Below are 114,029 nucleotides of genomic sequence, written 5' to 3' on the forward strand. Positions count from 1 at the left end.
ACCTGCGGCTGGATCACCTCCTTTCTAAGGAAGCTGTGGAACCGGTAAGACGCTTTCGGCAAGTCTTTGACTTGTCTAGAGATGAACCTTCCCGTGCTTTTTAGAACATAGATGGCACCAGTCAGGTGACCATCGAAACGTAATACGCTGCAGAGGCTTCGGCCCTGACGGTATGGCGAGCTTTCGCCGTCCACGTTTCTCTTTCTTCAAAAGGATATCGAACCATAGGTTTGCGCTCACGCGCTGTTCGCACCTTCGGTGCTGCGCTCCGCGAGGGCGCCGGACGACCGGCGACGGCCTCTGGCCTGTATGGGCGACCCTTTCTGCGGTTTTGCCCGGAAAGAGTTGTCGACGCAGAGAGATGGGCCCGTAGCTCAGTTGGTTAGAGCACACGCTTGATAAGCGTGGGGTCGGAAGTTCAAGTCTTCCCGGGCCCACCATTTGCACCAGCAAATGAGGTTTGCTGTAGCGAATTGTGGTTTGTTTGGGTTACCTGATCCTGACGGTTTGCTGTCAGGTGTTTGCGATGGTTGGGGCTGTAGCTCAGCTGGGAGAGCACCTGCTTTGCAAGCAGGGGGTCAGCGGTTCGATCCCGCTCAGCTCCACCAATTCGCTTGGTGTCGAGACTGAGAGATATCCTTTGAAGAAATAAAAGTTTGCATCGATCGCTGATCGATGCCTGTTCTGCATACATTGTGAAGAGAAGATTGATCTGGAGGCTTCCAGGTGTTTTGGGTTTAGGCCTGAGACGTCCGAGCCCAGTTCTGTTGATCCTATGGATGGCCTAGCCGGCCGGATATAGGGGAAGAACTGGAGGTAGGAAGGAAGCTTGTCACTCTGGATCGTTTGTTGTTCGCTGCCTTTGGGCATCGTCTGATGAACGGTCGGATTACCGTTGCCTGACCGCGCGGTATCGGATCCAATCTCGAGAAGCTGGTCTTAAGACCTGACACAAGCGAGCTGCTCGGCGTAGCTCCAATAAAGTGATCAGGTCGAACACGTCGATGGCATTGTTGGATTGACTGGGTTGTAAAAGGTAACCCGGTCTGTTGCCGTTCCTTTGGAGCGAGCAACGAGATGATGAGCATTGGCAATGAGAACGATTAAGTGTCGTAAGGGCATTTGGTGGATGCCTTGGCATGCACAGGCGATGAAGGACGTGATACGCTGCGAAAAGCCGTGGGGAGCTGCGAATGAGCTTTGATCCATGGATCTCCGAATGGGGCAACCCACCTTAAATGCTTGGAAAATTTAAGACGATCTTCTGATCGTCTTATCTTTCCAAGCATTGTTATAAGGTATCTACACCTGAATACATAGGGTGTAAGAAGCGAACGCAGGGAACTGAAACATCTAAGTACCTGCAGGAAAGGACATCAACCGAGACTCCGCAAGTAGTGGCGAGCGAACGCGGACCAGGCCAGTGGCAATTTTGATTAAAGTGGAACGCTCTGGAAAGTGCGGCCGTAGTGGGTGACAGCCCCGTACGCGTAGATATCAAGATTGTCCTAGAGTAGGGCGGGACACGAGAAATCCTGTCTGAACATGGGGAGACCACTCTCCAAGCCTAAGTACTCGTGCATGACCGATAGCGAACAAGTACCGTGAGGGAAAGGTGAAAAGCACCCCGACAAGGGGAGTGAAATAGAACCTGAAACCGGATGCCTACAAACAGTCGGAGCCCGCAAGGGTGACGGCGTACCTTTTGTATAATGGGTCAACGACTTAGTGTAACAAGCAAGCTTAAGCCGGTAGGTGTAGGCGCAGCGAAAGCGAGTCTGAATAGGGCGATATAGTTTGTTGCATTAGACCCGAAACCGAGTGATCTAGCCATGAGCAGGTTGAAGGTTGGGTAACACCAACTGGAGGACCGAACCCGCATCTGTTGCAATAGATTGGGATGACTTGTGGCTAGGGGTGAAAGGCCAATCAAACTCGGAAATAGCTGGTTCTCCGCGAAATCTATTTAGGTAGAGCGTCGAGCGAATACCCCCGGGGGTAGAGCACTGGATGGGCTATGGGGACTCACCGTCTTACTGATCCTAACCAAACTCCGAATACCGGGGAGTACTACTCGGCAGACACACGGCGGGTGCTAACGTCCGTCGTGAAAAGGGCAACAACCCTAACCTCCAGCTAAGGTCCCCAAGTCATGGCTAAGTGGGAAAGGATGTGAGGATCCCAAAACAACCAGGATGTTGGCTTAGAAGCAGCCATCATTTAAAGAAAGCGTAACAGCTCACTGGTCTAAATAAGGGTCTTTGCGCCGAAAATGTAACGGGGCTGAAGCCATGCACCGAAGCTGAGGATGTGTAGCAATACACGTGGTAGCGGAGCGTTCCGTAAGCTGATGAAGGGAGACCTGTGAGGGCTCCTGGAGGTATCGGAAGTGCGAATGTTGACATGAGTAACGATAAAGAGGGTGAGAGACCCTCTCGCCGAAAGACCAAGGGTTCCTGCTTAAAGTTAATCTGAGCAGGGTTAGCCGGCCCCTAAGGCGAGGCAGAAATGCGTAGTCGATGGGAACCACGTTAATATTCGTGGGCCTGGTGGTAGTGACGGATTGCACAAGTTGTTCTGGTTTATTGGATTATCAGGGCAGCGGAGCGGTTCCAGGAAATAGCTCCACCGTATAGACCGTACCCGAAACCGACACAGGTGGTCAGGTAGAGTATACCAAGGCGCTTGAGAGAACTATGTTGAAGGAACTCGGCAAATTGCACGCGTAACTTCGGAAGAAGCGTGACCCCATTTTACGCAAGTATGATGGGGTGGCACAGACCAGGGGGTAGCGACTGTTTATCAAAAACACAGGGCTCTGCGAAGTCGCAAGACGACGTATAGGGTCTGACGCCTGCCCGGTGCTGGAAGGTTAAGAGGAGAGGTGCAAGCTTTGAATCGAAGCCCCAGTAAACGGCGGCCGTAACTATAACGGTCCTAAGGTAGCGAAATTCCTTGTCGGGTAAGTTCCGACCTGCACGAATGGCGTAACGACTTCCCCGCTGTCTCCAACATAGACTCAGTGAAATTGAATTCCCCGTGAAGATGCGGGGTTCCTGCGGTCAGACGGAAAGACCCCGTGCACCTTTACTATAGCTTTACACTGGCATTCGTGTCGGCATGTGTAGGATAGGTGGTAGGCTTTGAAGCGGGGACGCCAGTTTCCGTGGAGCCATCCTTGAAATACCACCCTTATCGTCATGGATGTCTAACCGCGGCCCGTCATCCGGGTCCGGGACAGTGTATGGTGGGTAGTTTGACTGGGGCGGTCGCCTCCGAAAGAGTAACGGAGGCGCGCGATGGTGGGCTCAGACCGGTCGGAAATCGGTCGTCGAGTGCAATGGCATAAGCCCGCCTGACTGCGAGACTGACAAGTCGAGCAGAGACGAAAGTCGGTCATAGTGATCCGGTGGTCCCGCGTGGAAGGGCCATCGCTCAACGGATAAAAGGTACGCCGGGGATAACAGGCTGATGACCCCCAAGAGTCCATATCGACGGGGTTGTTTGGCACCTCGATGTCGGCTCATCGCATCCTGGGGCTGGAGCAGGTCCCAAGGGTTTGGCTGTTCGCCAATTAAAGCGGTACGTGAGCTGGGTTCAGAACGTCGTGAGACAGTTCGGTCCCTATCTGCCGTGGGTGTAGGAATATTGACAGGATCTGTCCCTAGTACGAGAGGACCGGGATGGACATATCTCTGGTGGACCTGTTGTCCTGCCAAGGGCATAGCAGGGTAGCTATATATGGACGGGATAACCGCTGAAGGCATCTAAGCGGGAAACCCACCTGAAAACGAGTATTCCCTATCAGAGCCGTGGAAGACGACCACGTTGATAGGCCGGGTGTGGAAGTGCGGCAACGCATGAAGCTTACCGGTACTAATAGCTCGATCGGCTTGATCGTTCTCATTGACTATGCTCATCCCCCGGCAAACGCTTAGCGTTTGTCCGGACGATGATCAGACCTTTGTCCTGACGCGCCAATGGCGCTGCGGACGGCCCGCGCCACCAGGCGCGACGGCCTCTGGCCTGTATGGGTGCCACAAGCGCCCTCGGGTGGAAAAGATCGAAGACGTGTTCAAAAAGAAAACAGGCTAACGCCTGCCAGCTTCTCAAACATTAAAGTTGCGCTTTGCCGACCTGGTGGTTATGGCGGGGTGGCTGCACCCGTTCCCTTTCCGAACACGGCCGTGAAACGCCCCTGCGCCCATGGTACTTCGTCTTAAGACGCGGGAGAGTAGGTCGCTGCCAGGTCTGCAAAACGCAACTGAAATAAAACAATCTTCTCATCACAAAACTCTACGGCCCATGCCGATACAAAAGGGTCGCGCAAGCGGCCCTTTCTGCTGTAAAATAATATCGCGGGGTGGAGCAGCCCGGTAGCTCGTCAGGCTCATAACCTGAAGGCCGCAGGTTCAAATCCTGCCCCCGCAACCAAATCTTTCCAGAACACAACACCCAAAAACCCGCCTCATGGCGGGTTTTTGCGTTTCTGCGGATTGTCAGGAAGGACTCAGCAGCCCATTCCGAGCCAGGAACTCTCCTGCCTGCATTGTCTCCAAAGCATTCGCTGTCTCCCTGAAGTACGCCAAGGTTTGCCAGAGAGTGAGATCGCCGACGATATAGAAGCGGCGCATGGCGCGTGTTAGCGCAACGTTCAGGAGGTTCGGCTTGGATGCTGCCCAGGCTGCCGCCCCGCTATGATCGGCATCGGCGCCGAGCACCATGAAAACGATATCCTCCTCCTTGCCCTGGAAGGTATGCACCGTGCCTATGCGCTCCCGCAGCCACCTCGACAGTTTTGGCGGAGATGAGCGCATATTGCCGTTCGGATCGATCCATGTTGCATGGGTCAGAGCCTGCCTCAGGCCGTTTTTGATCTCCTTGAAGGGCGAGATGATATAGAGATCCGGCAATGCGCCGTCGCGGCGATATGTGGCAGTCAGGACGTCGACGATGAAGTCCGTCTGTTCCACAACCGTCTGTTTGCCCGATACCCTGCCCCTGACGTCGATCCAGGCGCTGTCGCCATAAAAAGGCGGTGCGTCGCCGGCCGGCCGCCGCCTTTCCAGCCCGAATACCATCTTGTTCTGATAGGCGATCCGGTTGGCAAGGCCGAACATCGGATCGAGGCAGCGCCGATGAACCCTAAGAGGGCAGCCGATCCAGAGGCCGTCTGCGGCCTCGCCGGGAACAGTCGTTCCATAACGGTTGGCGGCATCGGCAAGCATCTGCACCGACGCCCTGTTCGGCGAATATTGTCCCGCCGCCGTGTGGGCTGAGAGAGCGGAAGCGGCAGTGATCAGCGCGCTCGGAAGGATAAAGACCGGTTCGATCTGTTGGGGATCGCCGATCGCCATGACGCGGCGCCCCTGCAACAGGGCTCCAACGGCCGCTTGCGGCACCGCCTGACCGGCTTCGTCGATGAAGACCCAGCCGATCGAACCGGCTTCAAGCCCGCGGAACTGCCGGGCGAAGGAGGCGAAGGTCGTCGAGACGATGGGAACGATCATGAACAGGCTCTGCCAGATCAATGCAATGTGCTCGTCATCGACGGGACTGTTGTTGGAAAGCAGCTTGCTGATGGCGACGATGTTTCCGCCAAAACCTCCGCCCTTCCTGCCGACCTCCGCCAGCCATGCTTCGTGCAGCGTCAACGCTGCTTCCAACAATGCCGACCGCAGACCCGCCAGTTCGTCCTGATGCCAGAGACCGTCGATCTGGAACCGGTCGGTCTCGAGATCGGCGAGGCTCCGGGGCACGGCGGCATGACCGAAAATTTCCCCCAGACGCTCGAATTCCTCTCTTTTCCTCTCCCAGATTTTCTGGCGTGACCGCAATGCCTGTTCGGCCCGCTCATGTCCTCGCAAAGCCTGTTCCCGCTGAGGCTCATGGGTTTTCGCAAGATGATGATCACAGTCCGCCAATGCCTTGCGCAATTCCAGCTGCCGGCGCGCATTGGCGCCGACATCTTGCCGGTGCTGGCGGGCGGGGCTGCTCGGTATCACCCGCTCCCACCAGGCAGGCGCGCTACGGTCGAGCAGCTGTTCCTCCTGCTTAAGATCCGACAATTCTTCCCTGATCTGAAGCATTTTCGCCGCCACCATATTGCAGCGCTCTTGCGCGCCCCGAAGTTCGGCGGCGGCTGCCGCCATCCGTTCAAGCGCGTCGCCGCAGAATGCATCCTGCGAAACCCGGCCGATGTCGTCGTGGAGATCGACATAGCGTGCATATTGACCGATCTTGTCGCGAACTCGGTCATCAGCGGCACGAAAGGCCGACGATGCTTCGGCGAAGCTCGGCCCCTCGTAACTCTCTCGCCATTCCCAGATCGTCTGCGGCTTGGCCGCACCGGACCAGCCGGGGTTCGGCCTTTCTGTGATTTCCATGAAGGCGAAACGCTCCTTGAAGGCTCGCCGGTTCCTGGAGTTGCCGAGCGCACAGGCGATCAGCCCCCAAGGGCGGTCGCCGTCGGAGAGCTTGACGGCGGCGCCATTGTCTTTTTGGCAAGCGATCTTGTGCGCGACCGTCTGCAGATATTGGAGTGAAGAGGTCCTGGCGATCGAGCTTCGCTTGGGAAGGTCGCGCGAAATATTCTCGACGGCCGCATTGTTGGAGGAGGCGACGACCATTTCGAAACCGGCAAGGGCCGGGATCAGCGCCGATAGCGAGGCGGTGCTGCGGTCTGCGAAGATGGCGCGGCGCGGCGATCCGTCAAAGGCATCGCGCGCCGTCTTCAAGGAGGAGAGCACGCGGGCGCGCCGAACGATATTATCCGCGAACATGTCGCGAAGCAGGGTCGTCTTTCCCGTACCCGGTGGGCCATTGACCGAGAAAAGTCCGGTTTCCGAAAGCTCGCCGATGGCCGAATTGATCGCGAACTGCTGCATGAGGCTCATGGCGTGATGAGGTTCGCCGAGCCAGCGTCCGCGGTTGATATTTCCGGGATGCAATGCCCGAACGATCGCCTTCCGCCCGTCCTCCGAATAGAGGTCGATCCGTTTCTCCGGGGCAAGCGGGGTGAGAAATCGCCTGAGCGGCTCGGGAATGTCGCCGTGTTTGACGCGCATCATCGCCCGCTCGATATCCTCGATGTAGAAGCTGTTCAGGATACCGATCTCTTCCTCAACGCAGGCGCTCTCATCCTCCTCATCGTCGGCATCGGGCGCAGGGCTCTCCTGCTGCGGCGGCAGCGAAAGGACTTCAGGCCTTTCCGTCCGGTCTTTGTAGCGTATTTCAACGGCGGCGATGGGCTTCTCCTGTCGCGAGGCAAAGCTGGCCCAATCGCAGAGCAATTCATGCAGTGCCAGGATTTCGCCGGCATCGAGCGGCTGATCGGCACCGTCGTCGAAGGAGGAAGATCTCAGCTGTCGCTGCGCCCGGAAATTCTGAAGCAATTCCGTCAACTGCCGCTTGCTTTCGGCAAATGCTTCCTGGCTGAGCGAGGAGAGGCCGGATTCACGCACCCGTCCCAGAGCCCATGGCAGCGTGGAAACCGAAAATGTTTCGAAAATCGGCTGTCCCAGGGGCGTCAGCTGTAGGCTGGCAAAGCAGGTATCGCCATCGAGATCGCCGCGTTCGGCGTCCTCATAATCGGCGATACCGGCCGCAACGCTATCGAAGTGCCTGCGGACAACGGGAATTTCGGATTTGCTGAAAACGCCGAGGAACAGGGTAAAACCCGTGATCTGCTTCTCCTCGGGGATTGCTGGACGGCTGAGTAGGGCACCGTCGTCGTCGAGCGTCCTTGCATGCAACCAGAAGACACTTCGCCCTTCACCTGCGACGATACGGCTGGAGAGATCGTAGGGAATGAAGAACTCGATCTTGTGCCAGAAATCGAGAATGGCCAGAAGCCGTTCCCTTTCGGCGCCGTCTGCATGGGTCTGCATGAGTTTCCACTGAGGCGTTGCAAATGAGGCTTGCGCCTCTTTTAGCAATGATCGCAGCTCAAAATCAAAGACCGAGTCCAGGAACCGCGCGAACGCATTGTCGCCGCCGGCAGGTATCCGTCAGTGCAGAGGCGGCCGGCGTCGTTCGCTGAGCTGTCCCCGGTTCCAGCGGGCGATGGTCTCGGGCACGACACTCGTCTTGTGAGGGGCGGGCTCGGCACGCGCCGCCCGGATTCGTTCGAGGGCGGCATTTGCCTTGGCAACATAGTCGAGTGCCGCCGGATCGTCCGAATGCACGTCCCGGATCGCGGCGAAAGGGGCTTCCGCCTCGGCCAGCCGTTTGCCGGCTGCAAGAGCAATGCCAAGCTTGTAATGCGCCTCTATGAGATGCGGCCCGACTTCGCCGACCCGGCGAAACGTCTCCGCGGCCTGGTCGTATTGATGCAGGGCAAGCTGCGTGTCGCCAAGCCGCATCAGGATCGGTGTCGGATCGGGGGCCTGCTCGGCGAGAACCTGATAGGCAGCCAGTGCTTCCGTCAGCTTGCCCCGGTCGAACAGCAGATTGGCGAGCCCGAACTCCGCGCCGGTATGGCCTGGAGGCGATTGCAGGACCTGATTGAAGGCAACCTCCGCTTTGCCGCGGGCACCGTTTCTCGCTGGTCTTTATAACCGGCGAAACGGTATTCCAGCGACTTGATGTTCTTCTCGATCAGATTGAGCTGCTCTTCGAGTTTGATCTGCTTGCTGTGGAAGACGACGTTCTGGCTCTGGATGATGGCGTTGATATCGGGGTCACCTGTCTCTTTCGTCACGATATCGGGAAGCTGGAATTCGCGTAGACCCTGTGCTTCCGTAGTCTTGCGACGACGGCCTCCAGGCATAGGCGAAGCTGCAGCATCCGTTCGTTGGAGCGGGATGGGGTGGGGTCGAGGGTCAGCAGGACATCGCCTTGTACCAGTCATCTGCGGTTACGTCGCGACTTGTTGGATCAAATCGTTAGTATTGGGAGCGCACGTACTCAGTACAAGGCCGCACATATCCAGCTCCTCATCCTGGAATGGATAAGGAGTATTCAGGCGTTCTTTTCGTTGAGTTGCCCTGAATGGAGGCCATGTATCAAAAACGCACGCCGATACCTGGCTTATCCATGTCGCCACTTGGCAGACGATCAGAGATTGCTGGAAAAAATGTGGATCCGATAGATACCAATTCGGGCTAAGGCGGATTTGCCACCTCCGGCTAGCCCCTGTCGCTGGCGGAGCGAGACGTCTTACCTGGGGGCGCCGGCGAGCGGCCAACAATCCGGAATTTCCAGTATTCGCCGCTAAGTTGAGGGCGGTCTTCCGCCGCTCGCCTGTCTCAGATCCGGTATTTCGCGCGGGCCGAAAATATAACAATCTGTACTGAAATATTACAGTCGGCTCTTATCTATAGTGAGAGCAAATATAACCTTGAAGTATTCACCCTATGAAAATACAACCAACGCTTTGTAACGTATCGCTTTTTGCCCCCGAAAACTAATCACTTTGGGCCATTTCCTTCCTTCTCAATCCGTATTAACATAATTAAGAAATGTCTAAAAAATAAAGCGGGACGTCCGGGGCCGACATTTCATACTATCCAATACCCGCTATCGCTCCACGTTTTAGTAAAGTGTAACGCAAGGGGAGGCGTATATGTTCATGGCAGGCTCAGGAATAGAGAATACCGACCAAGGTACCAAGTTGGGTTCGTCAGGAAATACTATACTGGTAGTGGCAAAGGCGGATCTGTTTTCAGAATGCATGGTTGAGGCGCTGGCCAAGAAGTTTCCGAACTGTCAGGTGGCAAGCATCACGAGCACAAAGCCGATGCTGGAAAAAGATACCAGCGATTTGAAGCTCGTTTTATTCTATCATATACCTGCGCCCGAGCTTCATGAAGCGCTGCAGGCTGCCCGCGAAAACCACCCGGAGACCTCCGTCGGCCTTGTCGTCGAAGCGATCGACATGCTCGAACCCTATGTCAGCCGCCTGGTGGAGGCAAGGATCATCGATGGTGTCCTGCCGCTCAACCTGCGGCTCGATGTTTTCATGGCCGCAGTGGATCTGCTGATGAAGGGCGGCGAGCATTTTCCGTCAGCCCTTCTCAATCGCCTCACCAACAAGAACACTCAGCTGGAGCCTTCGCTCTATCAGACAAAATCGGTCGATGCGGCACGCACCAATGCGCTGAAGCTGAGACGCGACAGCATCTCCTCTTTGACCACGCGCGAGGTTCAGATCCTGGACCTCATCTGCAAGGGCACCCAAAACAAGATCATCGCCGACAAGCTGCATCTGTCCGAAAACACCGTGAAGGTTCACGTCCGCAACATCTACAAGAAGATGAACGTCCGAAACCGCACGGAAGCTGCATCCCGCTTCTTCAACGAGCATCCGGCCGGCGACGACGACATGTCCGGCCGGTGGCGCAACTGATCCAGCGCGCCGAGCGTCTATTCCGGCGCAAACAACGCCGTCGCAGTTGATCGCCGGGTCAGATCGGCGGACGCGCAAAGCAGCGCGACTTCTGTCCGAAGCCGCTGGGAGTGCAGATATATGGTGCTGAGCCGTGATAGGCGACGCGAACCTCTGGCGCAGCCGGGCGTTCGGGCCGATTTGCCGGATAGGCATAGGCTTTCGAGACACGCGGCGCCTCGACCACGACGGCGTTCTTTTTCGCGACGACGGCTATGTCGTCGTTAATAATGGTACAGGCCGTCGTTCCGATCGCAAGAAGCGTCGTCCCCCCGGTAAACATCGCAAAATGAAATCGACGCCAGCCTTTCGGCCGCGCTCCAGCTTGCTTTTTCGACATGGCTAAAACCCCTCGCATATGGCGCTTCCGGATGCAAGGCCGGGCGTGCAGTTCAGCGCGGCCGATCTTCCCCATTACTTGTATGCCGGCTTCATTGAGTGAAGCTTAAGCACTGCAAGGACACTCGTTATGAGGGAAGAATGGATAGAAAATGATTAATCATTTGTTACAATCAAGAATAGTTGCGTAATTATTTTGAATACTTCAAACTTTTAAAGTTGACCATGGCCATAATCGCCTTATCATTTTAATAGTAATTCAGTTATCTGAAGAATAACTCAAAAGTTATTCATGTTGAGATAGTCAGTGCGATGAATATCCAACCGGATAAGGACGGCATGAAGCGCATAACTAAAACAAAAGACTGAATACATGGGAAGGAGTTTGTAATGCGTAGTTTCGTTCCCAGCGAAGGCTATTCTGAAGTGACGGGCATTCCGGTGCTCAGGGAGCCGGGCACCGCTCTTGTGAATGGTGGTGCCGGTTTCCTCGGCTCGCATCTCTGCGAGAGGCTTCTCCAGCGCGGCCACAGAGTCATCTGCCTCGATAATTTTTCGACCGGCCGGCGGGTGAATGTCGATCACCTCGCAGCGAACGCTCGATTTCACCTCGTCGAGCACGATGTTCGCCAGCCCTTCGATATCGAAGCCTCGCTGATCTTCAACTTCGCCTCGCCCGCCTCGCCGCCCGACTATCAGCGGGATCCGGTGGGCACATTGCTCACCAACGTGCTTGGCGCCGTCAACACCTTGGATTGCGCCCGCAAGACCGCTGCGGTCGTCGTTCAGTCGTCAACATCGGAAGTCTATGGCGACCCGAACCAGAGCCCGCAGCCCGAATCCTATTGCGGCAATGTCAATCCGATCGGACCGCGCGCCTGTTACGACGAAGGCAAACGCAGTGCCGAAACCTTGTTCTTCGACTATCACCGGACGTACGGCGTCGACATCAAGGTCGGCCGTATCTTCAACACCTATGGGCCGCGCATGCGCCTGGATGATGGCCGGGTGGTCTCCAATTTCATCGTGCAGGCGTTGCGCAATGCAGATCTGACGATCTATGGCGACGGTCAGCAGACCCGCTCTTTCTGTTATGTCGACGATCTCGTCGAGGCCTTCCTGCGTTTCTCGGCCGCCGGCAATGCCTGCCACGGCCCGATCAACCTCGGCAATCCGGCCGAGATCACCGTTCGCCGCCTTGCGGAGATCGTACGCGACCTCACCAATTCGCGCTCACGCATCGTTCATCTGCCGGCGGTCATCGATGATCCCCGCCAGCGGCGGCCGGATATCTCCAGGGCCATGGCCGATCTCGGCTGGCAGCCCTGCATCGGCCTTGAAGCTGGCCTGGCGCGCACCGTCGAGTATTTCGACGGCCTGCTTGCCGGCGCCGAGAAGGCGGAGGCCGTATGAGATGCCCCGCTATATTCTGGTTACCGGCGGCGCCGGTTTCATAGGCAGTCATATCTGCAAAACGCTGGCGCGTGCCGGCATGGTTCCGGTCACCTACGACAATCTCTCGACGGGGTATGCCGACTGTGTCCGCTGGGGACCGCTCATCCGGGCCGACCTCGCCGATGCAGCCACGCTGCGCCGGACCCTCGCAGAGTTTTCGCCCGATTGCGTCATCCACTGCGGCGCCAATGCCTATGTCGGCGAATCCGTCGAGATGCCCAGGAAATATTACCGCAATAATGTCGTCGGCAGCCTGACGCTGCTCGAGGCCTGCCTCGACCAGGATATCGGCCGGATCGTCTTTTCGAGCAGCTGCGCCACCTACGGCATCCCTGCCTCATTGCCGATACGGGAGGAAACGCCACAGCACCCGGTCAATCCTTACGGCCGAACCAAGCTGATCTTCGAGATGGCGCTTGAGGATTTTGCCGCCGCCTATGGCATTCGCTTCGCCGCGCTGCGTTATTTCAACGCGGCCGGCGCCGATCCGGACGGCGAGCTTGCCGAGCGCCACCAGCCGGAAACCCATCTCATCCCCCGCGCCCTTCTCGCTGCCGCCGGCAGGCTGGAGCGGCTCGATATCTTCGGCACCGATTATCCGACCGAAGACGGAACCTGTGTGCGTGACTATGTTCACGTCAGCGATCTCGCGCAGGCGCATCTTGCCGCCGTCAATCATCTGATAGCCGACGGCGACTCGCTCAGCGTCAATCTCGGCTCCGGCCGCGGCACCTCGGTGCGTGAGATTCTCGAAGCCATCTATCGGGCGACCGGCCGTGAAGTCCCCGTTCGCTATCGCCCGCGCAGGGCCGGCGATCCGCCGATCCTCTTTGCCGACACGGCAAGAGCGAAGGCGGAACTCGGCTTCACCCCCGCTCTCTCGGATATCGATACGATCATCCGCACCGCCGGTCCCACTTTCGGGCTGGAGGTGAAGGGGTGAGCATCGGTTCGCAAATCGGTCAGCGCGTGAGGACGGCGAAAGCCGCCTCCGCGGATGCATTCGATCCTGTCTTCGCCGGCTGGAACCGCGTCGTTTACGGCTTCGGCATCCTCTGCTGGCTGGCGACACTCGGCTATTTCTGGATCTGGTGGTGCCAGTCGGCGCACATCATTTCCTGGACCGCATTCGTGCTCATCACCCTCGTGATGGGCTGGATCACCCTTGTGCCGGCCTATTTCATCCTGATTTTCCTCGATGCGCGCACGGTCAGCCCTCACGTGCGGCTGCCGGAAGGGCGGGTGGCGATGGTGGTCACCAAAGCGCCGTCCGAGCCCTTTGCCGTCGTCCGCGCCACGCTGCAGGCGATGCTCGACCAGATCGGCGTCGAGTTCGATGTCTGGCTGGCCGATGAGGATCCTTCGGAGGAAACCAAGCGCTGGTGCGCAGAGCACGGCGTGCTGATCTCCACCCGAAAGGGGGTGGCGGAGTATCACCGCGCGAGCTGGCCGCGCCGGACGCGCTGCAAGGAGGGCAACCTTGCCTATTTCTACGACCATTTCGGCTATGCGCGTTACGATTTCGTCGCCCAGTTCGATGCCGATCACGTGCCGACGCTGACCTATCTCCGCGAGGTCCTGCGGCCCTTCGCTGACCCTGGCATCGGTTATGTCTCCGCGCCCAGCATCTGTGATGCGAATGCCGCGACCAGCTGGGCCGCGCGCGGCAGGCTCTATGCCGAGGCCAGCCTGCACGGTTCGCTGCAGACGGGTTACAATAGCGGCTGGGCGCCGCTTTGCATCGGCTCGCATTATGCGGTCCGCACATCAGCGCTTCGCGAGATCGGCGGCCTCGGCCCGGAACTCGCCGAAGACCATTCGACGACACTGATGATGAATGCCGGCGGCTGGCGTGGCGTTCATGCCGTCGATGCGATCGCCCATGGCGACGGCCCGGCGAATTTTGCCGATCTCGTCGTCCAGGAATTCCAGTGGTCGCGCAGCCTCGTCACCATTCTGCTGCAGCATTCCAGGCGTTATATCGCGCATCTGCCGTGGAAGCTGAAATTTCAGTTCGTGTTCTCGCAGCTGTGGTATCCGCTGTTTTCCGCCTTCATGGCGGTGATGTTTCTGCTGCCGGTTGCCGCCTTGCTGACGGGCCGTGTCTTTATCAACGTCACCTATCCGGATTTCCTGCTGCATTTCTCGCCGATATCGATCGTGCTGACACTGTTTGCCATCTTCTGGCGGGCGACCAGAACCTTCAGGCCGCATAATGCGAAACTGTTCGGCTGGGAGGGGCTGGCCTTCATCTTCCTGCGCTGGCCGTGGTCGCTCGCCGGCAGCCTGGCGGCCGTGCGCGATCACATCTCGGGCTCCTTCGTCGATTTCCGCATCACGCCGAAGGGAAAGCAGCAGCAGCAGTCTCTGCCGCTGCGGGTCGTGGCGCCCTATATCGCGCTCGCCGGGCTTTGCGCCGTCGCCATGGCGCTTGCCAGCGAGACCGCTGCCGCCCAGGGCTTTTATATTTTCGCCGCGATAAACCTCTCGATCTATCTGTCGGTGACGGTGCTGATCGTCGTTCGCCATGGAATCGAGAACGGTCTGCCGCTGCTGCCGCAATCGCACGGGCTGCGGCTCGCGACCGCCATGGGGCTTGCGATCTGGGTTACCGGCGGCATGCAGCTCGGCGGCCATGGCCTGCGCAGCCTCGAAGCCCTTTCCCATGGCCAGCCATTCGTCAGCTTCACCCAAACGCAATTTGCCGTGGCCGGCGCCGGCCTCGGCGGCGGCAAGACCAAGATCACGAAGTTCCGTCTCAAATGGAATGGGTTCGGCAACATGGGACGGGACCAACAGGGTGTCTGAGCCGGCGGAACCGGCAAGTGTCGAACAGGAGGATGTAATGCGTATCGGATCGAAACTTTATGGAGCAGCCCTTGCTCTCAGCCTGTGTCTGCCGGTGGCGGCACATGGCGCCGAGGCAGACGGCAAGAAGGCTCCGACGCCGACGCCGCTCAGCGCCTATGAGCTCTATCGAATCTACGGCGACAAAACCTGGATCTGGAACACCGGCGGCGGCCGTTTCTTGGATGACGGCCGGCGGTTCGTCGCCTGGGTGGACGACAAGGGCAAGCAATCCTTTGCCGAAGGCAAGTGGGTGGTCGATGATCTCGGCCAGCTCTGCATGCGCGCCACCTGGACGAATGCCGAGGGTGCGGCCCGCGCCAGCACCTGTTTCGGCCACCGCAAGATCGGCAACACGATCTATCAGCGGCGCCAGCCGGACGGCAACTGGTATGTCTTCCGTCATGCGTCGGTGCGCGGAGATGACGAGTTTCGCAAGCTCGTTTCCATGGATTCGGTCAGCGACAAGGCGCGTGACCTGAAGCAGGTCCTGCAGAGCCAGGAAGTAGCCCGAAAAGGAGGGTGAGCCATGAAGAGGCTGATGAAAAAAAACCTCTCTACCGCAGCGATCGCGCTGCTGCTGCTGTGTGTCGCGGATATGCCCGGCCGAAGCGAGATGCAATATGCCGGCATTGCCCCGAACCCGGCGGCGGGCGTGCGGGCGATCATTGACAAGCGCCCCGTCCTTCATGCCGACGGCATCATGTTCGGCGCCTACGATCCGCATGGCGATTTCGGCGCGCAGGCGAATGTCGCAACCGAAGCCCTGTTTCTGCCCTGGGAAGACGTCGACCTCGAAACCCTGCGTGTTGCCGATGCCTATGCGCTGGCCCGAGGCCGCAACCTGCTGATATCAGTGGAGCCCTGGTCTTGGGACGTCGACTGGCGGCTGACCTCCGCACAGCTTCGCGCAAAGGTCCTGCGCGGCGATTACGATGTCAACATGCGGGCAATCGCGCAGATGATATCGCAGCTGAAAAGCCCGGTGATCGTCCGCTGGGGACAGGAGATGGAGGACAAGTCGGGGCGGTTTTCCTGGTCCGGCTGGAACCCGCAGGATTATATCACCGCCTATAAGCGGATGATGGATATCGTCCGCCAGGAGGCGCCCGGGACCGAACTCATGTGGTCGCCGAAGGGAGAGCCCGGCTTGCAGGACTACTATCCCGGTGACGACTATGTCGATCTCGTCGGTCTCTCGGTCTTCGGCCTGCAGCGTTACGACGAACTTGCCTATAATGGGCACCGGACATTCTCGGAAGCATTGAAGCAGGGCTATGATCTCGTCGCTGGCTACGGGAAGCCCATCTGGGTGGCGGAGCTCGGTTATGAAGGCGGCGACGCCTATATCAGGCCGTGGATCGAGACCGCCACATTGAAGCAGAGCGCCTTCCCCAATCTGCAGGAGGTGGTCTATTTCAACGACCGGGATGTGCACGCCTGGCCCTTCGATCTTGGCCGGCCGGACTGGCGCGTGGCCCGGAACCTGGGTAACTGACGGCTTGAAATAGAGAAAGGCCCGCCGGGGTTTGCGGGCCTCTCCTCTCATATCCGGCGATCGATCATCCCTTGATCGTCGCCTTACCCTCTTCGATCAGCCGGGTCGCCGCATCAGCGGGCGAAATCCGTTCGAAGGCGAGTTCGTCGCAGATCGGGCGCAGCACGCGCTGGTCGAACTGGGTTGCGCCCATCGGCACCGGCGGCGGGTATTCACCGACCTGATCCTTGAGAAGATTGACGTATTTGACCGTTTCCTGCTCCGTCGGGTTGAGCTGCGGCAGGATGGCCTCGCGCACCGTCGGTGACATCGGCACACCGCGCTCGACGCCGAGAATCTTGCCGGCCTCGATATCGTTGACGAAGAAGTCGATGAATTTCGCCGCCGCTTCGCCGTTCTTTGTCGTGGCGCCGAGACTCCAGATTAGCGCCGGACGGTAGTAGTGGCCCGACGGCCCGCCCTTCTTTTCGCGCGGCAGCATGGTGATGCCGAGCTTGTTCTTGATGATCAGCTGATAGCCGATCATCTGGTTGGAATAGGCCATGCCGATCACCGATTTGCCGACACCGAGGCTATTGGTGTCGATGGTGTTCTGATCGAGCGTCTGCACATCGGCGGCAACGGTGCCGCCGGCCTTGCGCAGCTTCTCCCAGTAGTCGAACCATTCGGTGGCGTCGTCGGCCGTGAAGCCAAGCCCGACGGTTTCCTTTGCAAAAAGGCTCTTGCCGCGCTGGCGCAGCCAGGCGTCGAACACATAGGCGTAGCGGGCTGCATAGGGGCCGCCGCTCTTGCCGGAAGACTTTGTGAGTTCCACGGCGAGCTTGGCATACTCCTCCCAGGTAAGGTCGGGTGTCGGCAGCGGGATGCCGGCCTTTTCAAATTCGACCGTGTCGAAAAACATCGAGAAGGAGTTGAGGCCAAGGCCGACACCATAGAGTTTGCCGTCGATGGTGGTTAGTTTCAGCATGTCGGCGCCGAAGCTCTCGACCTTCAGCGTCGCAGGGACGAATTCGTCGAGCGGCAGGCAGGCGCCACGCTTGGAATAGTCGGAGATCGTTCCCGGCTCGAGCTGGAAGATGTCGGCGATCGAGCGGCCCGCCATCTGCGTTGCGAGCTTCGTCCAGTAGCCGTCGCCGGACAGGGATTCACCGACGATCGTGACGCCGGGTGTTTTCGACTGGTAGAGCTTGGCGACGTCGAGCGTGCGTTTGGCGCGGTCGTTCGAACCCCACCACATGGCACGCAGCGAGGCGTCCTCGGCAAATGCCGGAATGGCGCTTCCCGCGCCAAGGGCAAGGCCGGCGGCTGCTCCGGCTGATCCCATCAGAAATGAACGTCGGTTGACCTGCATGATAATCCTCCTTGTCCCAATATGCCTGCTGCCATCCTCCAAATGGCGTTGCGAGCATTTCGTCGCAAAGAGTACGCAAAAAAATAATTATTGCAAGAAATAATGATTATCTTGCAAATTTGCATAAGTTGCATAAACTTTACCTATGAACGAACAGAAAATCAGACGGCCGCGCCAGGCCGATATCGCCATATTGGCCGGCGTCTCCGTTTCCACCGTGTCGCGGGTGCTCGCCAACGAACCCGGCATCAGCGAAACCGTGCGCCGCCAGATATTGAAGGTGGCCGCCGAGCACGGCTATCCCGTCAAGTCTGCGACGGAAGCGGTTGCCGGCGGGCTGGCGCTGATTGCCAGCGATGGCGTCACCGGCGGCCTCAGCGTCTTTTATGAAGCGATCGTCGAGGGGCTGCGCGCCGGAGCTGCCGAAGCCGGCATGCCCTTTGAAATCCGCATGGTTCGCGAGGATCGCACGACGCCGGAGGCTGTGCGTGACTATATGCAGGCCGCGGGTGCCGAAGGGCTCTTTCTCGTTGGCATCGATCCGAACGAGCTGCTGCGCGGCTGGCTGCGCGACACACTGACGCCAGCGGTTCTCGTCAATGGTACCGATCCGATGATGCAGTTCGACGGCGTTTCGCCGGCTAATTTCTTCGGTGCCTATCAGGCGACCAGTCGATTGACCAAGGCTGGCCATCGCCGCATCCTGCACCTGAGCGGCTCCCATCGCCAGACGATCCGGGAACGCATCCGCGGTTTCGAGGCTGCCATCGCCGCCGTGCCCGGGGCCGAGGGCCGTTTCGTGTCCATGACGCTGCACGGCAGCGCCAGCGGCGAGGCCCATGAACGCACGGCCGCGATCCTTGCCGAGGATGCCGGTTTCACCGCCGCCTTCTGCATGAATGATTTCATCGCCGTCGGTGTACTCGAGGCCGTCACCGAGGCCGGCCTGCGGGTGCCGGAGGATTTTGCAATCGTCGGCTTCGATGATCTGCCCTGTGCGCTGATGACCAATCCGCCGCTTTCCACCATGCGTGTCGATCGTGCCGCCCTCGGGCGCGAGGCCGTTTTGCTGATGCTGTCCCGTTTCCGCAACAGGACGGCGCCGGCGCGCCACATCTGCCAGGCCGTCGTTCCCGTTCGAGGAGGGACCGTTCCGAAACCCGTGAGTGATGCCGATGACCTATGATCCCGCCAGCGCCAATCCGCTTGCAGGCAATCCGCTGCAAACCCGCGCCGATATGAGCCGGGCCCTGCTTGAGCTCTTCGATCCGCTGCTTGCCTGTTTTTCTGAAGGCAACGCCCGCGTCAGGCTAAACGGCACCGCCGCCCATTTCGACCGGGCGGCGGCCGATCTCGAAGGCTTTGCCCGCCCGCTCTGGGGATTGGCGCCGCTTGGCGCCGGCAAGGGCGACTTCGCCCATTGGCATCGGTTCGCCGAGGGCCTTGCAAACGGCACCGATCCCGCCCATCCGGAATATTGGGGAGCGGTCAATGGTCGCGATCAGCGCATGGTCGAACTTGCCGCGCTCGGTTTTGCCCTGGCGCTGGTGCCGGAAAAAATCTGGGAGCCGCTCGACGCGCACGCCCGCAGCAATGTCGTCGCCTATCTCAAGCATGCCAGGCAGTTCGATTATGCCGACAACAACTGGAAATTCTTCCGGATTTTCGTCGATATCGCGCTCGACCGCCTCGGCATCGATTTCGACCGCAGCCTGACGCGGCAATATCTGCAGGAACTCGAAGGCTTCTATATCGGCGACGGCTGGTATCGCGACGGAAACGTCCGCCGCATCGATCACTACATTCCCTTCGCCATGCATTTCTATGGCTTGATCTATTCCAAGCTCGTCGACGACGATTATGCAAAACGCTACCGCGAACGCGCGGTGCTCTTTGCCCAAGATTTCCGCCACTGGTTCGCCGCCGACGGGGCGACCATCCCCTTCGGCCGCAGCCTGACCTATCGTTTCGCCTGCGCCGGCTTCTGGTCGGCGCTTGCCTTTGCCGATCTCGAAGCTCTGCCCTGGGGCGAGATCAAGCACCTCTGCCTGCAGCATCTGCGCTGGTGGAAGGATAAGCCGATTGCCGATCGCGACGGCGTGCTGTCGATCGGTTTCGGCTATCCGAACCTGCTGATGTCGGAAAGTTACAATTCCGCCGGCTCGCCCTATTGGGCGCTCAAGGCCTTCCTGCCGCTGGCGATCGCCGAGGATCATCCCTTCTGGACCGCTAGGGAAAAGCAGCCGGAACAGGCACTCGATGTCCTCCCCCAGCGCCATCCCGGCATGGTGATCATGCGGGCGGGCTCTGATGTCGTGGCGCTATCCTCAGGGCAGGAAAACCTGCAGATGCGTTTCGGCACAGAAAAATATGCGAAGTTCGCCTATTCCACCCGCTACGGCTTCAGCGTCGAATCCGACGAACGTGCCTTTGGCCTCGCCGCCTTCGATTCGATGCTGGCCTTCAGCGATGACGGCCTGCACTACCGCGTGCGCGAAACGAATGAGGAAGCCAGGCTCGCAGGCGATGTTCTCTATGCGAAATGGTCGCCTTTCCCCGATGTTGGGGTCGAAACCTGGCTGGTGCCGCAAGCCCCCTGGCATATCCGCCTGCACCGGATCAGGGCCGGCCGGCCGCTCAGGGTCGCCGAAGGCGGCTTTGCCATCGGCCGCCGGGACTTCGAACAGGACACGCTGTCTGCTTCGGAGGGCGCCGCCTATGCGATCGGCGAAGGTGATTTTACCGGGATTCTCGACCTCGGCTCTTCGGTCAAACGCGCTGGGCTCGCTCAGAAGGCGCAGCCCAACACCAATGTGATCGTCGCCAAGACCATCGTGCCGCAGCTGCGCGGTCAGATTCCGGCCGGCGAGACCATTCTGATAACGGCGGTGCTGGCGCTTGACGACCCCGCCGCCGTCTCGTCTGCCTGGATCCGGCCGCCGAAAGCGCCTGACTTGGCTGCGCTGCAGGCGCTGGTGCGGGAAAAGGGCGTGACCGTTAGTGCCATCGAAGCGCCGGGACAGATGCCATGAGCCGACCGGCCGTCGTCCTTGCCATGGAGCCGTCGCGTACCGAGCATGTTTTGCCGGATGAGATCCTGCGCCGGCTCGATACCATCGGCCGCCTGCTGGATCCCGAGCCCCTGCAGCGATTCGACGACGCCCGGGCAAGGCGCCTGCTTTCCGAAGCTGAAATCCTGATCACCGGCTGGGGCGCGCCCTATGTCGGACCGGAGGTTGCCTCTGCTGCGCCGCAGCTTCGTCTCGTCGTCCATGCGGCGGGCACGGTAAAAGGCATCATCGACGATGCCATTTTCGAGGCGGGAATAACAGTCAGCCATTCGGCCGAGGCCAATGCCGTACCGGTTGCCGAATTCACCCTCGCCGCTATCCTCTTTTCCGGCAAACGTGCCTTCCGTTTCCGCGATCTCTACGTCGGCGACCGCAACCGCGATCGGACCTATCCGATGCAGCGCGAAGCGATCGGGAATTATGGCCGTACCCTCGGCATCGTCGGCGCTTCGCGCATCGGCAGGCGGGTGATCGAGCTGCTGAAACCCTTCGACTATAAGCTATTGCTGTTCGATCCGATGCTGGACGCCGCTGATGCCGCCGGCCTCGGAGCGGAAAACGTTGATCTCGACGAATTGATGCGACGGGCGGATATCGTTTCCCTGCACGCACCATCGCTGCCGTCGACACAGCATATGATCGATGCGCGAAGATTGTCGCTGATGAAGGATGGGGCAACGCTCATCAACACGGCGCGCGGCATCCTCATCGATGAGGCCGCCCTGCTTTCGGAACTGAAGACCGGCCGCATCGACGCGGTCATCGATGTCACCGAGCCTGAGATTCCGGAGCCTGCCTCTGTTTTCTACGATCTGCCCAACGTCTTCCTGACGCCGCATATCGCTGGCGCCATCGGGCTGGAACGGGGGCGTCTCGGCGAGATGGCGCTGGACGAGGTCGAGCGTTTTATGACCGGCCGGCCGCTGCTCTACCAGATCCATCAGGCAGATCTCGAAAACATCGCCTGACGCCACGCGTCAGGCGATGCGCTATCAGGCTGGTGTCTTCAGCGAGTTCGGCGAACCGTCATCGGCAAGCTCGGGCATCAGATCGGCAATCTTGACCACCTCGCCGGTGCGTGAGCTCGTCAGCGCCGCAATGCCGCAAAGCACGGACATGGCGCCCGCCCGCGTGCCGGCGCGCTGGGCGAGCCGGTCTTCCATATCGGACTTGAAGATCATGTTGCGCATCCGGTCGTCGCCGCCGTAATGGCCACCGGTGAAATGCGGAACGACGATGCGTTCCACCGCTTGCGTGTCGTTCGGGAAATTGCGGATGAGCAGGATCGTATCCTGCTTCGGCTCTTCCCAGGGCTGGGCCTCATATTGGCGAAGCTCGATGCGCCCCTTGGTGCCGTTGAAGGCGAGGTGATGGCCTTCGATCGGCTGGAAGGTATTCAGCGAATAGGAGACGTGGACATTGTTGCGGTAGCGGAGGTTGACCACCATCGTATCGGGAATGTCGATATCCTCGCGGAAGACGCAGCCGTCGCGGACATAGCCGTCAATCTCAGAGGGATCCTCATAGAGCTGATCGAGGAAGGGATCGGCTTCGAGGTCGAGATAATAGTCGCATTCATGCGTGTGCGGACAGAGCTTGCAGCGCGGCCCGCGGAACGGGCCTTTGCGGCCGTAATTCTGCAAATCGGCGAAGGAGCTGACGGCGTCGGGATCGCTGTCGAGATACCAGTTCAACAGGTCGAAATGATGTGTCGCCTTGTGGACGAACAGGCTGCCGGAATTTTCCGTATAGGCATGCCAGCGGCGGAAGTAGTCGGCGCCATGTTTGGTGTTGAGATACCAGTGAAAATCGACGGAGGTCACCCGGCCGATCTCGCCGGCGTTCAGAAGCTCCTTGATCTTTGCAGCCGTCGGCGCGTAGCGATAGTTGAAGGAGACGTCGACGCGGCGGCCGGTGCGTTTTTCGGCATCGAGAATCCGGCGAATTTTCTCGACGGAGGTGGTCATCGGCTTTTCGGTGATGACGTCGATACCGGCCTCGAGCGCCCGCACGACGATATCGTCATGCGTGTGGTCAGGCGTGCAGACGATGACCAGATCCGGTTTCTGCTCGCTGAGCATGGAATCGATGTCGTCATAAAGCGGCGCGTTGCTGCCGATCATGTTGCGTGCGCGCTCGCCGCGCAGTGAATTCTTCTCGACGATCGCTGTGAGGTCGACATGTTCGCGCCAGCCGGCAAGCAGATCCTTGCCCCACATGGTGGTGCCGCGGTTTCCGGTGCCGATCAGGGCAAAACGGCGTTTCTCCATCGAATGATTCTCCTGCCTGCGTGATGAAACGAATATTGAAAATCAGATCTGGCAGCAGCTTCTGAAGCGCTCGACGCAGGTGGCGATCACCTCGTCGGCCGGGCGTTTCCACCAGGTCTCGGCCGAAAAGATCTCCACCTCCTGGGCGCCGAAGAAGCCGGCGGACTCGATCATCCGTCTTATGCCTTTGAGGTCGATGACACCATCGCCCATCATGCCGCGGTCGAGCAGCATGTCCTTGGTCGGCACCAGCCAGTCGCAGATGTGATGGGCAAAGATGCGTTTCATCCGCCCGGCGCGGGCGATCTGGCTGGCAAGATCGGGATCCCACCAGACGTGGTAGACGTCGATTGCAACGCCGACATCCTCGCCGAGCGGTTCGCACATATCGAGCGCCTGGCCGAGTGTGTTCACGCAGGCCCGGTCGGCGGCATACATCGGATGCAGCGGCTCGATGGCAAGCTTGACGCCGGCAGCCTGCGCATGCGGCAGCACGGCGGCAATGCCGTCGAACACCATCTGCCGCGCTGCGACAATATCCCTCGAAGCGCCCGGCAGCCCACCGACGACGAGCACGAGGCAATCGGCGGAAAACGCCGCCGCCTCGTCGATCGCACGCCGGTTGTCGTCGAGGTTCTTCTGCCAGTCGGCATCGTTTGCCGCCGGAAAGAAACCGCCGCGGCAGAGACCGGTCAGCTTGATGCCGTTCGATTTGACGATCCGAACCGCCTCGTCGAGACCGGCCTTGGCGACCTGATCGCGCCACGGCGCGATCGAGGTAATGCCGTGCTTCAGGCAGATATCGACGGCTTCGGCAAAACCGCATTGTTCGCGGATCGTCGCCAGATTGATCGAAAGTCCTTCGACCTGCATGTCATTCTCCTCCCAGTGCCGCGCCAGTCGTTCAGTGAACACCGTGGACGGCGAGCACCTGTTTCATTCGGCTAGTGGCGAGTTCCGGATCGGCCAGAACCCGCGCCTTGTCGGCCAGCCGGAAGAGTTCGGCCAAATGCGTCAGCGAGCGGGTGCTCTGCTGGCCGCCGACCATGGTGAAATGATCCTGCAGGCCATTGAGATAGGCGAGGAAGACGACGCCGGTCTTGTAGAAGCGCGTCGGCGCCTTGAAGATGTGGCGCGACAGCGGCACGGTCGGCTCGAGCAGATCGAAGAATTCGTGGTTGCTCTTGCGGCCGAGCGCGTCGAGCGCAGCGGACGCTGCCGGCGCGATCGCGTCGAAAATGCCGAGCAGCGCATCGGAATGCCCCTCTTCGTCGCCGGCAATCAGTTCGGCATAGTTGAAGTCGTCGCCGGTATACATGCGCACGCTTTTCGGCAGTTGCCGGCGCATGGTCACTTCCTTCTCCTTGGAGAGAAGCGAGATCTTGATGCCGTCGACCTTGGCGGCGTTGGCTTCGATCACCTGCAGGCAGGTTTCCATTGCCTTCAGATGGTCGCCATTGCCCCAATAACCTTCCAGTGCCGGATCGAACATTTCTCCGAGCCAGTGGATGATGACGGGTTCTTTGACCTGGCGCAGGATGCGGTCATAGACCCTGACATAGTCGTCCGGTCCCTTGGCGGCGACGGCAAGCGCCCGGCTCGCCATCAGAATGATGCGGCCGCCGGCCGCCTCCACCGTTTCGATCTGCTCTTCATAGGCCCTGAGGATCGTGTCGACCGTCACGTCGGGTCCGGGCGACAGATGGTCGGTGCCGGCGCCGCAGGCGATCAGCGCGTCCTTGCGACCGGCCGCCTCACTGAGCGCCCGACGGATCAGGTCGCGCGCTTCCGGCCAGCCGAGGCCCATGCCGCGCTGCGCCGTATCCATCGCTTCGGCGACGCCGAGGCCGAGATCCCAGAGCCGGTGGCGGAAGGCGAGCGTGCGCTCCCAGTCGATCGCCGGCGTCAGCCAGGGATCGTTGTCGGCAAGCGGATCGGCGACCACATGGGCGGCGGCAAAGGCGATGCGCGGGAAGCTTTTAGCCTCGCGTTTCTTCAGTTCGATCGGCGTGCCGGTCAGCCTATAGGGGGCGATCTTGCCGTCGAGGGGGAGATTGATCGTCGTCACGGCTCAGAACTCCAGTGCGGGAACGTCGAGCCAGCGGCGTTCGGCCCAGGATTTCAGGCCGAGTTCGGCAAGCTGCACGCCCTTGGCGCCGGCTTCAAGGCCATAAGGCCACGGCGCATCTTCGACGACATGGCGGATGAACATTTCCCACTGCGCCTTGAAGCCGTTGTCGAAGGCCTGCGTGTCCGGAACCTCGTCCCAGGTCTTGTAGAAGTCGATCGTTTGCGGCTGGTCGGGGTTCCAGACCGGCTTCGGAGTGTTGACGCGGTGCTGGCTCCAGCATTTCGTCAGACCGGCGACGGCCGAGCCATGCGTGCCGTCGACCTGGAAGGTGACGAGATCGTCGCGGCGCACGCGAACGGCCCACGAGGAGTTGATCTGCGCGATCGCACCGCCTTCGAGTTCGAAGGTCGCATAGGCCGCATCGTCAGTGTCGCAATCGTAAGGCTTGCCCTGCTCATCGATGCGGCGCGGAATATGCGTGGCGCCGAGGCAGGAGACGGCTTTGACTTCACCGAAAAGATTGTCGAGCACATAGCGCCAGTGGCAGAGCATATCGAGAATGATGCCGCCGCCGTCGCCCTTGCGGTAGTTCCAGGAGGGGCGCTGGGCCGGCACGCCCCAATCGCCCTCGAAAACCCAGTAGCCGAATTCGCCGCGCACCGAGAGGATCTTGCCGAAGAAGCCGGAATCCCTGAGCAGCGCCAGCTTGCGCAGGCCGGGAAGAAAGAGCTTGTCCTGCACGACCCCGTGCTTGAGGCCGGAGCGCCGCGCCTTGCGGGCAAGGTCAAGTGCCACCTGGAGATCGTCGGAGATCGGCTTTTCGCAATAGACATGTTTGCCGGCGTCGAGCGCCTTCGACAACAGTTCGGCCCGCATCAGCGTCGTGCCGGCGTCGAAGAAGATCGTGTCGTCGGGATTGGCGAGAGCGGCATCGAGATCGGTCGACCAGCGTTTGATGCCGTGCTTCTTCGCCAGCTCTTCCATCTTGGCGCCGTTGCGGCCGACGATGATCGGGTCGATTTCGAGCTTCTCACCCGATTTCAGCGTGATGCCGCCCTGGTCGCGGAAGGCTAGGATCGAACGCACCAGGTGCTGATTGTACCCCATGCGGCCGGTAACGCCGTGCAAGATGATCCCCAAGCGTGCCATTTTTTCCTCCCTGGAATCGTTTGCGGCGGGAGCGGGCATCAGGCCCGGCCCTCCCAAGCCGGTAACTAAACAGTTACTTGATGGCAGAAGAGCGGCGAGGCTGTCAATAGTCAAATCCTGCTTTCGGGATTCAGCGCTTGATCGAAGCCAGCGTCACGTGGACGATATGCCTTTCCCAGGCATTGAGATGGGTCGGCTCGATCAGGTCGCGGCCGAAGATCGTCGAAAGCGTGTACTGGTTGGAAAGGTAGAAATAGCCGAGCGAGGCGATTGTCAGGTAGACGTGCAGGGGATCGGCGGTCTCGACGAAGACGCCCTGCTTCTTTCCCTGCTCAAGCACTTGAGAAAGCTCGCCGATCAGATGCGAATGCAGTTCCTTGAGCCGGACGGACTGGCGCAGCCACCTGGCCCGATGCAGGTTTTCCGTGCCGAGCAGGCTGAGGAATTCCGGGTGCTGAAGAAAATAACGCCAGGTGAAGAGCGCCAGTTCGCCGATGCCTTCCTCCGGGCCGCGGTCGCCGATATGCAGCGCGCGCTCGGCGGTGCGGATGCCGACATAGGCTTCTTCGAGCACTCTGAGGTAGAGCTGCTCCTTGTCGCCGAAATAATGGTAGAGCATGCGTTTGTTGGTGCCGGCGCGCTCGGCAATGGCGTCGACGCGGGCCCCGCCCATGCCGTTTTCGGCAAACTCCCGGGTGGCCGCTTCCAGGATCGCGGCGCGTGTCCGCTCCGGATCGCGCTGCGCCGTGCGTTCCTGAGATGGGCGCCTGGATTTTTTCTTCTCCCCGTTTTCCCCGCTGTCGTTCATCGTTCCCCTCCGTCTCGCATGTTGCTGCTCATAAGCCTTCGGTGCGAAATTGTAAAAACCGAATTTAGAAGGGCGGTCAGCAAGAACCGATACCCCGCTTGACACGCTTGCCGCTTTGCTCGTAGCTTGTAACCAATTAGTTATTTATGCAAGTGTGACTGGTTCGGAAGCGTGTGGAGGCGCTTCCCTTTGGAGGAGGAAAAAATGAGCCTACGTGTAAGCAGACGTAATTTCGTTGCGGGAGGAGCAACGCTTCTTTCGCTCTCGGCGCTGGGAACCAGCGCATTTGCACAGGAAGCGCGCCTGCGTCTTCTGTGGTGGGGCTCGCAGCCCCGCGCCGACCGCACCAACAAGGTCTCGCAGCTCTATCAGACGAAGAATCCGGGCACGACGATTACCGGCGAATTCCTCGGCTGGGGCGATTACTGGCCGCGCCTTGCGACCCAGGTCGCCGGCCGCAACGCGCCCGACGTCATCCAGATGGACTATCGCTATATCGTTCAATATGCGCGGCGCGGCGCACTCGCGCCACTCGAATCCTATATGCCGGCAAAGCTCAACCTCGACGATTTCGACAAGGCGCAGATCGAAGGCGGCAGCGTCGACGGTCATCTCTATGGCGTCAGCCTCGGGGCGAATTCGGCCGCCACGGTCCTGAACACCACTGCCTTCAAGGAAGCCGGCGTCGATCTTCCGACCCAGGCGACCACCTGGGAAGAATTCTCCCGCATGGGTGCGGAGATCACCAAGGCCGGCAAGCGCAAGGGCATGTTCGGCCTCGCCGACGGCAGCGGCGCTGAACCGCTGTTCGAGAACTGGCTGCGTCAGCGCGGCAAGGCGCTTTATACCGCCGACGGCAAGATTGGCTTCGCCGTGGAGGACGCATCGGAATGGTACGACATGTGGGCCAAGTTCCGCGAAGCCGGCGCCTGCGTTCCCGCCGATATCCAGGCTCTCGACAAGAACGATATCGAAACCAACACGGTGTCGCTCGGCAAGTCTGCGGCCGGTTTTGCCCATTCCAATCAGTTCGTCGCCTATCAGGCCATGAACAAGGACAAGCTGGCGCTCACCAACTACATGCGCGTCAAGCCGGATTCCAAGGGCGGCCACTACCGCAAGCCTTCGATGTTCTTCTCAGTTTCGGCCCAGTCGAAATCGGTGGACCTGGCGGTTGATTACATCAACTTCTTCGTCAAGAACCCCGAGGCAGTGCTGCTCCTGGATGTCGAACGCGGCATTCCGGAATCGGCTGCCATGCGCGAAGTCGTTGCGGCAAAGCTCGATGAGAACGGCAAGGTCGCGCTGGCCTATGTCAGCGGCCTTGGCGACCTCGCCGGCAAATTGCCGCCGCCGCCGCCGCCCGGCGCCGGTGAAGGCGAGCTGATGCTGCGCAACATCGCCGAACAGGTCGGCTTCGGACAGCTATCTCCTTCCGATGGCGGCAAACAGCTTGTCACGGAAATCACGCAGATTCTCTCACGAGGCTAATCCCGTATGAGCAATGCGATGCGCACGCCCGCAGGGGCCATATCCGTGGAAAGCTATCAGGGGGCCGTGGCCGAAGGACGCTTCAAGCGTCTCTGGAATGCCAATGCTCCCGGCTATCTCTTCCTTCTGCCATGGCTCGTCGGCTTTTTCGGGCTGACGCTCGGGCCGGCCCTGATTTCGCTCTATCTCTCCTTCACCGACTTCGACATGCTCCAGTCGCCGCGGTGGGTGGGTTTTGCGAATTACGTGCGCATCGCCACGGCGGATCCGAAATTCTCGGCCGCCATGCACGTTACCCTGACCTACGTGGTCCTCTCGGTGCCGTTCAAACTGACCTTCGCCTTGCTGGTCGCCATGGCGCTGAACCGCGGCCTGCGCGGGCTGCCGATCTATCGCGCCATCTTTTATCTGCCGTCGTTGCTCGGCGGCAGCGTGGCGATCGCCGTGCTCTGGCGTCAGCTTTTCGCCAGTGACGGTCTCGTCAACGCCGCGCTCTCGCATTTTGGCATTGAAGGTCCGAGCTGGATCTCGCATCCGAACTATTCGATTTACACGCTGGTGGCGCTGTCCGTCTGGCAGTTCGGCTCGCCGATGATTATTTTCCTGGCCGGCCTGCGCCAGATCCCGCAGGATATGTATGAGGCCGCAAGTCTCGACGGCGCCTCGAAATTCCGCCAGTTCTACAAGATCACCCTGCCGCTGCTCACACCCGTCATTTTCTTCAACGCCGTCGTCCAGACGATCGATGCCTTCAAGGCATTCACGCCGGCCTTCATCATTTCAGGCGGCACCGGCGGTCCGATCAATTCGACGCTCTTTTACACGCTCTATCTCTACCAGGAAGCCTTCGGCAATTTCCGCATGGGTTATGCTTCGGCTCTTGCCTGGATCCTGGTGCTGATCATCGCCGTTTTCACCGCTTTTTCCTTCCTGACCTCGCGTTATTGGGTGCACTACGATGACTGAGATGACCGCTTCCGTCACCGCGGCCAGGCCGCCATCGGATATCACCAAACGCAGCCTGCCGGCGTCGCTCGTCATCCATGCCCTGCTGATCGCCGCGTCGCTGCTCATGCTCTATCCGCTGTTGTGGATGCTTTCGGCATCGGTCAGGCCGGAAACCGAGATCTTCTCGTCGACTTCGCTCATCCCGTCGTCGATCGATTTCTCCTCCTATGCGCGCGGCTGGGTCGGCCTCGATGTCAGCTTCGGCCGGTTCTTCTGGAATTCGCTGGTCATCTCGCTGCTGGTGGTGACCGGCAATGTCATCGCCTGTTCGCTGACGGCGTTCGCCTTTGCGCGGCTGCGGTTCGTCGGCCGGAACTTCTGGTTCGCGATCATGCTCGGCACGTTGATGATCCCCTATCATGTGACGCTGATCCCGCAATATGTGCTCTTCCTCGATCTGGGCTGGGTGAACACCATCCTGCCGCTTGTTGTGCCGAAGTTCCTGGCAAGCGATGCCTTCTTCATCTTCCTCATGGTGCAATTCTTCCGCGGCATCCCGCGCGAACTCGACGAGGCGGCGATGATGGACGGCTGCAGCGCCTGGCGCATTTACTGGAAGATCATGCTGCCGCTGTCGCTGCCGGTGCTGGCGACGGCCGCCATCTTCTCCTTCATCTGGACCTGGGACGATTTCTTCGGTCCGCTGATCTATCTGAACGACATGAACACCTACACGATCCAGCTCGGCCTGCGGACCTTCGTCGACTCCACCAGCGCATCGGATTGGGGCGGTCTATTCGCCATGTCGACCCTGACGCTGGTGCCGGTCTTCTTCTTCTTCCTGTTCTTCCAGCGCCTGCTGATCGAGGGCATCGCCACGACGGGCATGAAACGTTGATGGCGGCAATGGGAAAGAGTGACATGAACGTCAAGACGGTCGCGATCGTCGGCTGCGGCATCGGCCGCTCCCACATCGTCGAGGGTTACCTGCCGCATTCCGACAAGTTCAAAGTCGTGGCGATCTGCGACCTGAACGAGGAGCGACTGGTTTCGGTCGGCGACGAGTTCGGCATCGAACGGCGCACCACGTCCTTTGCCGAGCTGCTGGCCGACGATACGATCGACATTATCGATATCTGCACCCCGCCCGGCATCCATCTGGAGCAGGTGGTTGCAGCGCTCGCCGCCGGCAAACATGTCGTTTGCGAAAAGCCGCTGACCGGCTCGCTTGCCGGCGTCGATACCATCATGGCAGCGGAAAAAGCCGCCCCCGGTGTGCTGATGCCGATCTTCCAATATCGCTACGGCGACGGTATCCAGAAGGCCAAGCGGATCATCGATGCCGGGATTGCCGGCAAAGCCTATACGGCGTCGGTCGAAACCTTCTGGCTGCGCAAGCCGGAATATTACGCCGTGCCTTGGCGCGGCAAATGGGCGACGGAACTCGGCGGTGTGCTCGTCACCCATGCGCTGCATCTGCACGACATGATGATGCATCTGATGGGCCCGGCAGCAAGGGTGTTCGGCCGGGTCGCCACCCGCGTCAACGATATCGAGGTCGAGGATTGCGCCTCCGCCAGCCTGCTGATGGAAAACGGCGCTTTTGTTTCGCTGTCCTGCACGCTTGGTTCGCAGGAACAATTGAGCCGGCTGCGGCTGCACTTCGAGAATGTGACTTTCGAAAGCAGCCACGAGCCCTACACGCCCGGCAAGGATCCTTGGAAGATCATCGCTGCCAATGACGACGTGCGGGAGAAGATTGACCGGGTGATTGCCGACTGGCAGCCGGTCGCGCCGCGTTTCACCACCCAGATGGGCCAGTTCCACGCCTTCCTCAGCGGCGACGGGCCGCTGCCGGTAACGACGGTGGATGCCCGCCGCGCACTGGAACTTGTGACCGCCATCTACCAGTCTTCCGATAGCGGCGCCGAAGTGCCGCTGCCGGTCGGTCCGGACAGTCCGAAATACGCCGATTGGCGCGCAAGAACGAAGTAACCGATAAATATAACGAGAGGGTTTTGGGAAGATGGCAACCAGTGTCGTTCTTCAGAAGGTCGAGAAGCGCTACGGCGCGATGGATGTGATCCATGGCATCGACCTGACGATCGATCCCGGCGAATTCGTCGTTTTCGTCGGCCCCTCCGGCTGCGGAAAATCGACCCTGCTGCGCATGATCGCCGGTCTCGAGGAGATATCGGGCGGCGCGCTGCTGCTCGACAGCGAGCGCATGAACGAGGTGGCGCCCGCCAAGCGCGGCATTGCCATGGTCTTCCAGTCCTATGCGCTCTATCCGCATATGTCGGTCTACAAGAACCTCGCCTTCGGCCTGGAGACGGCGGGTTACAAGAAGGCCGATATCCAGCCGAAGGTGAAGCGCGCCGCCGAGATCCTGCAGATCGAGAAGCTGTTGGAGCGCAAGCCGAAGGCGCTCTCCGGCGGCCAGCGCCAGCGTGTCGCGATCGGCCGCGCCATCGTGCGCGAGCCGCGCATCTTCCTCTTCGACGAGCCGCTGTCGAACCTCGATGCCGAACTGCGCGTGCAGATGCGCGTCGAGATCTCCCGCCTGCACCGCAGCCTCGGCAATACGATGATCTATGTTACCCATGACCAGGTCGAAGCCATGACGATGGCCGACAAGATCGTGGTGTTGAATTCCGGCCGCATCGAGCAGGTCGGCGCGCCGCTCGATCTCTACAACAACCCGGCCAACCGTTTCGTCGCCGGCTTCATCGGCAGCCCGAAGATGAATTTCCTCAAGGCCCGCATCGAGCAGGTCGGCGAGACGGAGACCAGCATCCATGTCTGCGGCAATTCCGTCCACCTGCCGCGCCGGCTGAACGGCGAAGCCGGCCAGGAGGTCACCTTCGGCATCCGTCCCGAGCATCTTTCGCTGGCCGAGGGCGCCATCACGCTGTCGACCGTCAATGTCGACCTCGTCGAAAATCTCGGCGGCGCCACCATGCTCTACACCACGACGCCGGATAACCAGCTCCTGACCGTTGCGCTCGACGGCCAGCAGAAGGTCGAGCGCGGCACCAATGTGAAGACCTTCTTCGATCCGGTCCGCTGTCACGTCTTCGACGCCGCCGGCAAGACGATCTGACCGCGCCTCTGCTTGACAGCCGATCCTCCTCTGGCCCATCATTTCGGGAGGGGCCACTAGAACAGGATGAATCCTGTTCTAGATGAAATAGTTAGAGCATGAAGTCGTCCGAAAACCGCTGACAGTTTTCGGCATCATGCTCTTGGGGGGATAAGCATGACGCCTGAAGATAGGATTCATGCGCTCGGCATCTGGCAGGGCCCGATCGAGATTTCGCCGATAACCGGCGGCATCACCAACCGGAACTATCTGGTCAGCGATGCCGTCGCGCGCTGCGTGGTCAGACTCGGCACCGACATTCCGATCCATCACATCAACCGGCAGAACGAGCTTGCAGCAAGCCGTGCGGCGCATGCCGCCGGCATATCGCCTGCCGTCATCCACCATTCGCCGGGTGTGCTGGTGCTCGACTATATCGAGGCACGAGCGCTTTCGCCGGAGGATATCAGGACGCCGGAAATGCTGGCTCGCGTCGTTCCGCTGGTCCGCGCCTGCCACCGCGACATCGCCCGGCATTTCCGCGGCCAGGCGATGATCTTTTGGGTCTTCCACGTCATCCGTGATTACGCCGCCAGCCTGAAGAGCTCGGCGAGCCCCTATCTCGCCCTGCTACCGGCGCTGCTCGCCAAGGCCGAGACGCTGGAGCAAGCGGCAGGCCCGTTCGAAATCGCCTTCGGCCACAACGATCTGCTGGCCGCCAACTTTCTCGATGACGGCAAGCGGCTCTGGCTGATCGACTGGGACTATGCCGGTTTCAACACGCCGCTATTCGATCTCGGTGGATTGGCCTCCAACAACGAACTCTCGGAAGCGGCCGAGCAAATGATGCTGGAAACTTATTTCGACCGGCCGCTGACCGATGATCTCAGCCGACGCTACACCGCGATGAAATGCGCCTCGCTGCTGCGCGAGACGCTGTGGAGCATGATTTCGGAGATCCATTCCACCATCGATTTCGATTACGCCGCCTATACGGCCGAAAATCTCGCGCGTTTCGAACGCGCCTATCAAGCTTTTGAACAGGATCGATAAATGACGAGGGAATTACCGAAGACGGCAAAGGCCGTGGTCATCGGCGGCGGCATCATCGGCTGCTCGACAGCCTATCATCTCGGCAAGCTCGGCTGGAGCGATACGGTGCTGCTGGAGCGCAGGAAGCTGACATCCGGCACCACCTTCCACGCCGCCGGCCTGGTCGGCCAGCTACGCACCAGCGCCAACATCACCCAGCTTCTCGGCTACTCCGTCGATCTCTACAAGCGGCTGGAGGAAGAAACCGGCCTCGGCACCGGCTGGAAGATGAATGGCGGCCTGCGCCTTGCCTGCAACGAGGAGCGCTGGACGGAGGTCAAACGCCAGGCGACCACCGCCCAGTCCTTCGGCCTCGAAATGCAATTGCTGACACCGCAGGAAGCCTTCGACCTCTGGCCGCTGATGACAATAGATGATCTCGTCGGCGCCGCCTTCCTTCCGACAGACGGCCAGGCCAACCCTTCCGACATCACCCAGGCGCTGGCCAAAGGCGCGCGTTTGTCCGGTGTCTCGATTTTCGAGGATACCGAAGTCCTCGACCTCGAAATCGACAAGGGAAGGATCAGGGCTGTCGTCACCGCGCAAGGCCGCATCGAATGCGAGCGCGTCGTCGTCTGCGCCGGCCAGTGGACGCGCGCTTTTGCCGCCCGCTTCGGCGTCAACGTGCCACTGGTCTCGGTCGAGCATCAATATATCATCACCGAATCCTTCGGCGTTCCCTCCAACCTGCCGACGCTGCGCGATCCCGATCGCCTGACCTATTACAAGGAGGAGGTCGGCGGCATCGTCATGGGTGGTTATGAGCCGAACCCCGTTGCCTGGGCGGAGAAAGGCATTCCCGAGGGTTTCCACTACACCCTGCTGGACAGCAATTTCGACCATTTCGAGCAGATCATGGAGCAGGCGCTCGGCCGCGTTCCGGCGCTGGAAAATGTCGGCGTCAAGCAGTTGCTGAACGGCCCGGAAAGCTTCACCCCGGATGGTAATTTCATTCTCGGCGAGGCGCCGGAGCTGAAGAATTTCTTCGTCGGCGCCGGTTTCAACGCCTTCGGCATCGCTTCGGCCGGCGGCGCCGGCATGGCGCTTGCCGAATGGGTGACGAAGGGCGAACCGCCCTATGATCTCTGGCCGGTCGATATCCGCCGTTTCGAGCGCCCGCATTTCGATACCGACTGGGTGCGCACCCGCACACTCGAAGCCTATGGCAAACATTACACCATGGCCTGGCCGTTCGAGGAACATGCGAGCGGACGCCCCTGCCGCAAATCGCCGCTCTACGACCGGCTGAAGGCGCAGGGCGCCTGTTTCGGCGAAAAGCTCGGCTGGGAGCGGCCAAACTGGTTTGCCGATCTCTTCGCCAACGAGGAACCGAGGGATATTTACAGCTACACCAGGCAGAACTGGTTCGACGCCGTCGGCCGCGAGCACAAGGCAGTGCGCGAGGCGGCCGTCATCTTCGACCAGACCTCTTTCGCCAAATTCGTGCTGAAGGGCAGGGATGCCGAGGCAGCACTCTCCTGGATCGCTTCCAACGATGTCGCAAGGCCTGCGGGATCACTGATCTACACGCAGATGCTGAACGACAAGGGCGGCATCGAATGCGACCTGACGGTCGCCCGCATCGCCGAGGACGAATATTACATCGTCACCGGCACCGGTTTCGCCACCCACGACTTCAACTGGATCGCACGCAATATTCCGGCGGAGATGCATGCCGAACTGGTCGACGTCACCTCCGCTTATTCCGTGCTGTCGCTGATGGGGCCGAATGCGCGCGCCGTGCTGGAAAAGGTGACAAGCAGCGACGTCTCGAATGCGGCCTTCCCCTTCGGTCAGGTCAGAACCATCGGTATCGCAGGTTGCCCGGTGCGGGCGCTGCGTATCACCTATGTCGGCGAACTCGGCTACGAACTGCATATTCCCGTGGAATATGCGACCACCGTCTACGACCTGCTGATGGCATCAGGCGGCGAGTTCGGCCTCGTCAATGCCGGCTACCGCGCCATCGAGAGCTGCCGCCTGGAAAAAGGCTATCGCGCCTGGGGATCCGATATCGGTCCCGACCATACGCCCGTTGAAGCCGGCCTCGGCTGGGCGGTGAAAACACGCAAGAACATTCCCTTCCGCGGCCGCGAGGCGATCAAGCGGCAGCTGTCGGGCGGCGTGAAAAAGCGCTTGGCCTGCTTCGTTCCCGACGACCCCGATGCCGTGCTGCTCGGCCGCGAAACGATCTATCGCAACGGCAAACGCGTCGGCTGGCTCTCAAGCGGCGGCTTCGGCTACACGCTGGGCAAACCGATCGGCTACGGCTATGTCCGCGATCCCGGCGGGGTGACCGAGGAGTTCGTCCTCTCCGGCACCTATGAGCTCGATGTTGCGCGGGAGCGCATCCCTTGCAAGGTGTCGCTGGCGCCGCTTTATGATCCGGATATGAAGCGGGTGAAGGCGTGACCATCCGGTGCGGTTTGCGCCTCCGCGTCGAAGCGGGACGGTCGCGGCTTGGCTCCCTCTTCTCCCCAGCGGGGAGAAGGTGGCCCGCAGGGTCGGATGAGGGGGCCACACGGCACACCATTCATTGCCCTTCGCTTGCGCTCCGCGCATTCGCGGCTTCGCCGCTCACCCCCTCAACCACCTGCCGGCACCTTCTCCCCGCTGGGGAGAAGAGACGTGTAGCATGCGCCTTGCCATCTTCCCTTAACTTGGAGCAAGGGGTCTCGAGGACGGGTGAGGATCTGCGCCATAGAGAACCCCAACTCTCAGAACAGCGGCAATCGATCGTCCTGGATCAGAATCTCCAACTTATCCGACACATCCTGCGTCCACGCCCGATGTCCGGTCAAAGCCGCCGGGAACAGGCCGGGAAGGGTGAAAAGCGCCGCCGAAATTGCCGGGCCGGTGCGTGGCACATCGGCAATCAGCGCGGCGATCTCCGCGGCGCGGGGATCGCGCAGCTCGTAGCGCTCGCCATTGCCGTGCTCGCCGAGCGCATAGCGCATCCATGCCGCAACCGCGATCGCATAGGTCTCCGCCCGGTCGCCATGCGCCAGCGCCTCGCAGGCCGGCTCCAGCAGCCGCTGCGGCAGTTTCTGCGTGCCGTCCATGGCTATCTGATAGGTGCGATGGGCGATCGCCTTGTTTGCAAAGCGCGCTATCAATTCACTGGCATAGGTATCGAGATCGATGCCCGGGACGGCATCGAGCGTTCTCGCCGCCGCGTGCATATGGCGGTAGGCCAGTGCTGCCAGACCGGTATCGTCCATCACATCGCGGATGAATTCATAGCCGCCGATATAACCGAGATAGGCGAGCAGCGAATGGGCGCCGTTCAGCATCCGGAGCTTCATCTTTTCATAGGCCGAGACGTCTTCGACCATCAGCGCGCCGCGCACCTTTTCCCAAGCCGGCCGGCCATTGGCGAACTGGTCTTCGATGACCCATTGCGTAAACGGCTCCGTTTCGATCGCCGCCATATCCGTGCGGCCGGTCAGCCGCTCGGCATCGGCATAGGTCGCATCGGTGCTGGCCGGCGTGATGCGGTCGACCATCGTGGACGGGAAGGGCACATTCGTTTCGATCCAGCGATGCAGATCGGCATCGATACGGGCGGTGAATTCCAGCACGAGACGTTTCAGAACAGCGCCGTTGCTCGGCAGGTTGTCGCAGCTCAGCGGCGTAAAGGGTGCGATGCCCTTCTGCCGGCGGCGTGCAAGACCTTCCACCAGATAGCCGATGACGCCGCGCGGCGCATGCCGGCTGGCGAGGTCGGCGACGATATCGGGATGTTTGAGGTCGAGTCCTCCGGTTGCCGGATCGAAACCATAGGCCTTTTCCGTCACCGTCATGCTGACGATGCGGATATCCGGATCTTCGAGCCGCGCCAGCAGGCCGGCGGGATCGCGCGGCGCCACATGTGCCTTCAGGATCGAGCCGACGACCTCAGCCGTGGTGCCCGCGCTATCGCGGATCAACGTCGTATAAAGCCCGTTCTGGGCAGTCAGATTGTCGGCAACATCGGCAGTGCGCAGACTTGCCACCTCGATGCCCCAGTCGCCGCCTGCGGCTGCAAGCGCACCATCCGTGAACGGGGCGAAGTGCGCGCGGAAAAAGGCGCCGGGACCCAGATGCAGGATGCCGCTTTTCAGCCGGCTGCGGTCATAGGCGGGAAGCTTCGCCGTCGGGGCGAGGCTGGAAAGGGTCTGCAGTCGTTCGGTCACAGCTTGTAGGCCTTCTTCGCATTGCCATAGGAGAGTTCGCCCGCCACGATCTCGGCTTCCCGCTTGGAAAGCCGGTGCTCGGCGACAAGCCCGGCGAGGAAGCGGCAGACTTCGCGGCGCCAGACGTCATGGCGCGCCGGGATCGAAAGTAGGGCGCGCGTGTCGTCGTTGAAACCGGCCATATTGGCGAAACCTGCGGTTTCCACCACCTGGTCGAGATAACGGCGGATGCCGAGCGGGCTGTCGTGGAACCACCAGGGCGGGCCGATCATCAGGCAGGGCCAATGGCCGACCATCGGCGCCATCTCGCGCGCATAGGTCGTCTCGTCGAGGGTGAAAAGCAGCACCCGCAGCCCCGGCGCGTGGCCGTATTTGGAAAGCAGCGCATTCAAGCCGCCGACCCAGTCGGTCGGTGTCGGGATATCGGCGCCCATATTCGGGCCGCGCGTCGCAAACAGCCCGCTGTCGGTATTGCGTCTGGAGCCGGCATGGATCTGCATGACCATGCCGTCCTCGGCCGAAAGACCGGCCATCTCGGTCATCATCTGGCCGCGGAAGAGTTCGGCCTCCTCACGCGAAAGCGGACCCTTCAGCGCCCTGTCGAGCAGAGCCTGTCTTTCCGCTGGCGGCAAATCGGCGGTGAAGGCTGTGGGCACGCCGTGATCGGTGGCGGTGGCGCCGAATTGGCGGAAATAGGCGCGCCGGCGCCGATGCGCCTCGATGAGGCCGTCCCAGCGCGTGACATCGGCGCCGGTGATCTCTCCGAACTTGACGAGGTTGTCGCGAAAGCCGACGGCGTCCGGATCGGTGACGCTATCCGGCCGGTAAGTGGTGCGGACCTTGCCGATCCAGCCGTCGGCCGCAAGCTTCTGGTGATGCGCCAGCGGGTCGAGCGCGCCCTCCGTCGTTGCGATCGTTTCGATGCCGAATCGCTGATGCAGCGCCCGCGGGCGGAATTCGGGCAGCGCAAGCTGGGCATTGATATGGTCGTAGAGCGCGTCGGCATTGTCTGGCGTCAGCGGCTCGGTGCAGCCGAGCACGGCCGACATCGCGTGGTCGACCCAGAGGCTCGACGGCGTTCCGCGGAAGAGATGATAATGCTTGGCAAAGGTCCGCCAGATCGCCCGCCCCGCAGCCACCGGCTTGCCGTCGAGCCTGGGAACACCGAGTTCGTCCAAAGGAACGCCGACGCTGTGCAGCATCCGGAAGAGATAATGGTCGGGAATGACCAGCAGCGAGGCCGCGTCTTCGAAGGGTTTGTCGTCGGCGAACCAGGATGGCTCGGTATGCCCGTGCGGGCTGACGATCGGAAGATTGCGCACCGTCTCGTAGAGATCGCGCGCGATCGTCCGGGTTGCCGGCTCGGCCGGAAAGAGCCGGTCCGGATGAAGAAAGCCGTTGCCTGCATCCATCAGTATTCCTCCCTGATCGATAAGGGCCTACCCCACAACATCAGGCGCGGCAAGGTCTTTTAGTAACCAAACGGTTCAGTTTTGCGCGTGGCCATGTCTGCCATCGAAAGCATTGACGCGGTGGCCTATTTCCGCTTTGGGAGAAACATCTATTCTGCCGGTTTCGGCATAGGAGGATCGATGTCCGACGAGACGAACCGCATCACCCGGCTGGAGGAAACGCTGGCCCATCAGGCAAAGACGATCGAGGAGCTTTCCGATCAGCTCGCCGAACAATGGAAGACGGTGGAGCAGATGCGTACCAAGCTCGACCGGCTGACCGAACGTTTCCTGTCGCTCGAGGAACAGTCCCTGGACGCTCCTGGTATCACCCGCCCGCCGCATTATTGACGGCACGCGGCCAAAGGCCGCGTGCTTGTCCTGTTAGGGCGAGGAATCAGACGCCGCCGATGCAGAGATATTTCATTTCCAGATAATCGTCGGCGCCGTGGCGTGAGCCCTCGCGGCCGAGGCCGGATTGCTTGATGCCTCCGAAGGGTGCGGTCTCGGACGACATCAGGCCGGTATTGATGCCGATCATGCCGTACTCAAGCGCTTCCGCCACCCGCCAGACCTTCTTCAGATCGCCGGCATAGAAATAGGCGGCCAGACCGAATTCCGTATCGTTGGCCTGGGCGATGACATCCTCGGCGGTTTCGAAGCGGAAGAGCGGCGCCACCGGCCCGAAGGTCTCCTCGCGCGCCACCTTCATGCCGCGCTGAACCCCGGTGAGTACGGTCGGCGTGAAGAAGGTGCCGGCGCCGTCGATGCGTTTGCCGCCGATCAGCAGCTTGGCGCCCTTGGCAAGCGCGTCGGCGACATGGTCTTCCACCTTGGCAAGGCCCTGCTCGTCGATCAGTGGTCCGACCTCGACACCCGGCTTGAAACCGTCGCCGACCGACATCTCGGCGACCTTGGCGGCAAGCTTGGCCGCGAAGGCGTCATAGACGCTCGACTGGATATACAGGCGATTGGCGCAAACGCAGGTCTGGCCGGCATTGCGATATTTGGAGGCAATTGCGCCCTCGACGGCGGCGTCGAGATCGGCATCGTCGAAGACGATGAACGGTGCGTTGCCGCCGAGCTCCAGGCTGACCTTCTTGATCTGATCGGCGCACTGCCGCATCAGGATGCGGCCGACCTCGGTCGAGCCGGTGAAGCTGATCTTGCGCACCTTGTCATTGCCGCAGAGCTCGCGGCCGATCGCCGGGCCGTCGATGCCGACGATGACGTTGAAGACGCCGGCGGGAATGCCGGCCTGTTCGGCGAGCACCGCAAGGGCGATTGCCGTCAGCGGCGTCTGCTCGGCGGGCTTCGACACCACAGTGCAGCCGACGGCCAGCGCCGGGGCAATCTTGCGGGCAATCATCGCCGCCGGGAAATTCCAAGGCGTGATCGTGCCGACGACGCCGACCGGCTGCTTGATGACGATCATGCGTTTATCGTTGGACGGCGCGGGGATCGTCTCGCCATAGATGCGCTTGGCCTCTTCCGCATACCATTCGACATAGGACGCGGCATAAAGGATCTCGCCGCGCGCTTCCGGGAAGGGTTTGCCCATTTCGGCGGTCAGGATCGCGGCGAGTTCGTCGGCATTGGCGACCATTAGATCGAACCACTTGCGCAGGATGACGCTGCGCTCCTTGGCCGGGCGGGCGACCCAGGCCGGTTGGGCGGCATGGGCCGCATCGATTGCCGCCCGCGTCTCGGCAGCCCCCATATCGGGCAGCGAAGCGAGAAGCTCTCCCGTTGCCGGATTGAGCACGTCGAAAGTCCCGGCGGCATCGCCTGAGGTCCAGACGCCGTTGATGTAACCGGCGGCGCGCAGGAACGGCGAAGAGAAGGGAACGTGTCTGGTCAGTGCTGTTGTAAAAGCCATCTCATATCTCCTTGGGAGCGGCTGCCTTCTGCCGGCAGCCGTTGAAGTGCGGTTGCTGTCGCGTCACTTGGCCGTGCTCACGTCCAGCATCGAGGCTTCGAGAATGTCGAGCGCCTCGCCGAGAACCTCGTCCTGGATGGTGATCGGCGCGAGGAAGCGGATGACGTTGCCGTGGACACCGCAGGTGAGCAGGATCAGCCCCTTGTCGAGAGCCGTCAGCCGCACCCGGTTGGCGAAATCAGCGCTCGGCAGTGCCGTCGTCCGATCGTTGAATTCGACGGCGTTCATGAAACCCGGCCCACGGATATCGACGATCTCCGGCACCGCATCGCGCAGCGATTCCAGCCGCTGCTTCAGCCGCCCGCCGAGCTGGTTGGCGCGGTTGCAGAGATCCTCGTCGGCGATGACGTCGAGAACGGCGTGGGCGGCAGCGATTCCGAGCGGATTGCCGCCATAGGTGCCGCCGAGCCCGCCCGGTCCCGGCGCATCCATGATTTCGGCGCGGCCGGTGACGGCGGCGAGCGGAAAGCCGCCGGCAAGGCTCTTGGCCATCGTCGTCAGGTCGGCCGCCACCTCATGGTGATCCATCGCGAACATCTTGCCGGTGCGGGCAAAACCGGTCTGCACCTCGTCGGTGATCAGCAGGATGCCATGCTGGTCGCAGAGCTCGCGCAGCGCCTTCATGAAGGCGGCCGGCGCTGGGTAGAAACCGCCTTCGCCCTGCACCGGCTCGATGATGATGGCCGCGACCCGCTGCGGATCGATATCGGCGGCGAAGAGCTTCTTCAGCGCTGCAAGCGATTGATCGGCGGTGACACCGTGCAGCTCGACCGGGAAGGGGACATGGAAAACATCGCCCGGCATCGCGCCGAAGCCGACCTTGTAAGGCACGACCTTGCCGGTCAGCGCCATACCCATGAAGGTGCGGCCATGGAAACCGCCGCCAAAGGCGATGACGGCCGAGCGGCCGGTTGCCGCCCGCGCGATCTTGACGGCATTTTCGACCGCTTCGGCGCCTGTCGTGACGAAGATCGTCTTCTTCTCGAAGTCACCCGGCAGCAGCGCGTTCAGCCGTTCGGCAAGACTGACATAGCTTTCATAAGGGACCACCTGATGGCAGGTGTGGGTGAAGTGATCGAGCTGATCCTTGACCGCTGCGATCACCCGGGGATGACGGTGGCCGGTGTTGAGAACGGCGATGCCGGCGGCGAAATCGATGTAACGGCGGCCTTCCTTGTCCCAGATCTCGGCATTCTCTGCGCGATCGGCATAGATCTGGGTCGTCATTCCGACGCCGCGTGAAATAGCGGCGTTCTTCCGGTCGGTAAGGCTTGTCGTGGGCATCGATCCGCTCCTGCGTTAAAGGTTTTAGAATTATCTTGCATAAGTTCTGCAAGGAATTTATAGAACTCCTACATTTTTCCTGCAAGAAAACAAGCGGCAATTTTTGCTTCAAACATCACGCGGTTTGATGAATGCTCGCGGCGATTGGAATTGGGGATATTTCGGATGAATGAGAATGCGCCGGTACGCTACAAGGTGGCAGAGGCGGCAAGGCTTGCGGGCGTTTCCGCCTCGACGCTGCGCCTCTGGGAAAGCCAGGGTCTGCTGGTTCCCGGCCGTTCGCAAACCGGTCATCGGCAATACAGCGCCGATGATGTGGCGAGGTTGAAGCGCATCTCCTGGTTTCGTGTCGAGCGGGGGCTCAATCCGGCAGCCATCCGCGAGGCGCTGGAGGGCGAAGAACCTTCCGCCGACGGCGCCGAGACAGGCCAGGGCACCGGCCTCGGCCGCAAGCTGCGTAGCCTGCGCCATGCGAGCGGCAAGACGCTCGATCAGGTGGCCGGCGATATCGGCATCACCGCTTCGACGCTGTCGACGCTGGAGCGCACCTCGCAGGGCGTCAGCTTCAAGACCCTGCACGACCTCGCCGAATATTACGGCACCACCGTCTCCCGCCTCTCCGGCGAGGAAAGCGACGAGGTACCGGCGTTGGTGCGCGCCGCGGAATGGCGTACCTGGCCGGAAACGACGCCTGGCGTTGCGGTGCAGCTGCTTGCCGAAGGCCGCAGGATGATGGACTGTCATCGCTTCGTGCTGGCGCCGGGCGCGGCCAGCGAGGGCGCCTATCGCCACGAGGGCGAGGAATTCATGCATGTCCTTTCCGGCCGGCTCGAACTGGTGCTCGACAGCGATCAGTTCTTCGATCTCGGCCCGGGTGATTCACTTTATTTCGAAAGCCGCCGCTACCATTCCTGGCGCAACCGCCATGACGGCGAAACCGTGCTTCTCTGGATCAACACGCCGCCGACATTCTGACGGCCCGCATCGGCCCGAAAATCGGAATCGATTTTCGGAAAGCACGATGCGGAGATTAAAAGAGGTAGAGCGCCCTTTGTGCGTCCGAGAGGACGCACAAAGGGCGCTCTAGCAGCAGGAAGCGGTTTCGCGCTTTGCGCCTTTGCGCTATAGCGCGAGTGGAGAGTATCCGAACGAAAGACAGTCTCATGGCGGCCACCATACGTTTTCACGAAGGCGATATTTCCGCAGCCGATGCCGCGCGCTACACCGGCGCGATTGCCATCGACACCGAAACGCTCGGCCTGGTGCCGCGCCGGGACCGGCTCTGCGTCGTCCAGCTTTCACCGGGTGACGGCACCGCCGACATCATCCGCATCGCCGCCGGCCAGAAAGAGGCTCCCAATCTGGTCGCCCTTCTCGAAGATCCCACCCATCAGAAGATCTTTCATTACGGCCGCTTCGATATTGCCGTGCTCTTTCACACCTTCGGCGTCACCACCAACCCGGTCTTCTGCACCAAGATCGCCTCGCGTCTGATCCGCACCTATACGGATCGCCACGGGCTGAAGGACAATCTCAAGGAGATGCTCGACGTCGATATCTCCAAGGCGCAGCAGTCCTCCGACTGGGCGGCCGAAACGCTGTCTCCGGCCCAGCTCGAATATGCCGCTTCCGATGTGCTTTATCTGCATGCGCTGCGCGACAAGCTGACGGAACGCCTGCTCCGCGACGGCCGCTTCGACCATGCGACGGCCTGCTTCGCATTCCTGCCGACCCGCGCCAAACTGGACCTGCTCGGCTGGGAAGAGGCCGATATTTTCGCCCATAGCTGAGGAAATCGCCCGCGACTTGCGTGGAACAACGACCGTGGACGGGCTTGTCTGCGGCCGTTAGCGATTCGTTAACGCCTCTTTCCTAAAATTCCCATTAATATTTATGCATTCGATGACGCTCAACTTGCGTCATGCGGACGGGAGGATCTGCTGGGTGCAAGGGGGCCGGATGAGCGCGGTCCTTTTATAGAGCCTGCTTTCATCGTCACTTTACGAAAGGAGCATGCCATGTTGACTCCCGTTCGTGCAGCGTCCAATGCAAGCTTTTCGTCTCAAGGCCAGACTGCGGCGATCGTCGCCAGCGGCCTCGGCCAGTCTGTGATTGCTCCCGCGCCCGTCAACGCCGTCGAGGCCGCTGACCTGAATTCCGCCATTGCCGGCAAGCTCAATATCCTGCTGCTTGCCGCACGCGAGCGCATGGTCGAAGCCCTTCTGGATGCTATCAATTCCGCCGGCGCCGTGATCTCGCTGGATCGCGGCGAGGACGAGACCAATCTTGCCTTCGCCTTCCGGCTTGCCGATGCCATCCAGCGGCTGCCGGCGGCCAGGATCGACGAGGCCGAGCGCCAACTGACGGAGCAAGGCCACAGCCTGCCGCTTCGGATGATCGCCGCAGCCCTGAAGAACCCCGCAGGCCCGGAAGCAGCCCGCATCGTCGCTTATCTGGAAATCGTCCGCTACAAGGATCGCGATCTCGCCGCCCGCGCCGTCGTGCGCTCCTATGGCCAGAATGACGCTTCGCCGATGCGCACTGAAGCCCGGCCGGAGATCCAGCTGCATGAGGACAGCCTGCCTGCCATATTGCGTCAATCAGCAGAAAAGGTAGCGGTATCGGCCGATGCGCCGGCCGAGGCTGCAGAGCTCGCGACCGCCGAGGAAGCGATCATCGCCGAAGCCGTGGAAGCCGCCGATCCGGAAACGCCGCAGACTGAAAACCGGGCTCAGTCGGCTTCGGTAACGGCAAGGGAGGCCGCCCCGGCAAAATCTCCGCCGCAGGAGGTCGACGTCGCGCAAGCCTTGCCGTCCGAAGCCACAGCCGCCGAGGGCGCGGGGGAAACGCTGGAGGCGCCTGCCACCCAGCCTCTCACGACATCGGAAAAGACCGATCCCGTCATTCCCAGGAGCTGGACAGGAATTGTCGCTTCGATGACCGAAGAGGTCTCCGAGATGATCGTCACCATCATCCGCGAGCAGGAGATCGAAACCGTGCCGGAAGACGGCCCCGTCGAAGCGGCCGTGGAGATCGATGCGATCCTCGATGATGCCGTCATCAGCGATGCGGCCGAAACCTTGATCCGCCAGCCGGTGGAATTCGTTGTGCCGGATGCTCGCCAGTCGGCCGCGCCCCGCCCGTCGCAGATGGATGGCGAGATCGTCGCCGCGGCGGCTCGCCAGCCGAAAGAAACCGCCGCGCTACCGCCAATGATGCCGATTTCCGAGGTGGCCGAGGCTGCTTATGTGCCGCTCGCGGCAAGAATGCCGGAGGGGCTCGCCTATACGCAGCTGCCTTATCAGTTTGCCAAGGATGCCCCGTCGAACGAGACGGCGGGCGAAACGAGCCACCAGCATCAGCATCACCATGACGGCGCGCCGCAGGATGAGCACCAGGCCCAGTCCGGCGGCGAGGACGCCGAGCCCGACGCCGAAGCCACAGAAGCTGTGCCGCCGCGCAGGACGCCGAGGATGGTCGATGTCGATCCGACGCCGTATCAGCCAGCCGCGTCAGCCGATCCTGTCTATGCGCTCTATCAGCGGATGGTCGGGTGGGAATAAATTTCCATAGTCCGAAAATGAAGAACCCGCCGGATCGCTCCGGCGGGTTCTTCAATTCAAAGGCGGATGCGAAGCTTATTCGCCGCCGCGGTTCTTCAGGGCTGCGCCCAGGATGTCGCCGAGCGAAGCGCCTGAGTCGGACGAACCGAACTGAGCAACGGCTTCCTTCTCTTCCGCAATCTCCAGAGCCTTGATGGACAGCATGATCTTGCGGTCCTTCTTGGAGAAGTTGGTGACGCGGGCGTCGAACACCTGGCCGACCGAGAAGCGCTCAGGGCGCTGCTCGTCGCGGTCGCGGGCGAGATCGGCGCGACGGATGAAGGAAGTGATGTCCTCGTGGTTGACGAGCTTCACTTCGACGCCGCCGTCGTTGACCGCGATGACTTCGCAGGAAACGACTGCATTCTTGCGCAGGTCGCCGGAAGCGGCAGCATCGCCGACCGCATCCTTGCCGAGCTGCTTGATGCCGAGCGAGATGCGTTCCTTCTCGACATCGACGTCGAGAACGACGGCCTTGACGACGTCACCCTTGTTGAACTCCTCGATGACCTGTTCGCCCGGACGGTTCCAGTCGAGGTCGGAGAGGTGAACCATGCCGTCGACATCGCCGTCGAGGCCGATGAACAGGCCGAATTCGGTCTTGTTCTTGACTTCGCCTTCGACTTCAGTGCCGGCCGGATGGCTGCGGGCGAATGCTGCCCACGGGTTTTCCAGCGTCTGCTTGAGGCCGAGCGAGATACGGCGCTTGGACGGATCGACTTCGAGAACGACGACTTCGACTTCCTGGCTCGTGGACAGGATCTTGCCGGGGTGAACGTTCTTCTTGGTCCAGGACATTTCCGAGATGTGGATCAGGCCTTCGATGCCCGGCTCCAGCTCGACGAACGCACCGTAGTCGGTGATATTCGTGACGGTACCGGAAATCTTCTTGCCTTCCGGATACTTGGCCTGGATGCCATCCCACGGATCGCTCTCGAGCTGCTTCATGCCGAGCGAGATGCGATGGGTTTCCTGGTTGATGCGGATGATCTGAACCTTGACCTGCTGGCCGATGTTCAGGATTTCCGACGGATGGTTCACACGGCGCCATGCCATGTCGGTGACGTGCAGCAGGCCGTCGATGCCGCCGAGGTCGACGAACGCACCGTAATCGGTGATGTTCTTGACGACGCCGTCGACAACCTGGCCTTCTTCCAGGTTCTGAACGATTTCAGAACGCTGCTCGGCACGGGATTCTTCCAGAACCGTACGGCGCGAAACCACGATGTTGCCGCGGCGCTTGTCCATCTTGAGGATTTCGAAGGGCTGCGGGTTGTGCATCAGCGGCGTGACGTCGCGGATCGGGCGGATATCGACCTGCGAACGCGGCAGGAAGGCGATCGCACCGTCGAGATCGACCGTGAAGCCGCCCTTGACCTGGTTGAAGATCACACCTTCGACGCGCTCGCCGGCTTCGAACTTGGCTTCGAGCTTGACCCAGCTCTCTTCGCGGCGAGCCTTCTCGCGCGACAGAACGGCTTCGCCGAGCGCGTTTTCGATACGCTCGACGTAAACTTCGACTTCATCGCCAACCTTGAGCTGGCCATCCTTGGCGCGGGCGCCGAATTCCTTGAGCGCGATGCGGCCTTCGACCTTCAGGCCGACGTCGACAACGGCAACATCCTTTTCGATGCCGGTGACGATACCCTTGGTAACATAGCCTTCGGCCAGATCGTTCTTGGCAAAGGACTCTTCCAGAAGGGCCGCGAAATCCTCGCGAGAGGGAGTAGCTACTGACATAAAATCTCCTGCGTGTCCTGGATAGGGAAGCGGACACGTATGCGCCGGTTGGTTTGCGTTGAACGGGCCTGAACCCAGTCCGCCCTCTTTCACGAAGGCAATCCGGCGCTTGGACGGAATTTCAGGCTGCTGTATTAAAAAAAGCGATCCATGCTCGAAGCATGCAAAATCGCTTGAATTTAGGCATTTCGGCTCAAGACCGCATCGATGATCGATTGTGCAGCTTGAAACGCGGCTTCTATACTCATTTCCGACGTATCAAGCAAGTGCGCATCATCAGCTGGTTTCAAAGGGCTGTCGGCCCGTCCCATGTCGCGTTCGTCGCGCCGCTTGACGTCTTCGAAAATCGCATCGAAATCCGCCGTGGCTCCCCTGCCGAGGATCTCGTCGTAACGGCGTCTTGCGCGGACCTCCGGCGCCGCCGTCACATAGAGTTTGACCGGTGCATCCGGGCAGACAACGGTGCCGATATCGCGTCCATCGAGCACGGTTCCCGGCGCCTTCGTCGCAAATCGCCGCTGCGCCTCGACCAGCGCCCGGCGCACCCCCGGCATGACGGCAATCTTCGAGGCGGCTTCGCCGATCTCATGTCTGGAAAGTATATCGCGATCCAACCCGGCGAGTTCAACCTCTCGCGCAATCTTTTCCGCCACCGCCTCGTCGTTAAGCGGCAGGCCGGCGTCGAGCAGCGCCTTGGCCGTTGCGCGGTAAGTCAGGCCGGTGTCGAGATGATGGAAGCCGTATTGCTCCGCGATGCGGCGCGAAAGCGTGCCCTTGCCGGCCGCAGCCGGGCCATCGATGGCGATGGTGAATGTCTTGGTGGTCATGCGATCATCCTGGAGCTGCGGGCCCAAAGGCTTCCCCGCGAAGCCGTGCATGGCGTAATCCTTTGTAAAGGCGCAGCATTTCCTTCGCAAGGCCGTCCCTTCCGGCGACCGCCTTCGCTCGGTTCTGCGGCTGCCGCGGCTCGTTAGCACAAACCCGCCGGCCGGTCATCCGCCGGCGCCGGAAATACCCGACGCTCTGATCATAAAGTTTGGCTTTGACATGGGAAGCCACAGCGATTAAGGGGACCGGCTTATAAATTCCGATAGAACGCCGGCTTGAACGGCATCTGCCGAATCTTGCATTCGGCCATTCTCACGAGGCTTATAGTGGCGAAAGCGGAACTTGGAACCAAGCGTACCGATCCGGAAACCGGCAAGAAGTTTTATGATCTGAACCGGGATCCGATCGTTTCTCCTTATACCGGTAAGTCCTACCCCCTGTCCTTCTTCGAAGAAACCTCGGCAATCGCCGATGTTGCCGAGGAAGACGAGGTTGCGGAAGTCGATACCGAAAACACCGAAGTCGAACTGGTTTCGCTTGAGGATGCCGATGACGCCGCTTCCGGCGACGACATCCCCGATATGGGCGATGACGATGTCGAAATCGAAGGCGATGACGACGACGATACCTTCCTGACGCCCGACGAAGACGACGACGATGACGACATGAGCGACATCATCGGCGTGACCGGCGACGAAGACGAAGTCTGACGACCCACATTTCGGCCCGGTGAGGAAAAAATTCTCCGGGCCGGATTTTTTAGGCTTGCTATCTCCGAAAACCGGAAGTAATAAGCCGCCACTCCGAAGGGCGCACGCCTTGAGGAGCATCCCAGGACCGGCCCTCAGCCGGGACTACCTTGATGGGGCTATAGCTCAGCTGGGAGAGCGCTTGCATGGCATGCAAGAGGTCAGCGGTTCGATCCCGCTTAGCTCCACCACGCTTCGCCCTTACGGGCTTCGCGTGGCGCAGCCGCAAGAAACCGTTAGGCCGAAGCAGTGCCCGGCATAGCCCGAAGGGCGACGACGGGCTGAAACGCTGATGTGGTATGTCTATATTCTCCGCAGCGTCGATTTTCCCGATCAGGAATACACCGGCTCGACCGCAGATCTGAAACAGCGGTTTGCGGCTCATAATGCCGGCAAATCCACCCACACTGCCAAATTCGCACCATGGGACTTGCTCTGGTATTGCGCTTTCCCCGACAAGCACAAAGCCCTGGAATTCGAAACATATTTGAAATCGCATTCCGGCAGGGCTTTTGCCAGCAAGAGATTGGTCCAGCCGAAACTGGATCCTGGTTCTCCCGCCAGCCGGCAGATTGATTCGGAATAAGCGCCGGTGCGTAGGAAGCCGAACAGCTGGATCGCGGCCGAAAATGCCTTGCCATTCAAGTCCTGCCCCATCCCTTTCCGATCGTCTTTGCCAATTCCTCAATGAAGCGGATGTATCCTTGCTGCCGCAATTCCAGTGATTCGGCTCCAGGACCCGCAACTCATGACCAGAGCAAGACGCCGTCGTCTCATCCGCACCCGGCGAACCCTGACCGGGGTCGTGCTTGTCGGCGCGATCGCGTTTCTGGCCGGCATGACCGATGCGACCGGGCTGCTACTGACCGGCGATTTCGTTTCCTTCATGACCGGCAACACGACGCGGGCGGCACTCGCCCTCAGCGATGGCAATCTGTATCACGCGGCGGTGCTGATCTCCGCCATCCTGGTTTTCGTGCTCGGCAATGCGGCCGGCATCGTCATCGCCCATATCTCTCAGCGTCGCATATTCGTGGTGCTTGGCTGCGTCGGTCTCGTCCTGGCGCTCGCCTCGATGATGACGGTGCAGGACATGCTGCTCGCCCGCTTCTATATGATCGTTTTTTCCATGGGCATGGTGAATGCCGCCGTCGAGCATATCGAAGGCCTGCCGATCGGGCTGACTTATGTCACCGGCGCCTTGTCGCGCTTCGGCCGCGGCATCGGCCGCTGGATCATCGGCGATCGGCATATGGAATGGACCATCCAGATCGTGCCCTGGGGCGGCATGCTGCTCGGTGCCATCGCCGGCGCCGTGCTGACGCGGTTGACCGGTACGCATGCGCTGTGGCTGGTCTCGCTCTTCGCCATGCTGGTTGCGCTTGCCGCGATGTTTATCCCGCGGCCGCTCCAGCGGCGCTTCAACCAGAAGATCGCGCAGCGTGGGTCCGCCGTCTCGCGGGCGAAATAGAACCGTCGCATTCCTGTCATCGTCGAATCGGATAGGAAGGACCGCCGCTTATCCTCAAGGAGTAGGTCTTGTTCCTGATTTCGAAGCTTGTCTGGATTTTCGCTCAGCCGCTGTCGCTGGCATTCTTCCTGGTCTTCCTTGCCCTCATTGCCGGCCTTCTGCGCTGGCGCATCTTGAGCGTTCTTGGCGTAGCCGGTGCGGCACTCATCCTCTTCGTCACGCTCTACACCACCGCCGGCAATTTGCTGATGCAGGGTCTCGAGCAGCGCTTCGCAAAACCTGCCGCCGATCCGGAGAACCTGCAATGCATGATCGTGCTCGGCGGTGCCTTCGAAAACGAGGTGAACACGGCGCGCCATGGCATCGAATTCAACGCTGCGGCCGACCGTTTCGTCGAAGCCCTGCGTCTCGCGCAGAAATTTCCGCAGTCGCGCATTCTGGTCTCGGGCGGCGACGGCTCGATCTCCGGCATCTATGAAGGCGATGCGGCGGCCTCCGAACGCTTCTTCCCGCTCTTTGGCGTCGGCAAGAATCGCCTGATCGAGGAGACGCAGTCGCGCACGACCTTCGAAAATGCCGTCAACACCAAGGAATTCCTGGCAAGCCAGGGGCTTGCCAATTGCCTGCTGATCACCTCGGGTTTCCACATGCCGCGCTCCGTCGGCATCTTCCGCAAGCTCGGCATCGATATCGTGCCCTGGCCGACCGATTATCGCACCGATGGTCAGGTGATGCCGGGCTTGGATTTCACCCAGCCGAACCTCAATGCGCAGAACATGGCGACGGCAATCCGCGAATGGTACGGACTGGTCGGCTATTATCTCGCCGGCCGGACGTCGGAACTGTATCCGAGCTGAAACCTATTTCTTCGAAATTGTGACGAATTTCGTGCCGCGCACGCGCGCGGTCACGATGCAGGGATCACCTTCGGTGCGGTCGCAGAAACGCGGATGCATCTTCATCGCCAGCACCATGTTGCCGAAGCGCTGGACGAAGTCGTAGCCGTAGATCTGCGCCGTCGCGATCATGAAATAACCGCCTTCGGCCACCTGCAGATAGAAATTATAGGTGCAGCCGTCGTCATTGCATTGCGGCCCCTTCTGCCCGTCGCAGGTCAGCAGGCCCTCGTTGACCACCGCATCGATCAGCCCGTCATTGTTGATGTCCTGCCGGGTGACGAAGCCGTCGGCGAATTCGGCCGCCTTGCACTGCTCCTGGAAATGTTTCTTCTCGTAGATCTCCGGGTCGGAGATCAGCGATTGCTGGCCGAAGGCGACAGCCGGCATGATCAGCAGCAGGACGATATTCAGAACGGCGAGCACCAGCGTTTTCACGGCTTTCCTCTTTTGGATAAAGGCTCTTTGGCCTTGCTTTATCGCCGTACCGCCTTGCGCCGCCCTTGCCGCCGTGTTTTTTGGTGAAATATTCGGCGGTTCCGGGGTCCGCATGTCTCTGCTCGTCTATCTCGATTATGCCGGCATTGCGCTGTTTGCCGCGACAGGCGCGCTCGCTGCCTCGCGCAAGCAGTTGGACCTGATCGGTTTTCTGTTTTTCGCCATGGTGACGGGAACGGGCGGCGGCACCGTGCGCGATATCGTGCTCGGCCGCGTGCCGGTCTTCTGGGTGCTGAACCCCGCCTACATCCTCGTCTGCTGCATCGTGGGCGTCGTCGTTTTCTTCACCGCCCACCTGCTGGAATCGCGCTATCGCCTGCTGATCTGGCTGGATGCGATCGGCCTTGCTGCCTATTGCGTGCTCGGTGCCGCCAAGGGGCTCGCCGCCACCGGCTCACCAACCATCGCGATCGTCACCGGTACGCTGACGGCGACCTTTGGCGGCATTCTGCGCGATCTGATGGCAAACGAGCCCTCGGTGCTGTTGCGGCCGGAAATCTACGTGACCGCCGCCCTGATCGGCGCCGGCGTGTTCACGCTCGCCAATGGGCTCGGAATGCCGCTCTATCTGGCGTCTGCCTGTGGCGTCGTGGCGGCCTTTGCGGTGCGCGGCGGCGCTCTGTGGTTCGGCTGGACCTTCCCGACTTACAGGCACAAGCCCGGCCGGCATCCCGACGATGTCATGTGAGCCGTGTCGTCAGCCCTGCTTCGCCCGCAGGCGGATCACCACGTCGACATGGGCGATCTCCATGCCTTCAGGCGGTTCGGGCAGATTGGCGATCGTCAGATTGCTGACGGGAATGTCGAGCACCTCGTTTTCGCCTTCGACGAAGAAATGGTGATGGTCGGAAACATTGGTGTCGAAATAGGTCTTGGCACTCTCGACGGCGAGAACGCGGATGAGGCCGGCTTCGGTGAACTGATGCAGCGTGTTATAGACGGTTGCCAGTGACACCGGCACGCCGGCGGCAACCGCCTCCTCATGCAATTCCTCGACCGTCAAATGCCGGTCGCCCTTGGCAAACAGGAGGTCGCCGAGCGCGACACGCTGGCGGGTGGGGCGCAGGCCCGCGCCGCGCAGCCTGACCTCTATGGCGATCGGGAGTGCACCCGTCATCAAGACCAACTCCGGTTATTCCTGCATAAAGCAATCATGTTTCTTCAAGCGGTATAACTTTTGCACCGCAGCCTTTCAATAGTTCAATGGGGACAAGAGCCTGATAAACGCGGCAAAAACGGGCTTTTGGCGTAAATAGGTCTGGTCGCGGCCCTGGCCTTCCTGTATTCGACCACCAAATAATGGCGTAAGCCTGGTCCGGGACGATGAATGAAGCTGCCTTGCTCGTGCTTCATTTTCTGAAGAACTTGGACTACACGTTGACATCCATCGGCTTCACGCGGGGGGAAAAAGAAACTTTATGACGACCAGACAGTCCAGCTTCTCGTACGACGAACTCATCGCCTGCGCACATGGCGAGCTGTTCGGACCCGGCAATGCGCAGCTTCCCCTGCCGCCGATGCTGATGGTTCACCGCATCACCGATATTTCCGAAACCGGCGGGACCTTCGACAAGGGTTACCTCAGGGCCGAATACGACGTCCGTCGCGACGACTGGTATTTTCCCTGCCATTTCGAAGGCAATCCGATCATGCCGGGCTGCCTCGGCCTTGACGGCATGTGGCAGCTGACCGGCTTCTTCCTCGGCTGGCTCGGCGAGGAAGGCCGCGGCATGGCGCTGTCGACAGGCGAAGTGAAATTCAAGGGCATGGTCAAGCCGCATACGAAGCTGATCGAATATGGCATCGACTTCAAGCGTGTCATGCGCGGCCGCCTGGTCCTCGGCACGGCCGACGGCTGGCTGAAGGCCGATGGCGAGACCATATACCAGGCGGCCGACCTTCGCGTCGGTCTCTCGAAAGACAAGACGGCCTGAAACCGCATCTCAAGCGGTTCACGAAACAAAAAGGTTTGATCAGATGAGACGGGTAGTTGTCACGGGTCTGGGTGTTGTGTCCTCGATCGGGAACGACGCCGCCGAAGTCACCGAATCCTTGCGGCAGGCAAAGTCGGGTATTTCCTTCTCCAACGATTTCGCCGAGCACGGCTTCAAGTGCCAGGTTTGGGGCAGCCCCAAGCTCGGCGCGGCGGAGTTGGCCGAACTGGTCGATCGTCGGGCCATGCGCTTCCTGTCGCAGGGCGGCGCCTGGAACCATGTGGCCATGAAGCAGGCACTCGCCGATTCCGGCCTGGACGAGAAGGACTATGCCCAGAACGAGCGCACAGGCATCATCATGGGCTCCGGCGGCCCGTCCACCCGCACGCTGATCGAGGCGGCCGACATCACCGTCAAGAACAACAGCCCCAAGCGCATCGGCCCCTTTGCCGTGCCGAAGGCGATGTCCTCGACCGCATCGGCCACGCTTGCCACCTGGTTCAAGATCCACGGCGTCAATTATTCGATCTCATCGGCCTGCTCGACCTCGGCCCATTGCATCGGCAACGCCGCCGAGATGATCCAGTGGGGCAAGCAGGACGTGATGTTTGCCGGCGGCCATGAAGATCTCGACTGGACGATGTCCAACCTCTTCGACGCCATGGGCGCCATGTCCTCCAAGTACAACGACACGCCGGACAGCGCTTCGCGCGCCTATGACGTCAACCGCGACGGTTTCGTCATCGCCGGCGGCGCCGGCGTGCTGGTGCTCGAGGAGCTGGAGCGCGCCAAGGCCCGCGGCGCCAAGATCTATGCCGAAATCGTCGGCTACGGCGCAACGTCTGATGGTTACGACATGGTCGCCCCCTCGGGCGAGGGCGCCATCCGCTGCATGCGCCAGGCGCTCGCCACCGTCAAAGGCGACGTCGATTACGTCAACACCCACGGCACCTCGACGCCGGTCGGCGACAGCAAGGAAATCGGCGCCATCCGCGAGGTGTTCGGCTCCAAGATCCCGCATATCCAATCGACCAAGTCGCTGACCGGCCATTCGCTCGGCGCGGCCGGCGTGCAGGAATCGATCTATTCCCTGCTGATGATGCAGCAAGGCTTCATCGGCGAAAGCGCCCATATCAACGAGCTCGATCCCGAATTCGAAGGCGTGCCGATCGTGCGCAAGCGTATCGACGATGCGAAGATCGATATCGCCCTCTCCAACTCCTTCGGCTTCGGCGGGACGAACGCCACGCTCGTCTTCCAGCGCTATAACGGATAATAAAATGACTGGAATCATGCAGGGTAAGCGCGGCCTCATCATGGGTGTCGCCAACAACCACTCGATCGCCTGGGGAATTTCAAAAGCTCTTGCCGCACAGGGGGCGGATCTCGCCTTCACCTATCAGGGCGATGCGCTCGGCAAGCGCGTCAAGCCGCTTGCTGCCGAAGTCGGGTCGGATTTCGTGATGCCCTGCGACGTCGAGGACGTCGCCTCGGTCGATGCCTTGGTCGATGCGATCGAGCAGCGCTGGGGCAAGCTGGATTTCATCGTCCACGCCATCGGTTTCTCCGACAAGAACGAGCTGAAAGGTCTCTACGCCGATACGACGCGTGAGAATTTCAGCCGCACCATGGTCATCTCCTGTTTCTCCTTCACCGAGATCGCCAAGCGCTGCGCGCCGTTGATGGAAGACGGCGGTGCGATGCTGACGCTGACCTATAATGGTTCGACGCGCGTCATCCCGAATTACAACGTCATGGGCGTCGCCAAGGCTGCGCTCGAGGCTTCGGTGCGTTATCTCGCCGCCGACTACGGTCCGCGCGGCATTCGCGTCAACGCCATCTCGGCCGGCCCGATCCGCACGCTCGCCGGCGCCGGCATCTCGGACGCGCGCGCCATCCTCTCCTGGAACCAGCGTAATGCGCCGCTGCGCAAGACCGTGACTATCGATCAGGTTGGCAACTCCGCCCTTTACCTGCTCTCCGACCTTTCCGCCGGCGTCACCGGCGAAATCCACTTCGTCGACGCCGGCTTCAACGTCACCTCCATGCCGACACTGGACACGCTGCGCAGAGCGGACGTGGAATAAACGCTGTTCCCACCAAACAAAAGGCCGTGCGCAGATGATGCGCACGGCCTTTTGTTTTGATCGATGAGAGAGAACGCTTCGAGCTGAACCTTATTTCTTCGCCCAGAGCACCTTGAAGCGGGCGTTGCGGCAGGTTTCGCCGCTTTCCCTGAAATTAGCGGCCAGAACCGGCTCGTAGGGCAGGCCGCGATTGGCGACCAGCATCAGGCGGCCGCCGCCACGAAGCGCGGATGCGGCTGTCTTGATCATCGCCTGGCCGAGCGCCGGCTCGGCGGCGTGTCCTTCGTGGAACGGAGGGTTCATGATGACGAGATCGTATTTGTCCTTGACCGGCTCGCCCGCCAGATCGTGCCAGAAGAAGCGCGCCGGCGCGTTCGGGCAGTTTTCCGCCAGATTATCCCTTGCTGCCTCCAGAGCCGCGTGATCGGCCTCGTAGAGGTCGAGGCGGGTCAGTCCGCGCGACTTCTGGGCCAGCTCGACGGAGAGATAACCCCATCCGGCGCCGAAATCGGCAACGTCGCCGGTAAAATCCTGCGGCAGGCGCGAGGCGAGCAGTTCCGATCCGGCATCGATCCGATCATGCGAGAACATGCCGGCGGTGGCATTGAATCGGCCGTCGACGCGCACCGGCGCCTTGGCCAGCTTGGAGACGATGTCGCCGGCATCGGCCGGCCGGCCGAACCAGAAGGCGACACCGTGATATTTCGGCATATGGTCGATCGCGAGACCGAAACCTTCGAGCCGCTTGCGCAGCGGCTGGACGCCGTCTTCCTTGGCGCCGGCGACGACGATCAGGCCGCCGACCTGCGTTCGGGCGATTGCCGCGGCGAGATTGGCCTCGTTCTCGCCCTTGTGCTTGGTGCAGAGCACCAGGGCGACATCATAGTCCTCGCCGTCGATTTCCGGCTTTGCTTCGATCCGCTGCGCCAGCAGCTGCCGATAGAGCGGCCTGAAGCCCTGGACAGCGCTGAGCGAGGCGGCAAAACCTTCAGGCAGCGCAAAGCCCGCCTCGGCGCCGAGGAAGAGCACGCGCTCGCCCTCGCCGGGCGCCTCGACTGTGCCGCTGGCAAAGGGATGGAACAGGGTCTTCAGCGTCTCACGGCTCATGGGTCTCGTCTCGTTAAAGCATGTCGCGCAAAAATATGCAGCGGTTTTGCGACCACGACATGCGCAAAACCAGGATACAAAAAGGGCGCGGAAGATTCCCGCGCCCGGAATTAAATCAGGGAGACGCGGCTTATTCGGCCGCTTCTTCCTTCTTCTTCTCGTTCGGGATCTCCTGGCCGGTGGCCTGGTCGACGACCTTCATCGACAGGCGAACCTTGCCGCGTTCGTCGAAGCCGAGCAGCTTGACCCAGACCTTGTCGCCTTCCTTGACGACGTCCTGGGTCTTGGCAACACGCTCGGAAGCAAGCTGCGAGATGTGGACGAGACCGTCGCGGGCGCCGAAGAAGTTGACGAAGGCGCCGAAATCGGCGGTCTTGACAACGGTGCCTTCGTAGATCTGGCCGATTTCAGGCTCGGCGACGATCGAGTGGATCCACTTGCGGGCCGCTTCGATTTCCTTGCCGGAAGAGGAGGCGATCTTGACGGTGCCGTCGTCCTCGATGTTGATCTTCGCGCCGGTCTTTTCGACGATTTCGCGAATGACCTTGCCGCCGGAGCCGATGACTTCACGGATCTTGTCGACCGGGATGTTCATGACTTCGATGCGCGGAGCGAATTCGCCGAGCTGGCCACGGCTTTCGGTAATGGCCTTGGACATTTCGCCGAGAATGTGAGCGCGACCGCCCTGGGCCTGGCCGAGCGCGACCTTCATGATCTCCTCGGTGATGCCGGCGATCTTGATGTCCATCTGCAGCGAGGTGATGCCGTCGGCGGTGCCTGCAACCTTGAAGTCCATGTCGCCGAGATGGTCTTCGTCACCGAGAATGTCGGAGAGGACGGCGAAGCGATCGCCTTCCAGGATCAGACCCATGGCGATACCCGCGACCGGCTTTGCCAGCGGAACGCCGGCGTCCATCAGAGCGAGCGAGGTGCCGCAGACGGTTGCCATCGAGGACGAGCCGTTCGACTCGGTGATCTCGGAGACGACGCGCAGCGTGTAGGGGAACTGCTCTACCGTCGGCAGCATCGGACGGATCGCCCGCCATGCGAGCTTGCCGTGGCCGATTTCGCGACGGCCCGGGGAGCCCATGCGGCCAGTTTCGCCAACCGAGTAGGGAGGGAAGTTGTAATGGAGCAGGAAGCGCTCCTTGTACATGCCCGTCAGGCTGTCGACATACTGCTCGTCTTCGCCGGTGCCGAGCGTGGCAACGACGATCGCCTGGGTTTCACCGCGGGTGAACAGCGCCGAACCATGGGTGCGCGGCAGAAGGCCGACTTCCGAAACGATCGGACGGACGGTTTCGAGGTCGCGGCCGTCAATGCGGCTCTTGGTGTCGAGGATGTTCCAGCGAACGATCTTCGCCTGCAAGTGCTTGAAGACAGCGCCGATGACTTCGGCAGTGTACTTCGGTTCGACGCCTTCAGGGAAGAAGTGAGCCTTGACCTTTGCCTTGACGGCGTCGACGGCTGCGTAGCGATCGGCCTTCTGGGTGATCTTGTAGCCTTCGCGCAGTTCAGCTTCGAAATGCTTCAACATTTCCGCTTCGAGCTCGGAGTAATCCTCCGGCTGGAAATCGCGGGGCTCCTTGGCAGCCACTTCGGCGAGCTTGATGATCGCGTCGAGAACCGGCTGGAAACCCTTGTGCCCGAACATGACGGCGCCGAGCATGACTTCTTCGTTGAGTTCCTTGGCTTCCGATTCAACCATCAGCACGGCGTCGTAGGTGCCGGCGACGACGAGGTCGAGGCTCGATTCGTCCATCTCGTCGAGATGCGGGTTGAGAACATATTCGCCGTTGATGTAGCCGACGCGCGCACCGCCGACCGGGCCCATGAAGGGAACGCCGGAGAGCGTCAGTGCTGCCGAGGTGGCAACCATCGACAGGATATCGGGATTGTTTTCAAGGTCGTGCTGGATGACGGTAACGACGACCTGGGTGTCGTTCTTGTAGCCTTCCGGGAAGAGCGGGCGGATCGGGCGGTCGATCAGGCGGGAAACGAGGGTCTCGTTCTCGCTCGGACGTCCTTCGCGCTTGAAATAGCCGCCGGGAATCTTGCCGGCTGCGTAGGTCTTTTCCTGGTAGTTGACGGTGAGCGGAAAGAAGTCCTGGCCGGGCTTCGGCGCCTTGGCCGAAACGACGGTGGCGAGAACGACGGTTTCGCCGTAGGTGGCGAGAACGGCGCCGTCGGCCTGGCGGGCGATCTTGCCGGTTTCGAGCTTCAGCGGGCGGCCGGCCCACTCGATTTCGACTGTGTGTGTATCAAACATGACTTGTCCTTCAGTGCGGGAGCACGCGCCATCGCCGATATCAAGGCGCAGCGCACAGTCGACCGCAAACAATGTGACGCATCACGGGCAAGACAACGAGAGGCTTTTATCTCAGTTTCCTCCAGGGAACCCAGTTCCCGGGAAACTGGGCCAAAGCCTCAAGAAGCCTTGGCCGAAAGCATCCGGCAATCCTGCCCCATGACAGGTCAACGGTTGGTTTGGCAGAACCGGCCCATCCGGGTCCGCCGATCTTTCCACCGCTTGGAGAATAGGGCGCGGCTGGAATATTTCATCGGGAACCGTGTCCCGAAACAGGATCCGGCGGGCGCTCGGAAAGCGCCCGCCGGACAATCTTAGCGGCGGATACCCAGGCTGGAGATCAGCTTGGAATAACGGCCTTCATCCTTCTTCTTGAGATAATCAAGAAGCGAGCGGCGGCTCGAAACCATCGTCAACAGGCCACGGCGGGAATGGTTATCCTTCTTGTGGTCCTTGAAGTGTTCGGTCAGGTTGTTGATGCGTTCGGTCAGGATCGCGACCTGGACTTCCGGAGAACCGGTATCGCCTTCAACGGTTGCGTATTCCTTGATCAGCGCAGACTTGCGCTCAGCAGTGATCGACATCGGGTGATCCTTTCTAAGAGAGGAAATAAGGGTCGCCAAAAGCCGGGATGCCGTCCAGCTTTGGCCGTGAATGCAAACGGGCGTACCCGATGCTGGCGCTGCCTATAAACCAATTATGGATCGATGGAAAGAGGGGTCGTCCCTGGCGGCGTCAACGGCCCGCCATGGCGCCCCGGATCATCCCGTCGTAGGCTGCAGGATCCTGCAACATGGCGAAATGGCTGACATCTTTCAGGATGACGAGTTTGGCGCCCGGGATCTGCTTTGCCATCATTTCCGTATGGTCGAGCTTTACGGCTTCATCATGATCGCCGATGGCAAGCGTGATCGGCACCGAGATCTTGGCAAGATCGGCGGCCGTCCAGGCCGGCTGTGTCGCCCACATCGCGGAGACCTGCTTGACGAAGGTCTCGTATTCGTTCGGCGTCGGCGATAGTTTGCGGTACTGCTCGCCGGCGACGTTGATATAGTCGTTGAAGGTCTTGTTGTTCATGACGTCCTCTTTGACGCCGTCTGTTGTGACGTTGGCTGCCTGGGCAATGACGCGGGTCAGTTTTTCCGGATGTTTCATCGCCATGTCGATGCCGATGATGCCGCCGTCCGACCATCCGACAAGCGTCACCTTGTCGATCTTCAGATAGTCGAGAAGTGCGACATAATCTGATGTCATCAGGTCATAGCCGAAGGGCTGCTGGCTGCGCGTCGAACGTCCATGGCCGCGGCTGTCGGCAACGATGACCAGGTGGTCTTTGGCGAAATCGGCGGCCTGATGACCCCAGACGTCGGCATTGCCAAGCCCGCCGTGGATGAAGAGGATCGGTTCGCCTTCCCCATATTCGGCGTAATACATCTTGATGTCGTTGACATCGGCCATGCCGCTTGTCTTCGCCGCCGGCATCGGAGGAAAGGCCGGAAGCTCGCCCCAGCGCTCGGCGGATTGAGCGCCGGCAACGGTCAGCAACAGTGAAAAGAACGTCAGGATTCCGATAGCGGTTACGCGCATATTCTTCCCCTCGGGCGGCAATCGCCCGAAAGAAAGATATCGCATCGTTACCGTCTGACAATCGTCAGCTGTACAGACTTAGCCAAAAACCCGCTTCGGGCGAAACTCGCCCTGGCCGATCTCACCGATCGCAATCAGCCGGCCGCGAGCCGTCGCATAGGCTTCGCTTTCGGCGACCGGTGCATCGCGGCCGCGCACGAGGATCGGATTGCCCATCTTCAGCCGGTGCGCCTGGTCGTCATTGATGACGAGATGGGGCAGGGCCGATAGCGCCTCGCAGGTGTCGATCAGCAGCGCGTCGAGGGCTGCAAGCCGCTCGTCCATATCTTCGATCGCCTCCAGCGCCACGAGATTGGCAAGCGGCACCATGGCCTCTTCCGAAAAGGGCGCGACAAACGTGCGCCGCAGCCCGGACACATGGCCGTAGCAGCCGAGCTCCCGGCCGAAATCGCGCGCGAGCGCCCTGACATAGGTGCCCTTGCCGCATTCCACTTCGAAATGCGCGGTATCGGCATCCGGGCAGGCCAGCAATGTCAGCCGGAAGATTTCGACTTCGCGAGAGGGGATTTCGACAACTTCGCCTTCGCGCGCCAGGTCATAGGCGCGTTCACCCGATATCTTGATCGCCGAAAACTGCGGCGGCACCTGGCTGATGGTGCCGATATATCCAGGCAGGATATCGCGGATCTGCTGTTCGCTGGGGCGCTTGTCCGAGCTTTCGGTCACCTCGCCCTCGAGATCGTCGGTCGCCCGTTCTTCGCCCCAGCTGACGGTGAATTCATAGATCTTGCGGCCGTCCATCACATAGGGGACGGTCTTCGTCGCATCGCCTAGCGCGATCGGCAGCATGCCGGAGGCGAGCGGATCGAGCGTTCCGGCATGACCGGCCTTCTGCGCCTTATAGAGCCACTTGATCTTGGAAACGGCTTCCGTCGAGCCGAAATCCACCGGCTTGTCGAGGATCAGCCAGCCGGAAATCGGCCGGCCCTTGGGTTTGCGTGGTTTGGACATGCGTCTCTTCTGGTTATTGTTCGTCATTATCGCCGTCGAGGTCGCGGCTCACCTCGGGCGAACGCAGCAGCTCGTCGATTTTCTTGTAGTTGTCGAAGCTGGTATCGTCGCGGAAGCGCACCTCCGGCATATATTTCATCTGCCGAAGCTGCTGCCCGAGCCTGCCGCGGATAAACCGCGCATGACGGTTCAAAGCCTCGATGACGACGCTGTGGTCGGAAACGCCGAGCGGCGTCACGTAAGCCGTGGCGATCTTGAGGTCGGGCGACATGCGTACTTCCGAGATCGAAATCACGGTCGCTTCGATGACGTCGTCGCGCACTTCGCCGCGCTGCAGGACCTGGGTGAGAGCGGCGCGAACCTGTTCGCCAACGCGCAGCATGCGCTGCGAAGGCGCGGAAGAAGTTGCTCTGGTCATTGTTATCTCTATTTGCCGATGCGGCTGGGAATCGAACCCGTCAAAGGAGTGCGTCCATGACTCTTTTGGCCGAAAAGGTCAAGTCGGCAGATACCCAAAAGCCATCCGCCGGCTGGCGAATGGCTTTTGGAATGTCTTGCTCAGGCGCAGCAGATCAGAGCGTGCGCGTGATATGTTCGACGCGGAAGCACTCGATGACGTCGCCGGCGCGCATATCCTCGTAGTTTTCGAAGGCCATGCCGCATTCCTGGCCCATCGGCACTTCGGAGACTTCGTCCTTGAAGCGCTTGAGGGTCTTGAGCTTGCCTTCGTGAACGACGACATCGTTGCGGATGAGGCGGACGCCCGCACCACGTTCGACCTTGCCTTCGACGACACGGCAGCCTGCGACCTTGCCGACCTTGGTGATGTTGAACACCTCGAGGATTTCGGCATTGCCGATGAAGGTTTCGCGCCGTTCCGGAGACAACAGACCCGACATCGCTGCCTTCACGTCATCCACCAGGTCGTAGATGATGTTGTAGTAGCGGATTTCGATGCCTTCGCGCTCGGCGAACTGGCGTGCCTGCGTATTGGCACGAACGTTGAAGCCGATGATGGCGGCGTTCGACGCTTCGGCGAGCGAGATATCCGACTCGGTGATGCCGCCGGCGCCCGAATGGACGATGCGGGCGCGGACTTCGTCGGTGCCGAGCTTCTCGAGGGCGCCGGCGATCGCTTCGATCGAGCCCTGCACGTCACCCTTGATGACCAGCGGGAACTCCTTGATGCCGGCGCTCTGGCGCTGCATCATCATCTGTTCCAGCGAACCGCGCTGTCCCGACTGGCGGGCAGCCGCCTTGTCGCGGGCAAGACGCTGGCGATATTCCGAGATTTCGCGGGCGCGGCTTTCGCTTTCGACGACGGCGAATTTGTCACCCGCCTGCGGCGTGCCGGAAAGGCCGAGAACCTCAACCGGGGTTGCCGGACCTGCTTCCTTCACATGGTCGCCCTTGTCGGTGACGAGGGCGCGCACGCGGCCCCAGACGTCGCCGGCAACGATGATCTGGCCCGGACGCAGCGTGCCCTTCTGGACGAGCACGGTCGCGACCGAACCGCGGCCACGATCGAGCTGGGCTTCGATGACCGTGCCTTCGGCCGTCCGGTTCGGATTGGCCTTGAGGTCGAGAATTTCCGCCTGCAGCAGGATTGCCTCGAGCAGCTTGTCGAGGTTCTTGCCGGTTTTGGCCGAAACCTCGACGTCGAGCACTTCACCGCCCATGGATTCCACGAAGACTTCGTGCTGCAGCAGCTGGTTGCGGACCTTTTGCGGATCCGCTTCGTGCTTGTCGACCTTGTTGATCGCAACGATGATCGGAACACCGGCCGCCTTGGCGTGGTTGATCGATTCGATCGTCTGCGGCATCACGCTGTCGTCGGCTGCGACGACCAGGATGGCGATATCGGTTGCCTGCGCACCGCGGGCACGCATGGCCGTGAAGGCGGCGTGGCCGGGCGTATCGATGAAGGTGATCTTCTGGCCGCTCTGCTCCACCTGATAGGCGCCGATATGCTGGGTGATGCCACCGGCTTCGCCGGAGACCACGTTGGCATGGCGGATGGCGTCGAGCAGCGAGGTCTTGCCGTGGTCGACATGGCCCATGATGGTGACGACAGGCGGACGCGAAACCAGTTCGCCATCCTCGTCGGACACGTTGAAGATGCCGAGTTCGACGTCGGATTCCGACACGCGTCTGACCGTATGGCCGAATTCGCCGGCGATGAGTTCGGCGAGGTCGGCGTCGATGACGTCGCCCGGCTTCATCATCTGGCCTTCTTTCATCAGGTACTTGATGACGTCGACGGCGCGTTCGGACATGCGCTGCGACAGTTCCTGAATGGTGATGGTCTCGGGCAGAACCACTTCACGGGAGATCTTCTCGCGGGTTTCCTGCATCTGGCCGCGGCGGAACTTCTCCTGCCGGCGGCGCATCGCCGAGAGCGAACGGCCGCGAGCATTGTCCTCGCCGTCGACATTGGCAGTGGAGATCGTCAGCTTGCCGCGACGGCGTTCTTCATCGGTCTTCGGACGGGTGGTGACCGGCTTTGCCGGTTCCGGGCGAACGACACGGCCACGGACCGGAGCGCCGCGTGCTGCGCCGCCACGATCATCTTCTTCCTTTTCGTCGCGACGGCCGCGAACGGCGCCGGGGGCAGCAGCGCCCGCTGCCGGACGGGCGGCAGCCGGTGCTCCGGCTGCATCGGGCCGGCGCGCAGCAGGTGCCGACGAAGCGGGTTGCTGCGGCCGCGGGGCGTCGGAGCGTGCTTCGGCCGGAGCCGGGGCTGCGGCTACTGGTTCGGCAACAGCGACGGGTGCCTCAGCCTGCCGGATAGCCTCTTCGGCGGCCCTGCGGGCAGCTTCTTCGGCTTCGGCTGCCTTACGGACAATCTCTTCGGCGGCACGGCGCTTTTCATCCTCGGCCCTGCGGATCGCATCCTGGGCGTCACGCGCCTGGGCGTCGGCCAACGCGCGGCGGCGGGCGTCCATTTCCTCAGGCGACAGATGGTTCAGCACCACCGGACGCGGACGATCGTTCTGGCGCGGCGCCTGATGGGACTGCTGCGGACGCTGGTTCATCTGGCCGTTATTGCTCTGCTGAACCCGCGGTGCCGGCGTCGGCTGTTGCGGGCGTGCCTGCACGGGTGCGGGCGCCGGTTCGGCTGCACGGACGGGGGCCACCGGAGCGGCTGGCGTGATCGGCTTTTCGTCTTCCGGGCGCATCGGGCGCCGCTTACGGGTCTCGACGACGACCGCCTTGGTGCGACCTCGACCCATATCCTGGCGAACGGTGCCCTGGCTCATCCCCGATGGTTTCAGGGTAAGCGTCTTTTTGCCCGTCACGCTGATTGTCTTGTCGTCGTTACTATCGGTCATTCGTTCCCGTTCCTTCGGACAGGGAGCGATGACTAGATCAGACCCTGTCGTTCAATACTTGTCGATCAATGAGGATGCGACCGGCCGATGCCGGTGACCGCCTCATTGTTTTTGCCGGCCAGCGCCGCCCGCTGCCCGGGACTGACCGCCAATACGGTACTGTTCGAGCATCTTTGCGCGCTTCACTACACCCTCACCCGCCTGCCCTGCAAGCACTGCGGCATGGATAAAAGCATTCTGGCCCATCAGGCCTTCCATTTCGCTCTCCGAGAAGAGACGGAAGGAAGGTATCTCCTCCTCGGTCTCCATTCCGAGGTGCCAGGCCTTGCGGGCCTGGTCGATTTTCCGGACGCCGTCGTCCGCTGCATCAGTCGCATGGAACACCGCAATGGCTGCTCCGCTTCTGACTGCGGCATCCACTTTCGAGGAGCCGCTGACGAACTGGCCGGCTTTCCGCGCCATGTTCATCATCTGCATCAATTGTGCCGACAGCAGCCGGTCGACGCTCGCGCCGAGATCGTCCGCCGCCTTCACATCCATTTTCAGCGCGCGGGCGAAGAGTTTCTTCGCCACTGCCCTGTCGACCAGCGACCGGTCGATCTTCACCCAGCATCCGCGTCCCGGAAGCTCGCGCTTCAGGTCGGCGACAATCATTCCATCGGGAGCGGCAACGAAGCGGATCAGCTCTTCCGGCGATCCGCTTTCGCGCGTCACGATGCACATGCGTCCGTTCACGTCATAACCTGCAAGATCGTCGTCCTCATCAGGAAGAGCGTCCGGCTCATGCGCGGTCATCATGCTTCTTGTTCGGCTTCGGCTTCAGTGACCTCTTCTTCGGTCCCCTTCGCCAGGTCCTCTTCGGTGATCCAGCCGGCCGAAAGGCGGGCCTGGACGATCATCTGCTCGGCCTCGACGCGCGAAACGTCGAACTTCGAGAACAGCCCTTCGAACTTCTTGGTTTCGCCGTTCTTGCGTTCGCTCCAGCCGACCAGATCGTCAGCGGCGCAACCGGCAAAGTCCTCGATCGTCTTGATCCCGTCTTCGCCGAGCGCCACCATCATCTGGGCGGTTATGCCGTCGATTTCGCGCAGTTCGTCCTGAACGCCGAGCGCCTTGCGCTTCTCGTCCATCTCGGCTTCGAGACGCTCGAGGAACTCGCGGGCGCGCTGCTGGATTTCCTGCGCCGTCTCTTCGTCGAAACCGTCGATCGAGGAGATTTCGTCGAGATCGACATAAGCCAGTTCTTCAACCGCGGCAAAGCCTTCGGAGGCCAGAACCTGGCCGACCATTTCGTCGACGTCGAGCGAATCCATGAACAGGTTGGTGCGCTCGTTGAATTCCTTCTGACGGCGTTCCGATTCCTCGGCTTCCGTCATGATGTCGATGTCCCAGCCGGTCAGCTGCGAGGCGAGGCGGACGTTCTGGCCGCGGCGGCCGATCGCCAACGACAGCTGCTCATCGGGAACGACGACTTCGATACGCTCGGCATCCTCGTCGAGAACCACCTTGGCGACTTCGGCCGGCTGCAGGGCGTTGACGACGAAGGTCGCCGGGTCTTGGCTCCACGGAATGATGTCGATCTTCTCGCCCTGGAGTTCGCCGACGACGGCCTGAACGCGCGAGCCGCGCATACCGACGCAGGCGCCGACCGGATCGATCGAACTATCGTTCGAGATCACGGCGATCTTGGCGCGCGAGCCCGGATCGCGGGCGACCGACTTCACCTGGATGATGCCGTCGTAAATTTCCGGCACTTCCATGGTGAACAGCTTCACCATGAACTGCGGATGCGTGCGCGACAGGAAAATCTGCGGACCGCGCTGCTCGCGACGGACGTCATAGACGTAGGCGCGGACGCGATCGCCATAGCGGACGTTTTCGCGCGGGATCATTTCGTCGCGGCGGATGATGCCTTCGCCACGGCCGAGATCGACGATGACGTTGCCGTATTCGACGCGCTTGACGGTGCCGTTGACGATTTCGCCGGTGCGATCCTTGAATTCGTCGAACTGGCGGTCGCGCTCGGCTTCACGCACCTTCTGCACGATCACCTGCTTGGCGGACTGTGCGGCAATGCGGCCGAAATCCATCGGCGGCAGCGGATCAGCGATGAAATCGCCCAGTGCGGCGTCCGGGTTGCGGTCGCGGGCAAGTTCCAGCGGGATCTGCGTCGAATAATCCTCGGCCTTGTCGACGACTTCGAGCAGGCGCTGCAGACGGATTTCGCCGGTCTTCGGATTGATGTCGGCCCGGATGTTGGACTCGGTGCCGTAACGGGAGCGTGCCGCCTTCTGGATGGCATCGGCCATTGCGGCCAGCACGATCTCGCGGTCGATGACCTTTTCGCGCGCCACTGCATCTGCGATCTGCAGAAGTTCGAGCCGGTTCGCACTGACTGCCATTGTCTTGTTTCTCCGTCTTAACCCCGGGGTTCCCGTCCCTGGAGCGGTCTGTTGATCGGTTATTCCTGGTCGTCGTCCGCTTCGTTCTGGTTGGCGGCCTGGGCTTTCGCCAGCTTGTCGGCGCGCAACGCGTCGCGGATCAGGTCGTCGGTCAGAATGAGCTTCGCATCGCTAAGCGCCGTGAAGGGAATGGTGACCTTTTGCTCTTCCCCGTAAGCGACCTGGTCACGCTCGAGCGTGAAACCTTCTACGCCTGCTTCGACGATCTTGCCGCGGAAGCGCTTGCGATTGTCGATCAGGATCGACGTCTCGCATTTCACAAGGTGGCCCTGCCAGCGGACGAAATCGGATTTCCGCACCATCGGACGGTCGATGCCGGGCGAAGACACTTCGAGATGATACTCTTTATCGACCGGATCTTCCACATCGAGGACAGGAGAAATCGCCATCGAGACTTCTTCGCAGTCCTGAACCGTCATCGTCCCGTCGTTGCGCTCGGCCATGACCTGCATCGTTGCGCCGTTCTGGTTCATCATACGGACGCGGATAAGCCGGAAGCCCAGGCCGACGAGCACGGGTTCGATGATATCGGCAAGACGCTGGTCGAGCCCAGTTTCGGTAATCAGCCGCGGCTCAACTTCGTTGCCTGCGTTTGTCATGTCCGACAAGCGGTGCGCTCCTCGCAATTTCATGCTGTTTAAGGATCGCGCTAATAAAAAAGAGCGGGTCCTTGCGGCCCACTCTTCATCAAGCGATCAAGAATTTGAGAGGCATATAGTCGGGTTTTTCCAAAATTGCAAGGTCTGCGACCGATTCGGTCAATTCGTGCCGGGCGACGTCGGCGGGCCTATGGCCAGCGCGTCTCTTGCGCATATATTGCCGTTCGGGCGCAATAACAAAAGCGGGAGAAATCGTGGCCTACACCTCGTCGACATTGGCGCCTTTGCGGCACGATACCTACCGCACCATCTGGTTCGCCAGCCTGTCATCGAATTTCGGCGGCCTGATCCAGGCGGTGGGTGCTGCCTGGATGATGACGACGATCACCGCCTCGGAGGACATGGTGGCGCTGGTGCAGACCTCGACGGCGCTGCCGATCATGCTGTTTTCGCTGATATCGGGCGCCTTGGCCGACAATTACGACCGCCGCCGGGTCATGCTGACGGCGCAGTGCATGATGCTGACGGTCTCGGCCCTGCTGACGGCCACAGCCCTCCTCGGCTGGATCACCCCCTGGCTGCTGCTGTTTTTCACCTTCCTGATCGGCTGCGGCACCGCGCTCAACAATCCCTCCTGGCAGGCCTCGGTCGGCGACATGGTGCCGCGCGCCGATCTGCCGGGCGCCGTCACGCTGAACAGCATGGGCTTCAACATCACCCGCAGCGTCGGTCCGGCGATCGGCGGCGTCATCGTCGCAGCAGCAGGTGCGGCCGCCGCTTTCGCGGTCAACACCGTAAGCTACCTCGCCCTGATCTATGCCCTCATGCGCTGGCGCCCGAGCACGCCGGTCTCGACCCTGCCGCGCGAGGCGCTCGGCAGCGCCATCTTCGCCGGCCTGCGTTATGTCTCGATGTCGCCCAATCTCGAAAAGGTTCTGGTCAGGGGACTGCTGTTCGGCATCGGCGCCAGCTCGATCCTGGCGCTGCTGCCGGTCGTCGCACTCGATCTCGTCGGCGGCGGCCCGCTGACCTATGGTTTCATGCTCGGCGCCTTCGGCATCGGCGCGATCGGCGGTGCGGTGCTGAATGCGCGGCTGCGCCAGATGCTCTCAAGCGAAATGATCATCCGCCTCTCCTTTGCCGGTTTTGCGCTGAGCGCCGTCATCGCCGCCTTCAGCCCAAGCGCCGTCCTCACCTCAGCCGGGCTGCTCGTCTCCGGCGCCTGCTGGGTCTCGGCCCTTTCGCTCTTTAACACCATCGTCCAGCTGTCGACGCCGCGCTGGGTTGTGGGACGGGCGTTGTCGCTCTATCAGACCGTCACCTTCGGCGGCATCGCCGGCGGCAGCTGGTTGTGGGGTGTGGCCGCCGATCGTTACAGCGTCGCCGATGCGCTGCTGATGTCATCCGTCGTCATGCTGCTCGGCATTGTCATCGGCCTGCGTTTTTCGATGCCCGCCTTCGCCTCGCTCAATCTCGATCCGCTGAACCGCTTCACCGAGCCGGCTTTGAGTCTCGACATCACGCCGCGCAGCGGCCCGATCGTCATCCAGGTCGATTACGAGATCGGCGATGACGACCTTGCCGAATTCATGGTGCTGATGGCCGAACGCCGGCGTATCCGCATCCGCGACGGCGCCCGCCACTGGGCGCTGATGCGCGATCTCGAAAATCCCAGCCTCTGGACGGAAACCTACCATACGCCGACCTGGGTCGAATATATAAGACACAACCAGCGCCGCACGCAGGCCGATGCCGAAAACACCGACAGGCTTCGGGGGCTTCACCGCGGTGAAGGTCCGCTGCATGTCCACCGCATGATCGAACGCCAGGCCATTCCGCCTGATGACGACGTCTTCCACAAGGCGCCGATCGATCTGCATCATTGAGGGGCAGCCATGCATCAATTCAGGCTCGCCCGCCAATCCGATCTTGCCGCCATCGTCCGGCTGCTCGCCGATGACGATCTCGGCGGCACGAGGGAGATCGTTTCGGATCCTGTCGACGCACGTTATCTCTCGGCCTTTGCGGCGATCGAGGCCGATGCCAATCAGCTGCTGGCTGTCGCCAGCGACGCTTCCGATCGGGTTGTCGGCTGCCTGCAGCTGAGTTTTCTTCCCGGCCTGTCGAGAATGGGCACGTGGCGCGGCCAGATCGAAAGTGTGCGTATCGCCAGCGATCTCCGCGGCTCGGGCCTCGGCTCTCAGTTCATCGAATGGGCGGTCGCCATGTGCGCCAAGCGCGGCTGCGGCCTGGTGCAGCTGACATCGGACAAGGTACGAGAGGATGCGATCCGCTTCTACGAGAAGCTTGGTTTTGTGGTGAGCCACGAAGGGCTGAAGCGCAATCTCTGAAGCTGGTTATTTCAGCTTGCCCTTCATCGTCGCCTCGGGAAAGCAGGTGGGCTTCATGCCGTTCTTTGCCTGCCACTGGCCGATCGAGCGCCGGGTCTTGTAGCCCGGCAGACCGTCGGAACCGCCGACATCGTAACCCTGCCGTTCCAGCGCCTTCTGCATGGCGGCGACGTCCGAGCGCAGCATTTTGCCGACATCGCCCCATTTGCCCTGGAACACACCGCCATTGGAGGCGATCCGGTCGGCGAGGTTGCCGATATAGAGCGCGTAGAGATCGGAATTATTATATTCCTTGATGATGTAGAAATTCGGCGTGACGATGAATTCCGGCCCGTCGCGGCCGGCCGGCACCAGCATCATGCCCTCGGCCTTCATCTCGCCCGAGGGAAAACCCTTGCCGGAGATGCGGTCGATGCCGAGCGAGGCCCAATGCGACAGCGGCTTTGCCAGGTCGGGGCCTTCCTGCGCGCAGGAGACCGCTTCGGGTATCGACACCTCGAAGCCCCAGTCGCGGTCACGTTGCCAGCCCTTCTTGACCAGGAAATTGGCGATCGAGGCGAGTGTGTCCGGCACCGAGGTCCAGATGTTGCGATGGCCGTCGCCATCGAAATCGACGGCATATTTCAGATAGCTGGTCGGCATGAATTGCGGCTGGCCGAGCGCGCCGGCCGACGAGCCCTTGAAATCGGCAGGGGTGACGTCGCCGCCGTCGAGAATATGCAGCGCCGCGATCAGCTCGGTGCGGAACATCTCCCTGCGCGTCGACATGAAGGCCTTGGTCGCCAGCACCTCGACTGCCGAATTCGGGATCTTCGCCGCGCCGAAGCCGGTCTCCCGGCCCCAGATGGCCAGCACGATCGAACCCGGCACGCCGTAGGTCTTCTCGATGCGCTTCAGCGTCGAACCATATTGCGCGGCAAAACCGCGGCCTGTGGCGGCAAGCCTCTTCAACTGGTCTTCGTTGAAATAGGGACCGGGCGAGGAAAATTCCGCCTGCGTCTGCTTCTGCTCTTTCGGCGGCGGAAAACCGGGCGGCGCGAGGTCGGGCAGGTTCCAGTTCAGCGTGACGCCGGAGAAGGCGGCCTTGAAACTCTTCTCGGAAATACCGTTCGCCTTGGCCTCCGGCCAGAGGTCTTGTTGCACCCAGGTCTCGAACTGCGCCTCGACATCGGTCTTCGAAGGGGCTGCGAGGGCGGGGAGGGGGAGGAGGACGGCCGTCAAAGCGAGTGTGAATATCCGTAGGCGCTGTGCAGCACCCCCCTCTGTCCTGCCGGACATCTCCCCCACAAGGGGGGAGATCGGCTGGGGGCGCCAACTTCGCGAACTCTTGATCGTGTGCCAAACGGCTCCGGCCATCTCAGGCGATTGATTGGGGCAAGAGGGTGCCTCAAGCCAATCTCCCCCCTTGTGGGGGGTGAGGCGCGTGCCGGCAAAGCCGGAGCGATCGATCCAGCGGATCGATCGGAGTGCCGAACGCCCGGCAGGGCAGAGGGGGGTGTTCTTCGGGATAGACAAGAACCTCATATCACCGTCCGCGCCCGCAATGCCGCCGCAAGCGTGCCTTCGTCGAGATAGTCGAGTTCGCCGCCAACCGGCACGCCATGCGCCAGCCGGGTGACCTTTACCTCGAGCCCCTGCAACTGGTCGGTAATGTAATGCGCCGTCGTCTGCCCCTCGACGGTGGCATTGACCGCGATGATCAGTTCCCGGATGCCGCCTTCGCCGATCCGGTCGATCAGTCCGCGAATATTGAGGTCGTCGGGCCCGATCCCATCGAGTGGCGACAACGTACCGCCGAGCACGTGGTAGGCGGCGTTCATCGCGCCCGCTCGTTCCAGCGCCCAGAGGTCCGAAACGTCCTCGACGACGATGATGATGGATTGATCGCGCTGCGTGTCGGTGCAGACGGTACAGGGGTCGACCGTATCGACATTGCCGCAGCGCGAGCAGATCTTCACCTTGTCATAGGCTTCGCCCATCGCATTCGACAGCGGGCCGAGCAGCTGGTCTTTCTTCTTGATCAGATGCAGCGCCGCCCGGCGCGCCGAACGCGGCCCGAGGCCCGGCACCTTCGCCAGAAGCTGGATGAGTTTTTCGATTTCGGGGCCGGTGACTCGTTTTGCCATGCGCCGTTCTTAACTGATATGGAACGAAAACGGAATCGCGGAAGGATCGGCCATCCCATGAAAATCCTGGCGCTCTGCACCGGCAATCCGGAAAGACTGCCGGGCAAGAGCTATAAGACCGGCATCTTCAAACATGCCGTCAACGGCGCGGTGATGATCGATGCCGAGGGCCTCGTCGGTGATGCCATCTGCAACCGCAAACACCATGGCGGTGTCGACCAGGCTGTTTATATCGAGGGAGCGTTGACTCTCGACTGGTGGAGTGGCGCGCTCGGCCAGCCATACGAGCCCGGGACCTTCGGCGAAAACATGGTGATCTCGGATCTCGACAATCGCGATGTTGCCGTCGGCGACCGCTTCATATCAGGCGATCTCGTCCTTGAAGCCACGTCCTGCCGCATTCCCTGCGCCACCTTCGCCGCCAGGATGGCCGATCCGCAATTCGTCAAACGCTATACCGTGGCCGCCCGCCCCGGCATCTACTGCCGCGTTATCAAAGCCGGCGTGGCCGAGGCCGGAATGCCGGTGGAACATCGGCCGTTTTCCGGAGAGAAAGTGACGATGCCGGAGTTGATGGAAACATTTGGCCGACGGCTTCCGGAGCCGGACCGGGCGCGATACCTCGCCGCCCCTATTCACTACAAGCTGCGCGCCGTGCTGGAAGCCCAGCACTGAGCGTCGCGTCTATGCGCGCTGCATTGACAAACTTGCGCGTAAATCAGAACGGCAGCTTGAAGCCGGGTGGGATCGGCAGGCCGGCGGTCAGCGCCTTGGTTTTTTCGGCGGCGAGCGCTTCGGCCTTGTCCTTGGCGTCCTTGTGGGCGGCGACGATCAGGTCCTCGAGGATCTCGACATCGTCCTCCTTGAAGAGCGACGGGTCGATCTTCAGGCTCTTCAGCTCGCCCTTGCCGGAGATGATGACGGTGACGAGGCCGCCGCCGGCTTTGCCTTTGGCCGTGAGCTCGGCGATCTCCGCCTGCATCTGCTCCATCTTGGCCTGCATTTCCTTGACTTTGCCCATCATGCCCATGATGTCGCGCATCGTCTCGCTCCTTGTTGAAATCAGAATTCTATGTCGTCGCCGGGCAGGATATCACCGTCTTCCGATTCGGCGGCGGCGGGCGGTGTCGCATCTTCCGCTTCCTCCTCCGGCGTCGGCGCCCTTACGCGCACATCGATGATCTTGGCGCCTGGAAACTGCGCAAGGATCGCCGCGACATCAGGGTCCTGGCGTGCATCGCTGACGCGCTGTTGCTGAGCCTTGGCTTCCGCCTCCACCATCGTCGGGCCGCCTTCTTCGCGGCTGGTGCTGACAATCCAGTGGATGCCTGTCCATTCCTTGAGTTTAACGGCAAGCTCGTTCAGCAGCGTGCCCGGTGCGCCCTCGGTGAGGTTCACATCAAGCCGGCCGGGTTCGATGCGGACCGGCCGCACGAAGTTGCGCACCAGCGCCTTCAGCTTGACGTCCCGCTTCTCGGCGGCCAGGTCGACGATATCGCCGATCGAATTGACCGGGACGAGCGGCTTCGGTGTTTCTGCCGGTTTCGTCTCGATCCGCCCGACAGGCATCGTCTCGGGCTGGCTGCTCGGTACGGCGCGCAGCATCGCAACCGGCGCGGACGCCTGCGGCTTGCCGGGTGCGATTTCCGGCGCGCGCGCCGCGACGCTGCTTTGATAGGGAACGCGCGTGCCGCCGCCGGTGCCGACAGGCGAGGAGGAGGGCCGCGGGCCGGCATTGTCGCCGGAAAATTCGGCAAGCCGCCGCGCCGCATCCTCGGGTGCCGGCAGATGCGCCGCATGCGCGAGCCGGATCAGCACCATTTCGGCCGCACCCGCCGTCCGCGACGAGCCTTCCGTTTCCGGAATGCCCTTCAGCAGCATCTGCCAGATGCGCGACAGCGTCGTCACCGCAACGCCCTTGGCGAATTCGGCCGCCTTGGTGCGCTCGACTTCGCTGAGCGAGGGATCGTTTGCCGCATCCGGCACATATTTCAGCCGCGTCACCAGATGGGTGAAATCGGCAAGGTCGGTCAGCACTACCACCGGATTGGCGCCGGCCTCGTACTGGTTCTGGAATTCGCCGAGGGCGGCGGCGACATCGCCCTTGATGACATGCTGGAAAAGATCGACGATCCGGGCGCGGTCGGCCAGGCCGAGCATGCCGCGCACCGCTTCCGCCTGGACGGCGCCGGCGCCATGGGCGATCGCCTGGTCGAGCAGCGACAGGCCGTCACGCGCCGAGCCTTCGGCGGCGCGCGCGATCATCGCCAGCGCGTCGCCTTCCGCCTCGATGCCTTCCTTGGCGGCGATCGTCGAAAACAGCCCGACGAGATCCGACGCGCTGATGCGGCGCAGGTCGAAGCGCTGGCAGCGCGACAGCACGGTGATCGGCACCTTGCGAATTTCGGTTGTGGCGAAGATGAACTTCACATGCTCCGGCGGCTCTTCCAGCGTCTTCAGCAGGCCGTTGAAGGCCTGCGTCGACAGCATGTGTACTTCGTCAATGATATAGACTTTGTAGCGCGCCGAAACCGGCCGGTAGCGCACCTGCTCGATGATCTCTCTTATATCGTCGATGCCGGTATGGGAGGCGGCATCCATCTCGATCACATCGACATGGCGGCCTTCCATGATCGCCTGGCAATGTTCGCCGGGCACGCGCAGATCGATCGTCGGCTTGTCGATATCGGCTGTCTTGTAGTTCAGCGCCCGCGCCAGGATGCGCGCCGTCGTCGTCTTGCCGACGCCGCGCACACCGGTCAGCATATAGGCCTGCGCGATACGGCCGGTCTCGAAGGCGTTGGTGAGGGTGCGGACCATCGGCTCCTGGCCGACCATCAGGTCCGTGAAATCCTTGGGGCGGTATTTGCGAGCCAGCACCCGGTATCCGGTGCCCGTCGAGGCGGCATCTTTTGACTGTCGCTCGGTGTCGCTCATCGCCCTGCTTGTCGCCCGGATCGTCGGGCACTTCGTGGAGAGAAGGTGGGAGGCTGGCACGATGACCCGTGCCGGGCTCGTTAGGGCTGCTTCCTTCCGGACCTGACCCGGTTGGCGAGTGGCTCGTCCACCACCAACCTCCCGGATGCACATATCGGCAATATCGTCATCAAAAGCAAGCCAACATCCAAAAAAACTGCTAGTCCTAGGAAAAGACAGGAGGAATGCCCGTTGAAAGGTTTCGCGCTCGACCCCCGGCTGGAAAATGACAGCACCAGCATCATGGTCACCGGTCTCTGCGATCTCAGATTGTCGAAGGACGCTCGCTGGCCCTGGCTCATTCTCGTGCCGCGCCGCGCCGATATTACCGAAATCTTCGAGCTGACGCCGCTCGACCAGGTGCTGCTTGCCTTCGAGACGGAGCTGGTCGCCAATGCATTGAAGAAGATCACCGACGCGACAAAAATCAATATCGGGGCTCTTGGCAATATCGTCCGCCAGCTTCATGTTCATGTCATTGCCCGCTTCGAAGGCGATGCCAACTGGCCGGGTCCCGTCTGGGGCTTCGGACGCGCGGAGCCCTACGAGGACGGAAAGAGAGACGAATTCATAGCGAAGCTGCGGGAAGCCCTTTCATCATGAGTCATTCGCTTTTCGATTCGGATGTGCCGCATCCCGAACCCAGCAATCTTACGGCCTTTGCCGCCAACGACCTCAATCGCGATTCCGAACATCGCGACGAACAGTCCGTCGAAAAGGCGCTGGCCAGGGAAGGCACCCATATTTTCGCCTTCGCCAGAGACAAGCTGGTGCTGAAGCATGACGGCCAGGTGCTCGATCCGCTTTTTGCCCGCTACGAGCTCAAGGAATTGCAGCCGGATTGGGACGAGACCGTGCTTCTCGGCTACCGCAAATCAGGCGAACCGCGCCTTGCCGTTCCCGTCGCCATCGACGTCGATGATCTCACCAGCCACTACAAACCTGCCGACGGCCGGACGCTGTTTCGCGAAATGCTGATCGACGAGGTGCTGCTCGGCGAATTCGCCCAGGCTGCAAGCCTCATCCGCTGGAATGGCGACAACCGCTTTTGCGGCCGCTGCGGTTCGGCGATGGAGATCCATATCGGCGGCTACAAACGTGTCTGCACCGCCTGCGAACACATGATCTTTCCCCGCACCGACCCCGTCGTCATCATGCTGACGATCGACGAGAGCCGCGATCTCTGCCTGCTCGGCCGCAGCCCGCATTTCGCGCCCGGCATGTACTCCTGCCTTGCCGGCTTCGTCGAACCCGGCGAGACCATCGAGAACGCCGTGCGCCGCGAAACGCTGGAGGAATCGGGCATCCGCACCGGCCGCATCCGCTACCACGCCTCGCAGCCTTGGCCGATGCCGCACTCACTGATGATCGGCTGTTACGCCGAGGCCAAATCCAGCGAAATTACCCGTGACGAGACCGAGCTGGAGGATTGCCGCTGGTTCACCCGCGAGGAAACCATCGAAATGCTGGAACGCCCGAGCCCGACAGGCAAGGCCTCGCCGCCGAAAGGGGCGATCGCCCACCGCCTGATGCGCGACTGGGTGGAGTGGAAGCGGTAACGCCATGCCGGTCGCGCGCTCGGAACGGCTACTGACGCTGCTCCAGACGCTCCGGCGCTACCGGCGGCCGGTGACCGGCATCGTGCTTGCCGAGGAGACCGGCGTCAGCCTGCGTACGCTCTATCGCGATATTGCCAGCCTGCAGGCCCAGGGTGCGATGATCGAAGGTGAAGCCGGCATCGGCTACGTGCTGAAGCCGGGCTTCATGCTGCCGCCGATGATGTTTTCCGAAGAAGAGTTGGAGGCACTGGTGCTGGGCTCGCGCTGGGTGGCGCGTGCCGCCGAGCCGCGTCTTGCCGGCGCCGGCGCCGATGCGCTGGCCAAGATTGCCGCCGTGCTGCCGGCCGATATGCGGGAGATGATCGATTCGGCCGCCCTTTTCGTCGGCCCCAAACGCCGGGACGAGGACAGCGCAGATGTCTCGGCGATCCGCAGGGCGATCCGCCTCGAGCGTATTCTCGAACTGCATTACGGCGACGAACAGGGCCGGATCTCGCGCCGCCGCGTCTGGCCTTTCGCGCTCGGTTATTTCGAACATGTGCGGGTCGTCATGGCCTGGTGCGAACTGCGCCAGGATTTCCGCCATTTCCGCACCGACCGCATCATCGATATGGCGTTGCACGAAGTCCGTTATCCGCGCCGCCGCACCGTGCTTCTCAAGGAATGGCGAGAGACGCAGGACGTGCCCGTCGAGAGGTGAATGCTGCTGCCATAAACTGTCAGTAGTCGGCGTTATGATCAGTCTCAATTCATCCGGGAAGGAGTACTGATCATGGCAACGTCTCTCGTCATCCATCAAGCCAGTGACCGTTTTGCAGTTGACACCTTTGCCCATGTCATTTCGGCCGAAACTTTCGCCGACGTAGGGCAGTCCGGGCACCCCGGTCTTCTCAGCCGGGTCATGAGCATCTTTCGGCTACGCAGTGCAAACCACACCAGCCTCGATATCGAGGCGGTACCGGATTGCCGGAAGCGCGACCTCGGCCTTATGGATGGACGCGACCCGCGCCGTGGGGGCGGTTTTTCGCTTTAGACCATCTGATCGTCATTCACACCGCGGTTTGAGAACGAGGGCGCTGCTGTCGCAACGCCCTCAGCAACTGCTGCCATAAATTGGCAGCAGACGATCTCTCGCCGTGCCAATTGCCAGCAACGGGAGAACCGAAATGACCAGCCCCAATCTGATTATCCTCTACGTCAAGGATCCGGCAGAAAGCGCCAGCTTTTACCGCAACCTGCTGAACCGCGAACCGGCCGTGGAAGCGCCGAATTTCGTCGCCTTCCCGCTCGAGGGCGGCTTCACCCTCGGCCTCTGGCGGCGCAGCAAGGTCGAACCGCAGCCTTCCGCCATCGGCAACCGCGGCGAAGTGGCCTTCATGGTCGCCGGCGAAAACGCCGTCGCACGGCACTATGACGATTGGCGCGGCCGCGGCCTGCCGATCGCCCAGGAGCTGACCGAACTGGACTTCGGCCCGACCTTCGTCGTGCTCGACCCTGACGGTCATCGCCTGCGTGTCTGTGAGCCGGATAAATGATAGCCGAATTGCGAGGCCTGCCTAAAGCAGGCCTCGCATCACATGCCCCTTGTAGACGCCGAGGATGCGCACCTTCTCGGAGAAGAACCGCAGTTCCTCCAAAGCCCGGCGCACGTTCGGATCGTTCGGATGGCCTTCGATATCGGCGTAGAACTGCGTCGCCACGAATTTTCCGCCGAGCTGGTAGCTTTCGAGCTTCGTCATGTTGATGTTGTTGGTGGCGAAGCCGCCGAGTGCCTTGTAAAGGGCGGCCGGAATGTTGCGGACGTTGAAGACGAAGGTGGTGACGACTTTTTCCTCGGCCGAATTGCGTTGCGCCCATTCCTCGTCGCGGGACAGGATGACGAAGCGGGTCACGTTGTTTTCGGTATCCTCGACATTTTCGGCGATAATCTCGAGCCCGTAGAGATCGGCGGCAAGGCGCGGCGCCAAGGCGGCCATCGAGCGGTCGCCGGTTTCCTTCACGAGCTTTGCCGCCCCTGCCGTATCGCCGGCAATCACAGGCTTCCAGCCATTGGCGCGAACGATCTTGCGGCACTGGCCGAGCGCGTGGATATGGCTGTGAACCGTGCGGATCTCGTCCTTGCTCACCCCCGGCAGAACCATCAGCTGGAAGCGGATCGGCATGAAATACTCGCCGATGATGTGGAGGCGCGATTCAGGCAGCAGATGGTGGATATCGGCGACGCGCCCGGCAATCGTGTTCTCGATCGGGATCATGCCGATATCGGCGTCGCCGTTGTCGACCGCCGTGAACGCATCCTCGAAGGTCTGGCAGGGCAGCGGCTCCATGGTCGGAAACATGTCGCGGCAGGCCATGTCGGAATTGGCGCCGAATTCGCCCTGGAAGGCGATCCTGTTGGTCTTGATGTTCATGATGGTTCCGTCAGTTCGACTTTGCGGAGAGGATGCGCCGCGCTATTTCGAGATCGGCGGGAGTATCGACACCGAGCGGAACCGTGTCAACGATCTCCGCGTCGATGCGCATGCCGGCCTCCAGCGCCCTGAGCTGCTCCAGAGATTCGCGCCTTTCGAGCGTTGAAGGCCCGAGCGAGACGAACCGTTCCAGTGCCGCGCGCCGATAGGCGTAAAGGCCGATATGATGGTAGAGCGGACCCTTGCCGTAAGGTGCGGTCGCACGGGTGAAATAGAGCCCGCGCAGTCGGGTGTCGGAAACGGGCGAGCCGACGACCTTGACTATGTGCGGCGCTATTTTGTCCGCTTCATTGTCGATTTCGGTTGTCAGCGTGCCGATATCGACCGCCTCGTTCTCGAGAGGGCGCAAAGCCGCGCGCACGGTTTCCGGATCGATGGTCGGCAGATCGCCCTGGACGTTGACGATGAATTTCGCCTTCCCGTCCGGATCGACCTTCGTCAGCGCTTCGAAGATCCGATCGGAACCCGATTGATGATCGCTGCTGGTCATGACGACTTCAAAGCCGGCGGCAGAAACCGCATCGAACACCCGGGGGTCGTCGACGGCGACGACGACGCGGCCGATCGCCGCCTCTTTGGCGCGCAACGCCACCTGAACGATCATCGGCAGCCCGCAAATATCGGCGAGCGGCTTGCCCGGAAGCCGGGTGGAGGCCATCCGCGCCGGGATCAATACGAGCACACCGTGTAAATTTGAATCACTCATGGGTCGGGCCTTCTATTCCGGGCTGAAAAGTGTCAAAAAGTCTCACGCACAAGACCATTTAGACAGTTGCAACGATCAGCCAAAAGACATAGGTTCCGCGCGATTTCAAGATGGTCCGGTTTATGGTCTGCCGGCTGCAAGGGGAGCATTGCAGATGAATTCATACGTCAATACGGCCGTGGGGGCACTGCTCGGAACGATTTTCGTTCTGATGTCGGTCTCCATCGCGTCCGAGGGGATCTTCCATTCCGAAGCACCGGAAAAGGAAGGTTTCGCGATCGTTGCCGAAGAGGCGCCCGCCGCTGGTGGCGAAGCTGCGCCTGCCGCTGCTGCCGTTCCGATCGCGCAATTGCTCGCTTCTGCCGATGCCAAGGCCGGTGAAACGGTCTTCAAGAAGTGTCAGGCCTGTCATGACGGCACCAAAGGGGGACCGAACAAGGTCGGTCCCAACCTCTTTGGTGTCGTAGATCGCCCGATCGCCTCGCATGAGGGCTTTGCCTATTCCGCTGCCATGAAGGATTTCTCCAAGGGCAGCAGCGAGAAGTGGACCTTCGAATTTCTGAACAAGTTCCTGCTGGCGCCGAAGAAGGACGTTCCCGGCACTGCCATGGGCTTTGCCGGTCTGGCAAAGGATCAGGACCGCGCCAACGTCATCCTTTACCTGCATACGCTGTCTGATTCGCCGGTGCCGCTGCCGGATCCGAAGACGGCGACGCAGTAACGCGCCAGAACGATCGCATGATAGCAAAGCCCGGCCGCAAGCCGGGCTTTTTGCTATGCGGAGAGTTTTTCAGGCACCCAGGAAATAGGCCCAGAGCGAGACCGTGATGGCGCCGAGCGCCGTCGTCACCGTGATTGTCGAGGCAGCAATGCTGTGGCCGACGCCGAAGCGGTTGGCGATCAGCCAGGCGTTGACGCCTGTGGGTACCGAGGACGTCAGCACGATCGCCGCCGTCCATTCCGGGCTGAGGCCGAGGAGATGGCTCGCCGCCCACACGCAGCCGGGCAGCAATAGCAGCTTCAGGCTCGATGTGACGCTGGCGATGCCGAGATTACCTGAGATGCCGTATTTCTCCAGCGCCATACCGAGTGAGATCAGCGCTGCCGGGCCGGCAATGCCGGCAATCTGCTTGACCACAGTTTCCAGGGTTACCGGCATGGTGAGACCGGAAAGATGCATGGCCATGCCGGCCGCAAGCCCGATCACCAGCGGGTTGCGCACGAGATTGACGGCGATCTGGCGAAGCACCTGCACCATGCTGCGATCGCTTTTGCCGGCGATCTTGCGCTCGGCATGCTCCATCAACACGGTGCCCGCGACCATCATCACCGGCAGATGCACGGCAAGCAGGATCGACAGCGCCACCAGCCCTTCGTCGCCGACAGTGCGCTCGACGAGCGGCAGGCCGATGAAAATATTATTGGCGAAAGCCGAGGAAACACCGGCGAGCACGCCGATCCGTTCGTCGCGGCCGAAGAGACGCGTGGCGGCGATATGGCCGGTTGCCCAGGTGATGGCAACGCCTGAGAAATAGACGATCCACAGCCGGAAAGGCGAGGCGCCGTGAAAATCCGCCTCGGCGATGGTACGGAAGAGCAGCAGCGGCACGGCGATCTTGAAGACGAATTCGCTGAGCGCTTCGCCGACATTCGATGCCATCAAGCCGCTGCGGACGATCACCCAGCCGATGAGAATCAGGATGAAAATGGGAAGGACGTCGAGAATGATGGCGGACATGAGGAGGGCTGCTCTGCGCGGGGGAGTGTCTGACCTCTAGCAGCAAACCGTCCGGGTTGGAAAGGCAAACCCCACCCGATCGGGCAGCCGATGCATCCGCAAAAGCAAAAAAAGCGGGCACAGCCCGCTTTTCCGCTCCGGCCTTGCCGGAGGGATCGCGAAGCTGCCAGTTCATCCGTGGTCAGCATCGCGGCTAAGATCGAGGAGTTCATCCCTCGTACGCCCGGCTGCAACTGAAAGCTGCTCATGCCGGTCTTCTTGCGTCTATTTCTAGATTTTGAAAATGACAGGGGCATGACGAATAGGCGGCAGTTTTGCGAAGAAATAGAGGTGCCATCCACCATTTTTCCTTCCAAACCGCGGAAATTTCGCTAAGACCGAACCCCGGCTATCACAAATCCGGGACTCCCCATTTCATGACCAGATTCGACGTTCTGACAGTCGGCAACGCAATCGTGGATATCATTGCCCGTTGCGACGACCAGTTCCTCATTGACAACGAGATCACCAAGGCGGCGATGAACCTCATCGATGCCGAGCGCGCCGAACTGTTGTATTCGCGCATGGGGCCGGCGCTCGAAGCCTCCGGCGGCAGCGCCGGCAATACGGCGGCGGGCGTTGCAAGCCTCGGCGGCAAGGCTGCCTATTTCGGCAATGTCGCCGCCGATCAGCTCGGCGACATCTTCACCCACGACATCCGCGCCCAGGGCGTGCACTACCAGACGAAGCCCAAGGGAACCTTCCCGCCGACGGCGCGCTCGATGATTTTCGTCACCGAGGACGGCGAGCGTTCGATGAACACCTATCTCGGCGCCTGCGTCGAGCTCGGGCCTGAAGACGTCGAGCCCGACGTCGTTGCCGACGCCAAGGTCACCTATTTCGAAGGTTACCTCTGGGACCCGCCGCGCGCCAAGGAAGCCATCCTCGATTGTGCCCGCATCGCCCATGAAAACGGCCGCGAAATGTCGATGACGCTGTCCGACAGCTTCTGCGTCGGCCGCTATCGCGGCGAATTCCTCGATCTGATGCGCTCCGGCAAGGTCGATATCGTTTTCGCCAATCGCCAGGAAGCGCTGTCGCTCTACGAAACCGACGACTTCGAAGAGGCGCTGAACAGGATCGCCGCTGATTGCAAGATCGCCGCCGTGACCATGAGCGAGGATGGCGCCGTCATCCTGAAGGGCCGCGAGCGTTATTACGTCGATGCGATCAGGATCAGGGAAGTCGTCGATACGACGGGCGCCGGCGATCTCTTCGCCTCCGGCTTCCTCTACGGTTACACGCAGGGACGCTCTCTGGAAGATTGCGGCAAGCTCGGCTGCCTCGCCGCCGGCATCGTTATTCAGCAGATCGGCCCGCGCCCGATGACCTCGCTTTCCGAGGCCGCCAAACAGGCTGGGCTTATTTGAAGGCTTCGCCGGGATAGGCGCCCCAGATCTCCGACTGCGCCACCCAACCGGAGGCGCCGTCGGTTTCGGCGCGGCACCAGTCGCCGTTGCATTCGCCGATCGTCAGCATCACGCCGGGTTCCAGCTTGGCAATGATCGAGGCGGAGGGCTGCGCCTCGCGGCGCAGATTGACGAAGACGCCCTTGGCCTTGGTCTTCATCCACGGAGCGGCGATCGCCGCGCGCTGGCCTGACAGCAGCGACTGGTTGACCCAGCCTTCGGTGCCGTCGGCATCGCGGATACGGCGCCAGTTGTCGTATTCCTGGATGATCTCCACCGGCAATCCGGATTTCAGATACATCCACGAAACCGCATAATCCGTTCCCGGGCCGATGCGCAGGTTGACGCGTTTGGATTTCAGCGTGACAAAACGCGGCAATGGCAGTCCGCTCGGCCCCTTGGCGGCCTGCGCATGGGCAAATTCGACGGTTCCCAGGGATGCGGCCAGAGCGATGGCAATGGCAAGGCAGGACTTCAGGACTTTGCTGCGCATGGAAGTTTCCGTTTGCTCGAATTCGCGGCCAGGCCCGGCCTGTTCGCGGTCCGGGCTCTGACATTCCCCACCTGCAACGCGAGTTTTGTTTGTCTTCGCGTGCGGGTCTGGTAGAAAATGCCCGGATGGGAAAATTATCACCCCTCTTGGTTAAAGACCTCTGAACAAGGCACCACAGCCAGCCATGACAGCGAAGAAAAAACCGAAGGTCTACATCACCCGCAAGCTGCCCGATGCCGTCGAAACTCGCATGCGCGAGCTGTTCGACGCCGAGCTGAACATCGACGACGCACCGCGTTCCGTTCCCGAGCTTGTCGCCGCGGTCAAGACCGCCGACGTGCTGGTGCCGACCGTCACCGATCGAATCGACGCGGCGCTGATCGATCAGGCCGGGCCGCAGATGAAGCTGATTGCCAGCTTCTCCAACGGCACCGACCATATCGACGTCGAGGCGGCGGCGCGCAGGGGCATCACCGTCACCAACACGCCGAACGTCCTGACCGAGGATACCGCCGATATGACCATGGCGCTCATTCTCGCGGTTCCGAGACGGCTTGGCGAAGGCGCGCGCGTGCTGACCGACAATCCCGGCGAATGGGCCGGTTGGTCTCCGACCTGGATGCTCGGCCGGCGCATTCACGGCAAGCGCATCGGCATTGTCGGTATGGGCCGCATCGGCACGGCGGTCGCCCGCCGCGCCAAGGCTTTCGGCCTGTCGATCCACTACCACAACCGCAAGCGCGTCAATCCGGCCGTCGAGGATGAGCTGGAGGCGACCTATTGGGAAAGTCTCGACCAGATGCTCGCCCGCGTCGACATCGTCTCGGTCAATTGCCCGTCGACGCCGGCAACCTTCCACCTGATTTCGGCGCGCCGGTTGGCGCTGCTGCAGCCGACCGCCTATCTCGTCAACACCGCGCGCGGCGACGTGGTCGATGAAGCTGCGCTGATCAAGGCTCTGAGAGAGGGCCGGATCGCCGGCGCCGGTCTCGACGTCTTTGAAAACGAGCCTGCCGTCAATCCGAAGCTCGTCAAGCTGGCCAATGAGGGCAAGGTCGTGCTGCTGCCGCATATGAGTTCGGCGACGATCGAAGGCCGCATCGACATGGGCGACAAGGTCATCATCAATATCCGCACCTTCATCGACGGCCACAGGCCGCCGAACCGGGTGCTGCCCGGCCGCTGAAGCCGAGCTGGCTCAGACGACGCGGATCTGAGGCGGAAGGGTCTTGCGCATCTCGACGAAGGTCGTCCTGGCAAAGCCGGGATGCGCCTTCTCGGCGGTTCTCGAAAATCCCCAGGCGGCGAAGACGGCGTGATTGTCGGTGAGCTCGATGCGCGTTTCCAGCCGCAAAGCCGGAAGACCGAGCCTTGCAGCCGTCTGTTCGGCAATCGCCAGCAGCTGTTTGCCGAGGCCCTTGCCCTGCACTTCGGGCAGAACTGCAAGCTTGCCGACATAGAGACAATCGGCCTCCGGCCGCAGGAAGAGGCAGCCGGTCAGCTTTCCGCCGTCGATCGCGACATGGCCGATCTCGGCCCTGGCCTTTTCGGCCAGCGACTCCGCCGTCAGCTTGAGCGCTGAGGATGGCGGATCGATCCTGCCGTTCATCGAAGCGAAGGAGGCGAGGATCAGTGCGAGCAGTTCGTCCCAGCGCGTGAAACTATGATCAAGAGCGATAATCGTCATCCGGCCTGTCTTTGTGTTGTCCGGCGCCTTTTGTAGCGGACCGTGTCGAAGCGGGCCGCAAGCGCGTCATAGAGCAGCAGCCGTCCGACCAGCGGCTCGCCGGTGCCGGTAACGAGCTTGATCGCCTCCATCGCCATCATCGTGCCGATGACGCCGGTCAGCGCGCCGATGACGCCGGCCTCGGCGCAGGCGGGAATGAGCCCCGCCGGCGGGGCTTCCGGAAACAGGTCGCGATATGTTGGGTTGGGCGTCCCGTCTTCGGCATTTTCATAAGGCTTGAGAACCGTCAGCGAACCGTCGAAACGCCCGACCGCGCCGCTGACCAGCGGGATGCGTGCTGCTTCCGCCGCATCGGCGGCGGCATAACGCGTGTCGAAATTGTCGGAGCCGTCGATCAGCAGATCGAAGCCGGACAGTTGCCGGCGGGCGCTCTCCTGGGAAAAGCGTTCCTCGAAGCGGATCAGCCGGACATGCGGATTGAGCCTGGCGATGGCGAGGGCGGCACTTTCCGTCTTCAATTCGCCGATCGTGCCGGAATCATGAATCACCTGGCGCTGCAGGTTTGACAGCGACACCCGGTCGTCATCGACGATACCGAGCGTGCCGATGCCGGCGGCAGCCAGATATTGCAGGACCGGCGCACCGAGGCCACCGGCGCCGATCACCAGCACCCGGGCGGCTTTCAACCTCTGCTGGCCGGCGCCGCCGATCTCGGGCAGCAGGATATGACGGTGATAGCGGGCGATTTCGTCTGGGCTGAGCGGTTCCATGGCGCCGATCTTATCATGGCGCCCGACACCGGGAAAAGTCGCCTCCGTCATTCGAATACCCTTCCATCGGCAACCGTGAAGAACTGTGCCCTGTCGCCGAGCGCCGAAAACATCACGCGATCCGTTCCGGTCATGAAGGCCTGGCCGCCGAGCCCGTCGATGAGGTCGAACAGCGCGGCGCGGCGGCCCTCGTCGAGATGGGCGGCGATCTCGTCGAGCAGCAGGATCGGCGCATGGCCGGTGAGATTGCCGACGAGGCGCGCATGTGCAAGCACCAGGCCGACAAGCAGCGCTTTCTGCTCGCCGGTAGAACAACGTTCCGCCTCCATCGCCTTTTCGCGGTGGTGGACGATCAGATCGGCCCGGTGCGGCCCTTCGAGCGTACGCCCAGCACCGGCGTCGCGGTAGCGGCTCTCTGAAAGCATTGCCGCATAATCGTCTTCGAGGTCGACCGAGGGGCGCGAAAATTGCCCGTCCATGAAGCCCGAAAGCTGCAGCGACGCCGAAGGAAAGGGCGAGCTCTCGCGTGTCTCCTCGATCAGCCGGGTCAGCAGGCCGAGCATTTCCTGCCGGGCAAGCGCCATGGCGATGCCGAGGCTTGCCATTTGTTCCTCGATGCCGGCAAGCCAGGAGGGGTCGAAGCGGCCTTCATCGAGCAATTTGTTGCGGCTGCGCATGGCGCGCTCGAAATCGCTGGCGCGGCGGCCATGGGCGGGATCGAGCGACAGCACCAGCCGGTCGAGAAAGCGGCGCCGGTCGGAGGAGGTGCCGGTGAACAGGCCGTCCATCGCCGGTGTCAGCCAGAGCAGACGCAGATGGTCGGTCAGTTCGTCGGCTGTTTTGGCGGGGGTACCGTTGATCCGCAGCCGGCGGGCGGTGGTTTCCTCGCTTGTTTCGATGCCGGTGCCGATCTCGACTTCCCCTTCCATGCCGTCGAGCACAGCGAAGATCGAAAAGCCGCCGGCCGCACCGACGCGAGTAATGTCGCCATAGGCGGCCCGGCGAAGCCCCCGGCCCGGCGAAAGCAGCGAGACGGCTTCCATGAGATTGGTCTTGCCGGCGCCGTTGTCTCCCGTCAGCACGGCGTGCCGGCCGTCAAGGGCAAGGGCCGCCGTCGCATAGTTGCGGAAGTCTGTTAGCTTCAGACGGGAAAGAGAAACCTTGTGCGCCATCGAATGTCCGGAATCGTGAAGCGTGACAGCTAAGCCTAAGCGGTGTCGATGGCAAGGTTCGCAGCTTCGCTGCCTTAGATCGCCCTGCCGGTCGGTGCGGATGAGCATCAGGCACGATCCTGCGCTGAACCGAATTCTCGATAAAAATACAACCTGGGGATGGATGTCGCGACGCCGTCGGGGCGCTATGACCGGCAGGCTTTTTCAGTGCCTGCGAGCCCCGCATAGTCGGGGTTCTGCCATAATCGTTTCACCTACTGACGTAACGTAAGGCCCAAAAAAAGTTGGTTGAATTTTGCAACTTCAGGGTTGAGTTATCTTCTGAAAACGATATGGTTAACGAACTATTATTGTATCAGAGAGTGATGAAGTGCCAGATCCGGTTGATATTATCGTTGGGCGCAACGTAAGACAGTTTCGCGCCCTTCGCCGTGTTTCCCAGCTCGAGCTTGGCGAAGCACTCGGACTGACGTTCCAGCAGATTCAGAAATACGAAAAAGGGACGAACCGCGTTTCCGCCAGCAAGCTGCATCAGATCGCAGTCTTTCTCGACGTGGATATTGCTGCTCTTTTCGAGGGAGCCGGCATATCGCAATTCGGCAGCCGTATCGAACTCAGCCCTGACGCCTATGCACTTGCATTGAGCTACGACAGACTGAATTCACCGGCAGGCAAGGAAGCGGTCAAAACCATCGTCACGATCATGAGTGGCGAAACGACCGATAGCGCCGCCTGATCTCGCCGGAGCGGGATCGCGTGCTCGTTCGAGGTCTGCACGCCGCGTCTAGTGGATCTCACATTCGTGCAGTGCCATCAGCAGATCGTCCTGCGTCTGGTGACCGGCGTGATAGAGGTCGATCGCGATGCTGGCGATGGAAAGGCCTTGCTGGCTGCGAAGCTTGATGTTGCGCTCGGCGCACCATGTATAGATGGCGCCGGCGAGAACGTCGACGTCTTCGGACTGAGAGGAAAAGGCTGGCGCCATGGCAGATACCCTTGGTTTGGTTGTCCCGCGCGTCTGAGGACGCTCTATCACTTTGAATCCGCGCATAGTCCTTTCCGGATATCGTTCCGAATTTCGGGGTTATGCGCTGACGGCAGAGACTGAATTCATTTCGAAAACTTGCAAGCGGCATCATCTGGCGGCGTTAACGCAAGTGTTGTTCCGCCCCAGCGTCGTGCCAAACCAGGACATGTCGCCCAGCATGCACGGCCAATGTTGCAAATCGGGACAATGCTAGAAGCATCGGGACGTGCGGAAACAACAAAGCCGGAGACGTTTCCGCCCCCGGCTTTCGCGATGAACTATCGGTCTCGGCTCACCCTTCGAAGAATTCCTTCATTCGGGCGAAGAAGCCCGTCGATTCGGGATTGTTCTCCTTGGAGGACAGCTGCTCGAATTCCTGCAGCAGCTCGCGCTGGCGCTTGGTGAGCTTTTGCGGTGTCTCGATCTGGATCTGGATGTAGAGGTCGCCCGTCTGCGCCGAACGCAGCACCGGCATGCCCTTGCTCTTCAGGCGGAACTGCTTGCCGGCCTGCGTGCCCTCGGGCACGCTGACGCGCGACTTGGTGCCGTCGAGCGTCGCCACGTCGAAAGTGCCGCCGAGAGCGGCCGTCGTCATCGAGATCGGAACGGCGCAATAGAGATCGGCTCCATCGCGCTGATAGAATTCATGCGGCTTCACCGACAGGAAGATATAGAGGTCGCCCGCCGGACCGCCGCGGGCGCCGGCTTCGCCTTCGCCCTGCAGCCGGATGCGCGTGCCGTCCTCAATGCCGGCGGGGATATTGACCGAAAGCGAGCGCTCTTCGGTCACCCGGCCCTGGCCGTGGCACTTCGGGCAGGGATCGGGAATGATCTGGCCGCGGCCGTGGCAGGTCGGGCAGGTCCGCTCGATCGAGAAGAAGCCTTGTGCCGCGCGCACGCGCCCCGATCCCTGGCAGGTGCCGCAGTTCTTCGGCTGGGTGCCGGGCTTGGCGCCCGAACCCGAACAGACATCGCAGGTGATCGAAGTGGGAACGCGGATCTGCGCGGTCTTGCCGGCGAACGCCTCTTCCAGCGTGATTTCCATATTGTAGCGAAGATCGGCGCCGCGTTCGCGGCCGCCCGACGAGCGCTGGCGCGCCCGCCCGCCGCCCATCATCTCGCCGAAGATATCCTCGAAGATGTCGGAGAAACCGCCGCCGGCAAATCCGCCGCCGCCCCCGCCGCCCATGCCGCCATGCTCGAAAGCCGCATGACCATAACGATCATAGGCCGCCCGCTTCTGCGGGTCCTTGAGCATCTCGTAGGCTTCGTTGATTTCCTTGAACTTGCGTTCGGCGTCCTTGTCATCCGGGTTCTTGTCCGGATGGAATTTCATCGCCAATTTGCGGAAGGCGCTCTTCAGCTCTTTCTCGTCCGCCGTCTTGGCTACGCCCAGAGTTTCGTAAAAGTCCGCTTTTGCCATTAAGGATTAAACCCCGGAAATGGATTTCCGGCTGCCATGGTGAGCAGCCGGATCAGGTGTTGAAGCATAACCACGCCGTCGCGGATTACGCGGACTTTTTGCGGTCGTCGTCCTTGATTTCCTCGTAGTCGGCATCGACGACATTGTCGCCGCCTTCCGCTGAGGCATCGCCGGCAGTGCCGCCTTCGGCCTGCTGCGCTTCATAGATCGCCTGGCCGAGCTTCATCGACACTTCCATCAGCGTCTGGGTCTTCGCCTTGATGTCGTCGGCATCCGGCTCGGTTGCTTCCGAAGCGGTCTTCAGCGCGGCGATCGCATCCGAGATCGCGGTGCGGTCGGCTTCGGAAACCTTGTCGCCGTAATCCTTCAGCGACTTTTCCGTCGAATGGATCAGGCTTTCGGCCTGGTTCCGGGCCTCGACGGCTTCGCGGCGCTTCTTGTCCTCGGTGGCATGGGCTTCGGCATCCTTGACCATCTTTTCGATGTCGGCGTCGGAGAGGCCGCCGGAAGCCTGGATGCGGATCTGCTGTTCCTTGCCGGTGCCCTTGTCCTTAGCCGAAACCTGCACGATGCCGTTGGCGTCGATGTCGAAGGTGACTTCGATCTGCGGCATGCCGCGCGGCGACGGCGGCAGGCCGACGAGGTCGAACTGGCCGAGCAGCTTGTTGTCGGCAGCCATTTCACGCTCGCCCTGCGAAACGCGGATGGTGACGGCCTGCTGGTTGTCTTCGGCGGTCGAGAAGGTCTGGCTCTTCTTCGTCGGGATCGTCGTGTTGCGTTCGATCAGGCGGGTGAAGACACCACCCAGCGTCTCGATGCCGAGCGACAGCGGGGTTACGTCGAGCAGCAGCACGTCCTTGACGTCGCCCTGCAGAACGCCGGCCTGGATGGCAGCACCGAGAGCGACGACTTCATCCGGATTGACGCCCTTGTGCGGCTCCTTGCCGAACAGCTGCTTGACGACTTCCTGCACCTTCGGCATGCGGCTCATGCCGCCGACGAGAACCACTTCGTCGATTTCGGCCGCAGTGACACCGGCATCCTTGAGGGCTGCCTTGCACGGTGCGATCGTGCGCTGGACGAGATCATCGACCAGGCTCTCGAGCTTGGCGCGGGTCAGCTTCAGCGTCAGATGCTTCGGGCCGGAAGCGTCAGCGGTGATGAACGGCAGGTTGATTTCGGTCTGCTGCGAAGAGGAAAGCTCGATCTTCGCCTTTTCGGCAGCTTCCTTGAGGCGCTGCAGGGCAAGCTTGTCGTTCTTCAGGTCGATGCCGTTGTCGCGCTTGAATTCGCCGACGAGATATTCGACGAGACGCATATCGAAGTCTTCACCGCCGAGGAACGTATCGCCGTTGGTGGACTTCACTTCGAAGACGCCGTCGCCGATCTCGAGGATCGAGATGTCGAAAGTACCGCCGCCAAGGTCGTAGACGGCAATCGTCTTGCCTTCTTTTTTGTCGAGGCCGTAGGCGAGTGCGGCAGCGGTCGGCTCGTTGATGATGCGCAGAACTTCAAGGCCGGCGATGCGGCCGGCATCCTTGGTTGCCTGGCGCTGCGCGTCGTTGAAGTAGGCGGGAACGGTGATGACGGCCTTCTCGACCTTTTCGCCGAGATAGGATTCGGCGGTTTCCTTCATCTTCTGAAGGATCATCGCGGAAATCTGTGCGGGCGAGTAGCCCTTGCCATTGGCTTCGACCCAGGCGTCGCCATTGTCGCCCTTGACGATGGTGAAGGGAACGAGGTGCTTGTCCTTCTCGACGGTCGGATCTTCATAGCGGCGGCCGATCAGGCGCTTGACTGCAAAGAGTGTATTCGTCGGGTTGGTGACCGCCTGGCGCTTGGCCGGCTGGCCGACGAGGCGTTCGCCATCATCGGAAAATGCCACCATGGAAGGGGTCGTGCGTGCACCTTCCGCATTCTCGATAACCTTCGCGTCCTTGCCGTCCATGACTGCGACGCAGGAATTCGTCGTTCCAAGGTCGATACCAATTACTTTTGCCATGTCATTCTCTCCTTGAAGCAAGCTGTCGGAACCCCGAGAAGGCATTTCCCTGACAGCCCCTTACGGGATGGGTCTACTTACGATTACGCAATCGTGATTGCGGTGATGCGGCGTATATAAGGAGCGGTTTTCTGGACTGCAAGGCGAGAAATGGCCCGGAATCCAGCAAAACGAATGTGTTGCATTCAATTTTTACAGTCATCGCGAAAGCGGCCGCCCGCCGTCCGGAAAGCCGCCGATTTCTAACGCATCCGGTCTGTGCCGGCCATGCAGCAAAAGATCTCACTGGCCCATGATCAGATCGAGCAGGGTCGTGCGCCGCGGCTGGACTGAGGAGGTCGACTGCGGCCCCCCGATATCGCCGGGCGGCACGATGCCGTCGTAGCCGGAACCGCCGCCTTCGGCAACGTCGGCGGGGGGAACCGGCCCGTTGGCGGAGGTTGCGCTCTGTTGCCGGACAGGCGCCTGCGGATAGCGGTTGGCACTGTCGTCGCCGCCGAAGACGCCGGAAATGATGCCGCCGATCGTCGAAGGCGGCGCCTCGGCCGTCATCGGTTGCCCGCTGCCCGCTTGTCCATTACCAGGGGCTGCCTGCGCCATCGGCTGACCATTGTTCGGATCGGCGATCAACTGGCCGTTGCCGAACAGCGGCGCCGGCGAAAGACCCTTGTGGGCGGCGATCATGAATTCTTTCCAGGCTTTGGCTGGAAGGCCGCCGCCGGTCACCTTCTTCATCGGCTTGCCGTCGTCATTGCCGAACCACACCCCGGTGGTCAGGTTGCTGGTGAAGCCGACGAACAGCGCGTCGCGCGAATTCTGCGTCGTGCCGGTCTTTCCGGCCGCCTGCCAGCCGGGGATCTTGGCGCTCTTGCCGGTGCCGTTGTCGATGACGCCCATCATCATCGCATCCATCTCGGCGACGATCTGCTCGGACAGCACGCGCGGCGGGCTATCATAGGTATTTTCGTAGAGAACTTTGCCCTCGGCGGTCGTCACCCGGCGAATGACATGCGGCGTCGCCTTGTAGCCGCCGTTCATGAAGGCGGCATAGGAGGCGGTGAGTTCCATCAGCGACACCTCAGAGGTGCCGAGGGCGATCGAGGCGTTCGGCTGCAACTCGCTTTCGATGCCGAGCCGGTGGGCAAGCTTGATCACCTGATCCGGCCCGTCATACATCACCAGCTGGGCAGCCACCGTGTTCAGCGATTTGGCAAGTGCGGTCGCCAGCGTCACTTCGCCATTGTATTTCTTCTCGTAATTTTCGGGCGTCCAGTCGCCGATGCGGATCGGCGCATCGTTGAACACCGAAAAAGGCGTCAGTCCCTTTTCCAGCGCTGCGGCATAGACGAAGGGCTTGAACGAGGAGCCCGGCTGGCGTTTGGCCTTGACGGCGCGGTTGAACTGGCTCGTCGCATAATCCCTGCCGCCGACGAGCGCCCGGATCGCACCGGTGCCGTCGATCGAGACGAGGGCTGCCTGCGAAGCGTCGAGCTTTCCGCCCTCCTTGTCGAGCACGTCGACCAGCGATTGCTCGGCCTTCTTTTCCAGCGACTTGTCGATGGTCGTATCGACGATGACGTCTTCCTTGACGTCGCCGATCAGACCCGGCAATTCGTCCATCACCATGTCGGCGACATAGTGTCCGGCTCCGGACCAATAGCTCTTGGCCGAGGCCGGGGTCTGGGACATCGCGGTCTTGACCTCGGAATCGGTGATGAAGCCCTGCTCGCGCATTGCCGCCAGCACGAGCTGGGCGCGCGCATTGGCGGCGTCGGCGTCGCGGGCCGGCGAAAGCCGAGACGGCGCCTTGAGCAGGCCGGCCAGCACCGCGGCCTCGCCAAGGTTCACGTCACGCGCCGATTTGTTGAAATAGCGGCGTGACGCCGCCTCGACGCCATAGGCGTTCGATCCGAAGAACACCCGGTTGAGATACATCGCAAGGATTTGGTCCTTGGTGTATTTCTGCTCCAGCCACAGCGACAGCAGCACCTCCTGCACCTTGCGTTCCAGCGTTCTCTCAGGCGAGAGGAAGAGGTTCTTGGCGAGCTGCTGCGTCAGGGTCGAGCCGCCCTGCACCATGTGGCCGGCCGTGAAGTTGGTCACGATCGCCCGGCCGAGGCCGAGCGGGTCGACGCCGAAATGCGAATAGAAACGCCGATCCTCGATGGCGATGACGGCTTCCGGAATATAGGGCGACATGTTCTCGAGCGACAGCGCCTCGCCGCCGGTGGCGCCGCGATTGGCGATGACGCTGCCGTCGACAGCGGTGATCTTGACGTTCGGCGGCCGATCCGGGATTGCCCATGTGCTGGCGCTCGGCATGCGTGAGCCATAATAGACCACCAGCCCGGCAACGCCGATGCCGGCCCAGATGAACAGCACGACGCACCAGTAGATCACGCGGCGGAGGAAACCGAAAAAGCCACCGCCTTCGCGCTCCCGCGGCTCGCGCCGCTTCCGCGGGGCGGGGCGTTCCGGCGGCGGTTTGGAACTGCCGCGCCGCGAAGATCTGCTTCCGACAACACGGTCATCGGCATCGAGCGAAAATTCGTCATCGTCGCGTGCCGGGCGGCCGCTGAAGGACGGTTCGATTCTGTCGCCTGATCTGCCTCTGCCTGCCATCGCCGACCGGTCACACCCCATGTTCGATCGCGAAGCCCGGCTTCGCACAACTGCGCTTCTACCGCGCCGCGGGTTTTTTAGACGCGCAAAGGACGCTGTAGCACTTTGACGTGCTGCATAATCTTGTCCTGAAATCGATTTCGATTTGAGGGATTATGCAGTGGCGACGTGATCATCCGACTGAACTGTAATTGCGGCGATTTAACGGGGTATTAACGATGGAAAGCAAAGCAGACCGCGCCGCGAAAGAGTAGCGCCGATCCGGCCTGGTGCGACGCGCTTTAGAGCTTTGATTATGCCAGTCGGATCCCACCACCGCTGCCGCCTTGTCGCGCGGCATGCATAGCCAGTTCAGAACTGGCGGGCCTCGTAATCGTCGAGCGTTTCCGGGTCCTGCTTATATTCCCACTCGCCCAGATGAAAGCGGCGCCAGATCTGGCCGGAAGGGTCGAGGGGCGCGCCGTCGGTAAGGCGGACCGGAAGGAGTGGATTGTGTTTATGCCAGACGGTAACATCGATAGTGGCTGAACGAGCGCCGAAAAGCCCCAAGAAAGTCAGGTAGTCTTGCGTCATTGGGGCCAGCCTCGAACGGATAAAATCAATCCGCAATGTCGCGAAAGTGCATTAAAGAATCCCGTTGCACAAGTCGAGGATTGCATTTCAGGGTCGCAGCCTTGCGCCGCGCATCTTCTGTCCGGCCGACGGAACCTATAAGCTTCACGATTGTTTATGATGAAGCGGGACAACCCCTCACGTCCCGCGTAAGATCGGCCGTCTCCCCTCAACACGCGCCGATCGACATCAGGCCCGGTGCATCCCTCAACGGGAGCGCCGGGCTTTTTATTGCAAGGCCCTTGCTCGCCTTTTCAGACGCGCGAATGAGGCTGTGACATTGACAAGAGCGGCGGCCTTGCGACCGCCGCCGATATCTCAGTCGCAGGACGGATCGCCCGGGCGGCAGACGAAGGGCGAAGCCCTGGGGTCGGGCCGCTTGTAGGTATCGGCCTTCCCGCCCCTGAACTGCGGCAGGTCACGGAAATCCGAACTCCTGGTATCGCCCCTGTTGTCATCCCGACGGTCCGACCTGCGGCTTTCGCCTCTGCGATCTTCCCTTCGATTGTCGTCGCGCCAGTCCCGGTCGCGATTTCGGTTACGATCCCCGTAGTCGCGATCCCGATTGCGATCCCCATAGTCGCGATCCCGATCCCGGTTACGGTAGTAATAATCAGGGCCGCGGCTCCAGCGGTCGCGGTCACGGTAGAAATCGCGGTTGCGGTAATTGCGGTCCCAATAATTGCCGACACTGAAGCTGATCATCGGAATGCCGAGCGGGCGGTAATATTCCGGACCGACATAGACACGGCGTTGCTGGTAGACAGCCTGGACATACTGGCCGGAAACCCAGCCGCGACCGCCATAGAATTCGACGTCGCACCAGTTGACGTCGGAAAGACATCCACGGATTTCGACGGCGGAACCGGCGGGCACGACTGCGACGGCAGGGTACCGGGTGCTCGGACCTGCACGCATGTTGACGTTCGCCGTCGAGTAGCCCTCGGCGGCCTGCGCAATCACCGGAGCTAGCACAAACAGGCCAGCTACAGCGATTTTAACAATGAGATTTTTCACGCTTCTCACTCCTCGTTTGGCGCGTTTTCAGCCAGCGCCTGGCTGCCTTTTCTTGGCACATGCCATCTGCAGGAAAAGATAGAACGATCGCCCGCATTTGTTAGGGCGCCACCATTTTCCTTGTCTTTCAAAGGCTTATACCCGGTCGCGATGAACGCAGCTTGAACGAGGGGAATTTTGTGATCCGGTATGGCGTTTCGACATGCCGGATGAAATCGCAAAGGGGCGTGATGTGACCGCCGTCGGCGCTGTGATGCGTTAACGATTCGTTAACCTTTCCGGGGCAGTCTCGTTGCAATACCGCTTTCTCCTTGACCACGGATGAACTGGCACTGAGACGAGCGGACGACGAAAGGCCGGTTTGAACCGGCCTTTTTGTTGTCGCGATTTCTATGCTGCGTCTTGGCTAAAGGCGCCCAGTCTCTGTCAGGCGGCGAGCGCCTGGAGAATCCGCACCCAGGAGCGGATGCCCTTGTGATAGGAGACAAGCTCGTATTTCTCGTTCGGCGAATGGATGCGGTCATCGGCGAGGCCGAAGCCGACGAGCAGCGATTCCATGCCGAGCATCTTCTGGAAGTCGCCGACGATCGGGATCGAGCCACCCATGCCGATGACGATGGCGGGTTTCGGCCACTCGTCGGAAAGCGCGGTCTTCGCCTTGGTCAAAACCGGTGAATCATAGGAGAGATGGATCGCCGGCGAGCCGCCATGCGGATGGAATTCGACCGAGCAATCGGCAGGAATCTTCGATCTGATATAGCTGCGGAAAGCGTCGCGGATGGCGGCCGGATCCTGCGTGCCGACAAGCCGGAACGAAACCTTCGCCGAAGCCTTGGCGGCGATCACCGTCTTGAAGCCTTCGCCGGTATATCCACCCCAGATACCGTTGATTTCGGCGGTCGGCCGCGCCCAGGTGAGTTCCAGCACCGAACGGCCCTTTTCACCGGACGGAATGGAAAGGCCGACGTCGCCGAGGAAGGTCTCGGCGGTCTTCCCCAACGTCTCCCATGAGGCCTTGATGTTGTCGGGCGTTTCCTCGACGCCGTTGTAGAAACCGTCAAGCGTGATGCGGCCGGTCTCGTCATGCAGGCCGGCAAGGGCCTCGACGAGAATATGGATCGGATTGGCCGCAGCACCCCCGAAAAGGCCGGAATGCAGGTCGCGGTCGGCCGCCGTCACGGTGACTTCTTCGCCGACGAGGCCGCGTAGCGCTGCGGCGATCGCCGGCGTGTCGCGATCCCACATGCCGGTATCGCAGACCAGCGCATAATCGGCCTTGAGTTCTGCGGCATTGGCTTCGAGGAAGGGCTTCAGCGACGGCGAGCCGGACTCCTCCTCGCCTTCGAAGAGAATGGTGACGCGGCAGGGAAGCGCGCCGTTGATCTCCTTATAGGCGCGGCAAGCCTCGACGAAGGTCATCAGCTGGCCCTTGTCGTCGGACGTGCCGCGGCCGGTCAGGATCTTGCGGCCGTCGCCGGCATCCTTGATCGACGGCTCGAAGGGGTCGTTTTCCCAAAGCTCGATCGGGTCGACCGGCTGGACGTCGTAGTGACCGTAGAACAGAACGTGCGGTGCCCCAGCGGACGCGCCGGCATGGTGGGCAACGACCATCGGATGGCCTGGCGTGTCCCGGACGGAAGCTTCGAAGCCGAGCGTCTGGAGATAGGCGACGAGCCATTCGGCGGCCTTCCGGCATTCGGTCTTGTAGGCGGGATCGGTGGAAATCGACTGGATGCGCAGCAGCTCGAACAGTTTTTCGAGGCTCGATGAAAGATTCTGGTCTGCACGCGAAAGAACCGGTTGTAGGTCGGCCATTTTCGACTCCTTTTCGAAATTTGGCCGGACGATAGACCAAACTGGGAAAGCAGGCGAGGCGGAAAAAGTAAAAATTAGCGGCCCGCAAGTGTGCTGAAACGACACAATTCGGGTCTTTATCGAAGGGCATGTCGCGATAATAAAGAAAGACCTAATTCAATTTACAGTTAATTAGCACAACCTAAATAGCATCGGCCGAAAATAAGCTGTTCGGGGGGCGCGCAGATGTTTTCGGTTATTGCATGTATTCGCGACAATCACGATTGGCGCCTGGTCATAGTGGCGGCCGCGGTCTGCCTGGTTGGCGCCATGGCGGCGATGCTGCTGCTTTCCCGGGCCCAGGAGTGCGACGCCGGGCAGCGCAAGCTCTGGATCGGCGCGTCGGGTTTTGCCTTCGGCACCGGCGTATGGGCAACGCATTTCATCGCGATGCTTGCTTATGACGGTGGCACGCCGATCACTTACGCGCTCGACCTGACGCTGCTTTCCTTTCTCCTGTCGGTCGCAGGCTCGTGGCTGGCGATGCTTGCCGCTTCGCAGCGTGACGGAAGGTTTTCCGATATCGGCGGCGGCGTCCTGATGGCGCTCGGCATCGCTTCCATGCACCTGACCGGCATGCAGGCCATCGAGACGCAGGCGATAATCCTCTACGATCCCGCAATGACACTGACAGCGGTCGCTGCGGGAATGTTTTTGTCGAGCGCCGCTTTCCATATTTTTTTCAATCTGAAGGGTATGAGGCGTCTCCTCAGCTCATCGCTGGTCTTCGTCCTCGCCATCTGCACTCTTCACTTCATTTCGATGGGCAGCATTACCCTCGTGCCGGACCCCGGCAAGGCGGTTCCGACATTGGTGCTCGACACCAGGGTGCTCGCCGCGATCGTCGTGGTCGCGGCAACGGCTCTTATCCTGGTCGCACTTGCCGTGGTCTTCGTCCAAAGCCATTTGACGGATCTGCGCGGACTTGCCAATGCCTCGCAGGAAGGGCTGCTGATCCTGCGCGAAGGTCGGATCATCGATGTCAACGAGCGGTTCCAGGCCTTGTCCGGCTGGAAGCTTGCCGATCTCTCCGGCAAGGCGCCCGCCGATGTGCTGACCGTCGTTCAGGCGCCCCGGGAAAACAGGCCCGGCGAGACGCTGCTGAACACCCGCACCGGCAGAGAGATTGCCGTCGAAGCAAACTCCAGCAAGATTGTTTATCGTGGCCGCAATTGCGAGGTGCTGGCGGTGCGCGATCTCACCGAGCGCAAGCAAGCCGAGGAGATGATCGAGCATCTCGCTCATCACGATGTGCTCACCGATCTGCCGAACAGGTCGCTGTTCGACACCCGCATCCGCCAGGCGCTGCAGGTGGCGGAACGCAAGAACACCGAGGTCGCGCTGTTCTGGCTCGACCTCGATCGATTCAAGGCCGTCAATGACATTTTCGGCCACGCCGAAGGCGACCGCATCCTCCGCAAGGTGGCCGCTATCCTGCGCCGGGTGGCCGGTGAGAACGATACGATCGCCCGGCTCGGCGGCGACGAATTCGCCATCATCCAGTCCGCAGGGCAGCAGCCGGCATCGGCGCAAAAGCTTGCGGTTGATATCATCGACGAATTCGCCGCCGAGATGGACACGGCTCGTGACCCCACCGCCGTCGGCGTCAGCCTCGGCATCGCGCTCTATCCAAGAGATGGGAGCACGGCCGAAGAGCTTTGCAACAACGCCGATACCGCGCTCTACCGCGTCAAACATGACGGCCGCGGCAGGGCCTGTTTCTTCGACGCGGAGATGGACGAAGCGGCGCGGAACCGCCGCCAGATCGAAAGCGACCTGCGCCACGCGGTCATCCGCAACCAACTCCATGTCAGCTATCAGCCGATCCTCAACGCGCAGAGTGGCGAGATCAGCGGCTACGAGGCCTTGATGCGCTGGCACCGGCCGGGCCACGGCATGACCGAGCCCGACATTTTCATCCCGATCGCCGAGGAAAGCGGTTCGATTGTTCAGCTTGGCGAATGGATATTGCGGCAGGCCTGCATGGAGGCGGCGCGCTGGCCGCAGCCGCTGACGATTGCCGTCAATGTCTCGCCGGTGCAGTTCATGCTGCCCAACCTGTGCGAGCGGGTCGAGGCGATCCTCACCGAGACGGGGCTTGCAGCCGATCGGCTGGAGCTTGAGATCACCGAGTCAGCCCTGATCCGCGATCGCGACCGGGTGCTGGCAACGCTGCAGCGCCTGTGCAAGTTAGGGGTGCACATCGTCATGGACGATTTTGGCACCGGCTACTCCTCACTCTCCAACCTGCGCTCGTTTCCCTTCGACAAGATCAAGGTCGACCGCAGTTTTACCGGCGTGCTGGAGCATGACGCGGCGGCGCGATCGATCGTGCGCGCTATTATCGGTCTCGGCCAAAGCCTCGGCATGTCCGTGGTCACCGAGGGGGTGGAAACGGAGATGCAGCGTCAGATCGTCGTCGAGGAAGGCTGCGCGCAGGTGCAGGGCCTGTGGCTCGGCAAGCCGGATATCGAGCCCAGCGTCAAGCTCGCCGCGCGCGACAGCGTCCTGTCCGCCTAATGCATGGCGCCCGGAAGTGTGCGGCGGTTCTGGGACAACGACATGCATAAGAACAAAAAGCTTTAGCTCGAAACCGCAGCGCTGCTACCGAGCGCACACGCCTTGTGATCCCGGTCAAAGCGCCTTGGCGTTTTCCAGAAGCCGGCGGATATATTCGAGCGTCAGTTCGCGCTCGAAAACCCGAAACCCTTTAAACAGCGCAAGATCGGCCTCACGCGCCGTCTCGATCGCCTCTGCCTCCATGGCGCGGGCCTTCGGCGTCAGGAAGAGCAGTTGCGCCCGCTTGTCGGAGGGATGGGGCCGGCGTTCGATCAACCCGTCGCGGACCATGCGCGACAGCGTATTGGCCATGGTCGCCTGCTCGATATCGACCCGCTCGAGAAGCTGCTTCTGGGTCAGTCCGTCCTCGGCCCATAATTCCAGCAGGATGGGGAACTGGCCCGGAGAAAAACCGAGCCCGACCGCGCGCTGGTGCAGCGAGCGGGCAAAACCCTTCGCCAGCTGGCTGGCAAGGTAGGCTCCCGAATCCATGCGGTTAAATCCCATGATTGCAAGTTAGGCTCAAAACCACGCCGGAGACAATGCAACAAATCGCATGCGATGCTTCAAAATATGCAAGCCGCGATGATAATTCGAGTGTCTGGAAAAAACAAAAATCGCCATGGCCTGGAGGTTGGCCATGGCGACCTTAAAGTGGGGACAAAGGCCCGGAGAGGGGGATAAGGCCTTTGTCCAAGCCTGACGCGGCGGGGGACAAGCCGGTGATCAGACCCGCGGCGCGATCAAGCGCCGGTGACATCGATTTGTGTCTGCAAATGTGGTTTTTCAAGGGAGGACGATCGTTACAAATCGGTAACAGTTTGGTGAGCGGGCTGCTGAACGCCGGGTGCTGGGGATTGGTTTCGCGCACCGAACTTTATATGGACCTCGTCCCGTGCCCGCGCTATCCATGCACCATGAAAAAAGGCGATCACCTCTTCCTAGTCGACGGTTCCGGATTCATCTTCCGGGCGTTTCATGCACTGCCGCCGCTGACGCGCAAGACCGACGGCCTGCCGATCGGCGCCGTTTCCGGTTTCTGCAACATGCTGTGGAAATTGTTGAGGGATGCGCGCAATACCGATGTCGGCGTCACGCCGACACACCTTGCCGTCATCTTCGACTATTCCGCCAAGACCTTCCGCAAGGATCTCTATGACGCCTATAAGGCGAACCGCTCCGCACCGCCGGAAGAGCTCATTCCGCAATTCGGTCTGATCCGCGAGGCGACCCGCGCCTTCAATCTGCCCTGCATCGAGACCGAAGGTTTTGAGGCCGACGACATCATCGCCACCTACGCCCGTCAGGCCGAGGCGACAGGCGCCGATGTCACCATTGTCTCCTCCGACAAGGACCTGATGCAGCTCGTCAGCCCCAATGTCCATATGTATGACAGCATGAAGGACAAGCAGATCGGCATTCCCGATGTTATCGAAAAATGGGGCGTGCCGCCGGAAAAGATGATCGACCTGCAGGCGATGACCGGCGATTCCGTCGACAATGTTCCCGGCATTCCCGGCATCGGCCCGAAAACCGCCGCCCAGCTGCTCGAGGAATATGGCGATCTCGACACGCTGCTCGAACGCGCCACGGAGATCAAGCAGGTCAAGCGCCGCGAGACGATCCTCGCCAATATCGATATGGCGAGGCTCTCGCGCGACCTCGTTCGGCTGCGCACCGATGTGCCGCTCGATCTCGATCTCGACGCGCTGGTGCTGGAACCGCAGAACGGCCCGAAGCTCATCGGCTTCCTCAAGACGATGGAATTCACGACGCTGACGCGCCGCGTCGCCGAAGTCTGCGATTGCGATGCGAGCGTCATCGAGCCGGCCTTCGTCCAGATCGAATGGGGCAAGACTGCCCACGGTCCCGATCTCGATGCGGCCGAGCCTGCGCCGGTTGCCGGCGGCATCCCCGAGGTCTCGGGCGAATCGGTGCCGGTGCCCCCGCGTGCGAAGTCGAAGGCCGCCGTCGAAGGCGCCTTTTCGCCCGCCGATCTGGCCAAGGCGCGGGCCGAAGCCTTTGCGACGCTGCCCTTCGATCATTCGGCCTATGTGACGATCCGCGATCTGGCCACACTCGACCGCTGGATCGCCGATGCGCGCGCTACCGGCCTCGTTGCTTTCGACACCGAGACGACGTCACTGGATGCGATGCAGGCCGAGCTTGTCGGCTTCTCGATGGCGATCGCCGACAATACGGCCGATCCGACAGGCACGAAGATCCGCGCCGCCTATATACCGCTCGCCCACAAGAACGGCGTCGGCGATCTGCTCGGCGGTGGCCTAGCCGACAACCAAATCCCCATGCGCGATGCCTTGCCGCGGCTGAAGGCATTGCTGGAGGATGCTGCGGTTCTCAAGGTCGCGCAGAACCTGAAATACGACTACCTGCTGATGAAGCGCTACGGCGTCGAGACCAGGAGTTTCGACGACACGATGCTGATCTCCTACGTGCTCGACGCCGGCACCGGCGCCCATGGCATGGACCCGCTCTCGGAAAAATTTCTCGGCCATACGCCGATCCCCTACAAGGATGTGGCCGGCAGCGGCAAGGCGAACGTCACCTTCGATCTGGTCGATATCGACCGCGCCACCCATTATGCCGCCGAAGATGCCGACGTGACGCTGCGGCTCTGGCTGGTGCTGAAGCCGCGGCTGACGGCGGCGGGGCTGACCAGCGTCTATGAACGGCTGGAGCGGCCGCTGCTGCCGGTGCTGGCGCGTATGGAAGCGCGCGGCATCACCGTCGACCGACAGATCCTGTCGCGCCTGTCGGGTGAACTCGCCCAAGGTGCCGCCAGGCTGGAAGACGAGATCTATGTGCTGGCCGGCGAGCGCTTCAATATCGGCTCGCCGAAGCAGCTCGGCGATATCCTGTTCGGCAAGATGGGCCTTGCCGGCGGCAGCAAGACGAAAACCGGGCAATGGTCCACCTCCGCGCAGGTGCTCGAGGATCTGGCCGCCGCCGGTTTCGAGCTGCCGCGCAAGATCGTCGACTGGCGCCAGCTGACCAAGCTGAAATCCACCTATACCGACGCGCTTCCCGGCTATGTCCATGCGGAGACCAAGCGGGTCCATACCTCCTATTCGCTGGCATCGACGACGACGGGGCGCCTGTCTTCATCCGAGCCGAACCTGCAGAACATTCCGGTGCGCACCGCCGAAGGCCGCAAGATCCGCACCGCCTTCATTTCGACGCCGGGCCATAAGCTGATTTCCGCCGACTACAGCCAGATCGAATTGCGCGTGCTTGCCCATGTGGCCGAGATCCCGCAGCTGACCAAGGCCTTCGAGGATGGCGTCGACATTCACGCCATGACCGCGTCGGAAATGTTCGGCGTGCCGGTTGAAGGCATGCCGGGCGAAGTGCGCCGCCGCGCCAAGGCGATCAATTTCGGCATCATTTACGGCATCTCGGCCTTCGGGCTTGCCAACCAGCTGTCGATCGAGCGTTCGGAAGCCGGCGACTACATCAAGAAGTATTTCGAGCGTTTCCCGGGCATCCGCGACTATATGGAAAGCCGCAAGGCCATGGCGCGCGACAAGGGTTATGTCGAGACGATCTTCGGGCGGCGAATCAACTATCCGGAAATTCGCTCGTCCAACCCGTCCGTGCGCGCCTTCAATGAGCGTGCGGCGATCAACGCGCCGATCCAGGGCTCGGCTGCCGACGTCATCCGCCGGGCGATGATCAAGATGGAGCCGGCCCTTGCCGAAGCCGGCCTTGCCGATCGCGTCCGCATGCTGCTGCAGGTGCATGACGAACTCATCTTCGAGGTTGAGGACGAGGATGTCGAAAAGGCGATGCCCATCATCGTCTCGGTCATGGAAAACGCCACCATGCCGGCGCTCGAAATGCGCGTGCCGCTCAGGGTCGACGCGCGCGCCGCCAGCAATTGGGATGAAGCGCATTAACGGCTTCCCCGAAAATGAGAAAGATTTTTCCACCGAACACAACTCATTGAAATAGCGGCGACTTACGTCCGGGAGCCGTATCGGAACGATACGGCGGGAAGGAACTTATTAACCTTCCTTTTCTATCCCGGTAGGGTCGTAATTTGTTAGGCATGAGTGAGTAGCGGACGCATGCGTTTTCCCAGAACCAATTTGACGGACGCCGGGGACTTTTCCAGCGGGATTGAAACGGACCTTCCGGAGGTAAATCCAGCAGAAAAGCCGGCCGCGCCGATCTGGCAGAGCAATTTTTCCCTCGCGCCGAACGTCCGTTTCACCCGCACGCCCGAAACGCTGATCAGCAAGCGGCGGGCGCCGGATGAGCCCATTCGCGATGATTCGCAGGTTGGGCAGCAGGCGATACGGATCGAGCCGGTCGCCGTCGACGTGCCCTTCGATATCTATCTGCCGGAGCCGGACGAACGTCCCGCAGCACCGCAGATCGAACTGCAACCGTCACTCGTTCCTGACGAGCCGGCCTTCCGCGCCACCGCCGAGCTTTCTTCCATTTCGGATTTCGCCTTCTGGGAAGTCATGGCCTTCGAAGAGGCCGAGCCGGTTCGCGCGCCTGCCGTGATCTCGTTCCCGAAGGCCGAGACTGCGCCCGAATCGATCACCTCGCTGTTCCGCATCATGGAATGGCGCCCCGGCCGGCCGGCCGCCGCTCCCGTCGCCTCCCGCCCGGTTTCGCCGGCCGCCACGGTCTCCGCAAAGCCGGCCGTGCGCCCTGCGGCGGCTATATCTCTGGAACGGCCCCGGCGCATTGCCGTCGAAGCACCGGTCGCACCAGTCCCCCAGGCTGCGCCGGCCCCTCAGATTGCGCCGGCTCCTCACGTGGCGCCCGCTCACGTCGCGTCAGTCCCTCAGGCCGCACCGGAGCCCCAGCGCACGCCGCCTGTCGCCGCGGTCCTGCCGTCGCCGCGCCGCACAGTAAGGCCGGAAAGGGTCGACGCCTCAGGCTATGAATTCCCGCCGCGTGCCCTCCTGCAGGAGCCGCCGGAACGCCTGGGCGAGATCATGTCGCAGGAGACGCTGGAGCAGAATGCCGGCCTTCTGGAAAGCGTGCTCGAGGATTTCGGCATCAAGGGCGAGATCATCCATGTCCGCCCCGGCCCGGTCGTTACCCTTTATGAATTCGAGCCGGCGCCGGGCGTGAAATCGTCGCGCGTCATCGGCCTCGCCGACGATATCGCCCGCTCGATGTCGGCGCTCTCGGCCCGTGTCGCTGTGGTGCCCGGCCGCAACGTCATCGGCATCGAATTGCCGAATGTCACCCGTGAAACCGTCTATTTCCGCGAGATGATCGAAAGCCAGGATTTCGAGAAGAGCGGTTACAAGCTGGCGCTCGGCCTCGGCAAGACCATCGGCGGCGAGCCCGTGATTGCCGAACTCGCCAAGATGCCGCATCTGCTCGTTGCCGGCACCACCGGCTCCGGCAAGTCGGTTGCCATCAACACGATGATCCTGTCGCTGCTCTACCGCATGACGCCGGAACAGTGCCGCTTGATCATGGTCGATCCGAAGATGCTCGAACTTTCCGTCTATGACGGCATCCCGCATCTGCTGACACCGGTCGTTACCGACCCGAAGAAGGCGGTGATGGCGCTCAAATGGGCCGTGCGCGAGATGGAGGAGCGTTACCGCAAGATGTCGCGCCTCGGCGTGCGCAATATCGACGGCTACAATGGCCGCGTCAGCGAGGCCCGTGAAAAGGGCGAGACCATCCACATCATGGTCCAGGTCGGCTTCGACCGGCAGACCGGTGCGCCGATCGAAGAGCAGCAGGAGCTGGATCTTGCGCCGATGCCTTACATCGTCGTCATCGTCGATGAGATGGCCGACTTGATGATGGTCGCCGGCAAGGAAATCGAAGGCGCGATCCAGCGTCTCGCCCAGATGGCCCGTGCCGCCGGCATCCATCTGATCATGGCGACGCAGCGCCCGTCGGTCGACGTCATCACCGGCACCATCAAGGCGAACTTCCCGACCCGCATCTCCTTCCAGGTGACGTCGAAGATCGACAGCCGCACCATTCTCGGTGAACAGGGCGCCGAGCAGCTGCTCGGCCAGGGCGACATGCTGCATATGCAGGGCGGCGGGCGGATTTCCCGCGTCCACGGTCCGTTCGTTTCGGATCTCGAGGTCGAAAAGGTCGTTGCCCATCTGAAAACCCAAGGCCGCCCCGAATATCTCGACACCGTCACCGCCGACGAGGAAGAAGAGACGGAAGAGGAAGAGGCCGGCGCCGTCTTCGACAAGAGCGCCATGGCCTCCGAGGATGGCAACGAGCTCTACGAACAGGCGGTCAAGGTCGTCATGCGCGACAAGAAATGCTCGACCTCCTACATCCAGCGCCGCCTCGGCATCGGTTACAACCGCGCCGCGTCGCTCGTCGAGCGCATGGAGAAGGAAGGCCTCGTCGGCCCGGCCAACCATGTCGGCAAGCGCGAGATCGTATCGGGACGGGGCGACGGCGATTGATTGGGGGCGGAGTGCGCTACGCACTCCGATTCACGTCCTTAAGATTGCCAACCGCACCGTCTCGTTGACGAACTCGGTCTTTCCGTCGGTGTAAAAATCCCAATTGCCGTCTGCCTGCGCGGCCAGCCGGCGTTTCAGCTCCGCATAGGCCCTGGCCCTTTCCGGGTGATCCCGGAGATAGTCGCGAAACAGGATGCGCTCGCGATGGGCGCGGTTGCCGGGACCGCAGAAATAAAGTCTGAACCCGTGACCCGCGTGATCTCGGGTGAAGGCCCAGCGTTTTTCTCCGGTATCGCCGTGGAAGACAAAATCGGCAGTGCGCATCGTTTCGATCGCCGTCGGCAGAACGTCGTCGGAGACCGTGACGATATCGAGGTCGATCTTCGGCTTGGCGGCCAGGCCGGGCACCGACGTGCTGCCGATATGATCGATGCAAAAGACGAGATCACCGAGCAGGGTGGAGATCTCGCCGCGGATTTCGGCAAAGAGCCGCGGCCAGGAAGGATCGTAGTCGAGCACTTTGATGGCGCGCATACGCTTCCTCTCGATTGCGGTCAGTGCGTTTCGGCGAGCAACCCCTCGAGAATCGCGATCATCTTCTGCTCGGCCTCTTCGAGTGAGCCGCTATTGTCGAGTTCCGTCACGTCATATTCGCCGCGCACCGTCAGCGGCCCGCGGGCAAGCCGCGCCATGATATCCTCATGCGTTTCGCGTCCGCGCGCCTCCAGCCGTCCGGCGAGCACTTCGGCGCTGGCGGTGACGTTGATGACTTTGAGGCGCGGGAAGGCGGCCTGGAAACGGTGAAGGGCCGAGCGCGAGCCGTTGGCGACGACGACATGGCCTCGCGAAAGCGCCACCGAGACTTCGGCCGGAATGCCGTATTTCAGCCCGTGCGCTTCCCACCAGACAGCAAAGGAGCCTGACTGCTCCATGGCGGCAAACCCTTGCAGGGAGACGGAAAGGTGATCTTCGCCGCCGGCGTCGCGATGACGGGTGATGACGCGGCGGGTGAAATGAACGTCGGCGCGACCGGCGAAATGCCGGGCGGCAAGTTTCATCAGCGTGTCCTTGCCGGCGCCGCTCGGACCGACGACGACGACCATGATGCCGCGTTCGGCTCCGGCTCCCGGATGGGGTTCGTGTGTCATGCGACTCGGCGTCCCTGGCGCCAGACCGAGCGTGTCACCGGCACGCCATGCGAACGGTGGACGCGGACGAGATCGGCGCGCAGTCCGGTGGCGATCCGGCCGCGATCGTCGAGGCTGACGGTGCGGGCGGGCGTCGACGTCACCATGGCGATCGCCTTAGGCAGCGTAATGCTTTCGACTTCATCGGCGAGGATGAAGGGCGCATGCAGCAAGCTGAGCGGCACGTAGTCCGAGGAAAGCACGTCAAGCACGCCCATCTCGGCAAGGTCGCGGGCGGCGATATTGCCGGAGTGGGATTTGCCGCGCACGATATTCGGCGCCCCCATCAGCACGCTCATGCCATGTCCATGCGAGGCGCGGGCGGCATCGAAGCTGGTCGGGAATTCCGCAAGCCGCACGCCGTTGTCGATCGCCTCATCGACATGAGAGAGTGTTGCGTCGTCATGGCTTGCAACGGTAATGCCGCGCTCGGCGCAGATCTTGGCGATGGCATTGCGGTGCGGCGTCGAATTGCGCGCCGATTCTGCCTGGCGCTTGGCGACGAAACGAGCGAAGACCTCGTCGCTCAGGCCCCGCTTCTTCTGGTAGTAGAAGATATATTGATCCATCGTCTGGAACTGACGCTGGCCGGGCGCGTGATCCATCAGCGAGACCAGTCGCACATGCCGGTCGTTTTCGAAATCGGCGAAATGTTCGAGCACATTGTCGGCCGAGACCTCGCAGCGCAGGTGGATGAGGTGTTCGGCGCGCAGCCGGCCTTCCTTCTCGGCCGACTGGATGGCATCGGCCATGTCGCGCATCTCGCCATGTTCGAAGCCGCCGTCCTCGTCCGCGCCCATGCGCAGGCAGTCGAACACCGTGGTAATGCCCGAAGTGACGATCTGGGCGTCATGCGCCTGGACTGCGGCGGTCTTGTTCCAGCGAATGCCGGGGCGCGGCTGGTAATGGCCTTCGAGATGGTCTGTATGCAGTTCGACGAGGCCGGGAATGACGTAATCGCCTTCGAAATCTTCGCCGGCTACCGAGTTGCCTTCGGAAATGTCGGCGATCTTGCCGTCGCGAATGAGAATCGAGCCCGAGAGGATGTCATCCTCGAGAACGATGCGGGCGTTGGAAAACACGGTCTCTTTGCTCATGTCGTCAGGTCTTTCAGCTTTTGGCGCCGCAAAGCGGCAGCCAGGAATGAACTTTGAACGGGGCGCCGCGCGTCTCCTCGGTGAAGACGGCAAGGCCGGAAATCGAAAGCGGCCGGTCGGTGAAATCGGCAAAACGCTCGGTCAGGATCGCTTTCATCACGGCGGCGCGTGTCTCGGGCACCTGGCCGGTGAGCGTCATGTGGAAGCCGAAATCCTCCATCACATAGGGATAACCCCAGCGCTGCAAATGGGTGCGCTGGCTGTCGCTGAGCTTCTCCGGGTTGCGCCGCGCCATATCGGCCGCAGAAAGCGCTGCGCGGAACGGTTCGAATGACCTTACCACCTTCGCGGCGAAATCCTGAAGAGGTTGATGAACAGAACCGGGAACGAGGGCAAAAAAACGGCCGAGCTGGCCGAGCACCAGTTCGGGGATCTCGAAGGGTGGCGTGCGCGCGGCAAAATCCTCGGCGACGGCCAGGAGATCCTTTTCGGTGACCGAGGCGGCGAGCGAAAACGGTGCCTTGATCGTCGCGTGAAAGCCGTAGCGGCGCGGGTCGGCGGTCAGCTCGAATTGCTCTGCCGCATCGAGCTGCGCATGGTTCGGTGCAGGATAGGTCTCGCCGGCAAACGCATCGCGGCCAAGCCAGAGCGAGGCCGCGCCGGTCAGGGGGTCATCCTTCGGCGGCGAGAAATAGAGAGCGTAGCGCAAGGCTTTTATCCTGGGGATCGTCGAAACGGGGAGCGCAATGTGCAGTGATTTGGCGGTGAACCGCAAGCAGGTTCCCGGCTAAAAGATTTCCGTGACAGAATGATGATGACGGCGGCGCCGCCATCGCCTTTCGAGCGGCGGAATCAGTGCGCCTTCGTGCCCATCAGCCGGTGGCGCAGCGCGTTCGAGGCGGCGTCGAACAGGAAGACGACGATCAGGATCAGAATGACCATGTAGGCGACGTTTTCCCAGTTGGCGTTGGTGCGCATCGCCTCCCACAATTTGAGGCCGATGCCGCCTGCGCCGACCGCGCCGATGATGGTCGCGCCGCGCACGTTCGATTCCCATTGGTAAAGCGTCTGGCTGACGAAGACGGGAACGATCTGCGGCATAATGCCATAACGATGGACGAGCACGGTCTCAGCGCCGGTTGATTTGATGCCTTCCCGCGGCTTGTTGTCGATATTCTCTAGCCCTTCGGAATAGAGCTTGCCGAGCGTGCCGGTCTCGGTGAGGAAGATCGCGCCGCTGCCGGCAAGCGGGCCGGGGCCGAAGGCCCGCGTCAGGAACAGCGCCCAGATCAGCATGTCGACCGAACGCAGGAAATCGAAGAAGCGTTTCAGGATCTGATTGAGCAGCCGGTTCGGCGTAATGTTGCGCGCCGCCATGAAAGCCATCGGAAAGGCGGCAAGCGAGCCGAGCAGCGTTCCGAGGAATGCCATGACGATCGTCTGGAAAAGCTTGGTCCAGACGTCGCCGTGCTGCCACTCGCTGTTGTTCCAGATATCGTCGAAGGCGAGCGACAGGTTGGACTGGTCGGGCTTGATGCGCGGGCCGGAGATGATGAGGCTGACGACCTCGCCGACCGGCTTGTCGACGAAGGACGATTGGGTGTCGAAGATGAAATTCGCCCAGCCGATGAAACGCTTGCGGATCTTCACCCGGTCAACGGAAATGCTGACATTGCCGGCAAAGCCGAGATCGGCGAGCACATTGTCGTCATAGACCGTCATCCAGCCGGGGACCGGCCCGACGACCTTCGGCGCACCGCTCGAAACTTCGACGGGGACGCTGATGCCATGCGCAGTGACGATCGTCTCGCTCTTCGAGACGGTGATGGTGCGGCTGGTGCCGCTGATCGAAACGGTGATGCTGCCGTCGGGATTGTTGACCAGCCAGTCCGGATGTGGATTGTCGCCGAGCGGCGAGAAACGCGGATAGCGGATGTCGATCGAGCCGTCGTCCTCGATGCGCAATTCCGGCTGGACGTCGTAGCTCACCCATTGGCTGAGATAGATGCCGACACGTTCCCAATGGGCCTCGGCGAAGAGCTTGGGCAGATCGAAGAACCAGACGGCATAGAGGCTGTAGAGCAGCGTCGCGATCAGGATCATCAGCCCGCCGAAACGCTGGCGGAACGACCGGTGGAAATATTCCGGATAGCGCGTTTCTATCTCATGCATGCGGTTTGCGTCGATCACCGTCATGGCGGCCTCAATGTTGCAGGAGGAAGGCGTGCTCGCCGACGAGACGGCGGCGCAGCCATGCGGAGAACCGGTCGACGGCGACGATCGTCACGAACAGCAGCAGAACGAGCGCCATGGTCTTGGCGCCGAAGCCGCGCGAGATCGAAAGCTTCAGCTCCTCGCCGATGCCGCCGCCGCCGACGGCGCCGATGATCGTCGAGGCGCGTACGTTGATCTCGAGGCGCAGCAGCGCATAGGAGGTGAAATTCGGCAGCACTTGCGGCAGCGCGGCGAAACGCACTCGCTCCCACCAGTTGGCGCCGACGGCTTTCATGCCCTCATCGGGCTTCATGTCGATATTCTCGGCCACTTCGTAGAAGAGTTTACCGAGCGCGCCGATCGTATGCAGGGTGATGGCAATGATGGCGGCGACCGGCCCGATCGACAGGATCGCCGAAAACAGGCCGGCGATGACGATCTCGGGGAAGGCGCGCAGGAATTCCATCAGCCGCTTGGTGAAGATGCGCAGCGGCCATGAACTCGTCAGGTTGCGGGCGGCAAAGAAGCTCAAAGGCACCGCAAAGACGAAGGCGATGATCGTCGAGATCAGCGCCACGTTGATGGTGACGATCATCAGCTCGAAATATTCGGGAATGTAGAAGGCACCCCAGACGTAGACGCGGCCCTTGTCGAAATTGAATTCCTCGCCGCCCTTGTCGTTGACGCTCGTTATGTCGAACAGCGCGCGCCAAACATCGCTCCAATCCTTGGGGATAAGCCAGCTCAGGAAGTCGAAGAGATGCGGTAGTCGGTCGAAGAAATGGCCGGCATTGCTCTCGTCGGCGAAGCGGACGGAACTGACGAAAGCCGCAATCAGGATAACCAGTCCGAGGATGGTGTAAAATCGGCGCTTGGCCACCATCCGGCCCCAGGCGGTGCCGATCTCCTGCGTGCTCTGCATGTGCGGCTGTGTATCGGCAATAGTCATGGCGCCTCGCCTACTTCATAATTCTATCCTCAAATCGCAATCGATTTGAGGATAGAATTATGCAGCAATTCAAAGTGCTACAGCGTCCTTCGCGCGTCTAAGACGCGCAGCGCTGTCGTCAAAGATAAAGGGCGGCCGTTTCCGGCCGCCCCAGCATTCAAGAGGCCGATCAGCCGCCGATGGCAGCCTTGCGAACTTCAACGACGGCATTGTAGAAGTCGTGCTTGACGGGGGCGTAGCCCTTGTAGTCGCCGCCTTCGACAGCTGCGAAGCACTTGTGATCCTTTTCCGGCAGGGCCGTGAAGAAGGCCGCAAGCTTCGTCTGCCAGTCTTCGCCGAGAGCGTTGCGCACGACGAGCGGGCCGTTCGGGATCAGCGGCGAACGCCAGACTTCGACCAGCTTGTTGGGATCGACGGCGCCCTTGTCGACTTCCTTGCGGAAGGTGCCGGAGGTGTAGCCGTCCTTGAAATCACCGAGGCCCGAGCTGTCGTCGACGGCGACGTCGACCTTGCCGTCATAGGCGGCAAGCAGGTTGTTCTCATGGCCGCCGTTGAATTGCGTCGAGGCGAAGAACTTGTCGTTCGGCATGCCCGTGTCCTTCGGGATCTGCGT

At 61.4% G+C, this 114,029-nt stretch carries 96 protein-coding genes, 4 tRNA genes, 2 rRNA genes, 1 other RNA gene and 2 pseudogenes (1 of these 105 only partly in view); 49 read left to right on the forward strand and 56 right to left on the reverse strand.

What is annotated here, in order from left to right; translation table 11 throughout:
* Positions 1-194: hypothetical protein (locus tag RLEG4DRAFT_RS41185; RefSeq protein WP_210161340.1), on the reverse strand; the 194-nt coding region annotated here is incomplete at its 3' end.
* A 169-nt stretch (positions 195-363) separates the two neighbouring features.
* Between RLEG4DRAFT_RS41185 and RLEG4DRAFT_RS32900 the strand changes: the two genes are divergently transcribed.
* The 5 genes from RLEG4DRAFT_RS32900 to RLEG4DRAFT_RS32920 all read left to right on the forward strand — a co-directional run bounded on the left by RLEG4DRAFT_RS32900 (position 364) and on the right by RLEG4DRAFT_RS32920 (position 4,434).
* Positions 364-440: transfer RNA gene (locus RLEG4DRAFT_RS32900), tRNA-Ile, on the forward strand.
* Positions 441-532: 92 nt separating this feature from the next.
* Positions 533-608, forward strand: a tRNA-Ala gene (locus RLEG4DRAFT_RS32905).
* 493 nt (positions 609-1,101) lie between these two features.
* Positions 1,102-3,901 (forward strand): 23S ribosomal RNA (locus tag RLEG4DRAFT_RS32910).
* Positions 3,902-4,136: 235 nt separating this feature from the next.
* Positions 4,137-4,251 (forward strand): 5S ribosomal RNA (gene rrf / locus RLEG4DRAFT_RS32915).
* A gap of 106 nt (positions 4,252-4,357) precedes the next feature.
* Positions 4,358-4,434, forward strand: a tRNA-Met gene (locus RLEG4DRAFT_RS32920).
* A 65-nt stretch (positions 4,435-4,499) separates the two neighbouring features.
* On the opposite strand, the gene RLEG4DRAFT_RS32925 is transcribed toward RLEG4DRAFT_RS32920, so the two are convergent.
* The 3 genes and pseudogenes from RLEG4DRAFT_RS32925 to RLEG4DRAFT_RS32935 form a co-directional block, all read right to left on the reverse strand.
* Positions 4,500-7,889 (reverse strand): DEAD/DEAH box helicase, encoded by a 3,390-nt coding sequence (locus RLEG4DRAFT_RS32925; RefSeq protein ID WP_003583326.1) that lies wholly within the window; start codon positions 7,887-7,889, stop codon positions 4,500-4,502.
* Between the two features lie 120 nt (positions 7,890-8,009).
* A pseudogene (locus RLEG4DRAFT_RS32930) lies at positions 8,010-8,543 on the reverse strand (tetratricopeptide repeat protein); the annotation flags it as partial.
* Positions 8,537-8,841: pseudogene (locus RLEG4DRAFT_RS32935) on the reverse strand (HlyD family type I secretion periplasmic adaptor subunit); the annotation flags it as partial. The pseudogenes RLEG4DRAFT_RS32930 and RLEG4DRAFT_RS32935, both read right to left, overlap by 7 nt.
* Before the next feature lie 724 nt (positions 8,842-9,565).
* Between RLEG4DRAFT_RS32935 and RLEG4DRAFT_RS32940 the strand changes: the two are divergent.
* Entirely contained in the window at positions 9,566-10,348 is a 783-nt protein-coding gene (locus RLEG4DRAFT_RS32940) for a helix-turn-helix transcriptional regulator (RefSeq protein WP_003583329.1), read from the forward strand.
* A gap of 58 nt (positions 10,349-10,406) precedes the next feature.
* Here the strand turns inward: RLEG4DRAFT_RS32940 and RLEG4DRAFT_RS32945 are convergent, their stop codons facing one another.
* Positions 10,407-10,727: a hypothetical protein gene (locus tag RLEG4DRAFT_RS32945; RefSeq protein ID WP_003583331.1), complete on the reverse strand. Its 321-nt coding sequence runs from the start codon at positions 10,725-10,727 to the stop codon at positions 10,407-10,409.
* Between the two features lie 389 nt (positions 10,728-11,116).
* On the opposite strand from RLEG4DRAFT_RS32945, the gene RLEG4DRAFT_RS32950 reads away from it, so the two are divergent.
* The 5 genes from RLEG4DRAFT_RS32950 to RLEG4DRAFT_RS32970 are packed head-to-tail and all read left to right on the forward strand — an operon-like array spanning position 11,117 to position 16,526.
* Entirely contained in the window at positions 11,117-12,139 is a 1,023-nt protein-coding gene (locus RLEG4DRAFT_RS32950; protein WP_003583333.1) for a UDP-glucuronic acid decarboxylase family protein, read from the forward strand.
* Between the two features lies 1 nt (position 12,140).
* Positions 12,141-13,124, forward strand: coding sequence for a UDP-glucose 4-epimerase GalE (gene galE, locus RLEG4DRAFT_RS32955; protein WP_003583335.1), 984 nt, complete (start codon positions 12,141-12,143; stop codon positions 13,122-13,124).
* The gene (locus RLEG4DRAFT_RS32960; protein ID WP_003583337.1) at positions 13,121-14,989 is read left to right on the forward strand and encodes a glycosyltransferase family 2 protein; all 1,869 of its coding nucleotides are present in this window, start codon (positions 13,121-13,123) and stop codon (positions 14,987-14,989) included. Before galE ends, RLEG4DRAFT_RS32960 begins: the two co-directional genes overlap by 4 nt.
* A gap of 37 nt (positions 14,990-15,026) precedes the next feature.
* Positions 15,027-15,554: a DUF995 domain-containing protein gene (locus RLEG4DRAFT_RS32965; protein ID WP_003583339.1), complete on the forward strand. Its 528-nt coding sequence runs from the start codon at positions 15,027-15,029 to the stop codon at positions 15,552-15,554.
* Between the two features lie 3 nt (positions 15,555-15,557).
* The gene (locus tag RLEG4DRAFT_RS32970; RefSeq protein WP_003583341.1) at positions 15,558-16,526 is read left to right on the forward strand and encodes a glycoside hydrolase family 26 protein; all 969 of its coding nucleotides are present in this window, start codon (positions 15,558-15,560) and stop codon (positions 16,524-16,526) included.
* A gap of 64 nt (positions 16,527-16,590) precedes the next feature.
* On the opposite strand, the gene RLEG4DRAFT_RS32975 is transcribed toward RLEG4DRAFT_RS32970, so the two are convergent.
* On the reverse strand, positions 16,591-17,877 hold the full coding sequence (locus RLEG4DRAFT_RS32975; RefSeq protein ID WP_003583342.1) for an ABC transporter substrate-binding protein: 1,287 nt from the start codon (positions 17,875-17,877) through the stop codon (positions 16,591-16,593).
* Between the two features lie 145 nt (positions 17,878-18,022).
* On the opposite strand from RLEG4DRAFT_RS32975, the gene RLEG4DRAFT_RS32980 reads away from it, so the two are divergent.
* The 3 genes from RLEG4DRAFT_RS32980 to RLEG4DRAFT_RS32990 are packed head-to-tail and all read left to right on the forward strand — an operon-like array spanning position 18,023 to position 21,916.
* Positions 18,023-19,063 carry a LacI family DNA-binding transcriptional regulator gene (locus tag RLEG4DRAFT_RS32980; RefSeq protein WP_003583344.1) on the forward strand — a complete coding sequence of 347 codons (1,041 nt, stop codon included), beginning with the start codon at positions 18,023-18,025 and terminating at the stop codon, positions 19,061-19,063.
* The gene (locus RLEG4DRAFT_RS32985; RefSeq protein ID WP_003583346.1) at positions 19,053-20,909 is read left to right on the forward strand and encodes a DUF2264 domain-containing protein; all 1,857 of its coding nucleotides are present in this window, start codon (positions 19,053-19,055) and stop codon (positions 20,907-20,909) included. The genes RLEG4DRAFT_RS32980 and RLEG4DRAFT_RS32985 overlap by 11 nt, the downstream gene beginning before the upstream one ends.
* On the forward strand, positions 20,906-21,916 hold the full coding sequence (locus RLEG4DRAFT_RS32990) for a hydroxyacid dehydrogenase (RefSeq protein ID WP_003583348.1): 1,011 nt from the start codon (positions 20,906-20,908) through the stop codon (positions 21,914-21,916). Before RLEG4DRAFT_RS32985 ends, RLEG4DRAFT_RS32990 begins: the two co-directional genes overlap by 4 nt.
* A 24-nt stretch (positions 21,917-21,940) precedes the next feature.
* On the opposite strand, the gene RLEG4DRAFT_RS32995 is transcribed toward RLEG4DRAFT_RS32990, so the two are convergent.
* The 5 genes from RLEG4DRAFT_RS32995 to RLEG4DRAFT_RS33015 form a co-directional block, all read right to left on the reverse strand.
* Positions 21,941-23,218, reverse strand: a complete 1,278-nt coding sequence (locus RLEG4DRAFT_RS32995; protein ID WP_003583350.1) for a Gfo/Idh/MocA family protein — start codon at positions 23,216-23,218, stop codon at positions 21,941-21,943.
* Between the two features lie 42 nt (positions 23,219-23,260).
* Entirely contained in the window at positions 23,261-24,091 is an 831-nt protein-coding gene (locus RLEG4DRAFT_RS33000) for a sugar phosphate isomerase/epimerase family protein (protein WP_003583351.1), read from the reverse strand.
* A 31-nt stretch (positions 24,092-24,122) separates the two neighbouring features.
* Positions 24,123-25,286 (reverse strand): dihydrodipicolinate synthase family protein, encoded by a 1,164-nt coding sequence (locus tag RLEG4DRAFT_RS33005; protein WP_003583353.1) that lies wholly within the window; start codon positions 25,284-25,286, stop codon positions 24,123-24,125.
* Between the two features lie 3 nt (positions 25,287-25,289).
* Positions 25,290-26,438, reverse strand: coding sequence for a Gfo/Idh/MocA family protein (locus RLEG4DRAFT_RS33010; protein WP_003571303.1), 1,149 nt, complete (start codon positions 26,436-26,438; stop codon positions 25,290-25,292).
* A 130-nt stretch (positions 26,439-26,568) separates the two neighbouring features.
* Positions 26,569-27,246, reverse strand: coding sequence for a TetR/AcrR family transcriptional regulator (locus RLEG4DRAFT_RS33015; RefSeq protein ID WP_003583357.1), 678 nt, complete (start codon positions 27,244-27,246; stop codon positions 26,569-26,571).
* A 204-nt stretch (positions 27,247-27,450) separates the two neighbouring features.
* Between RLEG4DRAFT_RS33015 and RLEG4DRAFT_RS33020 the strand changes: the two genes are divergently transcribed.
* The 7 genes from RLEG4DRAFT_RS33020 to RLEG4DRAFT_RS33050 all read left to right on the forward strand — a co-directional run bounded on the left by RLEG4DRAFT_RS33020 (position 27,451) and on the right by RLEG4DRAFT_RS33050 (position 36,271).
* Positions 27,451-28,737 (forward strand): ABC transporter substrate-binding protein, encoded by a 1,287-nt coding sequence (locus tag RLEG4DRAFT_RS33020; protein ID WP_003583359.1) that lies wholly within the window; start codon positions 27,451-27,453, stop codon positions 28,735-28,737.
* 6 nt (positions 28,738-28,743) lie between these two features.
* A complete protein-coding gene (locus RLEG4DRAFT_RS33025; protein ID WP_003583361.1) occupies positions 28,744-29,703 on the forward strand; it encodes a carbohydrate ABC transporter permease in 960 nt (319 codons plus the stop codon).
* Positions 29,696-30,583, forward strand: a complete 888-nt coding sequence (locus tag RLEG4DRAFT_RS33030) for a carbohydrate ABC transporter permease (RefSeq protein ID WP_003583363.1) — start codon at positions 29,696-29,698, stop codon at positions 30,581-30,583. The genes RLEG4DRAFT_RS33025 and RLEG4DRAFT_RS33030 overlap by 8 nt, the downstream gene beginning before the upstream one ends.
* The gene (locus RLEG4DRAFT_RS33035; RefSeq protein WP_171898257.1) at positions 30,583-31,680 is read left to right on the forward strand and encodes a Gfo/Idh/MocA family protein; all 1,098 of its coding nucleotides are present in this window, start codon (positions 30,583-30,585) and stop codon (positions 31,678-31,680) included. Before RLEG4DRAFT_RS33030 ends, RLEG4DRAFT_RS33035 begins: the two co-directional genes overlap by 1 nt.
* Positions 31,681-31,711: 31 nt before the next feature.
* Entirely contained in the window at positions 31,712-32,788 is a 1,077-nt protein-coding gene (locus tag RLEG4DRAFT_RS33040) for an ABC transporter ATP-binding protein (protein ID WP_003583368.1), read from the forward strand.
* Positions 32,789-32,944: 156 nt separating this feature from the next.
* The gene (locus RLEG4DRAFT_RS33045) at positions 32,945-33,820 is read left to right on the forward strand and encodes a phosphotransferase (RefSeq protein ID WP_003583369.1); all 876 of its coding nucleotides are present in this window, start codon (positions 32,945-32,947) and stop codon (positions 33,818-33,820) included.
* Entirely contained in the window at positions 33,821-36,271 is a 2,451-nt protein-coding gene (locus RLEG4DRAFT_RS33050; protein WP_003583370.1) for a GcvT family protein, read from the forward strand. It abuts the gene before it with no gap.
* A gap of 305 nt (positions 36,272-36,576) precedes the next feature.
* Here RLEG4DRAFT_RS33050 and RLEG4DRAFT_RS33055 read toward each other — a convergent pair whose 3' ends face one another.
* The gene (locus RLEG4DRAFT_RS33055) at positions 36,577-38,034 is read right to left on the reverse strand and encodes a mannitol dehydrogenase family protein (protein ID WP_003583372.1); all 1,458 of its coding nucleotides are present in this window, start codon (positions 38,032-38,034) and stop codon (positions 36,577-36,579) included.
* Positions 38,031-39,446 (reverse strand): glucuronate isomerase, encoded by a 1,416-nt coding sequence (uxaC, locus tag RLEG4DRAFT_RS33060; protein ID WP_003583374.1) that lies wholly within the window; start codon positions 39,444-39,446, stop codon positions 38,031-38,033. Before uxaC ends, RLEG4DRAFT_RS33055 begins: the two co-directional genes overlap by 4 nt.
* Before the next feature lie 180 nt (positions 39,447-39,626).
* Here uxaC and RLEG4DRAFT_RS33065 point away from each other — a divergent pair, with 180 nt between their 5' ends.
* The gene (locus tag RLEG4DRAFT_RS33065) at positions 39,627-39,836 is read left to right on the forward strand and encodes a SlyX family protein (RefSeq protein ID WP_003583375.1); all 210 of its coding nucleotides are present in this window, start codon (positions 39,627-39,629) and stop codon (positions 39,834-39,836) included.
* 46 nt (positions 39,837-39,882) lie between these two features.
* On the opposite strand, the gene RLEG4DRAFT_RS33070 is transcribed toward RLEG4DRAFT_RS33065, so the two are convergent.
* Positions 39,883-41,364 (reverse strand): NAD-dependent succinate-semialdehyde dehydrogenase, encoded by a 1,482-nt coding sequence (locus RLEG4DRAFT_RS33070; RefSeq protein ID WP_003583377.1) that lies wholly within the window; start codon positions 41,362-41,364, stop codon positions 39,883-39,885.
* Between the two features lie 63 nt (positions 41,365-41,427).
* Positions 41,428-42,708, reverse strand: a complete 1,281-nt coding sequence (locus RLEG4DRAFT_RS33075) for a 4-aminobutyrate--2-oxoglutarate transaminase (RefSeq protein WP_003583379.1) — start codon at positions 42,706-42,708, stop codon at positions 41,428-41,430.
* A gap of 165 nt (positions 42,709-42,873) precedes the next feature.
* On the opposite strand from RLEG4DRAFT_RS33075, the gene RLEG4DRAFT_RS33080 reads away from it, so the two are divergent.
* The 3 genes from RLEG4DRAFT_RS33080 to RLEG4DRAFT_RS33090 all read left to right on the forward strand — a co-directional run bounded on the left by RLEG4DRAFT_RS33080 (position 42,874) and on the right by RLEG4DRAFT_RS33090 (position 46,271).
* Positions 42,874-43,683, forward strand: coding sequence for a MerR family transcriptional regulator (locus RLEG4DRAFT_RS33080; RefSeq protein ID WP_003583380.1), 810 nt, complete (start codon positions 42,874-42,876; stop codon positions 43,681-43,683).
* Between the two features lie 188 nt (positions 43,684-43,871).
* Positions 43,872-44,498 (forward strand): ribonuclease D, encoded by a 627-nt coding sequence (locus RLEG4DRAFT_RS33085; protein ID WP_003583381.1) that lies wholly within the window; start codon positions 43,872-43,874, stop codon positions 44,496-44,498.
* A 228-nt stretch (positions 44,499-44,726) separates the two neighbouring features.
* The gene (locus RLEG4DRAFT_RS33090) at positions 44,727-46,271 is read left to right on the forward strand and encodes a hypothetical protein (RefSeq protein WP_003583382.1); all 1,545 of its coding nucleotides are present in this window, start codon (positions 44,727-44,729) and stop codon (positions 46,269-46,271) included.
* Between the two features lie 75 nt (positions 46,272-46,346).
* Here the strand turns inward: RLEG4DRAFT_RS33090 and rpsA are convergent, their stop codons facing one another.
* Positions 46,347-48,050, reverse strand: a complete 1,704-nt coding sequence (rpsA, locus tag RLEG4DRAFT_RS33095; protein WP_003571265.1) for a 30S ribosomal protein S1 — start codon at positions 48,048-48,050, stop codon at positions 46,347-46,349.
* Between the two features lie 179 nt (positions 48,051-48,229).
* Positions 48,230-48,877, reverse strand: a complete 648-nt coding sequence (cmk, locus tag RLEG4DRAFT_RS33100) for a (d)CMP kinase (protein ID WP_037094976.1) — start codon at positions 48,875-48,877, stop codon at positions 48,230-48,232.
* A gap of 327 nt (positions 48,878-49,204) precedes the next feature.
* Here cmk and RLEG4DRAFT_RS33105 point away from each other — a divergent pair, with 327 nt between their 5' ends.
* From RLEG4DRAFT_RS33105 to RLEG4DRAFT_RS33125, 5 genes are all read left to right on the forward strand, one after another.
* Positions 49,205-49,588, forward strand: coding sequence for a TIGR02300 family protein (locus RLEG4DRAFT_RS33105; RefSeq protein WP_003583384.1), 384 nt, complete (start codon positions 49,205-49,207; stop codon positions 49,586-49,588).
* Positions 49,589-49,742: 154 nt separating this feature from the next.
* Positions 49,743-49,818, forward strand: a tRNA-Ala gene (locus RLEG4DRAFT_RS33110).
* Positions 49,819-49,919: 101 nt separating this feature from the next.
* A complete protein-coding gene (locus RLEG4DRAFT_RS33115; protein WP_003583385.1) occupies positions 49,920-50,213 on the forward strand; it encodes a GIY-YIG nuclease family protein in 294 nt (97 codons plus the stop codon).
* 162 nt (positions 50,214-50,375) lie between these two features.
* A complete protein-coding gene (locus RLEG4DRAFT_RS33120) occupies positions 50,376-51,098 on the forward strand; it encodes a YoaK family protein (protein ID WP_003583386.1) in 723 nt (240 codons plus the stop codon).
* 68 nt (positions 51,099-51,166) lie between these two features.
* A complete protein-coding gene (locus RLEG4DRAFT_RS33125; protein WP_003583387.1) occupies positions 51,167-51,955 on the forward strand; it encodes a YdcF family protein in 789 nt (262 codons plus the stop codon).
* A 3-nt stretch (positions 51,956-51,958) separates the two neighbouring features.
* Here the strand turns inward: RLEG4DRAFT_RS33125 and RLEG4DRAFT_RS33130 are convergent, their stop codons facing one another.
* Positions 51,959-52,432: a hypothetical protein gene (locus RLEG4DRAFT_RS33130; RefSeq protein WP_003583388.1), complete on the reverse strand. Its 474-nt coding sequence runs from the start codon at positions 52,430-52,432 to the stop codon at positions 51,959-51,961.
* A 112-nt stretch (positions 52,433-52,544) separates the two neighbouring features.
* Between RLEG4DRAFT_RS33130 and RLEG4DRAFT_RS33135 the strand changes: the two genes are divergently transcribed.
* Positions 52,545-53,180, forward strand: a complete 636-nt coding sequence (locus RLEG4DRAFT_RS33135) for a trimeric intracellular cation channel family protein (RefSeq protein ID WP_003583389.1) — start codon at positions 52,545-52,547, stop codon at positions 53,178-53,180.
* 9 nt (positions 53,181-53,189) lie between these two features.
* On the opposite strand, the gene irrA is transcribed toward RLEG4DRAFT_RS33135, so the two are convergent.
* Positions 53,190-53,609, reverse strand: coding sequence for an iron response transcriptional regulator IrrA (irrA, locus tag RLEG4DRAFT_RS33140; protein ID WP_003555773.1), 420 nt, complete (start codon positions 53,607-53,609; stop codon positions 53,190-53,192).
* A 301-nt stretch (positions 53,610-53,910) separates the two neighbouring features.
* On the opposite strand from irrA, the gene fabA reads away from it, so the two are divergent.
* From fabA to fabI, 3 genes are read left to right on the forward strand one after another with little or no spacing between them, the layout of a single operon-like run.
* Positions 53,911-54,426, forward strand: a complete 516-nt coding sequence (gene fabA, locus RLEG4DRAFT_RS33145; RefSeq protein ID WP_003583390.1) for a 3-hydroxyacyl-[acyl-carrier-protein] dehydratase FabA — start codon at positions 53,911-53,913, stop codon at positions 54,424-54,426.
* Between the two features lie 43 nt (positions 54,427-54,469).
* Positions 54,470-55,702, forward strand: a complete 1,233-nt coding sequence (gene fabB, locus RLEG4DRAFT_RS33150) for a beta-ketoacyl-ACP synthase I (protein ID WP_003583392.1) — start codon at positions 54,470-54,472, stop codon at positions 55,700-55,702.
* A 4-nt stretch (positions 55,703-55,706) separates the two neighbouring features.
* Positions 55,707-56,513: an enoyl-ACP reductase FabI gene (gene fabI, locus RLEG4DRAFT_RS33155; protein WP_003583393.1), complete on the forward strand. Its 807-nt coding sequence runs from the start codon at positions 55,707-55,709 to the stop codon at positions 56,511-56,513.
* A gap of 90 nt (positions 56,514-56,603) precedes the next feature.
* On the opposite strand, the gene RLEG4DRAFT_RS33160 is transcribed toward fabI, so the two are convergent.
* From RLEG4DRAFT_RS33160 to rimP, 10 genes are all read right to left on the reverse strand, one after another.
* The gene (locus RLEG4DRAFT_RS33160) at positions 56,604-57,620 is read right to left on the reverse strand and encodes a class I SAM-dependent methyltransferase (RefSeq protein ID WP_003583394.1); all 1,017 of its coding nucleotides are present in this window, start codon (positions 57,618-57,620) and stop codon (positions 56,604-56,606) included.
* Positions 57,621-57,750: 130 nt separating this feature from the next.
* Positions 57,751-59,889 carry a polyribonucleotide nucleotidyltransferase gene (gene pnp, locus RLEG4DRAFT_RS33165; protein WP_003583396.1) on the reverse strand — a complete coding sequence of 713 codons (2,139 nt, stop codon included), beginning with the start codon at positions 59,887-59,889 and terminating at the stop codon, positions 57,751-57,753.
* A 353-nt stretch (positions 59,890-60,242) separates the two neighbouring features.
* A complete protein-coding gene (gene rpsO, locus RLEG4DRAFT_RS33170; protein WP_003571238.1) occupies positions 60,243-60,512 on the reverse strand; it encodes a 30S ribosomal protein S15 in 270 nt (89 codons plus the stop codon).
* A gap of 151 nt (positions 60,513-60,663) precedes the next feature.
* Positions 60,664-61,515 carry an alpha/beta fold hydrolase gene (locus tag RLEG4DRAFT_RS33175; protein WP_003583397.1) on the reverse strand — a complete coding sequence of 284 codons (852 nt, stop codon included), beginning with the start codon at positions 61,513-61,515 and terminating at the stop codon, positions 60,664-60,666.
* A gap of 78 nt (positions 61,516-61,593) precedes the next feature.
* The gene (gene truB / locus RLEG4DRAFT_RS33180) at positions 61,594-62,526 is read right to left on the reverse strand and encodes a tRNA pseudouridine(55) synthase TruB (RefSeq protein WP_003583398.1); all 933 of its coding nucleotides are present in this window, start codon (positions 62,524-62,526) and stop codon (positions 61,594-61,596) included.
* Between the two features lie 13 nt (positions 62,527-62,539).
* A complete protein-coding gene (gene rbfA / locus RLEG4DRAFT_RS33185) occupies positions 62,540-62,944 on the reverse strand; it encodes a 30S ribosome-binding factor RbfA (protein WP_003583399.1) in 405 nt (134 codons plus the stop codon).
* A 154-nt stretch (positions 62,945-63,098) separates the two neighbouring features.
* A complete protein-coding gene (gene infB, locus RLEG4DRAFT_RS33190; protein WP_003583400.1) occupies positions 63,099-65,858 on the reverse strand; it encodes a translation initiation factor IF-2 in 2,760 nt (919 codons plus the stop codon).
* 102 nt (positions 65,859-65,960) lie between these two features.
* Positions 65,961-66,656, reverse strand: coding sequence for an RNA-binding protein (locus RLEG4DRAFT_RS33195; protein ID WP_003583401.1), 696 nt, complete (start codon positions 66,654-66,656; stop codon positions 65,961-65,963).
* Positions 66,653-68,260, reverse strand: coding sequence for a transcription termination factor NusA (gene nusA, locus RLEG4DRAFT_RS33200; RefSeq protein ID WP_003583402.1), 1,608 nt, complete (start codon positions 68,258-68,260; stop codon positions 66,653-66,655). The genes RLEG4DRAFT_RS33195 and nusA overlap by 4 nt, the downstream gene beginning before the upstream one ends.
* Before the next feature lie 59 nt (positions 68,261-68,319).
* Entirely contained in the window at positions 68,320-68,928 is a 609-nt protein-coding gene (gene rimP, locus RLEG4DRAFT_RS33205) for a ribosome maturation factor RimP (protein WP_003583403.1), read from the reverse strand.
* A gap of 197 nt (positions 68,929-69,125) precedes the next feature.
* On the opposite strand from rimP, the gene RLEG4DRAFT_RS33210 reads away from it, so the two are divergent.
* On the forward strand, positions 69,126-70,805 hold the full coding sequence (locus tag RLEG4DRAFT_RS33210; protein ID WP_171898258.1) for an MFS transporter: 1,680 nt from the start codon (positions 69,126-69,128) through the stop codon (positions 70,803-70,805).
* Positions 70,806-70,814: 9 nt separating this feature from the next.
* Complete coding sequence (locus RLEG4DRAFT_RS33215) at positions 70,815-71,270, forward strand: GNAT family N-acetyltransferase (protein WP_003583406.1); 456 nt, start codon at positions 70,815-70,817, stop codon at positions 71,268-71,270.
* Positions 71,271-71,276: 6 nt separating this feature from the next.
* Here RLEG4DRAFT_RS33215 and RLEG4DRAFT_RS33220 read toward each other — a convergent pair whose 3' ends face one another.
* The gene (locus RLEG4DRAFT_RS33220) at positions 71,277-72,548 is read right to left on the reverse strand and encodes a lytic murein transglycosylase (protein WP_037094487.1); all 1,272 of its coding nucleotides are present in this window, start codon (positions 72,546-72,548) and stop codon (positions 71,277-71,279) included.
* Between the two features lie 242 nt (positions 72,549-72,790).
* A complete protein-coding gene (gene recR, locus RLEG4DRAFT_RS33225) occupies positions 72,791-73,396 on the reverse strand; it encodes a recombination mediator RecR (RefSeq protein ID WP_003583409.1) in 606 nt (201 codons plus the stop codon).
* Between the two features lie 57 nt (positions 73,397-73,453).
* Here recR and RLEG4DRAFT_RS33230 point away from each other — a divergent pair, with 57 nt between their 5' ends.
* Entirely contained in the window at positions 73,454-74,071 is a 618-nt protein-coding gene (locus tag RLEG4DRAFT_RS33230) for an MOSC domain-containing protein (RefSeq protein ID WP_003583411.1), read from the forward strand.
* A gap of 43 nt (positions 74,072-74,114) precedes the next feature.
* Here the strand turns inward: RLEG4DRAFT_RS33230 and RLEG4DRAFT_RS33235 are convergent, their stop codons facing one another.
* The 3 genes from RLEG4DRAFT_RS33235 to ffs all read right to left on the reverse strand — a co-directional run bounded on the left by RLEG4DRAFT_RS33235 (position 74,115) and on the right by ffs (position 76,475).
* Complete coding sequence (locus RLEG4DRAFT_RS33235; protein WP_003583413.1) at positions 74,115-74,438, reverse strand: YbaB/EbfC family nucleoid-associated protein; 324 nt, start codon at positions 74,436-74,438, stop codon at positions 74,115-74,117.
* A 20-nt stretch (positions 74,439-74,458) separates the two neighbouring features.
* A complete protein-coding gene (locus tag RLEG4DRAFT_RS33240) occupies positions 74,459-76,333 on the reverse strand; it encodes a DNA polymerase III subunit gamma/tau (RefSeq protein ID WP_003583414.1) in 1,875 nt (624 codons plus the stop codon).
* 45 nt (positions 76,334-76,378) lie between these two features.
* Positions 76,379-76,475, reverse strand: an RNA gene (ffs, locus tag RLEG4DRAFT_RS38205) — signal recognition particle sRNA small type.
* A gap of 89 nt (positions 76,476-76,564) precedes the next feature.
* Between ffs and RLEG4DRAFT_RS33245 the strand changes: the two genes are divergently transcribed.
* The 5 genes from RLEG4DRAFT_RS33245 to RLEG4DRAFT_RS33265 all read left to right on the forward strand — a co-directional run bounded on the left by RLEG4DRAFT_RS33245 (position 76,565) and on the right by RLEG4DRAFT_RS33265 (position 79,466).
* Positions 76,565-76,975 (forward strand): HIT domain-containing protein, encoded by a 411-nt coding sequence (locus tag RLEG4DRAFT_RS33245; protein WP_003583416.1) that lies wholly within the window; start codon positions 76,565-76,567, stop codon positions 76,973-76,975.
* Positions 76,972-77,931 (forward strand): NAD(+) diphosphatase, encoded by a 960-nt coding sequence (gene nudC, locus RLEG4DRAFT_RS33250; RefSeq protein ID WP_003583417.1) that lies wholly within the window; start codon positions 76,972-76,974, stop codon positions 77,929-77,931. The genes RLEG4DRAFT_RS33245 and nudC overlap by 4 nt, the downstream gene beginning before the upstream one ends.
* Before the next feature lie 4 nt (positions 77,932-77,935).
* Positions 77,936-78,631 carry a helix-turn-helix transcriptional regulator gene (locus RLEG4DRAFT_RS33255; RefSeq protein WP_003583419.1) on the forward strand — a complete coding sequence of 232 codons (696 nt, stop codon included), beginning with the start codon at positions 77,936-77,938 and terminating at the stop codon, positions 78,629-78,631.
* Between the two features lie 72 nt (positions 78,632-78,703).
* Positions 78,704-78,964 carry a hypothetical protein gene (locus RLEG4DRAFT_RS33260; protein ID WP_003583421.1) on the forward strand — a complete coding sequence of 87 codons (261 nt, stop codon included), beginning with the start codon at positions 78,704-78,706 and terminating at the stop codon, positions 78,962-78,964.
* A 133-nt stretch (positions 78,965-79,097) separates the two neighbouring features.
* Positions 79,098-79,466 carry a VOC family protein gene (locus RLEG4DRAFT_RS33265; RefSeq protein WP_003571202.1) on the forward strand — a complete coding sequence of 123 codons (369 nt, stop codon included), beginning with the start codon at positions 79,098-79,100 and terminating at the stop codon, positions 79,464-79,466.
* A 21-nt stretch (positions 79,467-79,487) separates the two neighbouring features.
* On the opposite strand, the gene RLEG4DRAFT_RS33270 is transcribed toward RLEG4DRAFT_RS33265, so the two are convergent.
* Positions 79,488-80,342 (reverse strand): prephenate dehydratase, encoded by an 855-nt coding sequence (locus RLEG4DRAFT_RS33270; RefSeq protein ID WP_003583423.1) that lies wholly within the window; start codon positions 80,340-80,342, stop codon positions 79,488-79,490.
* Between the two features lie 10 nt (positions 80,343-80,352).
* On the reverse strand, positions 80,353-81,108 hold the full coding sequence (locus RLEG4DRAFT_RS33275; protein WP_003583425.1) for a 3-deoxy-manno-octulosonate cytidylyltransferase: 756 nt from the start codon (positions 81,106-81,108) through the stop codon (positions 80,353-80,355).
* A 154-nt stretch (positions 81,109-81,262) separates the two neighbouring features.
* On the opposite strand from RLEG4DRAFT_RS33275, the gene RLEG4DRAFT_RS33280 reads away from it, so the two are divergent.
* Entirely contained in the window at positions 81,263-81,829 is a 567-nt protein-coding gene (locus RLEG4DRAFT_RS33280) for a c-type cytochrome (RefSeq protein ID WP_003571197.1), read from the forward strand.
* A gap of 69 nt (positions 81,830-81,898) precedes the next feature.
* Here the strand turns inward: RLEG4DRAFT_RS33280 and RLEG4DRAFT_RS33285 are convergent, their stop codons facing one another.
* The gene (locus RLEG4DRAFT_RS33285) at positions 81,899-82,846 is read right to left on the reverse strand and encodes an AEC family transporter (protein WP_003583428.1); all 948 of its coding nucleotides are present in this window, start codon (positions 82,844-82,846) and stop codon (positions 81,899-81,901) included.
* A gap of 416 nt (positions 82,847-83,262) precedes the next feature.
* Here RLEG4DRAFT_RS33285 and RLEG4DRAFT_RS33290 point away from each other — a divergent pair, with 416 nt between their 5' ends.
* Positions 83,263-84,255 (forward strand): adenosine kinase, encoded by a 993-nt coding sequence (locus RLEG4DRAFT_RS33290; protein ID WP_003583430.1) that lies wholly within the window; start codon positions 83,263-83,265, stop codon positions 84,253-84,255.
* Here the strand turns inward: RLEG4DRAFT_RS33290 and RLEG4DRAFT_RS33295 are convergent.
* Positions 84,248-84,787 carry an SH3 domain-containing protein gene (locus tag RLEG4DRAFT_RS33295; protein ID WP_003583432.1) on the reverse strand — a complete coding sequence of 180 codons (540 nt, stop codon included), beginning with the start codon at positions 84,785-84,787 and terminating at the stop codon, positions 84,248-84,250. The genes RLEG4DRAFT_RS33290 and RLEG4DRAFT_RS33295 overlap by 8 nt on opposite strands.
* A gap of 184 nt (positions 84,788-84,971) precedes the next feature.
* On the opposite strand from RLEG4DRAFT_RS33295, the gene RLEG4DRAFT_RS33300 reads away from it, so the two are divergent.
* Positions 84,972-85,973 (forward strand): 2-hydroxyacid dehydrogenase, encoded by a 1,002-nt coding sequence (locus RLEG4DRAFT_RS33300; protein WP_003583434.1) that lies wholly within the window; start codon positions 84,972-84,974, stop codon positions 85,971-85,973.
* A gap of 12 nt (positions 85,974-85,985) precedes the next feature.
* On the opposite strand, the gene RLEG4DRAFT_RS33305 is transcribed toward RLEG4DRAFT_RS33300, so the two are convergent.
* From RLEG4DRAFT_RS33305 to recF, 3 genes are read right to left on the reverse strand one after another with little or no spacing between them, the layout of a single operon-like run.
* On the reverse strand, positions 85,986-86,474 hold the full coding sequence (locus RLEG4DRAFT_RS33305) for a GNAT family N-acetyltransferase (protein WP_003583436.1): 489 nt from the start codon (positions 86,472-86,474) through the stop codon (positions 85,986-85,988).
* The gene (locus RLEG4DRAFT_RS33310; protein ID WP_003583438.1) at positions 86,471-87,295 is read right to left on the reverse strand and encodes a molybdopterin-synthase adenylyltransferase MoeB; all 825 of its coding nucleotides are present in this window, start codon (positions 87,293-87,295) and stop codon (positions 86,471-86,473) included. Before RLEG4DRAFT_RS33310 ends, RLEG4DRAFT_RS33305 begins: the two co-directional genes overlap by 4 nt.
* Positions 87,292-88,416, reverse strand: a complete 1,125-nt coding sequence (gene recF / locus RLEG4DRAFT_RS33315; RefSeq protein ID WP_037094488.1) for a DNA replication/repair protein RecF — start codon at positions 88,414-88,416, stop codon at positions 87,292-87,294. The genes RLEG4DRAFT_RS33310 and recF overlap by 4 nt, the downstream gene beginning before the upstream one ends.
* A 370-nt stretch (positions 88,417-88,786) precedes the next feature.
* Here recF and RLEG4DRAFT_RS33320 point away from each other — a divergent pair, with 370 nt between their 5' ends.
* On the forward strand, positions 88,787-89,152 hold the full coding sequence (locus RLEG4DRAFT_RS33320) for a helix-turn-helix domain-containing protein (RefSeq protein WP_003583441.1): 366 nt from the start codon (positions 88,787-88,789) through the stop codon (positions 89,150-89,152).
* Positions 89,153-89,200: 48 nt separating this feature from the next.
* On the opposite strand, the gene RLEG4DRAFT_RS33325 is transcribed toward RLEG4DRAFT_RS33320, so the two are convergent.
* The 7 genes from RLEG4DRAFT_RS33325 to RLEG4DRAFT_RS33355 form a co-directional block, all read right to left on the reverse strand.
* Positions 89,201-89,401, reverse strand: coding sequence for a hypothetical protein (locus RLEG4DRAFT_RS33325; RefSeq protein ID WP_003544370.1), 201 nt, complete (start codon positions 89,399-89,401; stop codon positions 89,201-89,203).
* A 334-nt stretch (positions 89,402-89,735) separates the two neighbouring features.
* Entirely contained in the window at positions 89,736-90,866 is a 1,131-nt protein-coding gene (dnaJ, locus tag RLEG4DRAFT_RS33330; RefSeq protein ID WP_003583443.1) for a molecular chaperone DnaJ, read from the reverse strand.
* 85 nt (positions 90,867-90,951) lie between these two features.
* Positions 90,952-92,868: a molecular chaperone DnaK gene (gene dnaK / locus RLEG4DRAFT_RS33335; protein ID WP_003583445.1), complete on the reverse strand. Its 1,917-nt coding sequence runs from the start codon at positions 92,866-92,868 to the stop codon at positions 90,952-90,954.
* A gap of 282 nt (positions 92,869-93,150) precedes the next feature.
* Positions 93,151-95,490 (reverse strand): transglycosylase domain-containing protein, encoded by a 2,340-nt coding sequence (locus RLEG4DRAFT_RS33340; protein ID WP_003583446.1) that lies wholly within the window; start codon positions 95,488-95,490, stop codon positions 93,151-93,153.
* Between the two features lie 351 nt (positions 95,491-95,841).
* A complete protein-coding gene (locus RLEG4DRAFT_RS33345) occupies positions 95,842-96,063 on the reverse strand; it encodes a hypothetical protein (protein ID WP_003583447.1) in 222 nt (73 codons plus the stop codon).
* 357 nt (positions 96,064-96,420) lie between these two features.
* Positions 96,421-97,119, reverse strand: coding sequence for an SH3 domain-containing protein (locus tag RLEG4DRAFT_RS33350; protein ID WP_003583448.1), 699 nt, complete (start codon positions 97,117-97,119; stop codon positions 96,421-96,423).
* A gap of 426 nt (positions 97,120-97,545) precedes the next feature.
* Entirely contained in the window at positions 97,546-98,934 is a 1,389-nt protein-coding gene (locus RLEG4DRAFT_RS33355; protein WP_003583449.1) for a dipeptidase, read from the reverse strand.
* A 225-nt stretch (positions 98,935-99,159) separates the two neighbouring features.
* On the opposite strand from RLEG4DRAFT_RS33355, the gene RLEG4DRAFT_RS33360 reads away from it, so the two are divergent.
* Positions 99,160-101,493, forward strand: coding sequence for a bifunctional diguanylate cyclase/phosphodiesterase (locus RLEG4DRAFT_RS33360; RefSeq protein ID WP_003583450.1), 2,334 nt, complete (start codon positions 99,160-99,162; stop codon positions 101,491-101,493).
* 114 nt (positions 101,494-101,607) lie between these two features.
* Here the strand turns inward: RLEG4DRAFT_RS33360 and RLEG4DRAFT_RS33365 are convergent, their stop codons facing one another.
* Positions 101,608-102,024, reverse strand: a complete 417-nt coding sequence (locus RLEG4DRAFT_RS33365) for a MarR family winged helix-turn-helix transcriptional regulator (protein ID WP_003583451.1) — start codon at positions 102,022-102,024, stop codon at positions 101,608-101,610.
* 425 nt (positions 102,025-102,449) lie between these two features.
* Here RLEG4DRAFT_RS33365 and polA point away from each other — a divergent pair, with 425 nt between their 5' ends.
* Both polA and RLEG4DRAFT_RS33375 read left to right on the forward strand, forming a co-directional pair.
* Positions 102,450-105,449 (forward strand): DNA polymerase I, encoded by a 3,000-nt coding sequence (gene polA / locus RLEG4DRAFT_RS33370; protein WP_037094981.1) that lies wholly within the window; start codon positions 102,450-102,452, stop codon positions 105,447-105,449.
* A gap of 171 nt (positions 105,450-105,620) precedes the next feature.
* A complete protein-coding gene (locus RLEG4DRAFT_RS33375; RefSeq protein WP_003583453.1) occupies positions 105,621-107,969 on the forward strand; it encodes a DNA translocase FtsK in 2,349 nt (782 codons plus the stop codon).
* A gap of 30 nt (positions 107,970-107,999) precedes the next feature.
* Here RLEG4DRAFT_RS33375 and RLEG4DRAFT_RS33380 read toward each other — a convergent pair whose 3' ends face one another.
* The 7 genes from RLEG4DRAFT_RS33380 to phnD form a co-directional block, all read right to left on the reverse strand.
* Positions 108,000-108,503, reverse strand: a complete 504-nt coding sequence (locus RLEG4DRAFT_RS33380) for a GrpB family protein (RefSeq protein ID WP_003583454.1) — start codon at positions 108,501-108,503, stop codon at positions 108,000-108,002.
* A gap of 20 nt (positions 108,504-108,523) precedes the next feature.
* On the reverse strand, positions 108,524-109,117 hold the full coding sequence (phnN, locus tag RLEG4DRAFT_RS33385; protein WP_003583455.1) for a phosphonate metabolism protein/1,5-bisphosphokinase (PRPP-forming) PhnN: 594 nt from the start codon (positions 109,115-109,117) through the stop codon (positions 108,524-108,526).
* Positions 109,114-110,253: an alpha-D-ribose 1-methylphosphonate 5-triphosphate diphosphatase gene (locus RLEG4DRAFT_RS33390; RefSeq protein WP_037094491.1), complete on the reverse strand. Its 1,140-nt coding sequence runs from the start codon at positions 110,251-110,253 to the stop codon at positions 109,114-109,116. The genes phnN and RLEG4DRAFT_RS33390 overlap by 4 nt, the downstream gene beginning before the upstream one ends.
* 13 nt (positions 110,254-110,266) lie before the next feature.
* Positions 110,267-110,962 carry a DUF1045 domain-containing protein gene (locus tag RLEG4DRAFT_RS33395; RefSeq protein ID WP_037094989.1) on the reverse strand — a complete coding sequence of 232 codons (696 nt, stop codon included), beginning with the start codon at positions 110,960-110,962 and terminating at the stop codon, positions 110,267-110,269.
* A 143-nt stretch (positions 110,963-111,105) separates the two neighbouring features.
* A complete protein-coding gene (gene phnE / locus RLEG4DRAFT_RS33400) occupies positions 111,106-112,449 on the reverse strand; it encodes a phosphonate ABC transporter, permease protein PhnE (protein WP_003583460.1) in 1,344 nt (447 codons plus the stop codon).
* 7 nt (positions 112,450-112,456) lie between these two features.
* Positions 112,457-113,416 (reverse strand): phosphonate ABC transporter, permease protein PhnE, encoded by a 960-nt coding sequence (gene phnE, locus RLEG4DRAFT_RS33405; protein ID WP_003583461.1) that lies wholly within the window; start codon positions 113,414-113,416, stop codon positions 112,457-112,459.
* A 169-nt stretch (positions 113,417-113,585) separates the two neighbouring features.
* A protein-coding gene (gene phnD / locus RLEG4DRAFT_RS33410; protein WP_003583463.1) for a phosphonate ABC transporter substrate-binding protein crosses the window boundary here: on the reverse strand, positions 113,586-114,029 show its 3' end. It continues 462 nt past the right edge of the window; 444 of the gene's 906 nt are visible here — the last part of the coding sequence; its start codon lies off the right edge, out of view; it ends in the stop codon at positions 113,586-113,588.

The organism is Rhizobium leguminosarum bv. trifolii WSM2297, from assembly GCF_000271845.1.

Bases quoted from the DNA above. Each gene is read 5' to 3' on its own strand.
- RLEG4DRAFT_RS33230 (WP_003583411.1), top strand. From the start codon at position 73,454: ATGAAAATCCTGGCGCTCTGCACCGGCAATCCGGAAAGACTGCCGGGC.
- RLEG4DRAFT_RS33220 (WP_037094487.1), bottom strand. From the start codon at position 72,548: ATGTCCGGCAGGACAGAGGGGGGTGCTGCACAGCGCCTACGGATATTC.
- rpsA (WP_003571265.1), bottom strand. From the start codon at position 48,050: ATGTCAGTAGCTACTCCCTCTCGCGAGGATTTCGCGGCCCTTCTGGAA.
- RLEG4DRAFT_RS33365 (WP_003583451.1), bottom strand. From the start codon at position 102,024: ATGGATTCGGGAGCCTACCTTGCCAGCCAGCTGGCGAAGGGTTTTGCC.
- RLEG4DRAFT_RS33160 (WP_003583394.1), bottom strand. From the start codon at position 57,620: ATGAGCCGTGAGACGCTGAAGACCCTGTTCCATCCCTTTGCCAGCGGC.
- pnp (WP_003583396.1), bottom strand. From the start codon at position 59,889: ATGTTTGATACACACACAGTCGAAATCGAGTGGGCCGGCCGCCCGCTG.
- RLEG4DRAFT_RS32950 (WP_003583333.1), top strand. From the start codon at position 11,117: ATGCGTAGTTTCGTTCCCAGCGAAGGCTATTCTGAAGTGACGGGCATT.
- phnE (WP_003583460.1), bottom strand. From the start codon at position 112,449: ATGACGGTGATCGACGCAAACCGCATGCATGAGATAGAAACGCGCTAT.
- RLEG4DRAFT_RS33325 (WP_003544370.1), bottom strand. From the start codon at position 89,401: ATGGCGCCAGCCTTTTCCTCTCAGTCCGAAGACGTCGACGTTCTCGCC.
- RLEG4DRAFT_RS33070 (WP_003583377.1), bottom strand. From the start codon at position 41,364: ATGGCTTTTACAACAGCACTGACCAGACACGTTCCCTTCTCTTCGCCG.
- phnN (WP_003583455.1), bottom strand. From the start codon at position 109,117: ATGACACACGAACCCCATCCGGGAGCCGGAGCCGAACGCGGCATCATG.
- fabB (WP_003583392.1), top strand. From the start codon at position 54,470: ATGAGACGGGTAGTTGTCACGGGTCTGGGTGTTGTGTCCTCGATCGGG.
- RLEG4DRAFT_RS33310 (WP_003583438.1), bottom strand. From the start codon at position 87,295: ATGACGGAGGCGACTTTTCCCGGTGTCGGGCGCCATGATAAGATCGGC.
- galE (WP_003583335.1), top strand. From the start codon at position 12,141: ATGCCCCGCTATATTCTGGTTACCGGCGGCGCCGGTTTCATAGGCAGT.
- cmk (WP_037094976.1), bottom strand. From the start codon at position 48,877: ATGACCACCAAGACATTCACCATCGCCATCGATGGCCCGGCTGCGGCC.
- RLEG4DRAFT_RS33270 (WP_003583423.1), bottom strand. From the start codon at position 80,342: ATGAACATCAAGACCAACAGGATCGCCTTCCAGGGCGAATTCGGCGCC.
- RLEG4DRAFT_RS32945 (WP_003583331.1), bottom strand. From the start codon at position 10,727: ATGTCGAAAAAGCAAGCTGGAGCGCGGCCGAAAGGCTGGCGTCGATTT.
- RLEG4DRAFT_RS33115 (WP_003583385.1), top strand. From the start codon at position 49,920: ATGTGGTATGTCTATATTCTCCGCAGCGTCGATTTTCCCGATCAGGAA.
- RLEG4DRAFT_RS33255 (WP_003583419.1), top strand. From the start codon at position 77,936: ATGCCGGTCGCGCGCTCGGAACGGCTACTGACGCTGCTCCAGACGCTC.
- rbfA (WP_003583399.1), bottom strand. From the start codon at position 62,944: ATGACCAGAGCAACTTCTTCCGCGCCTTCGCAGCGCATGCTGCGCGTT.
- RLEG4DRAFT_RS33360 (WP_003583450.1), top strand. From the start codon at position 99,160: ATGTTTTCGGTTATTGCATGTATTCGCGACAATCACGATTGGCGCCTG.
- RLEG4DRAFT_RS33120 (WP_003583386.1), top strand. From the start codon at position 50,376: ATGACCAGAGCAAGACGCCGTCGTCTCATCCGCACCCGGCGAACCCTG.
- phnE (WP_003583461.1), bottom strand. From the start codon at position 113,416: ATGACTATTGCCGATACACAGCCGCACATGCAGAGCACGCAGGAGATC.
- RLEG4DRAFT_RS33010 (WP_003571303.1), bottom strand. From the start codon at position 26,438: ATGGCACGCTTGGGGATCATCTTGCACGGCGTTACCGGCCGCATGGGG.
- RLEG4DRAFT_RS33065 (WP_003583375.1), top strand. From the start codon at position 39,627: ATGTCCGACGAGACGAACCGCATCACCCGGCTGGAGGAAACGCTGGCC.
- RLEG4DRAFT_RS32990 (WP_003583348.1), top strand. From the start codon at position 20,906: ATGAGCCGACCGGCCGTCGTCCTTGCCATGGAGCCGTCGCGTACCGAG.
- fabI (WP_003583393.1), top strand. From the start codon at position 55,707: ATGACTGGAATCATGCAGGGTAAGCGCGGCCTCATCATGGGTGTCGCC.
- fabA (WP_003583390.1), top strand. From the start codon at position 53,911: ATGACGACCAGACAGTCCAGCTTCTCGTACGACGAACTCATCGCCTGC.
- RLEG4DRAFT_RS33080 (WP_003583380.1), top strand. From the start codon at position 42,874: ATGAATGAGAATGCGCCGGTACGCTACAAGGTGGCAGAGGCGGCAAGG.
- RLEG4DRAFT_RS33380 (WP_003583454.1), bottom strand. From the start codon at position 108,503: ATGCGCGCCATCAAAGTGCTCGACTACGATCCTTCCTGGCCGCGGCTC.
- RLEG4DRAFT_RS33035 (WP_171898257.1), top strand. From the start codon at position 30,583: ATGGCGGCAATGGGAAAGAGTGACATGAACGTCAAGACGGTCGCGATC.
- RLEG4DRAFT_RS33020 (WP_003583359.1), top strand. From the start codon at position 27,451: ATGAGCCTACGTGTAAGCAGACGTAATTTCGTTGCGGGAGGAGCAACG.
- RLEG4DRAFT_RS33280 (WP_003571197.1), top strand. From the start codon at position 81,263: ATGAATTCATACGTCAATACGGCCGTGGGGGCACTGCTCGGAACGATT.
- truB (WP_003583398.1), bottom strand. From the start codon at position 62,526: ATGTCCAAACCACGCAAACCCAAGGGCCGGCCGATTTCCGGCTGGCTG.
- RLEG4DRAFT_RS33240 (WP_003583414.1), bottom strand. From the start codon at position 76,333: ATGAGCGACACCGAGCGACAGTCAAAAGATGCCGCCTCGACGGGCACC.
- RLEG4DRAFT_RS33085 (WP_003583381.1), top strand. From the start codon at position 43,872: ATGGCGGCCACCATACGTTTTCACGAAGGCGATATTTCCGCAGCCGAT.
- RLEG4DRAFT_RS32985 (WP_003583346.1), top strand. From the start codon at position 19,053: ATGACCTATGATCCCGCCAGCGCCAATCCGCTTGCAGGCAATCCGCTG.
- RLEG4DRAFT_RS33340 (WP_003583446.1), bottom strand. From the start codon at position 95,490: ATGGCAGGCAGAGGCAGATCAGGCGACAGAATCGAACCGTCCTTCAGC.
- RLEG4DRAFT_RS33260 (WP_003583421.1), top strand. From the start codon at position 78,704: ATGGCAACGTCTCTCGTCATCCATCAAGCCAGTGACCGTTTTGCAGTT.
- infB (WP_003583400.1), bottom strand. From the start codon at position 65,858: ATGACCGATAGTAACGACGACAAGACAATCAGCGTGACGGGCAAAAAG.
- RLEG4DRAFT_RS33000 (WP_003583351.1), bottom strand. From the start codon at position 24,091: ATGCAGGTCGAAGGACTTTCGATCAATCTGGCGACGATCCGCGAACAA.
- RLEG4DRAFT_RS32995 (WP_003583350.1), bottom strand. From the start codon at position 23,218: ATGGAGAAACGCCGTTTTGCCCTGATCGGCACCGGAAACCGCGGCACC.
- RLEG4DRAFT_RS33040 (WP_003583368.1), top strand. From the start codon at position 31,712: ATGGCAACCAGTGTCGTTCTTCAGAAGGTCGAGAAGCGCTACGGCGCG.
- dnaJ (WP_003583443.1), bottom strand. From the start codon at position 90,866: ATGGCAAAAGCGGACTTTTACGAAACTCTGGGCGTAGCCAAGACGGCG.
- RLEG4DRAFT_RS33175 (WP_003583397.1), bottom strand. From the start codon at position 61,515: ATGCGCGTAACCGCTATCGGAATCCTGACGTTCTTTTCACTGTTGCTG.
- RLEG4DRAFT_RS33290 (WP_003583430.1), top strand. From the start codon at position 83,263: ATGACCAGATTCGACGTTCTGACAGTCGGCAACGCAATCGTGGATATC.
- nudC (WP_003583417.1), top strand. From the start codon at position 76,972: ATGAGTCATTCGCTTTTCGATTCGGATGTGCCGCATCCCGAACCCAGC.
- RLEG4DRAFT_RS33300 (WP_003583434.1), top strand. From the start codon at position 84,972: ATGACAGCGAAGAAAAAACCGAAGGTCTACATCACCCGCAAGCTGCCC.
- RLEG4DRAFT_RS33295 (WP_003583432.1), bottom strand. From the start codon at position 84,787: ATGCGCAGCAAAGTCCTGAAGTCCTGCCTTGCCATTGCCATCGCTCTG.
- RLEG4DRAFT_RS33215 (WP_003583406.1), top strand. From the start codon at position 70,815: ATGCATCAATTCAGGCTCGCCCGCCAATCCGATCTTGCCGCCATCGTC.
- RLEG4DRAFT_RS33030 (WP_003583363.1), top strand. From the start codon at position 29,696: ATGACTGAGATGACCGCTTCCGTCACCGCGGCCAGGCCGCCATCGGAT.
- RLEG4DRAFT_RS33045 (WP_003583369.1), top strand. From the start codon at position 32,945: ATGACGCCTGAAGATAGGATTCATGCGCTCGGCATCTGGCAGGGCCCG.
- RLEG4DRAFT_RS33275 (WP_003583425.1), bottom strand. From the start codon at position 81,108: ATGAGTGATTCAAATTTACACGGTGTGCTCGTATTGATCCCGGCGCGG.
- RLEG4DRAFT_RS33375 (WP_003583453.1), top strand. From the start codon at position 105,621: ATGCGTTTTCCCAGAACCAATTTGACGGACGCCGGGGACTTTTCCAGC.
- RLEG4DRAFT_RS33305 (WP_003583436.1), bottom strand. From the start codon at position 86,474: ATGACGATTATCGCTCTTGATCATAGTTTCACGCGCTGGGACGAACTG.
- polA (WP_037094981.1), top strand. From the start codon at position 102,450: ATGAAAAAAGGCGATCACCTCTTCCTAGTCGACGGTTCCGGATTCATC.
- recR (WP_003583409.1), bottom strand. From the start codon at position 73,396: ATGGCAAAACGAGTCACCGGCCCCGAAATCGAAAAACTCATCCAGCTT.
- RLEG4DRAFT_RS32925 (WP_003583326.1), bottom strand. From the start codon at position 7,889: ATGCAGACCCATGCAGACGGCGCCGAAAGGGAACGGCTTCTGGCCATT.
- RLEG4DRAFT_RS32975 (WP_003583342.1), bottom strand. From the start codon at position 17,877: ATGCAGGTCAACCGACGTTCATTTCTGATGGGATCAGCCGGAGCAGCC.
- RLEG4DRAFT_RS33090 (WP_003583382.1), top strand. From the start codon at position 44,727: ATGTTGACTCCCGTTCGTGCAGCGTCCAATGCAAGCTTTTCGTCTCAA.
- RLEG4DRAFT_RS33025 (WP_003583361.1), top strand. From the start codon at position 28,744: ATGAGCAATGCGATGCGCACGCCCGCAGGGGCCATATCCGTGGAAAGC.
- RLEG4DRAFT_RS33195 (WP_003583401.1), bottom strand. From the start codon at position 66,656: ATGATGACCGCGCATGAGCCGGACGCTCTTCCTGATGAGGACGACGAT.
- dnaK (WP_003583445.1), bottom strand. From the start codon at position 92,868: ATGGCAAAAGTAATTGGTATCGACCTTGGAACGACGAATTCCTGCGTC.
- RLEG4DRAFT_RS33050 (WP_003583370.1), top strand. From the start codon at position 33,821: ATGACGAGGGAATTACCGAAGACGGCAAAGGCCGTGGTCATCGGCGGC.
- RLEG4DRAFT_RS32970 (WP_003583341.1), top strand. From the start codon at position 15,558: ATGAAGAGGCTGATGAAAAAAAACCTCTCTACCGCAGCGATCGCGCTG.
- irrA (WP_003555773.1), bottom strand. From the start codon at position 53,609: ATGACGGGTGCACTCCCGATCGCCATAGAGGTCAGGCTGCGCGGCGCG.
- RLEG4DRAFT_RS32940 (WP_003583329.1), top strand. From the start codon at position 9,566: ATGTTCATGGCAGGCTCAGGAATAGAGAATACCGACCAAGGTACCAAG.
- RLEG4DRAFT_RS33355 (WP_003583449.1), bottom strand. From the start codon at position 98,934: ATGGCCGACCTACAACCGGTTCTTTCGCGTGCAGACCAGAATCTTTCA.
- RLEG4DRAFT_RS33135 (WP_003583389.1), top strand. From the start codon at position 52,545: ATGTCTCTGCTCGTCTATCTCGATTATGCCGGCATTGCGCTGTTTGCC.
- RLEG4DRAFT_RS33390 (WP_037094491.1), bottom strand. From the start codon at position 110,253: ATGAGCAAAGAGACCGTGTTTTCCAACGCCCGCATCGTTCTCGAGGAT.
- RLEG4DRAFT_RS33075 (WP_003583379.1), bottom strand. From the start codon at position 42,708: ATGCCCACGACAAGCCTTACCGACCGGAAGAACGCCGCTATTTCACGC.
- RLEG4DRAFT_RS33345 (WP_003583447.1), bottom strand. From the start codon at position 96,063: ATGACGCAAGACTACCTGACTTTCTTGGGGCTTTTCGGCGCTCGTTCA.
- recF (WP_037094488.1), bottom strand. From the start codon at position 88,416: ATGGCGCACAAGGTTTCTCTTTCCCGTCTGAAGCTAACAGACTTCCGC.
- RLEG4DRAFT_RS32980 (WP_003583344.1), top strand. From the start codon at position 18,023: ATGAACGAACAGAAAATCAGACGGCCGCGCCAGGCCGATATCGCCATA.
- RLEG4DRAFT_RS32965 (WP_003583339.1), top strand. From the start codon at position 15,027: ATGCGTATCGGATCGAAACTTTATGGAGCAGCCCTTGCTCTCAGCCTG.
- RLEG4DRAFT_RS33265 (WP_003571202.1), top strand. From the start codon at position 79,098: ATGACCAGCCCCAATCTGATTATCCTCTACGTCAAGGATCCGGCAGAA.
- RLEG4DRAFT_RS33285 (WP_003583428.1), bottom strand. From the start codon at position 82,846: ATGTCCGCCATCATTCTCGACGTCCTTCCCATTTTCATCCTGATTCTC.
- nusA (WP_003583402.1), bottom strand. From the start codon at position 68,260: ATGGCAGTCAGTGCGAACCGGCTCGAACTTCTGCAGATCGCAGATGCA.
- RLEG4DRAFT_RS33235 (WP_003583413.1), bottom strand. From the start codon at position 74,438: ATGCGCGACATCATGGGCATGATGGGCAAAGTCAAGGAAATGCAGGCC.
- rpsO (WP_003571238.1), bottom strand. From the start codon at position 60,512: ATGTCGATCACTGCTGAGCGCAAGTCTGCGCTGATCAAGGAATACGCA.
- RLEG4DRAFT_RS33015 (WP_003583357.1), bottom strand. From the start codon at position 27,246: ATGAACGACAGCGGGGAAAACGGGGAGAAGAAAAAATCCAGGCGCCCA.
- uxaC (WP_003583374.1), bottom strand. From the start codon at position 39,446: ATGGATGCAGGCAACGGCTTTCTTCATCCGGACCGGCTCTTTCCGGCC.